The organism is Bacteroides sp. BFG-637, assembly GCF_024793605.1.
Lineage (GTDB): Bacteria > Bacteroidota > Bacteroidia > Bacteroidales > Bacteroidaceae > Bacteroides > Bacteroides vicugnae.
Genome location: NZ_JANUPD010000002.1, coordinates 57,672 through 173,014, shown reverse-complemented (window position 1 = coordinate 173,014; position 115,343 = coordinate 57,672). Strand labels below are relative to the sequence as shown.

Annotated in this window: 79 protein-coding genes, 1 tRNA gene and 11 pseudogenes (2 of these 91 cut by a window edge); 45 read left to right on the top strand and 46 right to left on the bottom strand. The window is 40.8% G+C overall.

Features of this window, described 5'->3' with window-relative positions:
• From NXX38_RS00725 to tnpC, 7 genes are all read left to right on the top strand, one after another.
• Positions 1-2,889: the 3' portion of an AAA domain-containing protein gene (locus tag NXX38_RS00725; protein WP_258978314.1), read on the top strand. The gene continues 933 nt to the left of window position 1, outside the view; the window shows 2,889 of its 3,822 coding nt (coding positions 934-3,822); its start codon lies beyond the left edge, outside the window; it ends in the stop codon at positions 2,887-2,889.
• Between the two features lie 2 nt (positions 2,890-2,891).
• A complete protein-coding gene (locus NXX38_RS00720) occupies positions 2,892-4,118 on the top strand; it encodes a hypothetical protein (RefSeq protein ID WP_258978311.1) in 1,227 nt (408 codons plus the stop codon).
• A 104-nt stretch (positions 4,119-4,222) separates the two neighbouring features.
• A complete protein-coding gene (locus tag NXX38_RS00715; protein WP_258981814.1) occupies positions 4,223-5,167 on the top strand; it encodes a phospholipase D-like domain-containing protein in 945 nt (314 codons plus the stop codon).
• Positions 5,157-5,756 carry a hypothetical protein gene (locus NXX38_RS00710; RefSeq protein WP_258978310.1) on the top strand — a complete coding sequence of 200 codons (600 nt, stop codon included), beginning with the start codon at positions 5,157-5,159 and terminating at the stop codon, positions 5,754-5,756. The genes NXX38_RS00715 and NXX38_RS00710 overlap by 11 nt, the downstream gene beginning before the upstream one ends.
• A gap of 498 nt (positions 5,757-6,254) precedes the next feature.
• Positions 6,255-6,611 (top strand): IS66 family insertion sequence element accessory protein TnpA, encoded by a 357-nt coding sequence (gene tnpA, locus NXX38_RS00705; RefSeq protein ID WP_258978309.1) that lies wholly within the window; start codon positions 6,255-6,257, stop codon positions 6,609-6,611.
• A 4-nt stretch (positions 6,612-6,615) separates the two neighbouring features.
• Positions 6,616-6,855: an IS66 family insertion sequence element accessory protein TnpB gene (tnpB, locus tag NXX38_RS00700; protein ID WP_258978307.1), complete on the top strand. Its 240-nt coding sequence runs from the start codon at positions 6,616-6,618 to the stop codon at positions 6,853-6,855.
• Positions 6,856-7,080: 225 nt separating this feature from the next.
• Complete coding sequence (gene tnpC / locus NXX38_RS00695) at positions 7,081-8,748, top strand: IS66 family transposase (RefSeq protein ID WP_258978306.1); 1,668 nt, start codon at positions 7,081-7,083, stop codon at positions 8,746-8,748.
• A 294-nt stretch (positions 8,749-9,042) separates the two neighbouring features.
• On the opposite strand, the gene NXX38_RS00690 is transcribed toward tnpC, so the two are convergent.
• The 11 genes and pseudogenes from NXX38_RS00690 to NXX38_RS00640 form a co-directional block, all read right to left on the bottom strand.
• A complete protein-coding gene (locus NXX38_RS00690) occupies positions 9,043-9,285 on the bottom strand; it encodes a DUF6926 domain-containing protein (RefSeq protein ID WP_258978305.1) in 243 nt (80 codons plus the stop codon).
• A gap of 106 nt (positions 9,286-9,391) precedes the next feature.
• Positions 9,392-9,880: a DUF1273 domain-containing protein gene (locus NXX38_RS00685; protein WP_258978304.1), complete on the bottom strand. Its 489-nt coding sequence runs from the start codon at positions 9,878-9,880 to the stop codon at positions 9,392-9,394.
• 1 nt (position 9,881) lies between these two features.
• A complete protein-coding gene (locus tag NXX38_RS00680; RefSeq protein WP_258978303.1) occupies positions 9,882-10,448 on the bottom strand; it encodes a phosphoribosyltransferase in 567 nt (188 codons plus the stop codon).
• Positions 10,449-11,131: 683 nt separating this feature from the next.
• Positions 11,132-11,506 (bottom strand): single-stranded DNA-binding protein, encoded by a 375-nt coding sequence (locus tag NXX38_RS00675; protein WP_258978302.1) that lies wholly within the window; start codon positions 11,504-11,506, stop codon positions 11,132-11,134.
• Between the two features lie 694 nt (positions 11,507-12,200).
• Positions 12,201-12,437: a hypothetical protein gene (locus NXX38_RS00670; protein WP_258978301.1), complete on the bottom strand. Its 237-nt coding sequence runs from the start codon at positions 12,435-12,437 to the stop codon at positions 12,201-12,203.
• A 2-nt stretch (positions 12,438-12,439) separates the two neighbouring features.
• Positions 12,440-12,700 (bottom strand): hypothetical protein, encoded by a 261-nt coding sequence (locus tag NXX38_RS00665; protein WP_258978300.1) that lies wholly within the window; start codon positions 12,698-12,700, stop codon positions 12,440-12,442.
• A 144-nt stretch (positions 12,701-12,844) separates the two neighbouring features.
• A complete protein-coding gene (locus tag NXX38_RS00660) occupies positions 12,845-13,021 on the bottom strand; it encodes a ribonuclease P (RefSeq protein ID WP_258978299.1) in 177 nt (58 codons plus the stop codon).
• 34 nt (positions 13,022-13,055) lie between these two features.
• Positions 13,056-13,383, bottom strand: a pseudogene (locus NXX38_RS00655) (molybdenum ABC transporter ATP-binding protein).
• Positions 13,384-14,041: 658 nt separating this feature from the next.
• Positions 14,042-14,117, bottom strand: a tRNA-Lys gene (locus NXX38_RS00650).
• 94 nt (positions 14,118-14,211) lie between these two features.
• Positions 14,212-15,345, bottom strand: a complete 1,134-nt coding sequence (locus NXX38_RS00645) for an AI-2E family transporter (RefSeq protein ID WP_099147502.1) — start codon at positions 15,343-15,345, stop codon at positions 14,212-14,214.
• 20 nt (positions 15,346-15,365) lie between these two features.
• Positions 15,366-15,965 carry a thymidine kinase gene (locus NXX38_RS00640; RefSeq protein WP_004299175.1) on the bottom strand — a complete coding sequence of 200 codons (600 nt, stop codon included), beginning with the start codon at positions 15,963-15,965 and terminating at the stop codon, positions 15,366-15,368.
• Positions 15,966-16,105: 140 nt separating this feature from the next.
• On the opposite strand from NXX38_RS00640, the gene NXX38_RS00635 reads away from it, so the two are divergent.
• The 5 genes and pseudogenes from NXX38_RS00635 to NXX38_RS00615 all read left to right on the top strand — a co-directional run bounded on the left by NXX38_RS00635 (position 16,106) and on the right by NXX38_RS00615 (position 19,846).
• Positions 16,106-16,768: a hypothetical protein gene (locus NXX38_RS00635; RefSeq protein ID WP_234133629.1), complete on the top strand. Its 663-nt coding sequence runs from the start codon at positions 16,106-16,108 to the stop codon at positions 16,766-16,768.
• Between the two features lie 12 nt (positions 16,769-16,780).
• Positions 16,781-17,454 (top strand): annotated as a pseudogene (gene rsmI / locus NXX38_RS00630) (16S rRNA (cytidine(1402)-2'-O)-methyltransferase).
• Positions 17,455-17,487: 33 nt separating this feature from the next.
• Positions 17,488-18,345 carry a hypothetical protein gene (locus tag NXX38_RS00625; RefSeq protein WP_074638712.1) on the top strand — a complete coding sequence of 286 codons (858 nt, stop codon included), beginning with the start codon at positions 17,488-17,490 and terminating at the stop codon, positions 18,343-18,345.
• 96 nt (positions 18,346-18,441) lie between these two features.
• Positions 18,442-19,134, top strand: coding sequence for a YjjG family noncanonical pyrimidine nucleotidase (locus NXX38_RS00620; RefSeq protein WP_258978298.1), 693 nt, complete (start codon positions 18,442-18,444; stop codon positions 19,132-19,134).
• A 61-nt stretch (positions 19,135-19,195) separates the two neighbouring features.
• A complete protein-coding gene (locus tag NXX38_RS00615) occupies positions 19,196-19,846 on the top strand; it encodes a MarC family protein (RefSeq protein WP_074638710.1) in 651 nt (216 codons plus the stop codon).
• A gap of 134 nt (positions 19,847-19,980) precedes the next feature.
• Here the strand turns inward: NXX38_RS00615 and NXX38_RS00610 are convergent.
• The 8 genes and pseudogenes from NXX38_RS00610 to NXX38_RS00565 form a co-directional block, all read right to left on the bottom strand.
• Positions 19,981-21,559, bottom strand: a pseudogene (locus NXX38_RS00610) (arylsulfatase).
• A 71-nt stretch (positions 21,560-21,630) separates the two neighbouring features.
• Positions 21,631-22,305 (bottom strand): DUF3823 domain-containing protein, encoded by a 675-nt coding sequence (locus NXX38_RS00605; RefSeq protein ID WP_148365297.1) that lies wholly within the window; start codon positions 22,303-22,305, stop codon positions 21,631-21,633.
• 19 nt (positions 22,306-22,324) lie between these two features.
• A complete protein-coding gene (locus tag NXX38_RS00600; protein WP_258978297.1) occupies positions 22,325-24,166 on the bottom strand; it encodes a RagB/SusD family nutrient uptake outer membrane protein in 1,842 nt (613 codons plus the stop codon).
• 5 nt (positions 24,167-24,171) lie between these two features.
• Complete coding sequence (locus tag NXX38_RS00595) at positions 24,172-27,543, bottom strand: TonB-dependent receptor (RefSeq protein WP_148365295.1); 3,372 nt, start codon at positions 27,541-27,543, stop codon at positions 24,172-24,174.
• A 236-nt stretch (positions 27,544-27,779) separates the two neighbouring features.
• Positions 27,780-28,786 (bottom strand): annotated as a pseudogene (locus NXX38_RS00585) (FecR family protein).
• A gap of 74 nt (positions 28,787-28,860) precedes the next feature.
• Positions 28,861-29,448 carry an RNA polymerase sigma-70 factor gene (locus NXX38_RS00580; protein ID WP_074638704.1) on the bottom strand — a complete coding sequence of 196 codons (588 nt, stop codon included), beginning with the start codon at positions 29,446-29,448 and terminating at the stop codon, positions 28,861-28,863.
• Positions 29,449-29,804: 356 nt separating this feature from the next.
• Complete coding sequence (locus tag NXX38_RS00575) at positions 29,805-31,217, bottom strand: RagB/SusD family nutrient uptake outer membrane protein (protein ID WP_074638703.1); 1,413 nt, start codon at positions 31,215-31,217, stop codon at positions 29,805-29,807.
• A gap of 20 nt (positions 31,218-31,237) precedes the next feature.
• Positions 31,238-34,274: pseudogene (locus NXX38_RS00565) on the bottom strand (SusC/RagA family TonB-linked outer membrane protein).
• A 449-nt stretch (positions 34,275-34,723) separates the two neighbouring features.
• Here NXX38_RS00565 and NXX38_RS00560 point away from each other — a divergent pair.
• From NXX38_RS00560 to NXX38_RS00515, 10 genes and pseudogenes are all read left to right on the top strand, one after another.
• Positions 34,724-35,911: a site-specific integrase gene (locus tag NXX38_RS00560; protein WP_258978292.1), complete on the top strand. Its 1,188-nt coding sequence runs from the start codon at positions 34,724-34,726 to the stop codon at positions 35,909-35,911.
• A gap of 851 nt (positions 35,912-36,762) precedes the next feature.
• Positions 36,763-39,753 (top strand): annotated as a pseudogene (locus NXX38_RS00555) (SusC/RagA family TonB-linked outer membrane protein); the annotation flags it as partial.
• A gap of 12 nt (positions 39,754-39,765) precedes the next feature.
• Positions 39,766-41,262 (top strand): SusD/RagB family nutrient-binding outer membrane lipoprotein, encoded by a 1,497-nt coding sequence (locus tag NXX38_RS00550; RefSeq protein WP_258978291.1) that lies wholly within the window; start codon positions 39,766-39,768, stop codon positions 41,260-41,262.
• A gap of 24 nt (positions 41,263-41,286) precedes the next feature.
• Positions 41,287-41,979, top strand: a complete 693-nt coding sequence (locus NXX38_RS00545) for a BT_2262 family domain-containing protein (protein WP_074637983.1) — start codon at positions 41,287-41,289, stop codon at positions 41,977-41,979.
• A 10-nt stretch (positions 41,980-41,989) separates the two neighbouring features.
• On the top strand, positions 41,990-42,490 hold the full coding sequence (locus tag NXX38_RS00540; protein WP_074638015.1) for a lipid-binding protein: 501 nt from the start codon (positions 41,990-41,992) through the stop codon (positions 42,488-42,490).
• A 451-nt stretch (positions 42,491-42,941) separates the two neighbouring features.
• Positions 42,942-45,944 (top strand): annotated as a pseudogene (locus NXX38_RS00535) (SusC/RagA family TonB-linked outer membrane protein); the annotation flags it as partial.
• A 32-nt stretch (positions 45,945-45,976) separates the two neighbouring features.
• Entirely contained in the window at positions 45,977-47,605 is a 1,629-nt protein-coding gene (locus tag NXX38_RS00530) for a RagB/SusD family nutrient uptake outer membrane protein (protein ID WP_258978290.1), read from the top strand.
• 144 nt (positions 47,606-47,749) lie between these two features.
• Positions 47,750-49,005 (top strand): annotated as a pseudogene (gene hflX, locus NXX38_RS00525) (GTPase HflX).
• Between the two features lie 97 nt (positions 49,006-49,102).
• Entirely contained in the window at positions 49,103-51,094 is a 1,992-nt protein-coding gene (locus NXX38_RS00520) for a DUF4954 family protein (RefSeq protein WP_148365286.1), read from the top strand.
• Between the two features lie 132 nt (positions 51,095-51,226).
• A complete protein-coding gene (locus NXX38_RS00515; RefSeq protein WP_148365285.1) occupies positions 51,227-52,864 on the top strand; it encodes a fumarate hydratase in 1,638 nt (545 codons plus the stop codon).
• Between the two features lie 151 nt (positions 52,865-53,015).
• Here the strand turns inward: NXX38_RS00515 and pelA are convergent, their stop codons facing one another.
• The 7 genes and pseudogenes from pelA to NXX38_RS00480 form a co-directional block, all read right to left on the bottom strand.
• Entirely contained in the window at positions 53,016-54,110 is a 1,095-nt protein-coding gene (pelA, locus tag NXX38_RS00510; protein WP_258978289.1) for a pectate lyase, read from the bottom strand.
• Between the two features lie 33 nt (positions 54,111-54,143).
• The gene (locus NXX38_RS00505; RefSeq protein ID WP_148365283.1) at positions 54,144-55,487 is read right to left on the bottom strand and encodes a TolC family protein; all 1,344 of its coding nucleotides are present in this window, start codon (positions 55,485-55,487) and stop codon (positions 54,144-54,146) included.
• Positions 55,484-58,515: pseudogene (locus tag NXX38_RS00500) on the bottom strand (efflux RND transporter permease subunit). The gene NXX38_RS00505 and the pseudogene NXX38_RS00500 overlap by 4 nt, the downstream one beginning before the upstream one ends.
• A 15-nt stretch (positions 58,516-58,530) precedes the next feature.
• On the bottom strand, positions 58,531-59,616 hold the full coding sequence (locus NXX38_RS00495; RefSeq protein ID WP_148365281.1) for an efflux RND transporter periplasmic adaptor subunit: 1,086 nt from the start codon (positions 59,614-59,616) through the stop codon (positions 58,531-58,533).
• Positions 59,617-59,713: 97 nt separating this feature from the next.
• Positions 59,714-60,646: a ribosome small subunit-dependent GTPase A gene (gene rsgA, locus NXX38_RS00490; RefSeq protein ID WP_148365280.1), complete on the bottom strand. Its 933-nt coding sequence runs from the start codon at positions 60,644-60,646 to the stop codon at positions 59,714-59,716.
• 98 nt (positions 60,647-60,744) lie between these two features.
• Positions 60,745-61,305, bottom strand: a complete 561-nt coding sequence (frr, locus tag NXX38_RS00485; protein WP_004299198.1) for a ribosome recycling factor — start codon at positions 61,303-61,305, stop codon at positions 60,745-60,747.
• A 51-nt stretch (positions 61,306-61,356) separates the two neighbouring features.
• Positions 61,357-62,268: a DMT family transporter gene (locus tag NXX38_RS00480; protein ID WP_148365279.1), complete on the bottom strand. Its 912-nt coding sequence runs from the start codon at positions 62,266-62,268 to the stop codon at positions 61,357-61,359.
• Between the two features lie 377 nt (positions 62,269-62,645).
• Here NXX38_RS00480 and NXX38_RS00475 point away from each other — a divergent pair, with 377 nt between their 5' ends.
• The 7 genes from NXX38_RS00475 (at position 62,646) to NXX38_RS00445 (ending at position 79,291) form a co-directional block, all read left to right on the top strand.
• On the top strand, positions 62,646-66,677 hold the full coding sequence (locus NXX38_RS00475) for a response regulator (protein WP_258978288.1): 4,032 nt from the start codon (positions 62,646-62,648) through the stop codon (positions 66,675-66,677).
• A gap of 131 nt (positions 66,678-66,808) precedes the next feature.
• Positions 66,809-69,868 carry a TonB-dependent receptor gene (locus NXX38_RS00470; RefSeq protein WP_258978287.1) on the top strand — a complete coding sequence of 1,020 codons (3,060 nt, stop codon included), beginning with the start codon at positions 66,809-66,811 and terminating at the stop codon, positions 69,866-69,868.
• Positions 69,869-69,882: 14 nt separating this feature from the next.
• Positions 69,883-71,496, top strand: a complete 1,614-nt coding sequence (locus NXX38_RS00465; protein ID WP_258978286.1) for a RagB/SusD family nutrient uptake outer membrane protein — start codon at positions 69,883-69,885, stop codon at positions 71,494-71,496.
• Between the two features lie 25 nt (positions 71,497-71,521).
• Positions 71,522-73,636, top strand: a complete 2,115-nt coding sequence (locus tag NXX38_RS00460) for a BACON domain-containing protein (RefSeq protein WP_258978285.1) — start codon at positions 71,522-71,524, stop codon at positions 73,634-73,636.
• Between the two features lie 11 nt (positions 73,637-73,647).
• The gene (locus NXX38_RS00455) at positions 73,648-76,311 is read left to right on the top strand and encodes a glycoside hydrolase family 2 TIM barrel-domain containing protein (protein WP_258978284.1); all 2,664 of its coding nucleotides are present in this window, start codon (positions 73,648-73,650) and stop codon (positions 76,309-76,311) included.
• A 3-nt stretch (positions 76,312-76,314) separates the two neighbouring features.
• Positions 76,315-77,727, top strand: a complete 1,413-nt coding sequence (locus NXX38_RS00450) for an agarase (protein WP_258978283.1) — start codon at positions 76,315-76,317, stop codon at positions 77,725-77,727.
• Between the two features lie 10 nt (positions 77,728-77,737).
• On the top strand, positions 77,738-79,291 hold the full coding sequence (locus NXX38_RS00445) for a hypothetical protein (protein ID WP_195649162.1): 1,554 nt from the start codon (positions 77,738-77,740) through the stop codon (positions 79,289-79,291).
• 105 nt (positions 79,292-79,396) lie between these two features.
• Here NXX38_RS00445 and pyrH read toward each other — a convergent pair whose 3' ends face one another.
• Together pyrH and NXX38_RS00435 are read right to left on the bottom strand one after the other, a co-directional pair.
• A complete protein-coding gene (pyrH, locus tag NXX38_RS00440) occupies positions 79,397-80,107 on the bottom strand; it encodes a UMP kinase (RefSeq protein WP_195649161.1) in 711 nt (236 codons plus the stop codon).
• Between the two features lie 54 nt (positions 80,108-80,161).
• On the bottom strand, positions 80,162-81,490 hold the full coding sequence (locus tag NXX38_RS00435) for an MATE family efflux transporter (protein ID WP_258978282.1): 1,329 nt from the start codon (positions 81,488-81,490) through the stop codon (positions 80,162-80,164).
• A gap of 112 nt (positions 81,491-81,602) precedes the next feature.
• Here NXX38_RS00435 and NXX38_RS00430 point away from each other — a divergent pair, with 112 nt between their 5' ends.
• Entirely contained in the window at positions 81,603-82,286 is a 684-nt protein-coding gene (locus tag NXX38_RS00430; protein ID WP_258978281.1) for a lipopolysaccharide assembly protein LapB, read from the top strand.
• A gap of 32 nt (positions 82,287-82,318) precedes the next feature.
• Here NXX38_RS00430 and NXX38_RS00425 read toward each other — a convergent pair whose 3' ends face one another.
• The 4 genes from NXX38_RS00425 to NXX38_RS00410 form a co-directional block, all read right to left on the bottom strand.
• On the bottom strand, positions 82,319-83,611 hold the full coding sequence (locus tag NXX38_RS00425; RefSeq protein ID WP_148365269.1) for a zinc-dependent metalloproteinase lipoprotein: 1,293 nt from the start codon (positions 83,609-83,611) through the stop codon (positions 82,319-82,321).
• Between the two features lie 65 nt (positions 83,612-83,676).
• On the bottom strand, positions 83,677-84,435 hold the full coding sequence (locus tag NXX38_RS00420; protein ID WP_148365268.1) for a biotin--[acetyl-CoA-carboxylase] ligase: 759 nt from the start codon (positions 84,433-84,435) through the stop codon (positions 83,677-83,679).
• Complete coding sequence (locus NXX38_RS00415) at positions 84,419-84,775, bottom strand: MmcQ/YjbR family DNA-binding protein (protein ID WP_148365267.1); 357 nt, start codon at positions 84,773-84,775, stop codon at positions 84,419-84,421. The genes NXX38_RS00420 and NXX38_RS00415 overlap by 17 nt, the downstream gene beginning before the upstream one ends.
• A gap of 46 nt (positions 84,776-84,821) precedes the next feature.
• Positions 84,822-85,187 carry a YraN family protein gene (locus NXX38_RS00410; protein ID WP_148365266.1) on the bottom strand — a complete coding sequence of 122 codons (366 nt, stop codon included), beginning with the start codon at positions 85,185-85,187 and terminating at the stop codon, positions 84,822-84,824.
• 67 nt (positions 85,188-85,254) lie between these two features.
• Between NXX38_RS00410 and NXX38_RS00405 the strand changes: the two genes are divergently transcribed.
• Complete coding sequence (locus tag NXX38_RS00405) at positions 85,255-85,488, top strand: hypothetical protein (RefSeq protein WP_004299215.1); 234 nt, start codon at positions 85,255-85,257, stop codon at positions 85,486-85,488.
• 38 nt (positions 85,489-85,526) lie between these two features.
• The gene (locus tag NXX38_RS00400) at positions 85,527-85,964 is read left to right on the top strand and encodes a nucleoside deaminase (protein WP_148365265.1); all 438 of its coding nucleotides are present in this window, start codon (positions 85,527-85,529) and stop codon (positions 85,962-85,964) included.
• Between the two features lie 14 nt (positions 85,965-85,978).
• On the opposite strand, the pseudogene NXX38_RS00395 reads toward NXX38_RS00400, so the two are convergent.
• The 3 genes and pseudogenes from NXX38_RS00395 to NXX38_RS00385 form a co-directional block, all read right to left on the bottom strand.
• A pseudogene (locus tag NXX38_RS00395) lies at positions 85,979-86,270 on the bottom strand (DUF4834 family protein).
• A gap of 67 nt (positions 86,271-86,337) precedes the next feature.
• Positions 86,338-87,045: a CDP-diacylglycerol--serine O-phosphatidyltransferase gene (gene pssA / locus NXX38_RS00390; protein ID WP_148365263.1), complete on the bottom strand. Its 708-nt coding sequence runs from the start codon at positions 87,043-87,045 to the stop codon at positions 86,338-86,340.
• Between the two features lie 10 nt (positions 87,046-87,055).
• Positions 87,056-87,742, bottom strand: coding sequence for a phosphatidylserine decarboxylase family protein (locus NXX38_RS00385; RefSeq protein WP_004299219.1), 687 nt, complete (start codon positions 87,740-87,742; stop codon positions 87,056-87,058).
• A gap of 162 nt (positions 87,743-87,904) precedes the next feature.
• On the opposite strand from NXX38_RS00385, the gene dnaE reads away from it, so the two are divergent.
• From dnaE to NXX38_RS00370, 3 genes are read left to right on the top strand one after another with little or no spacing between them, the layout of a single operon-like run.
• Complete coding sequence (dnaE, locus tag NXX38_RS00380) at positions 87,905-91,711, top strand: DNA polymerase III subunit alpha (RefSeq protein WP_195649158.1); 3,807 nt, start codon at positions 87,905-87,907, stop codon at positions 91,709-91,711.
• Positions 91,712-91,770: 59 nt separating this feature from the next.
• Positions 91,771-92,085: a thioredoxin gene (gene trxA / locus NXX38_RS00375; RefSeq protein WP_004307938.1), complete on the top strand. Its 315-nt coding sequence runs from the start codon at positions 91,771-91,773 to the stop codon at positions 92,083-92,085.
• A gap of 41 nt (positions 92,086-92,126) precedes the next feature.
• Positions 92,127-92,462 carry a hypothetical protein gene (locus NXX38_RS00370; protein WP_004307939.1) on the top strand — a complete coding sequence of 112 codons (336 nt, stop codon included), beginning with the start codon at positions 92,127-92,129 and terminating at the stop codon, positions 92,460-92,462.
• A 211-nt stretch (positions 92,463-92,673) separates the two neighbouring features.
• Here NXX38_RS00370 and NXX38_RS00365 read toward each other — a convergent pair whose 3' ends face one another.
• Complete coding sequence (locus NXX38_RS00365) at positions 92,674-93,399, bottom strand: RDD family protein (protein WP_258978280.1); 726 nt, start codon at positions 93,397-93,399, stop codon at positions 92,674-92,676.
• 101 nt (positions 93,400-93,500) lie between these two features.
• Here NXX38_RS00365 and NXX38_RS00360 point away from each other — a divergent pair, with 101 nt between their 5' ends.
• From NXX38_RS00360 to NXX38_RS00335, 6 genes are all read left to right on the top strand, one after another.
• Positions 93,501-94,463: a stage II sporulation protein M gene (locus NXX38_RS00360; protein ID WP_258978279.1), complete on the top strand. Its 963-nt coding sequence runs from the start codon at positions 93,501-93,503 to the stop codon at positions 94,461-94,463.
• The gene (locus NXX38_RS00355) at positions 94,444-95,382 is read left to right on the top strand and encodes a hypothetical protein (RefSeq protein WP_148365246.1); all 939 of its coding nucleotides are present in this window, start codon (positions 94,444-94,446) and stop codon (positions 95,380-95,382) included. The genes NXX38_RS00360 and NXX38_RS00355 overlap by 20 nt, the downstream gene beginning before the upstream one ends.
• A gap of 16 nt (positions 95,383-95,398) precedes the next feature.
• Positions 95,399-96,016 carry a DUF4129 domain-containing protein gene (locus tag NXX38_RS00350; protein ID WP_258978278.1) on the top strand — a complete coding sequence of 206 codons (618 nt, stop codon included), beginning with the start codon at positions 95,399-95,401 and terminating at the stop codon, positions 96,014-96,016.
• On the top strand, positions 96,013-97,284 hold the full coding sequence (locus tag NXX38_RS00345; RefSeq protein ID WP_258978277.1) for a DUF4350 domain-containing protein: 1,272 nt from the start codon (positions 96,013-96,015) through the stop codon (positions 97,282-97,284). The genes NXX38_RS00350 and NXX38_RS00345 overlap by 4 nt, the downstream gene beginning before the upstream one ends.
• An 11-nt stretch (positions 97,285-97,295) precedes the next feature.
• Complete coding sequence (locus NXX38_RS00340) at positions 97,296-98,270, top strand: MoxR family ATPase (RefSeq protein WP_258978276.1); 975 nt, start codon at positions 97,296-97,298, stop codon at positions 98,268-98,270.
• A gap of 82 nt (positions 98,271-98,352) precedes the next feature.
• Positions 98,353-99,663: a DUF58 domain-containing protein gene (locus NXX38_RS00335; RefSeq protein WP_258978275.1), complete on the top strand. Its 1,311-nt coding sequence runs from the start codon at positions 98,353-98,355 to the stop codon at positions 99,661-99,663.
• Between the two features lie 54 nt (positions 99,664-99,717).
• Here NXX38_RS00335 and NXX38_RS00330 read toward each other — a convergent pair whose 3' ends face one another.
• From NXX38_RS00330 to NXX38_RS00315, 4 genes and pseudogenes are all read right to left on the bottom strand, one after another.
• Complete coding sequence (locus tag NXX38_RS00330; RefSeq protein ID WP_117934321.1) at positions 99,718-99,945, bottom strand: immunity 17 family protein; 228 nt, start codon at positions 99,943-99,945, stop codon at positions 99,718-99,720.
• Positions 99,942-100,356, bottom strand: a pseudogene (tsaE, locus tag NXX38_RS00325) (tRNA (adenosine(37)-N6)-threonylcarbamoyltransferase complex ATPase subunit type 1 TsaE). The gene NXX38_RS00330 and the pseudogene tsaE overlap by 4 nt, the downstream one beginning before the upstream one ends.
• Positions 100,357-100,368: 12 nt before the next feature.
• Entirely contained in the window at positions 100,369-101,181 is an 813-nt protein-coding gene (locus NXX38_RS00320; RefSeq protein WP_007757858.1) for a metal ABC transporter permease, read from the bottom strand.
• A gap of 102 nt (positions 101,182-101,283) precedes the next feature.
• Positions 101,284-101,709 (bottom strand): phospholipase, encoded by a 426-nt coding sequence (locus NXX38_RS00315; RefSeq protein WP_148365240.1) that lies wholly within the window; start codon positions 101,707-101,709, stop codon positions 101,284-101,286.
• 299 nt (positions 101,710-102,008) lie between these two features.
• On the opposite strand from NXX38_RS00315, the gene NXX38_RS00310 reads away from it, so the two are divergent.
• Both NXX38_RS00310 and NXX38_RS00305 read left to right on the top strand, forming a co-directional pair.
• Positions 102,009-102,926 carry a leucine-rich repeat domain-containing protein gene (locus tag NXX38_RS00310; protein WP_258978274.1) on the top strand — a complete coding sequence of 306 codons (918 nt, stop codon included), beginning with the start codon at positions 102,009-102,011 and terminating at the stop codon, positions 102,924-102,926.
• 49 nt (positions 102,927-102,975) lie between these two features.
• Positions 102,976-103,974 (top strand): M28 family metallopeptidase, encoded by a 999-nt coding sequence (locus NXX38_RS00305; RefSeq protein WP_258978273.1) that lies wholly within the window; start codon positions 102,976-102,978, stop codon positions 103,972-103,974.
• A gap of 59 nt (positions 103,975-104,033) precedes the next feature.
• Here the strand turns inward: NXX38_RS00305 and NXX38_RS00300 are convergent, their stop codons facing one another.
• From NXX38_RS00300 to NXX38_RS00275, 6 genes are all read right to left on the bottom strand, one after another.
• Positions 104,034-104,783, bottom strand: coding sequence for a GNAT family N-acetyltransferase (locus NXX38_RS00300; protein ID WP_234132412.1), 750 nt, complete (start codon positions 104,781-104,783; stop codon positions 104,034-104,036).
• Between the two features lie 345 nt (positions 104,784-105,128).
• Entirely contained in the window at positions 105,129-107,141 is a 2,013-nt protein-coding gene (locus NXX38_RS00295) for a RagB/SusD family nutrient uptake outer membrane protein (protein ID WP_234132414.1), read from the bottom strand.
• Between the two features lie 13 nt (positions 107,142-107,154).
• Positions 107,155-110,385 (bottom strand): SusC/RagA family TonB-linked outer membrane protein, encoded by a 3,231-nt coding sequence (locus tag NXX38_RS00290; RefSeq protein WP_371826255.1) that lies wholly within the window; start codon positions 110,383-110,385, stop codon positions 107,155-107,157.
• A 631-nt stretch (positions 110,386-111,016) separates the two neighbouring features.
• Positions 111,017-111,733 carry an SDR family NAD(P)-dependent oxidoreductase gene (locus tag NXX38_RS00285; RefSeq protein WP_195649151.1) on the bottom strand — a complete coding sequence of 239 codons (717 nt, stop codon included), beginning with the start codon at positions 111,731-111,733 and terminating at the stop codon, positions 111,017-111,019.
• Between the two features lie 74 nt (positions 111,734-111,807).
• A complete protein-coding gene (locus NXX38_RS00280; protein WP_122136413.1) occupies positions 111,808-112,377 on the bottom strand; it encodes a Crp/Fnr family transcriptional regulator in 570 nt (189 codons plus the stop codon).
• 12 nt (positions 112,378-112,389) lie between these two features.
• Positions 112,390-113,619 (bottom strand): 3-phosphoshikimate 1-carboxyvinyltransferase, encoded by a 1,230-nt coding sequence (locus NXX38_RS00275; RefSeq protein ID WP_258981810.1) that lies wholly within the window; start codon positions 113,617-113,619, stop codon positions 112,390-112,392.
• A gap of 186 nt (positions 113,620-113,805) precedes the next feature.
• On the opposite strand from NXX38_RS00275, the gene NXX38_RS00270 reads away from it, so the two are divergent.
• The gene (locus NXX38_RS00270; protein ID WP_148365233.1) at positions 113,806-114,354 is read left to right on the top strand and encodes a WG repeat-containing protein; all 549 of its coding nucleotides are present in this window, start codon (positions 113,806-113,808) and stop codon (positions 114,352-114,354) included.
• Positions 114,351-115,343, top strand: partial view of a winged helix DNA-binding domain-containing protein gene (locus NXX38_RS00265; RefSeq protein WP_258978270.1) — the 5' portion only. The gene runs 60 nt beyond the window's last position; the window shows 993 of its 1,053 coding nt (coding positions 1-993); the start codon lies at positions 114,351-114,353; the stop codon falls past the right edge of the window. Before NXX38_RS00270 ends, NXX38_RS00265 begins: the two co-directional genes overlap by 4 nt.

Here is a 115,343-nt window from a genome sequence, read left to right as displayed (position 1 = left end):
AGTTATATTCGTGAAGATTACATCGAATCTGGGGAACGAATATTTGCACAATATGAGATTGCAAAAAAAATGATTCCAGAATTAAAGCGGACAATAAAAAGCCTCAAAGAAAAGGCAGGAGTGGAATATCTGACTCTAAAGGAATTCCTGTCTTATCAAGAAGAGAAGGAATGGGAGTATAATAAGAAACATTCGGTTTTGATTGGTGCTAATGAATCAGAAATAGCAACCACAGGTAGAGATGGACACTCGACTGGTTTGAGAATTAAGTCAGATTCCAATGTGGCCGCTCTGTTTACGATGCATGATTCAGACACTTGTCATGTGGAATTGTGTCATGGTGATAAAAAGATAAAGGCAGAATTGACTGAGGATTCTTCAAGACACGGTTATCTCATAGAATTCTACAGCTCTCACATGTCGATTGAGGAATGGAAGAATTCAGGATTTGAAATAAGACGACGCGCTGGAGTGAGACATTTATCACTACAACAAGACTCCATTGACAACTTTGTTTACGGCAATGCTAAACTCGATATATTTGACAGATTAAATCGTGGAGAACTTCTTTCTCCTGAGCCGGATATGAGTATTTCTTTCTTCGATGAAAAGTTTAATAATGTTGAAGAAGGGAATAATCAACCACTTGCCATACGTAAGGCCATAAACAACAACGACATATTTTTAGTCCAAGGTCCTCCAGGGACAGGTAAGACTTCTGTTATTGTTGAGATTGTCAAACAACTTGTTCTTAATAAAGGCGAACGGGTATTAGTATGTAGCCAAGCACACTCAGCAGTTAAAAATATATATGACCGTTTGAAAGGCTTTGACGAAAGAATAAAGATTGGCAACATCGATGAGGACGAGACCATGATCCCCAAGGATATTAAAGAGCATCCGGAATTTTTAAGGAATAATGGTTTATTGCTTAAAGCATTGACAGAGAATCCCGATATTATTGCTGAAGTAAAAGAACGGGAGCTAAGACGCTACGAACCTGATTATTCAATAAATACGAAACAGGCATTCATGCAACGTCATGAATATGTCTGCGAGTATTACCCTCTAAACAAGCCGGGAAGTCCCATGGAACTGATAGGAATAATTTCTGATTTGCGAAGCGGCCTTGTTGAATTAGGAGAAGATGCCATTGCATTTAACAATGCACGACATTACCAAGGACTTAATGTCGTTATGGGAACATGTATCGGTATTGGCATGGATTGGGGTCTTCAACGTAGTGGCATTCGTTTTGATACTGTAATTATTGATGAGGCTGGCAAAGCCAATCTCTCGGAGACTACTGTGCCAATGCAACTCGGAAAGAAGTTTATCCTTGTAGGTGACCAGAAGCAATTACCACCATACATGAATAAAGAAGAAATTTCTGATTTCTTGGAAGAATCAAAGCGAGTTAATTTAAAACAGGAAGAGGTTGAAGATGCAATTTGCTCGTCTTTGTTTGAAGATTTTCTCGAAGATGAAAATTTTCCAAAGGATAGCACAGTACTTCTTAACTATCAATATCGAATGAACCCCCAAATTGGGGATTATGTCTCTGAGCTATTCTATCATAATGAACTTAAAAATGGACGTGGAACTGAGGGACAACAATGCAATCTTGATGGTTTCCCTAGTGCCGTTACATTTATAGACACATCTACTCTTGAATATGTCGATGGTCGGAATATTGCTCATGAACATGGTGATCCAGTGACTGGGTGGTACAATCCTCATGAGATTGAAATATTCAAAAACAGGTTGTTACCAAGACTTGAAAAGCTAAAAGCTTCAGACTCGGAAATTACGGTGGGTGTAATAACTCCTTATCGCAAACAACGCTCTTATCTGCTAGAATCGTTACGGAGCACATCTATCGAAGGTAATGTATTCACCATAGATTCAATTCAGGGAAGCGAATTCGATGTAGTTGTCCTGTCATTGGTCCGTTCCTTCAATCCCAAAAAGGGGAATCGCAAGGTTGGATTCTTAGATGATATGCGACGTTTGAATGTTGCTCTTAGTCGTGCAAAAAAGAGATTGATAATTATTGGGAATCTCCATACATTATGTGCTGAATCAGCCCATTTCGCAGAAGAAAGCAACATAGATATCAAACCTGTTGAGGTTTTCCGCAAATTGCGGGAAATACAAGAGCGAACAGCTGAGAAAACCTCTCTTGAGATTATCAAAGATAAGATTAAGAGTGGAGAGATTGTCGTAGGGCAGATATTTGAAGATTGTTTCTGGAAATTTGAGGATAAGAATCGTCCCATCATCGAGCTCAAGATAGACGGCTCAAGCCATTTCTTCCCTATTAAACAAGATAATCTATTCAACATGTACGGCATAAAGGAAAAAGCTATTGATGTCAAGTTGATTGGAATTGGAGGAGATGGTCGAGCAAAATTTGAATACCTTCCAAATGTGTCAATTGCTCAACAGGTCTCAGACAGGATGTTATGGTCTGTTATGGCACAGCCAATAGATTGGACTGATGACAAAAAAGATGAAATGATTTTCAGATTTGCTGATGACTCAAAGTTGACTCTTCCTGTTTTTTATAACAAAATTAGACCACAGGGAATTCTTGTGTATCTGCTTGAAAGCAAATATGTTAAAGAAATCCCCTTGTTCGTTTTCGAAGGACACACTGCGTCACTTGATAGAGGCCCATACAAAGATTTTGCGTTTACGCATAAAGTAAATGAGAATATTGAGATTGAAGTGATTGATGATTACGTTGGTCTAGGTTTTTATATCGTCAAATGTGATAACATCTTTGGCACAGTCATAAAGAGAAAAGGTGTAATATTGCAAAAGGGACAAGTGACTCATGCGACTATTTATAAGATATTTGATAACTCTGTAATCTTTTATGTTTAAAAATGAACCTCGAAGAAATAATAAATTTTGTAAAAGCAAGAGAGGGTAAATTCATTGGATTTTTCCCGGTATCTTTCCCTGTTTATGTTGTACATATAGCGTATGACAGTGTTGATACGGATCCATTCTTTCCTATATATAAAGCACTCCTAAAATATACAGAAATGGATCCTAAACACTCCCAACTTCCATATTTCTCAAGATTGATTGGATTTGATCTTGATATGCTCACAAGGTGTATTTATGACCTCAAAGAGGATGGAATGATAAGATGGCATATTGACCAATATAGGGTGTCGGATGATGCAAGACGAAAATATTTTATCTCAGGTAACCGACCGATGGTAAGAGTTACAGGATCATTCTTAGTTGATGGGAAAAGTCTTGAACTTTTGCCTGAAGTAGTCTACAATAATAAGCGGACTCTCAGTTTTTGGGATACGAATGTAGCTACTCACAAACCTATAGATATGGCTATGAGTAGTGTCCCAGCCGAAGAGGTTGAACGGTATCTTGCTAAAGGCAGTACCCGTGAACTACTCCACCTTGAATCTACAGGTAACAACTTCGAGGTTTTGGAGTTTGATAAAAAATTCCTTAAAGGAGCATTCGTTGTACTCTATCTTGATAAGGAAAATAACTACCATAAGGAGACCATTTATTGCGGAGAGTCAATTAAATGTGAAGCTTTTGGCTCTATGGTAGGGTACAGTATCAATATGGTTAAAAATAGGAACAACATATGGGAATTCAGAGCTAATCTTGGGTATAATGTAGCTAAAGAAGAAGAAATTGTCAAAACAGCACTCTTTACACAGAATGAGGGGTGGATTGAGATGATTAGTTTAAGGTATGGGCTTAATCCTGGCACTGATTTCTCTATAGAAATTCAAAAGGATAATAGTCTTCCCCAGTTGGTCTTATCAGAAGAGTTACTTCATAATTGCACAAAATCTCTTTGTATAATTGAAGATGCTTTAAAGGGGTATGTCGATTTTCCAGTTATTACAAATGGAATCGTTAGAATTGATGTTCGCCATGAAATCCAATCATATGTTGATTTCATAACAATAGTTAGAAATTGGGAAAGAAGCGGGAGTGTAAATGGGCACGATTTTAGGAAAATATTATCATCATCACATCCTAATTGGAGAAATCTAATGGTAAAATTTGAACTGTTTGAGATTCTTGAAAGAATTGATTGTGATTGCTTTATTTTAAACAGCTAAAGACATGGCAGAGAGATTATACTTTAATGACAAGAACAACTTAGAACTTACCGATCGTATTTTTGAGTTGATAAACAATGCTCGGGAAAGCATAAAGACCGGAAATTTCTTTTTTTAAAGACCGACGTATTAACGACGCTCTTTTAGAAGCTGCTTCTCGTGGCGTGGCCATATTTGTGCTTTCCAATCTAACGGGAAGTGAAAACAGAGGCTACGTTAGAACAAACACTAAAGTTGAGACAGACCCACATATACCAAACTTGCATGAATTACATCGACATGGAGCACACGTCCATCTTTGTGATGATCTACATGCCAAGTTTTTGATTTGTGATAGCAAGGAAGGCCTTATAATGAGTGCAAATTACACACCGGACAGTCTCTATGGCAATCCTGAGAATGGTGTGGATGTTTGTGGTGAAGAGTTGAAGGATCTTGAATTGATTTTTGATACGCTCTATGTGCATCCCGACACCATTTTATCTGAAGATGGAAAGAGTTACCGCTATCTTAAAAAGAGATTACCAGTTTCCCTAAAGGCATTTGAAAATATTGGAAAAAAAAGTAGACTGTTGCTGACAGCATCATCTACGGGGAATAGCAATCTCAAAGACTGTTCTTATAGGTTAATTTATGCCAAATTAATACAGCTAACAGATTCAGCGAAAGAAGCTCTAATTCTAGTCTCGTGGTCATATAATCAAGTCAAACTTCTTCCTGAGTTCAAGAAAGCACTAAACAATGCCATTAAAAGAGGTGTTAAAGTCACCCTTTTTTATGGCACCAAGGGGGCAGATAAACAAAAAGAGAGAACACACACACAATTAGTGGAGTTATTGGGTTCTGAGAATGTAAAAAGAATGACCGCTCCATTTGCTGACAATCATGCTAAGTGTATAATCACTGAGAGTGAGGGGGCTTTATTTACCGCAAATATTGATGGGAACAAAGGATTGCTGACAGGCTTTGAGTTAGGGTGTATCTTAACAGAAGAACAACGACTGCAATCAATAAGAAAAATTAATCAAATCTTAGAAAATGGAAAATAATTTTCAAGCTCACGTGAGCGAGTGGAAAGAAATGAACCAAACAGGTCGTTTTGCGGAAGCTCGCCAATACTACTTCGATCAATTGTTTGCGGAAGTAATTGTCAATTTTGAAAATAGAGTAGTTAATGATTGGCCTTTAGAACGCCCTATCGATGTGCTATTTTCTGTTCTCGGATTTACCCCCGAGCCAATCATCCTTGCAGCAAGAGCATTGAAACCTCGCAAGCATGTTATATTTCACGATAAGGAAGTGGCTTTTAATGAGGATAATATTCGTTTTCTTCCAAAATTTCTCCCGGATGGGTTTGAAAGAGTAGAACTCCCAGATGAATCTTTTTCATCCATATATGATATAATGAAGCAGCAAATGGCTTTCAATGCTGGTAGGAATTACACTATCAACATCACAGGTGGCAAGAAGTCAATGGTTGCATCTTCAAGTATTTTTGCAAGAGATTTCAATTCCTCAGTAATATATGTTGACTATGATAAATACGACCCAAATTTACGCCGCCCATTACCAGGAACAGAACGTATAAATTTGGTATATACACCAACTCGCGACTTGCCGGAAATATTTCATAAGTAGTTTTTTTGTATGAAGTTGTTTAGGAGAAAATGAGTAAACTTGTGTGCGCGATTCCAATAAAAGTTAGCGCCTTGAATAATGTTCAATCTCCCTTACTAGTATAATCATTTTTATGATTAGAATTGACATGGTTGATTTAAATATTATTACTCTAAGGTCTCCTGTTTTTGAGTGAAGACTAATATTAGCTGAAATCAAAAAATAATGCAGGAATAAGGATTTGCTATAGTGGGAAGAGATAAGGCTTGGGTGGGTAAACAATGAAGTCTGCTGAGGCAAACAAGAAAAGCGGCTTGTTCCGGCATCGACGGGCTGGGTTGTTTCGATGAATCGAGACTCCTGCGCTATGATGTAAGGAATGTGCCGCTGTTTGCCTTTTTCTGAATATGACTGACCATAGGGAGGTGGTATTCAGAAACAGACGTTCGTAAGCGATCGGTTAACTCCGTCTATTAATTTTCAGTATGCCTTCCTATCTTTGCCAGCAAAACGAATATTATGGTATATTGGACATTAGATTATTTCAAGATCCTCTACAATGAATACACAGCCTCCGGTGTTAATGTTCTAGAGTTTTGCAGAGCGCGAGGCATTAAAGAGAATAGGTTCTATTATTGGATTAAAATGCTTAAAAGTCAAGCCTTATCCGCCTTGGATACTCCAAGAGAGTTTATTCCCATAAGTCCTGGGGCGGTCAATCGCCTTGCCCAGACTTCTATTGAAGTCAGAAAAGAAAATACAATACCGGTAAAGACTCAGGATATAAAGATAACATACCCTAACGGTGTAATATTACACCTGGAAAATGGATGTGATTTGGATATATTAAAGTATTTAATCGCCTTAAAACCTTAAGCTTATGTTTAGTCTTACAGCCTCAGATAGGTTTTATCTATACCCTTATCCTACTGATATGCGCAAGAGCTTCTATACCCTTAGTGGTATTGTTACCAATCAAATGGGAATGGATGTTCAAGATGGCGACGCGTTTGTCTTCATTAATAAGCTTTGTACAGCCATGAAGATACTTCACATGGAGTATGGTGGCTTGGTAATTTATTACATGGAAGCTATCCGGTGGGCAGTTCTCTCTGCCTGAGATAGATTTTCAAGAGGGTAAAACGGTGTCGTATGAAACCCTTTGGAGTGATCTGGTTTTAATGGTCCAAGGTATAGATGCGCAGAAAGTCAAACATCGAAAAAGATGGATTCCAGAAAAGAAAAACACAGCTTCAAAATCAAAATAATAACATAAAACAGTCATCAATTAGTATAGCTATTTCGCTTGTTTTTTGTATCTTTATATCGCTAAAACAAACGGATTATGCCCGAGAACACTATTGATAAAGATGAGCTTATACGCCAATTAATGGCTGATCGTGATCGACTGTTTCGAGAGAACAGCCGGCTACGTACAGCTCAAAACATAGCTCCTGAAGAAGTACAGCAGGTTCATAAGGAGCAATTGGCGGCAAAGGACACCCTAATCAATAAGAAAGAAGCGTTACTCCAGAAGAAGGAGGTTCGCATTGCTCAGTTGGAAAAACAAGTGGACTATCTCAAGCGTCAACTATATGGAGGAAAAGCGGAGCGTTACATCAATCCTGATCCTCAGGCACGACAGTTAGAACTTTTTGAGGGCGTTGACCTATTGCCAGGAGAAAAGGAAGCGGCTGCCAAAGCCGAGAAAGAAATAAGATCCGAGAAAGAGGCAAGAGCTAAGCGTATGGAGAAAGCAAAAAAGATTGCCGTCCGCAAATCGCTACCTGAAAACTTAGAGCGCAAGATTGAACATCTATATCCCGAAGGTTACAACCCCCAAGACTGGGATCTGCTAGATGAGCAAGAACCACTTTACACCGAAGTTTTAATAAAAGAACCCACGAAGTTTTATGTGCTTCGTACCTATCGCCATAAAGCTATCCGCAAGTCGGATCATCTGATCGTTACAGCGGATTGCCCTGTCAAACCAATCGCAAAAAGTTATGCCTCATCATCCTTACTTGCTGACCTGATGGTAGATAAGTACGTTGACCACATTCCATTCTACCGGCAGTATAAACAGTTTGAGCGTTTAGGTCTGAAAATCCCGGAGCCTACTATTCTGGGGTGGTTCCAACAGGTAAGTGACCTACTGATGCCCTTGCACTTCCGATTATGGGAGTTAATGAAGAAAACCAATTATTTACAGTGTGACGAAACCACACTTCCTGTTGTGCGGAATGATAAACACAAGACAGTAAAAGGATATATCTGGCTTGTGCGGGATCCTATGTCCGGACGTGAGTATTTCTATTGGGACAAAGGTTCTAGAAGTGGAGAGGTAGTGCTAAAACTCTTTAACGGATACCAGGGTGCTCTCCAAACCGATGACTATGAGCGCTACGAATTGCTGGATGGAAAAAAAGGAGTTATCCTCTTATCTTGCTGGGCACATGCACGAAGAAAATTCTCTGATGCAATTAAGAATGATAGAGAACGGGCGGAAAATGCTTTGGAGCAAATCCAGTTACTATATGAGGTAGAGCGGCAGATTAAAGATCAGGCGCTTTCGTTTGAAGATACAGCTAAATTAAGAACACGTTTGGCTTACCCAATTCTGGTACGATTTGAAAAATGGTTGGTTGCAGAACACGCAAAAGTTATTAAAGGAAGTCCCATCGAAAAGGCGATTATGTACACCTACAAGCGCTTTAACAAATTATCACGCTACCATTTGGACGGTGCATATAATATAGATAATAATGGAATAGAAAATGCAGTGAGACCCGTAGCAGTGGGTAGGAAAAATTATTTATTCTGTCAGAATGATGATACCGCAGAAAGCACGGCTATCATTTATAGTTTCATGGGGTGTTGCAAAGCTGCCGGCGTAGACTTCCGCACATGGATGATTTATTTCTTAGACCATGTGCATGATTACGATGAAGACTACACTATGGATATAGCCGACTTACTCCCCGATAAGTTGAAAATGAAAGGATTGCTTTGAAATCCACGAAATCCAAGAGAATTGCGAAATCATCAACATCCATTACATCATTGAAAACCTTGAGATAAAAATATGATATCCCAAGGTTTTATTTTGATTCACTATACGCAGTTAGCCGATGGCTTACAGACGTTCCTACTACTTTCGGGTGGGAAAGCCTATATAAAAGGAGGATATAAAAATATAACAGGAAGAAAGCTCGCTCGTAAAACAGGAGGTGGCATACAACAATGTTATCCACCAGGTAGATAACATTGCATTTGATTTTTATCCGTGATAGTCAATGATACCTCACTAAATGTTGTAAATTACCAAACAGTCCTCGACTTCAGCAGGAAGTCCGAAGAATGGGAATGTAGAAAAATACTGTTGCGTTCCGGCTTTTTCGCCATCTTTAACCGGACAAACCAATTCAATATGCTGTTTGTGGAATAGATCATCAATCATTTTGATTTCGTCATCATTTAACCCGGTGGCATCACCATTGATAATGTAGCCTAAGCTCCAAGTAGGAATACGTTCTTTACTTTTTTCCATATTTTGAATTTTACTAGTTTATAATTAGTCGTCAGTTCATGCTTTCCTCACCAATACTTAATCGGTAATCAGCAATAACTTAGAATATGAGACTTTTACCGTGTGGTTAGAAAAGATTTATGATCGGCATACCTTCCACTTGTGCATTTTTGCAAGTATAGAAGGTTCCACCTTTATTTTCTCCATTGTAATAAGCAATGACTCGATTGGAGTGAGCCAACATATAATCATTACGCCTTAACAGACATCCTTGGCAATAATCTTCACGCAAAAGAATGGTTTCATTGGCTTTCTTTAAGATTGAGTGGTATCGCTTTTTGTCAGTAAAGGAAAAACGTTCTTCTTGATTGCGATATGGTACAACTGCAATAAGCCTTAATTCTTTATACTCGGTTGTCAATGATAAAATAACTTCAGCTGAAAGTAAGTCAAATCCCATAGCCATGCCACAATTGTAATTGGTATAACCTTTTGCATACAATTCAATAATGACATTTTTCAATGCGGTTTTCAGCATTGGTAACTTTCCATAAGGAATAAACCGGTGTCCCGTAAAAGCGACTGATTGCTCTTTTTTCAAAAATAGATTTTCCATGTTATATTATCTTATAAGTTGTTTTGCCAAGAAAGAAGCCACCCACGATATTGGCTCCAAGTTGTTCCAACTGGCTACCATAAGCCGCCCAACTGTTGCCTGTAGTCAAAATATCATCGAAACACAAAACATCCTTGCCTTTGAAAAATGGCTCATCGAAATCAATTATCCTGACTTTGCTGACAGTCTTTTCTTTGTTTTTCCGATGTTCATGCACCGCTAGCCGCTCACCTGTAACACTTACGTGCTGGTAGCCATCAACTGCACCGGACAATTCGCATACCCGTGCACTGAAATCCTTATAGCGAAGTTCATTCTTCTCTGTGGATGATGCAGGAACACAAGAAAAAACGATGTCTTTTACTTTATCTCCGAACATATCTTTCAAATATTTTGCAGTCATTTGAGCAACTTCTTCATGCGATTTACCGTCTTTGAAGTCCCATACTATTCTCCGTGCAACTTCTTCCTCTAATCCTACATTCTTAATTCGGACGGGATAATACTTGAGGAAACTTACAATTACCTTGTTCCAAAATCTTTTGGTGGTGTCATCAACTTTTGCCATAGCTTGATTTTTATTTTTCCCTTTCATTCAGGCTTTTCAACCTGCTGAGGGAGATTTTTCGGCTTTGCAAAGGAAGTGACACCAATAAGGCAAATCCCATGATGAAAATACGCTCGCATTCATACGAGGAAGATTTTCACAGGCACTTGTGCTTCATTGGATTTGATATTTGGAATGGCACTTGATACCTTTGCTGAAAAATAATCCATCGGCAGGATCAGGATAAAGAAGATGACTTCCTTCTTCTAAAATAGGAGTGAGCAAGAGAGGGCATTTGGATATAACCTTGCAATGGGTAGGACGATTAGCGTTATATAACAGCTGAAGAGAAGCTCTGTATAAAAGGAAGGTATTCAAGTAGGGATAGCAAAACCGATTTAGAAAAGGAAATGCTGGACATTGTTGGAGAAATCAAAAAATACCGATTGCAGGTGTGGAATGGTGTATTAGAAGTCCTGTAAAAACACAATGTAAGAGTATTAAATTTCTATTCTGCTTTCCAAAAGAAAGATAGGGCTACTACTGGGGTATAATGGATGCAAGATTTGATTTTGAGGTTATAAATGGAGAATCTGACCAAATATGAAAAAGGGATGCCGCAGCAGTTATAACAGGGAAGAGAAGAATGTAATGAGCAAAACAAAAGCGACCCGAAAGCCGCTTTTCTTAGAGAGAACCAAGAATTATTTCTTGGCTTTCTTTGATGTGGATTTCTGCTCTACAGGAGCTTCTTCTTTTTCAGGAGTAGCAAAAAACTCGGTGGCAACCATTACCATGCGATTATGTTTACCTTTGTCATCACTCCATTCTTCAGGTTTGAAATAACCGTGGACGGTTAGCATTTGTCCCTTTTTCAATAGTTCAAAGGATGCGCTTTCATTTTTGCGCCAAACCTCCACAGCCATGAAAGCTGATATTTTTTTGGTTTCTTTGCTGACAGTCTCCGTTCGACCGACTGCCAAGGAGAATTTTGTGACACTTGCGGAAGTGAATTGACGGATTTCAGCATCCTTACCAATGAAACCTGTAACTGCGAAAGAATTTTCAACCTTTTTCATAACGATAATTTTTAGAAGTTATACAATCAATTTTTATAATGCACCAAGATATTGCAGTCATAGGGCAGCACCAAGGATAGCGGTTCAATACTCTTTTTATTCCGAGTATCAGAAAAAAAGGAAGATTGTACCGATACGCCATTGGTCAGAATGAAATGTCCCGTAACCGCAACAGCGGTGCTGCATTATAGCTTTGCATTAAGAAAAATGATGTGACTTCGCTAAAAATACAGTGGTGAAGCAGAGTTGAAATATTGCAGTGGGGAGAAAGGAAAGTGCTATCCGTTCATATCGGCAAGTTAAAGAATCGGCTTGTGGTTGAGCGAAAACCTATATAACAAAGAAGCCTGTATCAGTCGGATGTGGTGGTTGTATGAATGGTGTAAATGGTGCATCTGGCTATTGATGGTACAAATGATTATTACGTATATGAGAAAACAATGGAGGCAGGATTGTGGTACAAAACACGTCTTGTAATGGGCTTGACGGTTATTGCCTCCCATAAAAAGATAATGCAAGGGAAATCCATTCAGGAATGGTTTTCTATATTTTTATAAAGTGGCATGGTCGCAATTTGCGAATGGGAACAGTTATAAGTGGATGACCCGGAGGGCAGAAAGCAGGTATAAGAGGTTACGGCTGGTGCAAGAATCCCGTTCAGACTTTCGCATGGACGGGATTCTTTGGGATGATTTTAGGCTAATATATGCCAATCTCCATCTTCTTTGTAGAAAGAACGGTTTATTTTATTTACTGGTTTCTTATGACCATTTAGAGACCATGTATAACCTACGCTAACCAATAGGAAATCATTAGTTTGTCTTACTATCTCGTAAAACTTAAAATCGGTTATACCTTCCTGCATCTGACTCAATAAATGATATACAATGCTTATTATTTCTTCTTTTGAAAGTGTGGGTTCTATATTCATTTTTACATCTCCTCTTCTTTTGAAAGTTTATATCTTCCAAACGCATCAAATGTTTCTTTGATGGTATTTGATAAATCGTCAAACCTCAAAGGTGTTATCTTAGCAAAATACTGTATTCCATTTGTAGGATAGCAACAATTGGTTACTAGTCTACAAGGATTGCCAAAAAGATAATGGAGTTGAAATTTATCGTCCGGGCGAACCTGGAAGTGTTTAGATAAGATTTCCAATGCTTTGTTGCCTTTCTCAATCGCTTCTTCCAACGTATCAAAGAGACCAATCGTAATTGTCTTCTTACGACATACGATATTAGTTACATCTTCTGGTTGGTCATGATAGCGAAACTCGATTGTTAATAACTTGTTTTTTGCATATTTATTATTGATTTATTCATTTCTATTAATTTTTTAATCATAACTAATCACTTCGTCACGATAAACTACAATTTCTTTCCCATTAGTGAGACGAACCACTAATTCTATTCCAAAATCGCCTACCACTGTCCCATCACTGCAACCTTCGTATGGAACAACTAAAGAGCAATAAGAACCTATGATTTCTGTTGATTCTTCATATTCGTACATATCATATAGTTTAAAAGTTAATATCTGTTCAATATCAAATTAGCTCAATGATTTTATCGATTCTTCCATGAAGAATGCTTCTTAAAGCTGTTTTATCAACAGCATAATATTCACAGATTTGCCCGAACTGTTTTACCCAATAAAGATGAACCACATCGGTAAAATCAAAATTCCATCCCCTAAGCGGTATTCCACGTCGGAAGTAGGCATTGCCATTAATGGCTTCTGTGAGCCAGTTCTTTTCCTATACGATTCAATTTCCCACCTTTGTTCAGATGCTCCCTAAGCTGATAAGCTTTACTGTTTTGGAGTGCTGATAACTCCGGCACTTCCCATTTCACAAATTTTGTTGCAATCTCCATAATTCGATTTTTTATTTATCCCCTTTCATTGAACCAACTACTTGGGGTTTGTTATGTATTTTGTTGCCAACAAAGATGTTTCAATTCATTATGCAAGGTTTTCCTATTCAAATACTACCGCCATATATGGTGGATGGAGATTTGGGTAGGAAACACAAAGGCTTGACCTTGCAAGAATGAGGGATTGAAATTTCTACCTTTGCAACTAAAATCACTAACAAGGCCACAAGAGATGAATCAAGATGAGTAAGAGTAAAATAGGAAAGACTATCTTACTTTCCAAAAAAGGATAGTATAAAGGGTAAAGTACAAGTTTACTTTAGTACTTGTATAATATATGCAAGAGGCAACTAAACCTCTGTTTAAACTTCATTGGATAGTCATCAGAATAAGTTTAATCTGATCCTTGTATAATATATGCAAGAAGATACTAAACTTATTTTAGATAAAAGGATAGGGTACGATAGGGTATAAGAGCAGAGGAATATGAATCAAATCGACATCGAGCAGTCTTTTTTTTGGAAAGCAAAAATAGATTCAAGTAATTTGTAGCAGCAAACCATAGAGGCCGCTCTTAATATTCAGTGGTGCAAGTGTGGTGCAAAATAGCAAAAACAAAAACGCAACATTCTGATTTACAAGATATTGCGTTTTATTTTGGTGATCCGCCTGGGGCTCGAACCCAGGACCCCAACATTAAAAGTGTTGTGCTCTACCTGCTGAGCTAGCGAATCAATCCTTATTTGCGAATCAGTTATTTCCTGATTGCGGGTGCAAAGGTAGTTACTTTTATTTAATTTGCAAGCATTCCGTAGAAAAAAGTTTCAATTATTTTTCCTTGTTATGGCTTGTTTCTTGATTATCAGTAGTTTCTACTTCATCATATTTTATCTTTTCTTTGTTGATAATAAAGCGTTGGTAGTAGGAGAGCATCAAAGTTGTTAGTGGCAAGGCGATAATCATGCCGAGCATTCCCATTAATGAACCCCAGATAGAAAGAGATAAAAGGATGATGGCAGGATTCAGTCCGGTAATCTTTCCCATGATTTTGGGGACAAGGAAGGTGTCCTGTATGATTTGTACGATTGCAAAGACGGCTAATGCACATGCAATGATAATCCAGAAGTTCTGTCCGGTGTCGGCAGCTTTGAGGATCGCCAATAAAATAGTGGGAAGGAAACCGATGATTTGCAAGTAGGGAACCATATTCAATGCTCCGATGAAAAGTCCCAAAGCGATAGCCATGGGGAAATCGATAATCAGGAAACCAATGCTGAAAAGAATACCTACGCAGAAAGCAACCAAAGCCTGTCCACGGAAATATCTGTTCATACCATCCTGTACGTCGTGAACCAGGTTGGAGGCAAACGTACGGTATTTATTGGGTAGCAGATGTAACCATCCTTCAGCTATCGCTTCGTAATCCAATAATATAAAGATTACATATAATAATATAATGAAGGAGGCAAGGATGCTGAATAGAATGTTGAGAGATTCTGCAAGCAAAGTCCACACTCTGGGGACGGTATCTTTGATTGCCGCCAGAATATTCTCTTCACTTAATACACGGTTCAGTGCCTGGAGATCGATGTTCTCGTGGATAAATTCAGAAAGATTCTTAGGCACATTGTTGCCGGCTCCATTGGTGAGGTAAGTCACCAGCAAGTCGTTCATTCTGCCTATTTCCGAAATCATCGGCGGTACTAACAGATAAAATAAAGTGATTCCGATAACTGTAATGAGGAATAAGGAACAGAAGATGGAAATAATGCGACTTTTTAATCGTAGTTTATACTGGAAGAATTTGACTAACGGATAGACCATATAAGCGATCAGCCACGCAATAAAGAAAGGTAATAACACTCCGCTAAGACGTTCCACAAGCATTAATATGCCTACAACTAACACACATCCGATGGAACCGCGTATAAAACTGTCGAATGTTATCTTTTTCCTTTCCATAATCTGTTTCTTTATAGAGTTTATACTTTCTGCTCATCTTCCCCTCGTGCACGGAGATAACATTCCCTGCACAGAGGCTCATATTCGGCTGTTTCGCCTAAAAGAACCTGTTTCTCATTCTTGACTGTACGATGTGAGAAAGAAGCCAGCTGACCACATTTCACACAGATCGCATGAACTTTGGAGACTTCATCGGCAATGGCGCACAATTGTGGCATTGGACCGAACGGATTTCCTTTGAAGTCCATATCCAACCCTGCAATGATAACACGGATTCCATTGTTGGCAAGCTGGTTGCATACATCAATCAAACCACTGTCGAAGAACTGCGCTTCATCAATACCTACTACATCTATCTCGGAAGTAAACAGTAAAATGCTGGCTGACGAATCGATGGGAGTGGAGGCGATAGAATGGCTGTCGTGAGAGACTACGTCTTCTTCTGAATAACGGGTGTCGATAGCAGGTTTGAATATCTCGACACGTTGTTTCGCGAATTTCGCTCTCTTCATTCTGCGAATCAATTCCTCTGTCTTTCCGGAGAACATAGAACCGCAGATTACTTCGATCCGGCCTCTTCTTCTAGTCTCCTGTATGTGGTCTTCTGAAAATAATACCATGAGATTTTGTGTTTTCTTGATTAAATAAATATGTGGACAAAGGTAAGCAATTCAATGTGCAAGAACTGTTAAATTATCCATTATTTTAAGTTATTGCATAAATTATTCCTACATTCGCACCGTATAAACAATGGACTGACATGAAACAGAAGCTATTAACAGATATTGAGTTGGATGTTCATGAGTTGAAGTATCTCATGGATTTATTTACCAAGGAGCCGACTCCGACTTTGTCTGAACTGTTGAAGCGGAGCATTACACGGATGCAGGGACGTTTGGACGAACTGCAACAGGAGGTGGATGCTGTTCAGGTAATTTCTCCGTCAGCTGTGGAAGAGACAGCGGAAGAGAAGGATGAAGTTGCCGGGTCTGAAGAAGATTCCTCCGTTATTATACAATCTCTCGAATCGGTTGACGTGAAAGAAGACGAGGAGGGAGAGACTATTGTTGCGGAAGAGACCCCTTTAGTAATAGCAGAAGAGGAGCCTGCAATAGTGGAGGAACCTGTCGTTGAAACTGTTGTGAAAGAGGAAGAGCCTAAATCGGCTGTGTTGGGAGAAAGTCTCAAACTATCTGCCGGCTTGCGACATTCTATCAGTTTGAATGATTCTTTCCGTTTTTCTCGTGAACTGTTCGGAGGCAACACTGACTTGATGAATCGGGTTATCGAACAGATATCAGTAATGAGTTCCTACAAGACTGCAATCGCGTTTCTGTCCTCGAAAGTCGAATTGAATGAAGAAAAAGAAGCGGTGAACGACTTTCTGGAGCTACTAAAGAAATATTTTAATCAATCAGCATAAAACAAAAACAAGATGGGAAAGCTATATGTGGTACCTACGCCGGTAGGGAATCTGGAGGACATGACTTTTCGGGCTATCAAAGTCCTGAAAGAGGTCGATCTGATTTTGGCGGAGGATACACGTACTTCCGGTATCTTGCTGAAACACTTTGAAATAAAGAATGCAATGCAATCCCACCACAAATTTAATGAACATAAAACGGTGGAAAGTGTTGTTAATAGAATAAAGGCAGGTGAAACGGTGGCACTAATTTCGGATGCCGGAACGCCTGGAATTTCCGATCCCGGATTTCTGGTTGTTCGTGAATGTGTGCGCAACGGTATTGAAGTGCAGTGCTTGCCGGGAGCAACCGCTTTTGTTCCGGCACTCGTTGCATCGGGATTGCCGAACGAGAAGTTCTGCTTCGAGGGATTTCTCCCCAGAAGAAAGGACGGCAGACACGACTGAAGACATTGGCGGAAGAACACCGCACGATGGTGTTTTATGAATCACCCCACCGTCTGTTGAAGACGTTAACACAGTTTGCCGAATATTTCGGCGCTGAACGTCAGGCAACCGTGTCGCGTGAAATATCCAAACTCCACGAAGAAACAGTTCGGGGCAGTTTGGCTGAATTGATAGAACACTTTACCGCTACCGAACCCCGGGGCGAGATTGTGATTGTATTAGCAGGAATAGATGATTAAATAACTTCATTAAAAAACGTAAAACGTAAACGTATGAAAAAGTTAGCTGTTTTATTTGTATGCGTAGCCATGTTGGCTTCGTGTGATGGCTTTAAAGGTGGAAGTAAAGACCTGAAAGCTGAAAATGATTCTCTTTTGATGGAACTGAACCAGCGTAATGCTGAACTGGATGATATGATGGGTACTTTCAATGAAGTTCAGGAAGGTTTCCGTAAGATCAATGCTGCCGAAAGCCGTGTTGACTTGCAGCGTGGAACCATCACTGAGAACTCTGCCAGTGCTAAGCAACAGATTGCTTCTGACATCGAATTCATCTCCAAGCAAATGGAAGAAAACAAAGCGCAGATTGCAAAGTTACAGGCACAGTTGAAGAACAGCAATTACAATTCTGCACAGATGAAAAAAGCTGTTGCCGCTTTGACTGCTGAATTGAATGCTAAACAACAGCGTATTGAGGAACTGCAAACTGAACTGGCTTCCAAGAATATCCGTATTCAGGAATTGGATGCTGCTGTCAGCGATCTGTCTGTAGCAAAAGAAACTCTGGCTGCAGAAAACGAAGCGAAAGCTAAAACCGTTGCCGAACAGGAAAAGAGCTTGAATGCTGCCTGGTTTGTATTCGGTACTAAATCTGAATTGAAAGCTCAAAAGATTCTTCAGAGCGGAGACGTATTGAAGAGCGCTGATTTCAACAAGGATTATTTCACTCAGATCGATATCCGTACGACCAAAGAAATCAAGTTGTACTCTAAACGTGCTGAGTTACTGACTACTCATCCTACCGGTTCTTATGAATTGGTAAAAGATGACAAAGGTCAGTTGACATTGAAGATTACTAATCCTACTGAATTCTGGAGTGTATCCAGATACTTGGTTATCCAGGTAAAATAAGGTAAATATCCCTTTTGAATTGCCAATGTGCTGATTCCTGGATTCAAGAAATTAGCACATTGGCTTTTTTGTTTCTTATTATACGCATAACTACTGATGAAATATAAAAATCTTTTTTTTGATCTTGATGATACCATCTGGGCTTTTTCTCAAAATGCCCGTGACACTTTTGAGGAAGTATATCAGAAATATTCGTTTGACCGCTATTTTGACTCATTCAATCATTATTATACTCTTTATCAACAAAGAAATACAGAACTCTGGATTGAGTACGGTGAAGGAAAGATAACGAAGGATGAATTGAACAGCCAGCGTTTCTTTTATCCTTTACAGGCTGTGGGAGTGAAAGATGAAATGCTCGCCGAACAGTTTTCGAAAGATTTTTTCGCTATTATCCCTACCAAAAGTACTTTGATGCCTCATGTAAAGGAGGTATTGGAATATCTTGCTCCCAAATATAACCTTTATATCCTTTCCAATGGGTTTCGTGAATTGCAATCACGCAAGATGCGTTCGGCAGGAGTGGACGGGTATTTCAGAAAGGTGATTCTCTCGGAAGATCTCGGAGTGTTGAAGCCTTGGCCGGAGATATTCAATTTTGCTCTGTCTGCCACTCAATCCGAGTTGCGCGAATCCCTGATGATTGGTGACAGTTGGGAAGCGGATATAACCGGAGCACACGGAGTAGGCATGCATCAGGCTTTCTACAATGTGACAGAACGGACTGCTTTCCCTTTCCTCCCTACTTATCACATCCATTCCTTGAAAGAATTAATGGATTTATTATAGGTTTTCTGGATTAAGTCGTATTTTTGTTGCGTTTTAGTTTTGCATAAAATACGATATAATCATGGATAGTACGCTTCTACCTTTCGCCTTGCTTTGTTTCACTTCATTCTTCACATTGACCAATCCATTGGGAACGATGCCTGTCTTTCTTACCATGACTCATGGTATGACGGATAAAGAACGTCAGTCTATCGTACGTCGTGCTACTATTGTGTCGTTTATTACATTGATGGTATTTGTCTTTGCCGGCCAGTTTCTTTTCAAATTCTTCGGTATCTCTACCAATGGTTTCCGTATTGCCGGTGGGGTGATTATCTTCAAGATAGGTTTTGATATGCTTCAAGCCCGCTATACACCGATGAAGTTGAAGGACGAAGAAATCAAAACGTATGCGGATGATATCTCTATTACGCCTCTCGGTATTCCTATGTTATGCGGTCCCGGAGCGATTGCCAATGCAATCGTTTTGATGCAGGATGCTCATTCTTATGAAATGAAGGGGATACTGATCGGTACTATTGCCCTGATTTATCTGCTGACTTTCTTTATTCTTCGTGCTTCCACGAGATTGGTAAAAGTCTTGGGTGAAACGGGTAATAATGTGATGATGCGTCTTATGGGATTGATTTTGATGGTGATTGCAGTGGAATGTTTCGTTAGCGGATTGAAGCCGATTCTGGTAGATATTGTGAGAGAAGGGATGATTCCCTGATGAATAAGAATATGAGGGACGGAGAGTTCCTATAATGAAACTTGCCCCTGCTACAACTCTTTTTGTAACAGGGGCAAGTGCTTTTAGATACGTTTTTTAGATATTTTGCATGTCTTTATGTTACCTTTCTGTGGCTATTTTCCTTTGGGATATACATAATGTGTATTTGCCCATTTGTTCCATTCATTTACCATTTGTTTTAGAATTTTGGGATTTTCCCTGGACAAATCAACACGTTCTGTACGGTCTTTCTCCAAGTTGAAAAGTTCCCATACTTTAGAATTCTGGTCTTTAACGGCTTTCCAGTTTTTCCACCATACTACACAGTTGTCAAAGTGTTCACCAAAAATATATTCGTGCAATTCGGTGTCCGTATTGGTTAGTATCGGTAGCATGCTTGCGCCTTCCAAAGGAATGATCTCATTTCCTCCGTGATAGGTCTTCGGATAGGTTGTTTCCGCTGCATCGATGAAGGTTGCCATGATGTCGGGCAGGAAAGCTCTGTTGTGTCTTATCTCGCCATTGTATTTTGCATACTTGTCGGGCCAGGAAATAATCAATGGAGTGGAAGTTCCGCCTTCATACGCTCTTACTTTATACTTACGGTACGGTGTATTGCTCACCTGTGCCCATGGCAGACCATAAGACGGGTTGACCCATTCATTTGGATTGTTAATCATATCGATGGTTCCGAAACCTTTCTCACGATGAGGCTCGGCACATGCACCATTATCCGACAAGAAAATAAGTAAGGTGTTATTCAGCTCCCCTTTTTCTTCCAGGTACTTTATTAACCGTCCCACATTATAATCCATGCAATGAACTTGTGCCGCATATACTGACATTCTTCCTATCCAGTTCTATTTGTTCATCCTCGGTCAGTTCGGACCATTGGCGACCCTCCCATTGAGCAAGGTCCCAGTTTTTGTCCACCAATCCCATTTTAATCATACGTTTCAAACGGGCTTCACGTACTTTCTGCCAACCTTTCCGATATTTGCCTACAAACTTGTCTATATCCTCCTGTTTAGCATGTAACGGCCAATGGGGAGCGTTGTATGCCAGGTAAAGGAAGAACGGATTGTCATCCTTGGGGCGTTCATCGACAAATTTAATCGCATAATCAGTAAATGCGTCAGTAGTGTAATAAGGTTGTTCCGGTGGAGGCAACTGTTGATTGTCTAAAGTCAGATTGCGATCTCCATGAGGTTGCAGATAACTGCAAGCTCCCGACAAGATACCATAAAAATGATCGAAGCCACGTTGCAACGGCCATTTCTCTTGTCCGTGCATACCGACATGCCATTTCCCCGACATATAGGTATGATAACCGGCTTCTTTCAGCACTTCTGCTATAGTGACTGAATTACGGTTCAAATATCCCATATATCCGTGCACTCCATGATCTTCGGCAGAGTGAGGATCTTCGGACATCATTCCGATACCTGCCTGTTGGGGATAAAGTCCGGTCAGCAGACTGGCACGGGAAGGACAGGAGCGTCCTGTGTTGCAGAAATGGGTAAAGCGTACTCCTTTCTTTGCCAGATTATCCAAATTGGGCGTAGGAATTTCTCCTCCGTAGCACCCTAGGTCGGAATATCCCATATCGTCCACCATAATTAAGACAATGTTGGGCTTTGGGTCATTCTGGGCTGCTGCATGCAGAGACAGTAAGGATGCAGTTCCCATTAATAACATGTTTTTGTTTGTCATACAATTTTGTTTTATTTTTGGGTTAGTTTATTTGTTTGACAAATATACTTATAAATTATTTCTCAGGTGAATTATTTCAGTCTGAAAATTTCTGAATAGACAGCTTGGTCCGCTCCGTTCGCTTTTATACCGATGCGGGCGAATAGGGCTTTGGCCGACTGTACATTCTGATTACTCGTAATATCCAGCGAAATATTTGTTACTCCGGGATTTATATTGGATAAATTTTGCCGGGCTATATTTGTGTTCTCGTCAACAAAAGTTGTTTTGCTGACGAGCAGCATTGCCTGGTTTATCTTTGCATCCTGTACTATTTGCTGTATATTGCACGTGCCGGATACGATGTTGTTATCCAATGTGATATTTTCGTCTGATATTGTAAAATAAGGGGTGACTTTTACTTCACACTGTGTTTTTCCTTTTACTTCCACATATATGGTATCGCGTTTATTCACCCAGGGACCGTTTTTGTCTTTAGTTACCAGTTTGTACGGACCATCGAAAAGTACTGCAGAGAAAGTTCCGTCCTGTGTGGCATACACGGTGATAGGATCATGGTTGGCATAACCATCCTGATACAGTTGTAGTTGAATACCTCCGTTTGTACCTTTCAAACCGAGTTGTTTTCCCTCATACGTGATTTTCCCTTCCAGAACTGATTCGGGTTCGTCGTAATTGTCTAAACCGCAACTTACGGCAAGCAGGGAAAGTGAAAGCAAAGAAAATATAGTTCCTATTTTTTTCATTGTTTTACAGTTTTATGTTTTACTGATACGGATTTTTCACTAATAGCGGGTTCTTGTTGAGCCAACTGTTATCGAAGAAGTTATAATAGTTCTTCATCTGGAAATAGCGGGGGTAAGGAACCATGTAGGCTTTCTTTTTGTCGAACACCCACATCTTGTCATTGGCGCTTCCCGGATCATTGACCTGATAAGGGAATAGCTCGTAGAGCTGCGCATCCGGATTTTCCGAATTACCATCCCAGATTTCGTGAGCCAGGCGCCAGCGTTTCAGATCCCAGTAACGATGATCTTCCAATGCAAATTCCACCCGGTATTCGTGAACAATATCTTCCAATGTGATTGATTCCAGTTCGCTGATACCGGCGCGTGTACGAACAGGATTGATGTAGTTCAACGGATCATCTTCTCCGGTTTTATTAAGCTCATAAGCAGCCTCACAAGCTATCATATATGCTTCTGAAATACGGAAACGAGGATACCACATGGTACTCATCTTTGAATTGGTAGAAGCACCGATGGTTTCGTCCAGGAATTTGCGGAAGAAGAAACCTGTTTTGTTTATACGGATTTCATTTGATTCCATTGGTCCGTTGATAGAAGTTATCAGGCGGTTATTGTCATCGTAAGAATCGGCTTTACCTATGATTTCTTTCCAATTTCCGTTTCCGTCGGGCACTTTCTGACCAGCTTGCAACACTACTTCACTACCTCTGAATTTGGCTCCCGGATAAAGTACGGTTCCCCACAACCGGGCATCTTTATTGGCAAAGGCATCTTCCGGCCGACTGTACATGATGTAATTTCCGGATTCATCCTTAACTTTGATTGTGCCGTCGCGGTTGTCTTTGTATTCAAATGCTTCTACCAGATTTAATACTGCGCCGGAATAACAACGTTCCTGATCTTCTGCTAGAGAAGCGGGAATATTCTTTTGTGTGAATCCATGGGTGGCTCCTGGATATGCATAATCTTTGGCCCAGATCACTTCATGATTATTCTCTTTGACACAGACTGCATTATAAAAATTCTGTCCCAGATCATTAGGAACCGTTATGTCCAGGTTGTAATAGGCAGAAGCTTGAGTTATCACCTCTTTGGCTGCTTCCAATGCTGTTTCGTAATATGGGGTAGCCATTTCCGCCGGAATACCGACTTCATTTCCTTCTGTGCGTATAGGGGCAACCATCTTATTATTGTAGTTGGCCAATGATCCTGCATAAACGGCAGCACGTGCTTTTAACATCAGGGCAGCCCAGCGTGTGGCACGGGCGGCATTGGTGGTAGGCTTTGTAGGCAGGTAATTTGCAATAGTCGCACATTCATTGATGATATAATCGTAGACTTCTGATTCTTTGGAACGGGGAACAGCCAAATCTGAAACATCCATTCCTGCCTCATATTCGTATACGTTATCATTCACAATAGGTACACCGCCTAAACCTCTGCACATACTAAAATATGCCCAGGCGCGTAAGAAGCGAATTTCACCTTCATATCGCAATTTCTCTGTAGATTCAAGTACGGTTGTAGCTCTTAATCCCGCCAGGAACTGATTTAAATTGCGAATATATTTATATGGATAAACTCGCCATTGATTGTCACTGTATTCCTGCATGTTATCACGGCCACCATCGGTCACGCAACCGTCGTCCACTTTAGTAAAGCTGGCGGGAGTAGCAAAACTTTGTCCCCAATTCTCTGTATTTCCATAAAAACCGGCCAATACGGAGTTAATCATTTTAGCATCGCTGAAGATCTGGTCATTTGTCAATATCTGATCGGGATCACGATCTAAAAAATCAGAACAAGATCCTAATATCAAAGTTAAACTCAATAACAGGTATCCTTTTATATATTTCATTGCTTTTAGAATTTAAGTGTTAAACCCAGATTGATAATTCGCATACTTGGATAAGCTGTTCCGTTACCGGCTGAAACTTCCGGATCGATAGGTACATTGGTGAGTGTGAACAGGTTCTGTCCGGCAAGATATAACCTTAGACTGTTAATTCTGCATTTTTGCAGCCACTCTTTAGGGAAAGTGTAACCAAATTCCAGATTACGCAGTTTTAAGTAGCGGACATTGTACTTCCAGAAAGAACTTTCCCAATAATTACTGTGATTATTGGCATTGTTTCCGATTAGTAATGTCGGGTATTTTCCGGGAATCAAGTCACTGTTTGCATCAAAAATGTCGGCTAGTCTCCATGTATCTTCCATATAGTAAGCCGGGTTGTTTCCATTATTGTTAAATGGGATTTTTTGAATTAATGTCGGATTCCAGGTAGACATTCCCGCACCGGAGAAATCCAATGCTAAATCGAAACCTTTCCATGCGAATGCAAGGTTAAATCCAAAGTTCAGAACGGGTGTGGAGTCTTCTTTGTATCCGATGGGGCGTTTGTCCATATCGTTGATTATGCCATCCCCATTTTGATCGACATATTTGATATCACCCGGGCGTAATGTCGTATTTCCTTTCTGGTCATTGTCAATCGGCCACGACGCAATCTCTTCCCAACTTTGGAACTGGCCGTCTGCCTCGTATGCCCAGTTGACATTTCCGAAACGATGCCATGTAGAATTACGATATTCATCCCATGAATTACTGAACTTAGGATTATACTGTTCCCAGTTGTAGAAACGGGAATAGGTGAAATTGGCACTGATAGAATAGTGAAAGTCATTGACCTTATCACTCCAACGTGCAAGCAAATCATATCCGGTATGAACATTGGAATTGAGATTTTCCTTGGGACGCTCAAAGCCCACTTCTTCCGGAAGTAATACATCGTCACGGGAAGCCGGAATACCGGTTTTGATACGTCGGAAGAAATCTACGCTTCCTGATAAACGGTTGTTCAGGAAAGCAACGTCGAGACCAATGTCCAGAATTTTAGCCTTTGCCCATGAGAGCGTGGTAACAGGCAGGTTTCGTGGGGTAGTACCAATGATATAGGAACCGTCGATTACTCCTCCTCCCTGTTTGTAGTCGTAGCCTGTCATATAGTCGAAAGCACTGTAGCCGTCAACGTTGTCATCTCCTACCAATCCATAAGATCCCCGGATCTTTAAATCGCTGAAAATTGAAGCTATTCTTGATTCTTTCCAGAAGTTTTCTTCTGATATTCTCCAGCCTAATGAGGCGGAAGGGAAGAAACCCCAGCGATGATTGGGCGGGAATTTCCATGAACCGTCATAGCGTGCGGAGAAGTCTATCAGGTATTTGTTGGCGTAGTTGTAGTTGAAACGTCCCAGCCAGCCTAAACGTGCTTCCGTATTGTTACCGGTATCTTCGTATTTGTCAATCGTATCATAATAGATCAGATGCAATGAGTTGGAAGCCGGGATGGCATGCAGCCAAGACTTTGGGGTGTCTCTTTTTATTGCTTCAAAGCCGACAACTGCATTGATGGAATGTGCTCCGAATGCTTTTTCATAAGCCAGTTGAATGTTTGAAGTCAACTCTTCCACATAAGCATTCGTTCTTTCCCTCCAGGCACTGGCGCGTCCACCCACATCTACATATTCGTCCGTTGCTTCGTCATATCTATAGACACGATAGGTATATTCTTGATTGTTAAGTAATTCGCTTGCAAAATAATATCCGAACAAGGCTTTAGCTTTGAGTCCTTTGATAATTTCATATTCTGCGTTCAGGTTTAATTGGGCCATTCGCCAAGTGTCTTCAAAGGTTCCGCTTTTCTCAAAATTCAATAATCCGAAGTTTAAGCCATTGTCAGAGCCTACTGATGCCGGATAGTTAGGATTGTCATTGGCAAACGGGCGGACAGTCGGTAGATTGCGGTAGGTGGCCGCTGTCGGGTTTGAATAGTCGTCGGTTCCCGGTACACCCGGATTCTTCAACTGTTTGATACGTCCGTTCATGTTCATGCCGATTTTGAATTTATCAGTGACCTGTGCTTCGACATTCATTTGTACGTTGTATCGTTTCATACCGCCATAATTGCGAATGGCAGATTCCTGATTCATGTGTCCGACACTGAAATAATAATTGATCTTGTCCGAACCTCCGGAAACATTGGCATTGACATAATATTGCGGAGAAGTCACCCAGATGTAATCATACCAGTTAAATGGCACATATCCCTTTTCTGTACCTTGCCGCCATTTCTCCAGATCTTCTTTATTATATAAACGGGACGTCTTTCCCTGAATCGTTTCAGACTGTATGTAATTCTCTACATACGTTACGGCGTCTGCCGGTTCCGGTAAGCGTGATACATGTTGCCAGCCATAATAAGTATTTAGCGTAACTGTACTTTTGCTGTTTTTCTTTCCTTTCTTGGTGGTTACAACAATGACTCCATTAGCGGCACGTACACCATAAATGGAAGCAGAGGCGTCTTTCAGAATGGAAATGGATTCGATGTCATTAAAGTCAATATTATTGAATTGGCCTTCATCAGACTGCACGCCGTCAATTACAAATAAGGGTGTTCCCATGTTACGGATTTGCAAGGTAGTGGCATTTCCCGGGCGACTGTCTGTAGATCTGTAGTTCAATCCGGCTACCTTTCCAACTAATGCTCCGGAAGTGTTTACCGCTGAAGATCTGCCTATATCATCAGCTCCTATGGAGGCGATAGCTCCTGTCAGGGTGGCTTTCTTTTGAGCAAGGCCAAAGCCAGTCACTACGACTTCATTTAATAATTTGGTGTTTTCTGCCATTATGATTTTGACATTTGTCTTTCCGGAAACTACGGCCAGTTCCTTAGTCTCATATCCGATATAAGATACCTGCAGTTGTGATTGTACCGGAACTTTTTCTAAGGAGAAATTACCGTCAATATCTGTGATGGCTCCATTGGTAGTTCCTTTCACTAACACGTTTGCACCGATTATAGGATTGTCCGCTGTGTCTACTACACGCCCTGTTATGCTCTGTAATTTTGTCTGTTGTGAAGGCAATTCGTCAGATAATACAATCTGGAAATTAGGCTTAATCAGATAACTGAATGGAGCCTGCGAAGAAAGCTCTTTTAAAACCTTTTCTATACTGCTATTCTGTGCTTCGAGAGAGACTGCCTTATTGAGATTAGCCAACTCTTCATTATAGAAGAAACGATATTCACTTACTTTTTCTATCTGTTTTATCACTTTCTTCAAAGGTTTGTCTTTCATGGTGAGAGTGATCTGCCCCATGACACTTAGACTACTTGATAAAAATATAATAATATATAATATTCGGGAAAAGAGATGCTTGATGTTACTCATTTTATAGGAAATTAATCATTAAACAATAAAAAAGATGTAACTTTACAAGCTGAAAATCGGGTGTATATACCCTCTGACACTGCCTTCCGCCAGTTGTCAGTATCAGAGTGAGTTTCCAAGTTCCGATTTAAGCTTAAAGGAGATAGTCCTGACCTTGTCAGGCTATCTTTTTTATTCTATCGGGGCTATTTCATACGCATTGGATTTTAAAGGTTAATAATTAGAAATATATTGGGTTACCTATTGCCTAGTATTATGGTGTCTCCACGAGTTTCATAAGTGATGGGAGAGGTTAGGCTAATTAGTTCGATTACATTATCAAGGCTATTGTTGCAGATCACTCCGGAGAAGCGGTGTTTTTTGATACGTTCGGATTTAAATATTATTTGGACATTATACATCCTGTTAAGTAGCACGGCAATTTCTTCCAGCGTTTCTCCATTAAAGACAAGATCATTGTTTCGCCACATTTTTGCATACGATGAATTATCCAGTTTATGCATTATCAGCTTGCCAGAACTCCGTTCAAATGTAGCGTTTTCGTCAGGAGAAAGAATAACGTTATCTCTATCGGAAGAAACACGGACCGAACCGGAAAAAGTGTTGCGATGATTTGAGAGTCTTCCCGGTAGGCTTTTACATTAAAAGTAGTTCCTAAAGCTTCTACATTCATTCCCGCCGTTTCTACAATAAATGGTTTCTCCTTATCCTTAGCTACTTCGAAATATGCTTCGCCTGTCAATGACACCACTCGTTGGGTGGCTCCATAATTTGCATTGTAATGCAGTTGGGTATATGAATTTAGCCAGACGACTGTACCATCCGGTAAGGTAATATTTGCCCGTTGGCCTTTTCCTGTCTGGACAAGATAGCTCTTGTCCGTTACTGTGGGTTCTGTGAGAGAAACTGTATATAAATGACCTCCTATTCCTGCTCCTATGATTAAAAGAATGATTGCTGCATACTGGAATAAACGTCTGATTCGCATTGTCCGTTTCTGTTTGAGTCTATTCAACTCTTGTGCAGCATTATGCATTTGACTTTTGACCCGTTCAAACATACGTCCTTGTACTTCGGCAATGAGCTTGTTATTAGAGCCTTTCCAGGTTTCCTGATAATAGTTGGATAACTGTTCTTTTGCTTCCTGACTGTGGAGCCAGTCCGACAGTATTCGTTCTTCATCCGGAGAGGTTTCTCCCCGCATAAAACATTCTAATAATAATATATTCGTATTCTTCTCCATGGGCTTTTATTATGTATATCTCCATGGAGCCAAGAATCCTTACAGGGGGCAAAGATTTTACTCTGTATTTAACACTATTTAAAATTATAAGAAAGAAAAAATAGAGCCAAAGCTACAATTTCATTAGCTAATTTAGAACGTAAGAAATGAAGGGCACGATATAATTGCGTTTCAACTGTTTTTTCAGATAGAGACAATTGGGTTGCTATTTCTTTATTTGTCAGATGTTGTTTCCTGCTCATGAGGTAGATTTTCTTCCGGGAAGAGGGTAACTGTTCTACCAGCTCGTCTATATATTCTTGTAGGGAGTCGGTGTCAACGTCTATTTCAAAGTGCTTGTCGGCATCAGTTTGTTTGATTGAATCCAGAAAACGTTCCGAGAGCAGCCGCTTCTCTGTTTCTTTATATACCATGTTGCGTGCTATCGTGAAAAGATAGGCTTCAAAACCTTCTTCCGGTTTGATATCCTGATGTCTTTCCCAAATCTTCAGAAATACATTTTGAGTGAGGTCTTCTGCTAGTGTTCTATCATATAGAAGTGAATGAATAAAGTGGAATACACGTGAATTGTATTTCCAGAAAATAGTATCAAAGGCTTTCTCATCACCTTTTTGTAAAAGTGATAAAGTATGTGTATCTATTTTCTCTAAAAATTGATCCATATAATTTTGTGTTTTCAGTTTCTTTCAGAGAACATTTAGAGAAGCATAAGTCTCTTAATCGTTGTTTATAAGGGAAAATATATGCTCTTTTAATGTAAAGGTTTTAAATGGATGGCAAATATAAGGAACATTTTTTATTTTAAATTCTTTTTATAAAGAAAATATGTTGGTTGGTCGAATGTACGGAAAAGTGTATTTTATGAGATTGAATGAATAAGCGAGATGGGTGTTTCTATTGTAATAAAGGGTTATCTGATTATAAATAGTGAGGCCTGCAAATTCGATTGACTCAAAATTTGCAGGTCTCATCTTTTACTTAAAACTGATCCTTATATTAAAGACAATTTTAAAAAGTATTATCGAGGTAGATTATTACTCCACCCCTCTGTTTGTATAACTCCAAAACCTGAATTGACTTCAAAAGAAGGTATTGGGTACACAAATTTTGCGATGTTGAAATTAGTGTACGATCCATCTGCTACACTAATAATTTTGCCTAATCTTCTTGCATCAAAGAAGCGATGTCCTTCTTGAACCAGTTCTAATTTTCTTTCTTTATCAATGGCATCAATAACCGTTTGATCCTCTGCAATTTCACTGTCATCCAAGTCCGGGTTTCTTTTTGCAGCTACTTCCAATAGTTTTTCTTTGGCTTTGCCATAATCAGGAGTTGACTGTTTTGCATATGCTTCTGCCTGTATTAAATACATTTCAGGCAGTCTGAAAACCGGCAAATTAGAAATCTGATTATTGGTTGTAATACCACGCATTTTTCCACCAGTCCACGTATCGCCAAGAAGTGCCAGACGAATATCATTAGGTGAATATTCTGCTATTGTTGCGCTGTTAATAGACAAACCGTATTTATTCCATAAAGTATTCAGAGCATTAGCGGACAAATAATCATCTTCGGCTTTTGCTATAAAGAAAATGTCTTCTGTCGAAACAGCTAATGTCGTGTACATATTCTTATAGTCTTCTTTGGTTGATACAATTGTACCGCCACTTAGGGTTATTGCCTCTTGAGCCGCTGTAATAGCCCCTTCGTAATTTTTCATATAGAGTTTTACGCGAGCTTCAAGTGCAGCAACTGCAGCCGTATTCATATACTGTTTACCTACATTTTCAACACCTTCTTTAGCATAATATTCTTTAGCCTTCGTTATATCATCAAGAATCAGGCTATAATTTTGTTCTACACTGACTCTTGACACCTGTGAATAGGCAGGAACGGGTTCAGTAACGTTCACGATACCTAATGTCGTTTTATTGGCTTCCGAATATGGCAAACCGAACATATTAGTCAAATAGAAAGAGCAGAGGGCTTTAATTGCATAGGCTTGAGCGATGCATCCTTCCACTTCTGCCAGATCCCCCTTTGTTACTTCTTTAAATGAAGCACCTTCTTTAATGATACGTGCACAACGGTCGATAGCCCAATATCCGTATGCCCATATTTCTTCTATGTATGAATTAGTATCCAGTATCTGATAGCGGAAGATGTCATAGAAATGAGACGTTGCAACGGAATGTGAAGTGATATCCGTTGGCGCATCTCCAATTGCTAATACATCACGTCCCAGAAAACGATATGAACCTAATGTGTAATATACACCATTTAGAGCATTCTGAAAATCTTGGGTAGTAACCAAGGCTTCTTCTGTCGGAACAGAAGTTGATGGCGTTTCTGTCAAGAAGTCATCGCATGCGGTGAATGAAATTGCCATCCAACCGGTTAATAAAGCAAATAATATTTTCTTCATTGTCATAAATTTCTAAAGTTATTTTTTTAGAAGCTGAGATTAAGACCGAACATGATATTTCTAGCTACAGGATATGCCCAAGACTGCATACCGGTAGATCTAGTTTGTGGATCAAATCCTATAAAATCTTTAGCAGTGATAGTGAACAAATTGTCAGCAGAGATATAAACTCTTAAATTGTCAATAGCTACTTTATTCATAAGGTTCTTTGGAAGAGTATATCCTAAAACCATGGATTTCATTCTTAAATAAGAACCGTTCATTAAGAAACGGCTGGAATTAGTTTCTGCTCCCGAGTTGTCTCCAGCTACGAATTTGGGTACGTCGGTTATATCTCCCGGCTTTTGCCAGCGATTGTCATAAACATAGTTAGACACCGGGCCTAAGAAATAATGTCCAACCTGCATGTCAAATGCAAATCCGGAGTTATACACTTTATTTCCCAGGGTGAAACTGGTATCAAAAGAGAAGTCAAAACCTTTGTATTTGAAATTCATTCCAAAGCCACCATAAAATTTAGGATCGGCGGAACCTACAATTCGCTGACCGGCCTCATTTACATTTTTTGTTTTCTCATCCCCTTCTTGTCCTTTATACCACATTGCTTCTCCTGTTTCAGGATCCACTCCTGCATATTCCGGCATATAGAATGTATTATATGCTTCGCCAACTTTTCTGATAGTTAGAGTATTCTCAATTGGTTTTTCTGTGGCAAGTTTTATGATTTTATTTTTATTTGCCGTACCAGTGAAACGAACATCCCAACTGAAATCCTTATTTCTAAGTACGTTAGCGTTAATCAAGAATTCTATACCTTTGTTTTCCATCTCACCTACATTTTTTCAGAATAGACCCGAACCCAGTTGTGTAAGAAAGTGGTACATCAAATATCATATCTTTTGTCCGTTGGTTATAATAGTCTACTTCGAGTGTCAGTCTTTCGAAGAAAACAGCATGGATACCGATATCGGCTTTCGCAACAGTCTCCCATTTAAGATCCGGATTGGCTATTTGGTAAGGAATAGCTCCAGGTTTGCCATTATAAGAATATCCATAATTATACAATCCCATTGCTGCATAATAACCAATATCCTGATTACCTACAGTTCCATAACTACCTCTGATAGTCAAATCTGTCAACCAGCTTTTGGTGTTTTCCATAAAGCTTTCGTTAGAAATACGGTATTTTGCTCCTATAGACCAGAAAGGAGCCCATTTGTTGTTTATACCAAATCTCGACGAACCGTCATAACGGAAACTGCCTGACAGATAATATTTATCATTCAAATTATATTCTGCATTCATAAAGAATGAAGAAAGAGTGCTTGCTTTGGTTGAAGATCCCGCCCCTGTTGGTTTGGAAGCATTGTCCAGTTCAAAAACAGCATCACTAGGATATCCACTGGCAGCTGCATAAATTGTTCTATAAGATATTTTCTGTGCTTCTTGTCCCAACAATACATTCAAATGATGCATGTCTTTGAAAGTGCGGTTGAAGTTTACGGTATTGGTAATGGTTAAGGTTGTTGCCCTTTCTTGGTTTCTTTGACCAAGCATACCGCTACCGGAATATTGAGGATTATAAATTGAACTGTAAAAGAACTCGTCCAAGTCAATCAGGCTCAATCCTGCATTTGTCTTCCATGTTAAGCCATCAATAATATTATAAGTAAAATATGGATTCACAACCAATGTAATCTGCTTTTGATTACGTTTATCACCTTTTTCTTTATCGTTAATAGCTACAGGATTATAATTAACATTTGTATTATATGTTCCGTCTTCATTGCGCACCTGTTCAAACGGACGGATGTCATATACTGCTACAATAGGATTAGTATATTGGCTTTCAGTCATCGTGTTGTTTATATCGGAGAGTGCTCCATTCACAGAAAGTCCATATCCTATCCGCCCGCTTTTTCCATCTAAACTAATACGTCCGCTATAGCGTTTCATTCCAGTTCCGATGACGATACCTGTATTCTGAAAATATCCTCCACTAATATAATAGCGCAAATTTTCATTCCCACCTTGAGCACTGATATCATATTCTTGTGAAAAACCATTTTGCAGAATCTCCTTCAGCCAATCCACACTCTTGATATTTTGCGTCAAGTCCACATTATACCAATCCATAACATAGGCATTCAGCCATTCAGCAGAAGTCATGCCATCTTCACCGTCATATCCTGCATTTGTTAGTCCTTCAGTCCAGATTTCTTTGTATTTATCCAGATTTGTCGTACGGTAATCATGATTTATCTTACCAATAAAGCTAGTTCCGACTTTTGCGTTCACATTAAAACGCGCTTTTCCCAGACTACCTTTTTTAGTAGTAACTACAATTACTCCATTCGCTGCACGAGCTCCGTAAATAGCCGTTGCTGTAGCATCCTTCAAAACTGTGATGGACTCAATGTCGTTAGGATTGATATTAGCCATCGGACTTGCTGCCATATCCCCTGTTCCGGCTTTGTTATAAGCTCCCATTTTGTCTGTGTAGATGGCAATACCATCAATTACATATAAAGGTTCAGTTCCGGAGTTCATTGAACCGACCCCACGAATAGTAGTAGAAGCATATGCACCAGGTTGTCCAGTCAAGCTGTTTACTTGTAAACCAGCAACTGATCCTTCCAAAGACTTCATAAAGTTTGCATCTGTTTTTTTCATCAAGTCCTTGTTATCCACCGTTTGGGCAGATCCCGTAAATGCCGCTTTTTTAGTTACCCCATATCCGGTTACCACAACCTCATCTATTAGCTGTGCATCAGATTTGAGAATCACTCGCAAATTGGGCTTTATCGCCACTTCCTGAGTCTGCATGCCGATATACGAAATCTGCAAAGTCTTTGCAGAACTTGGTACATTTGATAAATTAAAATTACCATCTACATCTGTGATTGTACCTTGAGTAGTACCTTTTACTAACACAGAAGCGCCAACAACTGGCTGCCCGTCTTCTTCAGAAATCACAACGCCTGTGACCTTTTGAGTTTGGGCAGTTACTAGACCTATGCCCACAAAAAGGCATGCCAATAACAGCATTAATTTTCTTTTCATAAAATCTCTCTTAAAGTTTAACTTTACATTATTTGTATCTTTACTCTAACAATTTGCAAATATATTAATAAAACTGAAACTAACAACTATATTGATAAAAAAAGGTTGCAAATATAACATTTTGTTATTTTTTATACTGAATTTATGTTGAAAAGCATGTTTGTGTTAATTAAAAACGTTGATCAATAAAGCAAGTAATAGCTTTTTGCATAAACAAAATGTATATTTTAATATTTCTTTTACTCGTTTTTGGTCATAAAACGTCTTTAAAAGTTGTTCTTTTTGCTTTTTCCGCAAAAAAAGGAATAAAAAAGTGGCATTTAATTTTAAGTTTTGTGAATACCAAGTGATTTGAGGATTTATTTTTTAGAGATATTAATGCTTATTTGCCTCTAATATAGCACAGAATCACGTCTAATTTGTTCTATTATTAATTAAAAAATAAAAGTATGGAAAAGATCAGTTACAACCTTGTGTTTAACAGAAAGAAGAGATTGAATAAAAGAGGAATGGCATTAGTTCAGGTAGAGGCCTACTTGAACAGAAAAAAAATGTATTTCTCCACCAAAATATATCTCAAACCGGAACAGTGGGATACCAAACGAAAAATGGTAAGGAATCATCCTAATGCGAATGTCTTGAATCGTATGTTATATGAAAATATAGCGGCTATTGAGCAAACAGAACTCGGGCTATGGCAACAGGGAAAGTCCATATCGTTAGATTTATTAAAAAATTCTATTGATAAACCCCTAAGCAATGGAAGGTCATTTTTGACTTTTTTTAAAGAGGAGATAGCTAATTCTTCTTTGAAAGAGAGTACCCGTCAAAATCACCTTTCCACGCTTGAATTACTTCAGGAATTCAAGAAAGAGGTATTATTTACCGATTTGACATTTGAATTTGTGTCTTCCTTTGATAATTACCTGCAATCTAAAGGTTATCACCTTAATACTATTGCCAAGCACATGAAGCATCTGAAACGATATATTAATGTTGCAATAAATAAGGAGTATATGGATATACAGAAGTATGCCTTTAGAAAATATAAAATTAAAAGTATAGAAGGAAGCCATACACACTTAGCTCCGGAAGAGTTACACAAATTTGAGAATTTACAGTTGACAGGAAGATATACGAGACTGCAAAAAACAAAAGATGCATTTTTATTTTGTTGTTATGCAGGATTACGATATTCTGATTTTACTAATCTGACCTCTGCAAATATTGTTGAGTTTCATCAGGAAACTTGGATAATATACAAATCTGTCAAAACAGGTATGGAAGTACGTCTTCCTTTATATTTATTATTTGAAGGTAAAGGAATCCAGATATTGCAACGCTATAAAGATGACCTCAACAGTTTTTTCAAGTTAAAAGACAATTCCAATATTAATAAGGAATTAAATATATTGGCAGGTCTGGCTAAAATTGATAAACGTGTATCGTTTCACACCGCCCGTCATACAAATGCTACCTTATTATTATATAATGGTGCCAATATAACTACTGTACAAAAACTATTAGGGCATAAAAGTGTAAAGACCACACAGGTATATGCAAATATAATGGATATTACAGTGGTGCGTGATCTTGAGAAAACTGCCTCTTCAAATAATAATAAGCACAAAGGCTAAACGAAAGTGTTCTGTTTTTAAGATTTGGTTTTAGAAATGGAAGGTATAATTTTCTCTAATAGAAGAAAGTGTGTATAATTAAATGAAAGGATATGCAATATAAGTTCCGAAAACGCATATACATAATCTAAATATACATTATTATTACGAATATTATTACTCGTCCCATTTAAAGGAATAAAGCGTTCCTTTAAAAGGAACGAGTCATTGGTCGTAGAGAAGCCTTTGCTTTCTTTAAAAGGAGAGGATTAAAAGCTAATTTATAAACCTGACGACCTCTAATAGCTACTAAAATTCGGTATTTCTGGTTCTACCATTTGTTCATCAGATAAATGACAAATGGTTCCTTTGATATAGTTATATGTAATTATGCAATCTATTTGATATAAAAAAAGTATATAACCATCCAATATGAATATTCATTAATCATATTCTCTGCGATTTTGAGGAAGATTTGAGTCCGCCCCTGCATATTTAAAAATATACAGTAATAAAATATGCATTTTTTCATTTGGAGTTTTTCTTTTTCATAGGTTATTGTTTACTAATGGATATATTATTATAATCAGTAATTATTGGATATAATTTAGAACAAGAAAACCCATCTTCAAGCGTTAAGATGGAAATAATTTTTAGTTTATATCATATAAGATAAGAGCTTAAACAATTAATTAATAGAAGGTTATGTCCTATTTTTGATAGAAATCTGGTATCATAAATCAGCAATTTAATATGTTTGACAGGTGTTTAACATATTGATAATCTGCACAATAACCACAACAAAAGATTTATTGTCACAAGAAAGTAAATAGGTATATATTGTTAGTAATCAATATATTATACTTGTATTTAGTTCTGCAAAGACTTTGCAGATTTCGTACATTGGTATGCAGACTCAAGAAGTAGCTATCAAATCTAATTTAAAGGTAGTACTTAGGTCTGATGCCCAGCAAATTGATGAAGTTGTTGTTACAGCAATGGGTATTAAACGCTCCGAAAAAGCATTAGGGTATGCTGCGACTTCTGTGGGAGGTGACAAAATTGCGGAGAGTCGTACTTCCGATGTTATGTCAAGTTTAGCAGGTAAAATTGCGGGGGTTCAGATTTCCAGTACTTCATCAGATCCTGGTTCTTCAAATTCTGTAATTATTCGTGGTGTTAGTTCACTATCGGGTACAAATCAACCATTATATGTAGTGGATGGTGTACCATTGAATAACTCTACAGTATATTCTACAGATGGTTTGAACAGCGGATATGATTTTGGTAATGGAGCAAACGCTATTAATCCGGATGATGTGGCAAACATGACAATTCTAAAAGGTGCGGCAGCAACTGCTTTATATGGTAGTCGTGCTGCAAATGGTGTAGTCATGATCACAACGAAAAGTGGACGAAAGAATAAAGGTGTTGGTATTGAGTACAATGGCGGTGTACAATGGTCTACAATTTTACGTTTACCGGAATTTCAGAATGAATTTGGTATGGGATGGAACGGTAACCATACGGAGTTGGAAAATGGTTCTTGGGGACCTCGTTTTGATGGTTCAATGCAATTATGGGGAAATGTGTATAATAACTCGCAAAAGTTGAAGCCTTATGTAGCAATGCCTGACAACATTAAAGACTTTTTTGATGCCGGGTTCAGGTATAGCAATAGCCTTTCATTTAATGGAGCAACAGACAAAAGTGATTATTATGTTTCTTTCTCTCAAATTAGCGACGATGGTATGATTCCAACAGACGCTGACAGTTATGACAAATATACCTTTTCCGCACGTGGCAGCCATAAGGTAGGCGCATTAACATTTTCTTCTTCATTAAACTATGCCTATCAGAAAAATAAGTTTGCTACTACGGGGCAAGGGCTCTCTATGCTAAACTCCCTCTATCAATCACCACGCGATGTCAGTATTATAGGGCTGGAAGACCAGAATGATCCGTTTAACACTCCGGGCTATTATTATACTCCTTATGGCGTGATGAATCCATATTATATTCTGGAAAATTATTTGAACGAATATGAATCTGAAAGATTTTATGGCAAATTCCAATTAGATTATGAATTCTTGAAATATTTCAAATTCACATATCGTATGGGATTGGATACTACAACCGGCCAGAGCGATAAAGGAAAACCTAATTTATATGCTCTTTATTACGAAGGAACACCCAACGGAGAAGGACAAGGTTCCAGTAGTCCATTCTCTGGTGAGACAGGACAATATACAGAACAGATAACCCGGCGTCGTGAAATTAATCAAGATATTATGGTTAATTTCAATATGCCGATCAGTGATTTTAATATCAATGCGTTAGTCGGATTCAATGGAAATGAGCGTAAAGTCTCTTACCAATATTCGGAGGTAAACGATTTGACTATCCCGACATGGTTTAACTTGAAGAATTCTGGTAAAACTCCAATTGTTGAACAACATTTGGAACTTAGACGTCTGATGGGTGTGTTCGGACAGTTTGAAGGTTCTTGGAAAAACATGCTGTATCTGACAGTTACAGCTCGTAACGACTGGTCTTCTACTCTTCCGAAAGGGAACCGCAGTTTCTTCTATCCGGGTTTTACCGGCAGTTTCATTTTCAGCGAATTATTAAATAGTGATTTAAGCAATATCATTTCTTTTGGTAAAATACGTGCCAGCTGGGGTAAAACCGGTAATGATGCTGATGTGTATATGGTTAATCCTGTATATGCACAATCTTCAAATAGAATACCTTTTGGATACCTCACCTTCCCGCTAGGAGGTGTCAATGCTTATTCGGCAGGTAACATTTTAGGTAGTAATACACTAAGTCCGGAAATGACGACAGAGGCTGAAATCGGTTTAAATATGGCTTTCTTCAAAAATCGCTTGTCTTTCGATGTTTCTTATTATAATCGTAATACTGACAAACAGATTTTTTCTTTAGCCATGGATCCGGCTTCAGGCTATACAGCGCAAAACATGAACTTAGGTAAGATACGAAATCGTGGTATAGAATTGTTAATTAGTGGAACTCCGATCAGAACTAAAGATTTCAGTTGGGAACTAACATGGAACTTTACAAAGAATTGGAGTAAAGTAATCAGTTTGCCTGAAGAACTGGGTGGTATTACAAATATTTATGGATTAAATGGGGGAACTAGTATGTACGCTATTACAGGAATGCCTGTCGGAGTATTCAAAGCGCAAGTAGCTGAACGCGACCCTCAAGGACGAGTTGTTGTCAACTCTTCAACAGGTCTACCTGTTGAAGCTGGTGAGTTCGGAATCTGTGGAGATATGAATAATAAATATCAAATGGGCGTTTCTACAACATTGAGATACAAAGGTTTAAGCTTGGGTATTGACTTTGATATCCGTCAGGGTGGAGTCATGTATTCACGTACCAAAGATATTAATTATTTTACAGGTAATGCAATCCAGACTACTTATAACGATCGAAATCCTTTTATTGTGCCAAACTCTGTAAATAAGATTGTAAATGGAGATCAAATTACTTACGTAGAAAATACAACGCCCATTACCAGTTCTAATATTTATAAATACTGGGGCGACGGAGGTTCCGATCTGGGAAGTTGCTTCCTTGTAGATAAATCGTATGTAAAACTTCGCTCTGTAGTATTAGGTTGGGATTTGCCAAAAAGATGGCTGGCCAAAACACCTTTTCAGGCAGTGAAAGTTTCCGCATATGGTAATAACTTATTCATCTGGACCCCATCCAGCAATACATTTATTGATCCCGAAATGACTTCATTTGGTAATGATCTTGAAGGCAACTATGGAGAATACACAGCTAATCCTAGCTCACGCCGTTTCGGTTTCAACTTAATGGTTAAATTTTAAACAGGAATAAATATGAAGAAAATATTATTATATGCATCATTGGCAACAACGGCATTATTTACAAGTTGCGACTTGGATATCAACAACGACCCGAACTATCCGATGAACGATCAGGTAACAGCCGACTTGATATTCCCTTCCATTAGTGCTTCTATCGCTTCGGCAGTAGGAGGAGAAATTTATAATTATGCAGGCTTTTTCGCCCAATACTATGAACAAAAGCCGGAAGCGAACCAATACAATACTTTATGTGAGTACACTTTTACAGAATCATCACAGCAAATGGACTATTCATATAGAATCTTGTTTGCAGGTGCTTTAGAAGATGCCAAACAGGTTTTGGAAAAGACGACCAATCCGGCAGACCGTTTTGCCACCACTATCTTGAGAGCGTACACTTTTCAAATAATGGTAGACAATACAAGCGACTCTCCTTATTCTGAAGCCTTGCAAGGGAATGCCAATGCAACACCCAAATGGGATAATGGCGAAACTGTATATAGAGGCGTATTGGATGAAATGGATGCAGCAGAGTCAGCCTTGGATGGAAGTGGTATGGACGTACCGGATTTGGTGTTCAATAAGGATCTTGCTCAATGGAAAGGATTTGCCAATGCTCTCCGTCTTCGTATGTATCTACGTTTCATTGATGCCAATATAGACGTTGCCTCTTACACAGAGAAAGTGAAAAATCTGGTACAAAACAATGAATTCTTTACCGGAGATGTTAAATTAGACTGCTTTGTAGATGAAACAGACAAACGTAATCCATGGTATAATACAAATGCAGTAGGATTGACGGGTAATCATTGCGCTGCATATCCGCTGATTTCTTATTTGAATAGTACAGGAGACCCACGTATTGCCTATGGTATTAACAAAACGGATGCAGATGGAAAATATGTCGGACAACTTCCTGGAGGAAAAACACATATGCAAAGCATATTGGGTACTGATAATTGGAAAAATAAAAATGTAAGTGCTATTGATTATTCCATCGGTCCAACAAAACCTGTTTACTTTTTTACTCAGGCTGAATTACAATTCTTAATAGCAGAAGTTTATATTCGCTTTCTGAATGATGACGCAAATGCGAAAAGTGCATATGAAGCAGGGGTAACTGCTGATTTTGCTGTTCGCGGATTTACAGGACAAGAGAACACTATCTTAGAGGGAGCATGTGCATGGTCTACAGCTTCCACATCAATTGAAAAACTGAATTTGATTTATATGCAGAAATGGGTTTCTCTTTTCTATATGGACCACATGGAAGCATGGAGTGAGATCCGACGCACAGATTGTCCGCAACTATCTTCTTATTCGGCAGCACAGATACAAGCTAATGAATCAATATACACTCCGGGAGATTTAGTTGCACCATGGACCAATGGGCTGGAAGCAGGCGGACTGATGAAACGGATGACTTATCCGTTAAGTGCACGTCAACAGAATGCAAATACTCCTGCAGGGGTACCGGGAAGTACTCCTATCTGGTGGGATATCAAATAAAAAATAACTTAGCAAGTTTTACATATGAAAAAAATAGCATATAGCATATTGATATGTTTGTCGTTTGTCTTCGGGTCTTGCGACAAATCAACGGATGATACCTCCAAGGTTACCTACTTCGTAACGTTAGAAAGACTGGGTGACACAAAGATTGTTTTAGAAAAAGGGCAACCTTATGTAGAGCCTGGATACTACGCAGAAATGAATGGGGAAGATATCACATCATCCGTAGAGATAAAAGGAAATGTTGATGTAAATACCCCGGGTATTTATAACTTAGTGTATGCGGCATATAATGAAGATGGTTTTGCCAAAACCTTTACGAGAACAGTATATGTAGCAGATAACACTCCTTCTCCACTACAGTCCGGGATTTATACTTTGGCTGAAGGAAGCAAACGGACAGTTCCTTCAGTTGTGGCTTTTAGTGGATATGAGATTGTAATATTTCAAATAGAACCGGGAATATTTTATATCACGGATTTCTTGGGAGGCTGGTATGATCAGCGTACAGGCTACGGACCAGATTATGCAATGGTTGGAAAATTTGAATTAAATGAAGACAATACCATTACTCCTATAGAAAGTTATGTTGCAGGCTGGGGAGACTCTATGGATCAAATGACTAATACATCGTTGGATCCTGCAACAGGAACTTTGAGATGGAGCATCGATTATGCCGGTCAATTATCTTTTGATATTATAGTAAAAAAATAAAAATATGATTATGAAGAAATATATGATATTGCTTTTGGCTTCACTGGCTTTTACAGTTGTGGCATGTGATGACGACACAGAACCAGGTGGTACTGCTATTGAAAAAATGGCTGGTGACTGGTGGGTTACAGTGAATGCAATAATTGATGGAGAAGAAGTAGAAGACCCATATGGTGCCGGACATATACAAATGAGTACTTATAATACCGCTAGCAACAGTAATACTGAAATGTGGTTGGATGATTTAAATAATTTTTGGGAGTATAAATTGAAAGTGAATGTGAACTATGCCGAGCGGACTTTCTCAACTCCTGATTTTGTGAACAATGTTATTTATGAATCTAAAGTAAAGATCAGTGATGGGAAAGTATTAGAGAATGCAGCGACAACTCCTAGTGGTATGCCTGCTGATAGTATTGTATACATGGTACAGTTTGATGACGATGAAAATGGATTAACTTATAAAGTTTCCGGATTCCGTCGTACTGGATTTCCTGCTGACGATTTCTAATTAGAAAACCGTACAATCATATAAAAGGCTACTTCGAATTTCGGAGTGGCCTTTTATATCTCATAATCATTAAATATATAAGGAGAAAAAGTTTTGCAATATTTACAAGAGGTTTATCTCCACTAGAATAAAAAGAGCAAACTACATTTTTATTGAGAGGTTTACTAATATCTGACTAATTATATACAAATGAAGATGCCTGAAAACAGCAAGATACTACTTACCCTATATAAATATTTTTAGTTAAACTATTATTTACCTGATTATTAACTCATTGTGTGTTATTTGGGTAGAGAAATAGTATCACATATGCAAAATGAACTGTTCGCGTTTTTTCTTGTAATCAGCTGTTAATTAAATATCTAGTTCATTATTAATCAAATAATACTTTTTTTTTCACGTGTTTGCGTGAATGATAACTGTTTAGCATTCAATATATTACAAAATTATTAGTTCTGCAAAGACTTTGCAGATTTCGTACATCGGTATGCAAACTCAGGAAGTGGCTATCAAGCCTAAAATGAGGGTGGTAATGAAGACTGATGCAGAAGCATTGGACGAAGTGGTAGTCGTAGCTTATGGTACGGCTAAGAAAGAATCATTGACAGGTTCCATTTCAGTGGTTGATTCAAAAAAGATAGAAAAGCGTCTTACCACTAGTGTGACCGGAGCGCTTGAAGGGTCTGCACCCGGTGTTCAGGTAAATAATACATACGGGGAACCGGGTAAAGCGCCTTCTATCCGTATACGTGGTTTCGGGACATTGGTTTCAGGAGCTTCCGATCCATTGATTGTTGTAGACGGTGTGCCTTTTGATGGAAATATTGCTGAATTGAACTCTAACGATATTGAAAGCATGTCTATCTTAAAGGATGCCGCTTCTGCCGCTTTGTATGGAAATCGTGCTGCTAACGGTGTTGTGTTGATTACAACAAAAAGCGGGCGTGGCTCGGATAGACCAACTATTACTTTGCAAATAAATCAAGGTATTTATAATCGTGGTATTCCGGAATATGAACGGCTTGGCGCTAATCAATGGATGGAAACATCATGGATGGGGTTGAAAAACTATGCCATGACCGGTAGCTTGGGATATAACGAAGCTGATGCCGCAGATTATGCCACAAAGAATATTATAAAGGGGTATGCGCGTCGCAATATTTATGATGCTCCTGACGATGCTTTATTCGATGCCAATGGCAAACTGATAGCCAATATGTTACCAGGGTATGATGACCTTGACTGGGCAAAGGACATTGAACGCAATGGATACCGTCAGGAATATAACTTATCCGCCAGTTCCTCTTCCGAGAAACTGAATGTTTATTCCTCTATTGGTTATCTGAATGAAAAGGGATATATCATTGCTTCCGGTTACGAACGTTTCTCCGGACGTATTAATACTGTTTATACTCCAAACAAATGGTTGAAAGCGGGGGTTAACTTAAACGGGTCTATAACTAAGAGAGATTACAATGACAATGCTACCGGAGATTATTTTGCCAATCCGTTTTATACTGTTCGTTATATGGCTCCGGTATATCCGTTGTTTATGCACAATGCCGATGGCTCTTATGCTTTGGATGAATTTGGTGAAAAGCAATATGATGTTACTTCTTCTTATTTGAGTAATCGTAATATTGCTTACGAATTGCGTAATAATAAGGAAGAAAGCCGTCGCAATGTATTGGGTGGACAAGCATTTGCTACGATTAATCTGCCGTATGACTTTTCAGTAACAGTCAAGGGGGATATGAGCAACAGCACTTCGAACAATAAGAAATATGATAACCCCAAAATTGGTGACGGTGCCACAAACAATGGACGGTTGACTAACTATGCTTACCAGTATACCAATTATACTATGCAACAATTAATAAACTGGAATCATACTTATAAGAATATACATAATGTGGATGTGATGCTGGGGCATGAAAATTATAGCTGGCAGCGTAAAGTGACCTATGGAATGAATACGGGTATGGCTGTCGATGGTAATCTGACGATGGGTAATTTCCTTACTAATTCTTATTTCGCTGGTTATGATGACGAATATAAAACAGAGTCTTATCTAGCGCGTGCACGTTATAACTATGATGAGCGCTATTTTATTGAGGCTTCTTTCCGTCGTGACGGTTCTTCCCGTTTCCATCCGGACAATCGTTGGGGGAATTTCTATTCATTGGGTGCAAGTTGGAATGTGAAGCGCGAAGCTTTTATGCAGAATATCGACTGGGTAAACCATTTGAAACTTCGCGCATCGTATGGCGAAGTGGGTAACGACGCAGGCGTAAGTTATTATGGTTATATGGCATTGTATACTATTGACAAGAATGCTAATGAGGCCGCTTTGTTGAAAAAATCTTTATCGGCTCCGGATATCAAATGGGAAACTACCCAGACATTCGATTTCGCTTTGGAAGGTCGTTTGTTCGATCGTTTGAATTTTGAGATTGGCTATTTTGACAAACGTTCCAAAGACTTGTTGTTTGAAGTGAGACTGCCACTTTCGGCTGGTTCCTATCCTTGGGTGGATGATGGTGCACCGATGAACCTTACTCAATATCGGAACATTGGTACGGTGTCCAATCGTGGTTTTGAAATTTCTTTGGATGTGGATGCCGTCAATAAAGGAGACTGGAAATGGAATATCGGAATGGACGCTACTTTTCTGAAGAATAAGGTGATTAAATTGCCGGATGGAAAAGATATCTTGCACGGTAGACAAAATTATTCGGAAGGTCATTCTATTTATGAATTTTATACCTATCATTTCGTTGGAGTTGATCAAATGACCGGACAGTCGCTTTATACCCTTGATCCTGATAAAAAGGATGCTGCCGCGGAAAATGATGCGCTGACTACGATTAATGGTACGGATTATACGACTATAACTTCTTATGGAAAGCGGGATTGGGCAGGCTCTGCGTTACCTACGGTTTATGGTTCTGTACGTTCTACGCTTACTTGGAAAGATTTGAGCATGAATGTTTTGTTAACCTATGGTTTGGGTGGTAAAGTGTATGATGGTAGTTATCAGGGGTTGATGGGCTCATCAGTGATGTCATCAGGTTCCGCGTTGCATAAAGATGTGTTGAAATCATGGAATGGAGTTCCTGAAGGAATGACTGCTACATCTGCTGACCGCATTGATCCTAATGGAACACCCGCTTATGATTTTAACCGCGCTTCTGATAACAACGCTGTGAGCGACCGTTGGTTGGCAAATGCTTCTTACTTGGTATTCAAAAATTTGAATTTGTCTTATAGTTTACCGAAGAAATGGTTGAATCATTGGGGGATTGGTGGATTGACATTGACTGCCGGTGTTGAAAACCTCTTTACAGTCACTGCGCGCAAGGGATTGAATCCGCAATTCTCATTTAATGGTGAATATGATGATACTTATGTAACTGCTCGAGTTTATAACTTGGGGCTGACTGTCAAATTCTAAAGACTGGAACATTTAAAACAATAAGAATAATTATGAAAAAATATATCAATAGATTGTTTATAGGAGCTTTAGTTGCAGGCGCATCTTTACTGGTATTTTCTTGCAGCAGCGACTATCTTAATACAGCTCCAACCGACTCTATCGGAACGGGCGATGCTGTCGGTACAACCGACAATGCCATGAAGGCATTGAATGGAATTGCTAAGATCATGACTACCCAGCAATATTACTTCGGTGGTGGCTTTTGCGGTGAAAACAACATTATGATTCAATATGAAAGCTATCCGAGCGAAAACTACAATTATAACTATTATGCGAACGGATGGGCGCCCATTTTCAATCAGACGTTTCATAACCGCACAAATAGCATTTATGATGCATACGCATGGTACTATTATTATACGATTATTGGTAATGCGAATACCATTATCTGTAATATTGACGCAGCGGAAGGAAGTGATAGCGAAAAGAATTTCATCAAAGCGTCTGCACTGACATTTCGTGCGTATGCTTTCGAGAAGCTGACGCATTATTATTGCTGGCGTTGGCAAGATTCCAACAACGGGGCTTCTCAAGGCCTTGTCCTCCGGTTGGATGAGTCGACAGGCAGTATGCCTTACTCTACATTGGCGGAAACATATACGCAAATTTATAAAGATTTGGATGATGCTATTTCTCTTTTTCAGCAATCTGGTTTTGACCGTGAAAATGGAAAAGTTTGGATTCCGAACATTAATGTCGCCCACGCTGTTTATGCTCGTGCTGCCTTGACTAAACAGGATTATGGGAAAGCTCTTTCCGAAGCCAAACTTGCCCGTGAGGGATATCCGTTAATGAACAACGCTGATTATCAGAATGGATTCTGTAATCCTACAAGTGAATGGTTGTTTGGCAGTTTCGGTAGCTCCCAAGAAAATAACTGGTATTGGAGTTATGGCACACAGTATGCTTGTAACGGTTATTATGCGAACAAACAAGGTGCATATGAAGGTGCCGGAGCTATTGGTCGCGAATTAATCAACCGGATTCCTGACAATGACGCACGTAAAGCATTGTTTCTGACAGAGGATAAGTTTCCCGGATATGATTGGACGGATGAGGATGTGTTAGATCCTGATTATGCTATTTTCTGGGACGATGCTTTGAATAGTGACGTGAAAAATTATATAGACAGAATAGCCGTGTCCGGTTTGGAGGCTCCTTATCAGGCTGGAACTTATTATTTGGGTGCACAGTTGAAATTCTATGTGTTCGACACTCCGGGAGTATCTTATTTGCCCTTCATCCGTTCTTCGGAAATGGTATTGGTGGAAGCAGAAGCCAATTATTTTTTGGATAAGCCAACTGATGCGCAAGCTGCATTGGTTGATTTGAATGCTACTTCCGGACGTAATCCTTCATATACTTGCACCAAGATTGGTGATGATCTTTGGAATGAAATCATGGATTATCGTGAACTTGAACTTTGGGGTGAAGGTTTTGCATGGAGTGACTACAAGCGTTGGAACCGTCCCGTGGTACGGAAGTCTGTTGCACAAGGTGGCAATGCATATCCTTCTGTTGCCATTACTATTCCTGCTGACGGTGTTAATAAATGGACTTGGGATGTGCCGTTGAATGAGACGGACTATAACGATGAACTTCAGTTTGGAGGAAAATAGGAGGCTGTTTGGTATACAATTTCTGAACCTAAGTATATAAAAAATGAGGATAATGTAATATGGGGACTTTTTCAATGTCCTCTAAAACATTGTCCTCTTTTTTTTTGTTATATTTGCACCCGCAATATTATATATAATAAAAGAATGAAAGAATTTGTAATATCCGAAGCCAAAGTAGAAACAGCAGTGCTTGTAGGACTCATCACACAAACGCAGGATGAGCGTAAGACAAACGAGTATCTGGATGAACTGGCTTTCCTTGCCGAGACGGCTGGGGCGGAAGTTGTGAAACGATTTACGCAGAAGTTACCGACGGCTAACTCTGTGACTTATGTCGGAAAGGGAAAGTTGGAGGAAATCAGACAATATATCCATGACGAAGAGGAAGCAGAACGTGAAGTAGGAATGGTCATCTTTGATGACGAACTTTCTGCGAAACAGATTCGTAATATTGAAGCTGAACTGAAAGTGAAGATACTGGACCGTACTTCACTGATTCTTGATATATTTGCCATGCGTGCACAGACTGCCAATGCGAAGACACAGGTAGAACTGGCACAGTATAAATATATGTTGCCACGTTTGCAGCGACTCTGGACTCACTTGGAACGCCAGGGAGGTGGTTCCGGTGCCGGTGGTGGTAAAGGTTCCGTGGGACTTCGTGGCCCGGGTGAAACACAGCTCGAGATGGACCGCCGTATCATCCTGAACCGTATGTCATTGCTGAAAGAACGTCTGGCAGACATTGACAAACAGAAAGCTACCCAGCGTAAGAACCGCGGACGTATGATACGTGTTGCACTGGTTGGTTATACCAATGTGGGAAAATCAACCATGATGAACCTTCTCGCAAAGAGCGAAGTGTTTGCAGAAAACAAGCTGTTTGCAACGTTGGATACCACTGTACGCAAAGTGATTATCGATAATCTACCGTTCCTGTTGTCGGATACGGTAGGGTTTATTCGTAAGTTGCCTACCGATCTGGTAGAATCTTTCAAATCAACGCTGGATGAGGTGCGTGAAGCGGATCTGCTTGTACACGTAGTCGATATTTCCCACCCCGGATTTGAGGAACAGATTGAAGTGGTGAACAAAACACTGGCAGAGATTGGTGGCAGTGGCAAACCTATGATACTTGTATTTAACAAAATAGACGCTTACACCTACGTGGAGAAAGCGCCGGACGACCTTACCCCCGAACAAAGGAAAACTTAACACTCGAAGAACTGATGAAGACGTGGATGGCAAAGATGGAGGACAACTGCCTCTTTATTTCCGCTCGCGAACGAATCAATATAGACGAACTGAAAAATGTAGTTTATCAGCGAGTGAAAGAATTACACGTTCAGAAATATCCCTATAACGATTTTCTTTATCAGACCTACGAAGAAGAGGAATAATTAATCAATATGCTTATGTACTGATGTGCCAACTGGCTGCGTGTACTGCATCGGAATTGGCGCATTGGCATATGGGCACATTAACACATTATTAAAAATGAAAGACTATCGTAGATTGACTGAAGATGAGGTACTTCAGTTGAAGAGTCAGTCGTGTCTGGCTGATGATTGGGGAAATGTATCAGTGGCAGAGGGGTTTAATTGTGAGTACGTCCATCATACCCGTTTCTCGGGTGAAGTGAAACTGGGAGTATTCGAAGCAGAATTTACATTGCCGGGGGGAATCAAGAAACATTCGGGATTACGTCATGTGACGTTGCATAATGTATCGGTGGGCGATAACTGTTGTATTGAGAATATCCAGAACTATATTGCTAATTACGAAATTGGCAGTGATACCTTCATTGAGAATGTAGATATTATCTTAGTGGATGGGTTGAGCACTTTCGGTAATGGGGTGGAAGTGGCAGTCTTGAATGAAACGGGAGGTCGTGAAGTGTTGATGAACGACAAACTGTCGGCACATCAGGCATATATACTTGCACTGTACCGCCATCGTCCCGAACTGATTAACCGCATGAAATCCATTGCGGATTATTATTCCAACAAACATGCTTCTGCTGTCGGCAGTATTGGCAATCATGTGATGATTCTCAATACGGGCTCGATCAAGAATGTCCGGATTGGAGATTACTGCCATATCTGTGGAACTTGCCGCTTATCCAATGGCAGCATCAACAGTAACGTGACGGCACCTGTTCATATCGGACACGGTGTAATCTGTGATGACTTCATTATCTCTTCCGGCTCTAAAGTGGATGACGGCACGATGCTGACTCGTTGCTTCGTCGGTCAGTCCTGCAAGCTGGGACACAATTATTCTGCTTCCGATTCTTTGTTTTTCAGTAATTGTCAGGGAGAGAACGGTGAGGCATGTGCTATTTTTGCAGGTCCTTTTACAGTGACACACCATAAATCTACTTTATTGATTGCCGGTATGTTCTCGTTTATGAATGCGGGTTCGGGGTCCAATCAGAGTAATCACATGTATAAGTTAGGCCCTATCCATCAGGGAACGATGGAAAGAGGAGCGAAAACCACTTCCGATTCATATATCCTGTGGCCGGCACGTGTTGGGGCCTTCTCTTTGGTAATGGGACGTCATGTTAATCATGCCGATACTTCCAATCTTCCTTTCTCTTACCTGATAGAGCAGCGGAATACCACTTATCTGGTTCCGGGAGTTAACTTAAGAAGTGTAGGTACCATTCGTGATGCACAGAAATGGCCGAAGCGTGATAATCGAAAGGATCCGAACCGGCTGGATTATATCAATTATAATCTGTTGAGTCCTTATACCATTCAGAAAATGTTTAAAGGACGTTCCATTTTGAAAGAATTGAAACGTGTGTCCGGTGAAACTTCAGAGATTTACTCCTACCAGAGTGCTAAAATCAAGAACTCCTCTCTGAACAATGGAATTCGTTTTTATGAAATCGCTATTCACAAGTTCTTGGGAAACTCCATCATTAAGCGGTTGGAAGGCATCAACTTCCAGAGCAATGAAGAAATCCGTCAACGACTGAAACCTGATACGGAAATCGGAATCGGGGAGTGGGTGGATGTTTCCGGACTGATTGCTCCCAAGAGTGAGATCGACCGATTGCTGGATGGGATAGAGAAGGGAACGGTCAATCGTTTGAAATCCATCAATGCAAGCTTTGCAGAAATGCATGAGAACTATTATACCTATGAATGGACATGGGCTTATCATAAGATTCAGGAATTCTACGGTCTGGATCCGGAAACGATTACAGCACAAGATATCATCGGTATCGTGAAAGCATGGCAGCAAGCTGTTGTCGGATTGGATAAGATGGTATATGAGGATGCCAAGAAAGAATTCTCGTTGTCTTCCATGACCGGATTTGGTGCTGACGGCTCCCACGACGAAATGAAGCAGGATTTTGAGCAAGTACGCGGTGATTTCGAAAGCAATACTTTTGTGACTGCCGTCTTGAAACATATTGAAGATAAAACAGCTCTTGGAAACGAGCTTATTAGACGTATCGAAAGCATACAAGAATAAAATAAGCAAATGATAAACGGGAGAGTTCCTCCGTTAATTATGTTTTAATCTTTAATTTTTAATCTTTAATTTTTAATTTATATACTACCTTTGCCACACTAACTAACAATTACGTAATAAAATAAGAAACTTATGGCAACACCTCCGTTTAAGTATCAGCCCATGTTTGAGAAGGGAAAAGATACAACTGAGTATTATCTGCTTACAAAAGACTATGTATCAGTAAGCGAGTTTGAAGGAAATCCCATCCTGAAAATTGAGAAAGAAGGTTTGACTGTGATGGCTAATGCAGCTTTTCGTGATGTGTCATTCATGCTTCGTCGTTCACACAACGAACAAGTTGCTAAGATTCTGAGTGATCCGGAAGCAAGTGAAAACGATAAGTATGTGGCACTGACTTTCCTGCGCAATGCGGAAGTTGCTTCAAAAGGTGTACTTCCTTTCTGTCAGGACACTGGTACTGCTATTATCCACGGTGAAAAAGGACAACAGGTATGGACTGGATATTCTGACGAAGAGGCTCTTTCGCTGGGTGTATATAAAACATATACTGAAGAGAACCTGCGTTACTCACAGAATGCGCCTCTGAATATGTACGATGAGGTAAATACCAAATGTAACCTCCCCGCACAGATTGACATCGAAGCTACCGAAGGCATGGAGTATGAGTTCCTTTGCGTAACAAAAGGCGGTGGATCTGCCAACAAGACATATTTGTATCAGGAAACAAAAGCAATCCTGAATCCCGGTACACTGGTTCCGTTCCTGGTTGAAAAGATGAAAACATTGGGAACAGCCGCTTGTCCTCCTTATCATATCGCTTTCGTTATCGGAGGTACTTCTGCTGAAAAGAACCTGTTGACAGTGAAGCTGGCTTCTACTCATTTCTATGACAATCTGCCGACTACCGGAAACGAATATGGCCGTGCATTCCGCGACATCGAACTGGAAAAAGAAGTTTTGGCAGAAGCTCATAAAATTGGATTGGGCGCGCAATTCGGAGGTAAATATCTTGCTCATGACGTACGTATCATCCGTTTGCCTCGTCACGGTGCTTCTTGTCCGGTAGGTTTGGGAGTATCTTGCTCTGCCGACCGTAACATCAAATGTAAAATCAATAAGGAAGGTATCTGGATTGAGAAACTGGATTCAAATCCGGGTGAGCTTATTCCTGTAGAACTGCGTCAGGCAGGTGAAGGTGATGTGGTAAAGATCGACCTGAACCGTCCGATGTCGGAAATCCTGAAAGAACTGACTAAATATCCGGTAGCTACCCGTCTGTCATTGAACGGAACGATCATCGTAGGTCGTGACATTGCTCATGCTAAACTGAAAGAACGTTTGGATCGCGGCGAAGACTTGCCACAGTATATTAAGGATCATCCTATTTATTATGCAGGTCCGGCAAAAACTCCGGAAGGCATGGCTTGTGGTTCTATGGGTCCTACTACAGCAGGACGTATGGACTCTTATGTAGAACTGTTCCAAAGTCATGGCGGTAGCATGGTAATGTTGGCAAAAGGTAACCGTAGCCAGCAAGTGACAGATGCTTGTAAGAAATATGGTGGTTTCTACCTTGGTTCTATCGGAGGTCCGGCAGCTATCCTTGCACAGAACAACATCAAGAGCATCGAGTGTGTGGAATATCCGGAATTGGGTATGGAAGCTATCTGGAAGATTGAAGTGGAAAACTTCCCTGCATTTATTCTGGTAGATGATAAGGGTAACGACTTCTTCAAACAGTTGAAACCGTGGAATTGTACTAAATAATCGGTTTAACTCCGTTTATATAAGACTTTGAGAAGACGGTGTAAAAGCCTTTAATTAAAAAATCCCCTCATTACAATCGTGTAGTAAGGGGATTTCTCATTTTAAGGACTTTCCGGATATTCGCTTTGGTAGGGTAAATATCAGTCTTTGATTATTTATTCTGTTCTTTCTTCCATTTCTCGTATCTTTTCAGCACCTTACTTCCATCTTTGTTATACCAACTATAACCATTCCGGCGTTCGTGTCCGATTTCCGAGATATCATATTTTTTTATACCGTCACGATCACAGAAGAAGGGCCGATTAGTTTCCTGTTCATAAAAGCGTGCCCAGAGAGTGGGGCAGTCTTCACAAGGAACCATACGATAGTCTTTTTTCCCTTCGCTGTTAGTGAAATATTCTTTTTGTAGCCCTTTGATTTCAGACTTCTGGAACCATTTGATGGCTCCTTCTATCGATTTTACAACTTCTGTAGATGGATTGGGGAGTGACATAAGTAGTAATACAATGTTGTCTGACTCCTGCCCGCTTAATGACGGAAGTTCGTAAGCACGTGCTTTGCATGGTTCCAGAGTGACACGGTCGTGCTGCGCACACCATACTGCCAATTCTCCGTTTTGGCGCACTTGTGTTTTGAGTATACACTCTATGCCTTTATCAAAAGCTTTGCGTGCCTGTTTGCAGATATCTTCAGGCAGGAAAGTGTAAGGAGTCTTCTTTTCGTATATTTCCCGAAGCTGATTCATCACTCTTACCATGGCGTTGTCATTGTAGGTGATTTGTATGTAATAACCTTTGGGGCGTGGATAGAATTGAGGCCATCCACCATTTTCATATTGCGCTTTGAGCAGATATTGGATGCCGTTCAGAACTCCTTCTTTATATTTTTCTTTTTGAGTAGCCAGATAAAGCCGTGCCAGATATTCGATTTCCGTAGTGGTGGCGTTGTTGTCGATTGTGCTTTGGTTGGTATCCTCTTTGGCCTTTAATGCTGCCTTATATTCCTGTTCTGTCAGTTCTGCCGGCATATAGATATTCTTGGGCCAGCCTCCGGTGGTTTGCTGATACAGTAACACGTTGTCACCAATGCGTAGGGCTTCTTCCGTCTTGAAGAAATCGTCGTCAAATTTGGGAGCGATGTGTACCCATTCTTTGTAATTTTGCTGTTTTCTGTAATCTGCTGCTTTTTGGGCTGAGATGTTTGTCAGGATAAAAAGTAGGAATAAGAAAAGACTTGGTTTTCTCATGGCTTTGTTATTTAATGTTTGGAAACTACTTCCTTATTCCAGAAACTTCGTAATTTTTCCACTGATCTGTAACAGGGATATTTCGCAGAGCTTCGTATTGTATTCGGCGGAGAGGATGCGTTCTTCTGCATCTAACAAACTCTTTTGTGCTTCGCGTACTTCAAAACCGGAGAGATCTCCCTGTATATAACGATCCATGGCAATATCGTGGTTGTCCTTGGCAGTTATCAGATTCTGTCGTTCCAGATTCAGCAACTGGAGGTTGTTGCGATAGGCTTGCCATAGATTGCTGAGATCGGAACGGAGTGCTAGCTCCAGGTCCTGCCGTTCCAGACGACGATTCTTGAAAGCCAGACTTGCATTTCTCTTTTCCCTCCGTCGGTTTCCGTCGAATATGTTGAAGCCGACAGTTATTCCGGCATTAAAGCCCAGATCACCTCTTCTGCTGTTTGCATTGATGTCATACTTGTTGAACGTATATCCATATCCGGTATTTAATTTGAGATACGGATAGTTGCGCGAGTTTATTTTCTTGTAGTCCAATTGGGCAAGTACCGTATTCTGATCCGCCTTTAGCAAAGAAGCATTGGTTGCCAATGTAGAATTCCATAAATCATCAAATTGCAAGTCGCTGTGTACGTCGATGGTGGAATCTTTGATAATAATGTTTTGGTTTACATTGTTGTTGGCCATCAGCTCGTTCAACTGGATTCGTGAAGAATGCAGCAATTCCTGTTGTTTGATATATTGGGCACTGTCTGCATTGAAGTCCACCTTCGCCTGCTGATAATCCAGCCCTGAAAACTTTCCGACCAGATGGCTGGCCTCTGCTATACGCAAGCGTTCTTTGGAAAGTGACATTGCATAATGAAAGTTTTTCAGACGGATCTTCTGCTGGATAAAATTATAATATTCCGAAGTCAGGGCTGCAATAAAGTCCTCAATGGCAATACGGGTATTTGTTTCGCCTTGACGCTCCAGTTCTTTCAGCTGTTTGTATGTAGTACTAATATTAAACCCGTCGAAAATAGTCCAGTTGAGGTTGAGACCGACGTTAACCGTCTGATCGTAGACGCCGTTGTTTTTTGTTATCTCTCCGGTAGCACGCGCTTTTGTTTCAATATTGTCCAGATTCCCGGTGTATCCTGCAGAAAAGTCCAATGTAGGCAGATATCCGGCATTCCCTAGCGTTGCATTATTCTTGCTGATCTGCTCTTCATTATGTACGATACGTAGAGAATAATTGTTTTGTAATCCCTCCTCCAGGCAATCTTTCAGGGTGCGTATCTGTTGTGCCTTAGCAAAAGAGACTGATAAGAAAGCACAGGCAATGGTAATATAGATGATGTGTTTCATGCAGATTCCTTTCTGTTTCATTCTTGTAATTTTTTGATTCGGTTAGTTGAAATGTAACTGTAAATAGCCGGTACAATATACATCGTGAGCAGAGTGGAGACCACCATACCACCCACAACTGCCGCACCCATGGCAATACGTTGGTTACAACCTTCTCCGGTGGCAAACGCCAGCGGGATAAGTCCCAAGACCGTAGAAGCACTAGTCATCAGAATCGGACGTAGGCGTTGCAGGGCGGCATCTTTAATAGCGTTTATTTTGTCCTCTCCGGCTTCCTGTTTCTGATTGGCAAATTCCACAATAAGAATACCATTCTTTGCCACCAGGCCGATCAGCATGATAATACCGATCTGGCTGAAAATATTCATTGTAATATTGTTGAAATACATGAATACCAAGGCTCCGGCAATAGCCAACGGCACTGTCAACATAATAATCAACGGATCTTTGAAACTTTCAAACTGGGCGGCCAGAATCAGGTAGATCAGAAGGATTGCCAAAATGAAAGCAAACATCAGACTGGAAGAACTTTCGCGATATTCCTTGGAGTCTCCTGCCAGAGCAGTACGGAAGGTATCATCCAGTGTCTCTTTGGCAATCTTGTCCATTTCGTCGAGACCTTGTCCGATTGTTTTGCCATCCGCCAAACCTGCGGAAATGGTAGCAGACACAAACCGGTTGTAGCGATATAACTTTGGAGGAGCAATTCCGCTCTCCAGTTCAATCAAGTTATCCAGCTGAATCATATCCCCATTATTGCTACGTACATAAATAGCTTTCAGGTCGGCAGGCTTGTTACGTTGCTGGCGATTGATTTCCCCAGAATTTCATACTGTTTCCCGTTCATATAGAAATATCCCATACGCTGACCGCTCAATCCGTATTGCAATGTCTGAGCAATGTTTTTAGTGCTTACCCCCATGATGCTGGACTTGTCACGGTTGATTTGTATACGGGCTTCCGGCTTGCTGAATTTCAAGTCGACGTCCGCCATTTGGAAAACAGGATTTTCGTATACCTTAGCCATAAATTTAGGCAGCACTTCTTCTAATTTTTCCAGATTGGTGGCTTGAAGTACGTATTGGACGGGCATACTTCCACGGCGTCCGCCGAAAGAAGATTGCTGCTGTACGAATGAACGTGCCATCGTTTTCTTCTGTACCGCTTTCGAGATATTCTCGGCAACTTCCATCTGTGTGTAGTTACGGTCTTGCATATCCTTCAATGTGATGCGTACATTTCCGCTACCACTGGATACACGGGCGGTAACAGCTTCTGCATCGGGAAGGATAGAGTCTACCAGTTGATTAATATCCTCCGTGTAATCCCGGATATATTCGTAAGTGACACCTTCTGCCCCCCGGGTGTTAATACTGATTTGCGAACGGTCCTCAAGTGGAGCCATTTCTGCGGGAATGGCATTCCATAGAAAACCGATCAGACAAATGGTGATGAAGGTAAATGGAAGAGCAATCCAGCGTTTGCTGAGGAAAGCGGCAAGTGACCGGCTGTACAGCCGGTTCATTCCTTCGAAGAATGGCTCGGTCTTCGCATAAAACCAACTTTGCTTTTCCCTCTTTATAAGCAATTTCGTTGCCAGCATCGGAGTGAAAGTCAATGCCGCAAACGAAGAAATGATGACTGAACCCGAAATAACGATACTGAATTCCCGGAACAATCGTCCTGTCATTCCATCCATAAAGACGATAGGGAAGAATACGGCAACCAGCGTGATAGTCGTTGAGATGACGGCAAAGAAGATTTCTTTAGCTCCTTCTATTCCCGCTTCTTTGGGAGCCATTCCCTTTTCAATACGGATATAAATATTTTCTGTCATAACGATGGCGTCGTCCACCACCAACCCCACCGACAGTACGATGGCGAGCATGGAAAGTACATTAATGGAGAATCCTGCCAGATACATAACAAAGAATGCTCCGATCAGAGAGACAGGGATTACGATACAAGGCACCAATGTGACGCGCCAGTCACGCAGGAAGAGGAAGATAATGATGATTACGAGTACAAAAGCTTCATATACAGTCGATTTAACCTCATTGATAGATGCGCGGATAAACTTGGTGTTGTCAAAACCATAATTATAGTGCACATCTTCCGGCAAATCTTTTTTCATCTGCTCCATGCGTTGATATACAGCATCCGCGATTTCAATATGGTTGGCACCCGGCTGTGGAATGACTACGACACCTACCATAGGAACTCCGTTCATTTTCATATAACTTTTGATATCGGCGGGTCCCAGTTCTGCACGTCCGATATCACTGAAACGTACAATACGGTTATCCTCTTCTTTGATAATCAAATCATTGAATTCATCTGCAGTATGCATCAATCCCAGTGTGCGGATAGTCAGTTCGGTGGTATTTCCTTCGATACTACCGGAAGGAAGTTCCACGTTTTCATTGTCCACGGCATTTTTAACATCGATAGGAGTAATACCATATCCTGCCATCTTTACCGGGTCGAGCCAGAGGCGCATGGAGTAACGTTTTTCTCCCCAGATAGATACACTACTAACGTCGGCAATCGTCTGTAATTGTTCCTTTACAGTCAAATCTGCGATTTCGCTCAATTCCAATAACGTGCGCTTGTCACTTTGAAGAGCAACCATCAGGATGGGCATGGCGTCAGCGTCCGCTTTTGAAACGGTCGGAGGGTCACAGTCGCGGGGCAGATAACGCTGGGCACGTGAAACCTTGTCACGTACGTCATTGGCCGCCGTTTCCAGATCGACGGACAATTCAAATTCTACCGTGATGCGGCTTTGTCCCTGCTGACTCACACTGGACAAAGAACGGATACCGGGAATACCGTTGATATTCTGTTCCAACGGTTCGGTTATTTGATTCTCGATAACATCGGCATTAGCTCCCGGATAAGAGCAGCTGACAGAAATGATCGGATTATCCACCGACGGATACTCACGGACACCCAGATAATTGTATCCGATGAATCCGAAAAGGAGGATGATGATCGTTAATACTGTGGCTAATACCGGGCGACGTATACTTAATTCGGATATATTCATAAGGTGCTGGTATTATTAATCAATGTTGTCAAGAGTAACGGCAAGTCCGGTACGTAGTTGCAGTGTTCCTGAAGTAATGATGGTATCTCCCATGTGTAATCCTCTGATCACCTGCACTTCAGATGCGGTGCGGATGCCGGTAATAATATCCACCGGTTCGGCTTTTCCTGATTTATACAGATAGACCTTGTCTTTACCCATTTCCGGTACAATTGCTTCTGTGGGAATGGCAATTGCGTTAGGTATTTCATCCTTTTTCAACAGCACGCTTGCGTAACGGCCGGGAAGCAGGATGTGATTGACATTCGGGTATAATGCACGGGCGGTAAACTGATGCAGGTTCGGGTCAATAGCTGATTCCACAGCATACACTTGTGCGCCGAAAGCATCCAAGTTTCCTTCAACGCTGAAGTTCAGGTTAGTCCCCTTCTTGATTTGCTTAGCATAACGTTCCGGTACGGAGAATTCCACTTTCAATGGAGCGATTTTAGTCAGTTTGGCAACAACAGTGGTCGGAGAGGCATAAGTACCGACACTGACTTGGCGAAGTCCGATCACTCCGTCGAACGGAGCACGAAGTTCGGTTAACTCGATATTGGTTTTGATGATCTCTATATCTGCGTTCAGGGTTGCCAAATCCGTTTTCACCTGTTCGTAAGCTTCTTTACTGACGGCATCCCGTTTCAGCAGAGCATCTTGGCGGAATACACGGTCTTCTGCCAGTTTTAATTGTGAAACGAGGCGTTGTAATTGTGCCTGCAACTGCCGGTCGTTTACTTTGGCAAGCAACTGCCCTTTCTTTACGGCCGTTCCTTCTTCGAAGTTGATTTCCACAATTTTTCCCGAAGTTTCGAAAGACAAATCCACTTCCTCATCGGGTAGAAGTACGCCGGTAGTGGTAAACTCGTCTGTCAGGGATTGTGGCTTTATGACTTTAGCATTTACATTTAGAACTTGTTTTCCTTTTTTCTGATTGCCGCCCATCACTTTGTCGGCAGCTGCTAGTTCGTCGTTTTTTTTCGGTAATTGTGAATAGATTCCTCCACCGATAATTCCGGCACCAACAAGAATAATGATGCCCCATTTAGTTTTTTTATTCATGGTTTAGTATTGTATATAGCAGTTATGATACATCTTTAGAGATTAGACTTCCCCCGTCGGGAAAGGTTTAAAGAAAGAAAGGGTAAAAAAGAGTTAATCAGTAAGCAGCCCGATATTTGCCTTCCTCTTTATCCTCCAGCATATTTAAATAAGAGGTATAGCGCGATTCGCTGATAAGGTGTTCTTCTACGGCCTTGCGTACGGCACATCCGGGTTCATGACGGTGAGTGCAGTTGCCATATTTGCAGTCGGCGGAAGTCTTGAATATTTCGGGAAAATAATGCCCGATTTCCTCTTCTTCCATATCGAATGTGCCGAACCCCTTGATGCCCGGAGTGTCGATAATGTAGCCATTTCCCTCCACGGGGAACATTTCGGAGAAAGTAGTGGTGTGCATACCTTTGTTATGGTAAGAAGAAATCTCGCCGGTCTTGGCTTCTATGCCCGGCAGTATGGAATTGATAAGAGTCGATTTGCCGACTCCCGAATGTCCGGAGAATAAAGTGATCTTGCCTTCCAATGCCTTTTTTATTTCGTCCACCCCATTACCGTTTTTTGCAGAAACCTTGAAACAAGGGTAACCGATCTGTGTATATAGGTTGATAAGTGCGTCCAGATAGCGGAGTTCATCCTCGTCGTAAGCATCTACCTTGTTGAATACTAGTTTGACGGGAACGCGATAAGCTTCTGCGGATGCAAGAAAGCGGTCAATGAAAATAGTGGAAGTTTCGGGGTAGTTGACGGTTGCTACCAACATACACTGGTCGAGATTGGCGGCAAGGATGTGGGATTGTTTGGAAAGATTGGAAGAACGGCGGATGATATAGTTTTTCCTGTCTTCGATCTCGCTGATAAAAGCAGTTCCTTCCTGATTAAGTATAATCTGAACACGATCGCCCACTGCGACAGGATTGGTGCTGCGAATCCCTTTCAGTCGGAAATTACCCTTGATTTTACATTCGATAGATTGTCCGTCATCGGTTTTCACCTGATACCAACTACCCGTGTTTTTGATTACTAATCCCTTCATAAATTGAGGTTGAGAATTGAGAATTAAAAAATGAGAATGAACTGTGACATGTAGTATGCCGCACTTTATTTCTCAATTTTTAATTCTCAATTTTCAATTTAAACAGTCATAATTTCTTTATCCTTTTCAGCCAGCATATCATCGATTTGCTTGATATACTTATCATGGATTTTTTGCAGTTTGGCTTCCGCATTCTTCTGTTCGTCTTCTGCCAGTCCGTCTTTTACAGCTTTCTTCAGTGCGTCGATACCGTCACGACGAGCGTTACGTACACTTACTTTAGCTGTTTCACCTTCTCCCTTACACTGTTTTGCCAGTTGTTTACGACGTTCTTCCGTCAAAGGAGGAATACCGATACGGATCATTTCACCATTGTTTTCGGGCATGATACCGAGGTCAGAGTCGATGATTGCTTTTTCGATAACGCGGAACATGCTTTTATCCCACGGCTTGATTACGATACTGCGGGCGTCCGGAGTAGTAATTGCTGCTACATTGCTGATAGGCACCATACTTCCGTAAGAATCTACGCGGATACCATCTAATAAGCGGGCACTCGCTTTTCCAGCGCGGATATGTGCCAGTGCTTCTTCCAGATACATGATGGCCATGTCCATTTTTTCTTGTGCATTGTCAAGGCAAGTCTTTACGTCTACCATATTTTTTGAGATTTAAAATTGCATTTTGATTGATTAAGTAGCAAAAGTATATTATTTTTTGTTCATCTGCAACAGCATTCCCATCTTTTTTATGAGTGACTTACCGATGATAATCAAGGTAACAGCGGTGATAATCATTAAAATACCTGCCATTAACCGGGGAGTCAGTTTTTCGTGAAACAGGAGAACACCGAAAAATAGAGCTGTCACCGGTTCCAGGGCACCCAGTATGGCTGTTGGAGTAGAGCCTATGTAATGGATGGCGAGTGCGGTACAGATCAGTGATACGGCAGTCGGCAGAATGGCTAGTGTCAGTACGTCGGCCCAGAGCCAGACTGACGGTATTATTTGTAGCTCCGTACAAAAATTTAAACGGACGATATAAACCGATAGTCCGAACAAAATGGCGTAAAATGTAAGCTTGGTGGTCGGCAGGTTTTTCAGTGTCGAACGGTTCACGCCTACTATATATATAGCATAAGAGAGTGAGGACAACAGAACAAAGATGATTCCCAAAGTCGACAGCGGTTTGTTTCCATCTCCCTGATAGAGCAAGGCGATACCTGAAAGCGCCAGCAGGATGGAAAAGACGGTAATTGCGGAAATCTTTTCTTTGAAGAATATCCCCATAATGACAGCTACCATCACCGGGTAGACAAAGAGAATGGTAGAAGCTATTCCGGCATCCATATAATTATAGCTCATAAACAAAAGCAGTGATGAAAAAGAGAATAGCAATCCCATAATGACTAAGGGCAAAACGTCTGCCTTGTGAAGCGCAAAGGATTGATGCTGCATTTTCATCAGAATACCCAGTACGATTGCGGCGAAGAAATAACGGTAGAATAAAACGGTATCGACACTCATTCCGGCTGCATAGAGCGGAAGTGCAAAAAGAGGATTCATACCGTAGCTGGCAGCGGCAATCGCTCCATAGATAAAACCTTTGGTTTTTGGGGTCATTGTTCTATTTTTTATTGGCGTGCAAAAGTACGCAGTTCACCAATGATAAACAAGTGTTTAGGCGGTTGATAGTATAATTTAATCTTTCGTATGCTAAAAACTATTTCTTAGTAAAGAGGGAACTAATCTTGTTTATGCATAAAATTAATCGTCTGACAGTTGTTGAACTTGCGTCTGACTACTGTTGAACTTTCGTCTGACAACTGTCAGACGAAAAAGAATCAACTGTCAGACGATTAATTTTATTCGATCGGGGGATTAGTTATATGCAGTCCGGGGGATAATTAACAGGTAGTAGCCAGACAGTTTTTTGAATAAATGCTTGCATATATCTTGGATTTTCTCGAATATTGCATCCGAATTATCGAAAAACACTGATGACCAAAGCTAACTTTCTTGTTATTTACTGCCTGTTTATATCGGTACTTTGTTGCATGGCAAATGTGACGAAGGATATCAATATGCGTTTTAAAGATGTAAGGCAAGGACTTTCGCATCAAACGGTCAATTGTTTCTATCAGGATGAATTCGGATTTTTATGGATTGGTACTCAAGACGGACTGAATCGCTTTGACGGTCGTAAATTTGAAGTCTTCAAACCGGATAACGCGAATCCCTATTCAATCAATATAAATAATATCCGGCAGGTTTGCGGAAACAGGGAAGGATTGCTTTTTATCCGTAGTTTGCAGAGTGTGACGCTTTATGACATGCGTTTGAACCGCTTTAAGGTGCTGCGTGAAGGAGAAGTTGCAGGAATCTGCTATGCGCACGACGCGTTGTGGATAGCTACCGGAAAAGAAATCTATCGTTATCGTGACCTTGACCAGGCGCCCGAATTATTCTTTTCATTTTCTTCGGATGGCGGGGATGTATTGATGAACAGTCTAATGGTTCGTCAGAATCAGACCGTGGTGGTGGGTACTTCTTCCAAGGGTATTTATTGTATCGATCAGGCTGCTCATATCACCTGTCATATTGATGTGGGGGCTGTTAATTCAATTACGGAAGACAGAAACGGGAGCATCTGGATAGCTACCAGAAACCGGGGACTTACCCGGTTGGAGGCAAATGGGGAGCTTACTCATTACAGATATAATAAGGTGGCTGATCATACGATCAACCATGATAATGTGCGCCATGTGACACAAGCCAATGATAGTCTTCTGTATATCGGAACTTATGCCGGTTTGCAGACTTTAAATCTCTCTACCGGAGAGTTTACGGATTATGAATATGACTTGAATGTGGAGGCGGCCGATACACGTTCCATCATTTCGATGCATTACGACACTTCGGGAACTTTATGGCTGGGCACTTTCTATCAGGGAATACAATATTATAATGTAGCGAATGATGCTTATCACTTTTACCGTTCGTCTACGGCTGTTGGCGGGCATTTGAATTCCTATATCATCAGTTCCATTGCCGAAGACCGTTCCGGGCGGATCTGGTTTGCAAGTGAAGGAAGCGGATTGAACTATTATGATAAACATGCCAAACGTTTTTTCCCGCTTAAACATTTATATGCTCAAGAGCTGTCTTTTAAGATTGTGAAGTCTCTGTATTATGAGAAAGAACCGGATTATCTTTGGGTAGCTTCGCTTTATCAGGGCATCAACCGGATTAATCTGTCGACCGGACATATAGAATCTATTTCGGAAAATATCGATACTCCGGAAGGAAAAACAGTCGACAGGGCCTATAATCTGGTAAAAATGATAGAGTTTGCCGGTCATGATTCCTTATTGATAGCCGCCAAGGGTGGGCTGCTTGTATTGGATAAAAAACATCTCCGGTTGCATCATTTCGAACATCCTTCTTTAGCTTCCAGACATTTGTCGCAGGTTTGGGATATGACGTTTGATAAAGAAGGGGATTTATGGCTGACCACTTCTTTTGATCTGATACGGGTCAATTTGAAAGCAGGCATTTCCCATAGTTATCCTTTCTCTCAAATAGCGCAGAGCACGGCGCAGCACCACATTAATCACATTTTATGTGATAGAAAAGGACGTATATGGCTGGGATCGACGGGATCGGGAATTTATCTGTTCGATAAGAAGAAAGATATCTTTGTAGGATACGGAGCGAAGCAGGGACTGGAGAATGGATTTATCACCGGATTGGTAGAGAGTCCGCTGGACGGTTCCATTTATGTGGCAACGAATGGCGGTTTCTCTAAATTCAATCTAGCCACTACCACATTCGAGAACTATAACAGGCAGAGTGATTTTCCCTTGAATAACGTGAATGACGGAGGGCTGTACATTGCGTCCGACCACGATATTTATGTCTGTGGACTGGCAGGTATCGTTTCCATAGCCCAGGAGAAACTGAACAAGCAGTCTGTGGAGTATAATGTGTTCGTAAAACGCGTGCTTGTGGATAATACGGAAATTCAACCCCTTGATTCGTTGGGACTTATCAAGGAAACGGTATTGTATGAACATCAATTAGTATTGCCGCCCAGGTATTCTTCCGTCACTTTTGAGATAGCGAGTAATACCCTGAATAATATTTCCAACATCGGTCTGGAATATAAACTTGAAGGATTTGATAACGAATATATGAAGGCGGGAGATAATACGATGGTTACTTATACCAATCTTCATCCGGGGCGTTATACTTTTCATGTTCGTGGCGACCAGTTGCGCATTCACGATCAGGAAGCACCTTCTGCCAGTTTTGAGCTGATAGTGGAGGCTCCCGTTTATCAACGGGCATGGTTTATTTTGCTGATGATATTGGCAGGTATCCTTATTGCAGGCTATATTATCCGTATGTTCTGGATACGGAAAACCTTGCAACATTCTCTATTGGCCGAGAAACGGGAAAAAGAGTATATCGAAAATGTGAACCAGTCCAAACTACGTTTCTTTACCAATGTATCGCATGAGTTCCGTACTCCGTTAACGCTTATATCCAGTCAGCTTGAGATGCTCCTGATGCATAAAGACATGATCCCCGAGGTGTATAATAAGATTTTGGAGATTTATAAGAACTCCCGCCGGATGAATAATCTGGTGGATGAGGTGATTGATATCCGTAAGCAGGATCAGGGATATCTGAAATTGAAAATTTCCAAAGAGAATATTGTTGCGGTGATAGAGGAGATTTGTTGTTCTTTCTATAGCTATGCGCAGCTGAATAAGATCGATCTCCGTTTTTCTTCCACTTTGAAAGAAGCGGATTTGTATATTGACAAGACGCAGATAGAGAAAGTGTTCTATAATCTATTGTCCAACGCTTTTAAATATACGAAGCCCGGTGACTGGATTTCTGTAGAATTGGCAGCGGAAGGAGAGAATGACATTGTGATTTCAGTCAACAATTTGGGTGTCGGTATTGAAAAGTCCAAGATCAAACATGTATTTGAACGGTTTTGGCAGGATGATTCGGCAACAACTACACGGACTGTCAAAGGATCGGGTATCGGGCTGGCAATGGCAAAAGGTATTGTGGAATTGCATCAGGGAACTATCGGAGTGGAAAGTGAGCCGAATGGAATAACGTCTTTTATCGTTACTCTTCACCGGGATGCAAATGTGAATGTGGAAGCATCTTCCTCTGCAGATGAACGCGTTGCCGAACATTATGTAATAGAGCCTCAAGAAATCTCGGAAATGGTGAAGCCGGATAAAACGGTGAAAATACTGATTGTGGAGGATAACCCGGAGATGCGTAAGGTGTTGGCACAGATTTTTGAACAGATATATGATGTATATACGGCTGCCGACGGACAGGAAGGATTGGAGCAGGCTTCTTCACTACAACCACAGATGATTGTGAGTGATATTATGATGCCAGTCATGTCCGGCCTGGAGATGTGCGAGAAGTTGAAAAGCAATTTGCAGACCAGTCATATTCCTGTGGTATTGCTGACTGCCCGCAACCGGGAAGAACATACCTTAGAGGGCTTGCAGACGGGAGCGGATGATTATATCTCCAAACCTTTCAATATCAAGATATTGGTGGCCCGTTGCAATAATATCATCCAGACTCGTAAACTGCTCCAGCAGCGGTTTGCCCGGAATGATGAACCTAAAGTGGAAGATCTTCCATTTAATCCGATCGATAAAAAGATGCTGATGGATGCTACGGCGATTGTGGAATCTTATATTGATAATGCAGACTTTGACGTAGCCACTTTTGCACGGGAGATGTGCATGAGCAGAACGTTGCTTTTCACCAAACTGAAAGCATTGACCGGACAGACCCCGAATGACTTTATTTTATCTTTGAGACTGAAAAAGGCAACAGAAAAATTAATCAATGATCCCAATGCCCTGATTGCTGATATAGCATTTGATTACGGCTTTTCTAATCCAAGTTATTTTATCCGGTGCTTTAAGAATGCTTATGATATTACTCCGGCTGCTTATCGAAGAAAACACGCAAGTTGTTAATATATAGCGTTTTATGTGTTTATCTCTTAGCGAGAATTGTACTATTTGAACTTTTATACGGACGATTCTATTATTCGAAATCGCTAATTATTTGGATTTTTGCGCTGTAATCATTCAAATTATTACATAGTATGAAAAACATCGTAATTAAATGGGCTGTGTTCCTGACAGCCTTTCTTATCTCTTTAGAGGTTAGTGCTCAAAACGTCAGAGTTTCTGGAGTTGTGACAGACGCACTTGGACCAATCCCCGGAGCTAATATTATGGAGGAGGGGACTACTAACGGTACAGTGACGGATGTAAATGGAAAATATTCAATCAGTGTATCTGCAAAATCTACCCTTGTTTTCTCTTGTATAGGATATAAGGAACAGAAGATACGTGTCGGTACGAAAACGGTATTGAATGTGGATATGGTAGAAGAGTCGAAAATGCTCGATGAATTGGTCGTTGTCGGTTATGGAGTTCAGCGTAAGAGTGATGTGGCAACTTCGGTAGCCTCGGTCAAAGCGGATGAAATGAAGACATTTCCCGCCGGCAATGTGGCTGATATGTTGCGTGGACGTGCCGCAGGTGTGAATGTAACGAGCAGTTCGGGACGTCCGGGATCGACTCCTTCGATCACCATTCGCGGTTCCCGTTCTATCAGTGCGGACAATGCTCCTTTATATATCATAGATGGTTCTCCTTCCAGTGCAACGGAGTTTAGCACGTTGAGTGCGGACGATATTGAGTCGGTTGAAATTCTGAAGGATGCTGCATCGCAGGCTATTTATGGAGCACGTGCCAGTGACGGTGTGGTACTGGTTACTACCAAACGCGGTAAAGCCGGAAAGGTGGAAGTCAGTTATAATGGTTATCTGGGTATCCAGTCCCTATGGAGAAATTTTGATTTTTATTCTCCCGAAGAATATATGCAGCTTCGCCGTGAAGCGAAGGCACATGATAAGGGAATTGTTGATGCACGTGAGATTTCGATAGCCGAGGCATTGGAAGATGAGGTTATGCAGCGGGTATGGGCCAGCGGAAAGTTTATCGACTGGGAAAAAGAAATGTTCAGAAATGCAATTTACCATAATCATGATGTCAGTGTACGTGGAGGAACAGAGAAAATCAAAGTATCGGCAGGTGCCAACTATTTTGACCAACAGGGAATGGTGGTTACCGGATCGGGATACCAGAAGTTTTCTTTAAGGTTGAATCTGGACTTTGAAATATCAAAGTGGATTAGTTTTGGTATCAATTCTTCTTATGCGATGACTAAACAAGATCGTGAGGATGGTAACTTTAATGATTTTATTACCAGTTCCCCATTGGCGGAAATATACGATGCGGATGGCAAGTATACAAAGTATATCAACTCGGAAGGAAATTATAATCCTTTGTACCGTGCCCAGCATTACGGACGTGAAGTCTCCCGCGATAATTACCGCCTGAACTTTTTTATGGATGTGAAACCTTTCAAGGGATTCAATTATCGTCTGAATACTTCCGTTTATAATCAGACATCTGAAGACGGCTCCTATAAAGATTCCCAATATCCGGGAGGCGGAGGAACAGCTGTGCTCGACGAATCACGCACGCAGAACTGGCTGGTGGAGAATATTGTGACTTATAAAGTGCCTATCCGCAATAAGAAACATCAGTTGACGTTGACCGGTGTGCAGTCTGTCGACCATAATGGCTCGAAGTCTATCGGCTATTCAGTAGAGAATCTTCCGGTAGATAAAGACTGGAATTTCATTTCTCAAGGTGAGTTTACAGGCAAGCCCCGTCGTCAGTTTAATGAAAATAATCTGGTGTCGTTCATGGCTCGTGCACAGTATTCGCTTTTAGACCGTTATCTGTTGAATGTGGCTGTTCGTCGCGACGGTTCCAGCCGTTTCGGAAAAGAAAATAAATGGGGTACATTCCCGTCGGCTGCTTTTGCCTGGCGTGTAAATCAGGAGAATTTCCTAAAAGATGTGTCGTGGATTGATAACCTCAAACTGCGTGTCAGTTATGGTATTGTTGGTAATCAGAACGGTATCGGCAATTACACTACTTTGGGGCTCGCAGATAATAAAGGATATGAGTTTGGAGATACTTTCCAGATGGGATATTTGCCGGGTAAGGAGCTTTCTAACCCGAACTTGAAATGGGAACAGTCTGCAACGGCTAATTTAGGTGTTGATTTTAGTTTCTTCAATGGTCGCCTGAATGGTACGGTGGAATATTACAATACGCATACGAAAGATCTATTGGTGGAACGCTCTTTGAATGCATCACTTGGATATACCACTATGCTGGATAATCTGGGAAAGACGAAATCCAGTGGTATCGATCTTTCTTTAAATGGTGATGTGATACGTACGAAAGAGTTTACCTGGTCGCTTGGAACCAATTTCAGTATGTATAAGAATGAAATTGTCCGTATTGACGATACGCTCGATGAAAATGGTAAACCAGCCAGTCAGGTAGCACAGGGGTGGATTATCGGAGAACCGATTAATGTATATTATGATTATCTGGTAGACGGAATTTTTCAGTATGATGATTTTGATATCACTCGTGACGGTACGGGGAATCTGGTATATATGCTGAAAAACACCTATGACAGTAACAATGACGGTGTAGCCGACAGCCCGATTGATTACGGCGGCGCTATTGAACCGGGTATGGTTAAGGTGCGTGATAACAATGGAGATGGAAAGATCACGGCAGATGACAGAGTGCCTATCCGGAAGGATCCGAAATTTACCGTCTCTCTTTCTTCCACATGGAACTGGAAAGGATTTGACTTGTTCATGGATTGGTATGGAGTTTCCGGCAGAAAGATAAAGAATAGTTATTTGTATGACTATAATTCCGGAGGTTCTTTGCGCGGAAAACTGAATGGAGTGAAGGTGGATTACTGGACTCCGTTCAATCCGTCGAACAAATTCCCGCGTCCTTCTTATAGTGCAGACCCTTCTTATTTGAGTGCCATCGCTATTCAGGATGCATCTTATATCCGTTTACGCACCTTACAATTGGGATATACTTTCCCGGCCGGACTATTGAAGAATACTCCGATTCATAAATTGCGTCTGTATGCAACTGCTACTAATTTGCTGACATTTACGGAGTTTAAGTCTTATAGTCCCGAACTGACTCCCGGGTCTTATCCGGAGTCCAAACAATATGTATTTGGTGTCAATGTTTCATTCTAAAATAAAGAATCCTTATGAAAAAGTTAATATATACAGCCTTTGTCATCTGCGGAATGTTGACCGCTTCCTGCTCGGATTTATTAAATCTGGAATCAAAGACAGACGTGACGAACAATTATCTGTTCACTACTCCCGAAGGGTTGAATACAGCTGTCACAGGTCTGTACTCTCTGGCACGTGAATTGCCGGGTGGAGCGGATAATAATGAATCCAATCTGTACATCGTTACTATGTGTGACTTTAATACGGATATTGCGATACTTAGAGCAGGTGTTTCTACTTCAATCGGACGTTTGAATACGAGCTTTACTCCAAGTACTGGGGATGTCAATAAGTTCTGGAAATATCACTATGGTATTATTGGAAAAGCAAATGAAATTATTGTAGCCGCAGAAGCCCTGGGGCTGGACGACAGCGATGTGCTCCATGCATGGAGTGAAGCGAAATTCTTCAGAGGACGGAGCTATTTTGAACTCTGGAAACGCTTTGACCGTCTTTATCTGAATATCACCCCGACCACTGTCGACAATCTGAAACGGGAATACAAACCGGCTTCTCACGCAGAACTGATGACACTGATTACAACTGACTTGGACGATGCCATGAAAGGATTGGACTGGTCGCTTCCTCTAAATAATGGAAATGTATTGTATGGACGGGTAACAAAAGCTACTGCCAAACATGTCCGTGCACAGGTTGCCATGTGGGAGTCGGATTGGGATACAGCCATTGAGGAATGTGAGGATATCTTTAAGCAGGAAGGCATCTACTCGATGGAAAAGAAAGCCGAGAATGTATTTAATGGGGCAGATTTGAAATCTCCGGAAGTGTTATGGAGTTTCCAATATTCACAAAACTTGGGTGGAGGTGGTTCCGGAACTCCGGTTGCCGGACATCGTATCTCTATTCAAACCACTACCCGGATCAATAAAATTTCAGGTTGTATCAATACGGCCGATCAGGGTGGATATGGTTGGGGACGTATTTATCCGAATACCTATCTGTTGAGTCTGTACGATCAGGCAAAAGATACGCGATATAATGAGTTGTTTATTCACCGTTTTAAATACAATGACCCGACTTCTCCTAAATATGGAGAATTGATTCCTCTAACACAGAGTTCCAGCTATTGTGAAACACTGCATTTTATGTCGAAAAAATACTTTGACCAATGGACGACGGCTGATAATCCGGACCGGACAACGGGTTTCAAGGATCTGATTGTCTATCGACTGGCAGAAACTTACTTAATGGCGGCAGAGGCATATATGCGTCGTGACGGAGGTATGAGTACAGATGCTTTGCGCTGTTACAATAAAACATGGGAACGTGCGGGAAATGATAAATTTGCAGGTCCTCTGACACAGGATATACTTTTGGATGAATATGCCCGTGAGTTGAATTTTGAAGGCGTTCGCTGGCCTTTGTTGAAACGTTTGGGACTCTTGGGCGAAAGAGTGAAAGCGCATTATGGCGAGACGAAGGCTGAAAACCCTTATCTGGATAAAGACTATGCGGAATGCCGTACCAGTTTTGTGGTTGGAAAGCACGAATGTTGGCCTATTCCACAGGAACAGATTGACTTGATGGGGAAAGAGAATTTCCCACAGAATGAGAACTGGTATTAAGCGATTGATTATCTGTAAAACATGAATGAATATGAAAAAAATAATATACTTCTTATTGATTTTAAATCTGGGATTGCTTTCCTGTGTCGATGATGCATCGGTACGCGTGATGCCTGAATTTAATTGTAAAGATACAAAAGTGAATTTGGCGAAAGCGGCGGGTTCTTCTGTTACGTCGCTGTTATATACTAATGTCGGTCAGGTTGTTGCACAGTATGAAGCGGAGTGGCTTTCTGTAGATGTAAGTTCTAAAAGTGTTGTCTACACGGCCTTGGCACAAAATGACGGTGAAGATGCAAGAACGACTGTTGTGAAACTGACTTGCGGCTCATATACAGTGGAGGTGACGGTTACCCAGGATTCTAAAGAACCGGATCTTTCTTTGAAGATAGGACAAAGTGTGGATGAGGGTATCGGTATGATTTTCTGGGTAGATCCTTCGGATAATATGGTAGGAAAAGCGGTTTCAGTGAAGCGTCAGGGAGGGAATCCTTTCGAGGCTTCTGTGATGTCTCATAATGCACTTTCCACCGTCAACGGATATGCTAATTCTGCCTTGTTCACTTCTACGTCGGCAAATGATGCGGTAGCATATTGCCAGTCGTTGGGTGACGGATGGTATCTGCCTGCCCGTGATGAATTATGGGAATTGTTTGATGCCTATAATGGTGTTGGACATGCTGATCCGGATTTTATTTCAGCCGTACCTGATAAACTGACGGAAGTAGAGAAGGCGGCACGTGCTGCATTTGATAAGATGTTGACTGATTTACAAGGTGATGTGATGAACGAGGCTGCCGGTTCGGGCAATGGCGAAAGCTATTGGTCGAGTACGGAAAACGCAGCGGGTAATCAGGCTTATTGGGTACGTTTCGGTAAATCGGGAGCTGACGCAGGAAATAAGACTGCTACTAACCGTTTTGTGAGATGTATGCGTACAATCGGTGATTATACTTATCCTGAAGAACCGGCAACATTGACGGTTAATCCGAATCCTGTGACATTGGAAGGAGCTAATGAAGCGGAAGCAAATGTGACATTGACATCCAATAAAACGGTATTTAGTGTGGTTTTGGCAAATGATTCCTGGCTTTCGTATATTATTTCGGGCACAACAGTTACGTTCAAGGCAAAATCTAAAAATACCACTGGCGATGTTCGTACGACTATTGCTACGGTTACAGCCGGTACTGGCACAGCCGCTAAGTCGGTGGAGGTAACGGTGAATCAGAATGTTGCGGCTGAAGGAGGCGCTTCTCTCGAGTTAAGTACAAATACCGTGACTATTACTCCTGATGCTGTGACGAAATCAGAAGGAATAACGATGATTTCTGATGAAACAGAATTTACAGTAAATATAACTGATGAGTCTTGGGTGAAAGCGTATGTTGATGTAACAAGTAAAACTCTTTATTTCTGGACATTATCTCCTAATTTGAATAGTTCTAACCGGATAACGACTGCTACGGTAATAGCCGGAAGCGGAGCGAATGCACCTAAGCAAGAAGTTACTATTACACAAAGAGGGCTTTTAAGTTCCGAGTTTGCGGTGGGACAGGTGATTGCGGATAATGGTTCGTTAAAAGGAGGCATTGTGTTCTGGGTAGATGGTACTAATCGTGGTAAGGCTAAGATTATGTCATTGGACAGAGAGAATCTGGCATGGTCTACGGCAAGCTCTCCGGCTTCTACCGGTTTAACTTTATCCAATGACAATGGCTTGGCAAATACTACTGCGTTGGCAGCATTGCCGAATGCAGCAGAAATGCCCGCTCTTAAATATTGTATGGATAAAGGTTCCGGATGGTATTGGCCTACGAGAACGGATTTGGAACAGATGTTTGAAACTTATAATGGGACTGCAGTGGCAGATGCAACGGAGAATAACCCGGATGCAATTACTGATTTTGAGAAAGCAAACCGTACAGCTTGGGATCAAGTGATTACTGGTGCAGGAGGAACTATCATGAATACGGGAGCAGCATCTGCTACCGGAGATTCTTATTGGGCTAGTCGCGAAACGTCGAGCGGTACAAGCGCATTTTATGTACGTTTTGGAAAACCGCTTGCCTGGGATAAATCGAATGCTAAAAAAGACGGTAAAAGATTTGTTCGTGCAGTCCGTTCAATTTCGAAATAATGGTATTAGGTATGTATAAGGTATATCAAAAAACAATTTTAGCCTGTTTGTTACTGGTTATGACCGGCACGGTTTATAGTCAGCGTGTGACGCAAACGATTAATGACGGTTGGAAGTTCTCCCTCTTTGAGGGAGATGCGTCCACTGCTGACTTTGATATTTCCGGTTGGACTGATGTTTCCATTCCTCATACGTGGAATGCAAAAGATGCAGAGGATGAAATTCCCGGTTATTTCCGGGGAAAAGGCTGGTACAGGAAACTGGTGACAGTGGAGGAACTGATCCCCGAACAAAGAGTCTATCTTAGTTTTGAGGGGGCCAATCAGGAAACGAATGTGTTTGTGAATGGAACGTTTGTTGGAAATCATAAAGGTGGTTATTCCGCTTTTACGTTTGACGTGACTGATTATGTTCATGCCGGACGCAATCTGATAGCTGTGAGTGTTGACAACTCGCATAATCCGGATATTGCTCCTCTTTCGGCGGACTTTACTTTCTTCGGGGGAATCTATCGGGATGTTTATCTGGTGTATACTTCTCCTGTGCAACTGTCTGCTACTCATTACGCTTCTAGTGGTGTATATCTCAAAGCATCGAAGATTACGGATTTGCAAGCAAATATTTCAGTGAAGACATTCTTGTCCAATGCTTTGAAGAGTAATCAATCATTGATTCTTGAAACGGAGATTTTGGATGCAGATGGTAACAGAGTAGCGCTTTCACAAAAGAAAGTAAATGTGAAGGCGGAAGAAAAGAATGTAGCTTTTGAATCGCTCATGACTATTACGCAGCCTAAACGTTGGGATGTGGACTCTCCTTATATATATAAGGTGTATAGCCGTCTGAAGAATAAAAAAGAGGAGGTGCTCGATTGTGTTGTCAATCCGTTGGGAATTCGTGAATATCATTTTGATGCGGAGAAAGGTTTTTTCTTGAATGGGAAATATCGGAAATTGATTGGTACCAGTCGGCATCAGGATTACAAAGGAATGGGAAATGCTTTGCGGGATGAAATGCATATCCGGGATGTACAGTTGAGCAAGGATATGGGAAGTAATTTCCTGCGAGTGGCTCATTATCCGCAAGATCCGGTTGTGATGCAAATGTGTGATAAGTTAGGACTATTGACTTCAGTTGAAATTCCGGTAGTGAATGCCATCACTCAAAGTAAAGCATTTATGGATAATTGCGTGGAACAGGTGACAGAAATGGTTTGTCAGAACTATAATTATCCATCTGTTATCATTTGGGCTTATATGAATGAAGTGCTTTTGCGTCCTCCTTTTAACCCCGAAAATAAGAAGGAGCGGGCGGACTACATGACATTCCTTCATCAAATAGCTTCGGCGGTTGAGGCGCAGATCAGAAGTCTGGATTCGGAACGCTATACCATGTTGCCTTGTCATTCTACTTCTCAAATCTATCAGGAAGCGGGAATTACAGAATTACCGATGTTATTGGGTTTTAATCTTTATAATGGATGGTATGGTGGTAGCTTGAGTGGATTTGAAGAGAAACTGGAAGAACTTCACAGGGAGTTTCCTCACAAACCGTTGCTCATTACCGAATACGGGGCGGATGTGGATACTCGTATTCACTCTTTTTCGCCGATGCGGTTTGACTTTAGTTGTGAATTTGGTTCCATCTACCACGAACATTACTTGCCTGAAATTCTAAAGAGGGATTATATCGTGGGAGCTATGGTTTGGAACTTGAATGATTTTTATTCTGAAGCCAGAAGAAACGCCATGCCTCATGTGAACAATAAAGGGGTGGTAAGTACGGATAGAGAACGTAAAGATGGATATTATCTTTATCAGGTTTATCTGAAAGAGTCGCCTGTCCTGCACATTGCTTCTAAGTCATGGAAGAATAGGGCGGGAGCCAGTCGGGATGGAAAGAGCTGTACGCAACCTTTGAAGGTGTATACCAATGCAGATAAGGTGGAAGTCTTTTTAAATGGAAAGAGTTTGGGAGTATATCCGGTATCGGATAAGGTCGTTTCTGTGGATATTCCTTTTGTCAACGGAGAGAATGTGGTAGATGCTGTAATTGAAAAAGAGGGACGCGAATATCGTGACCAGTATGTTTGCAATTTCCAATGTGTCAATGTGAAGAGCGGCTTTACGGAAGTCAATGTATTATTGGGTGCTCAACGCTATTTCGAGGACCGGACAGCAGAACTGTGCTGGATACCCGAACAGGCTTATGAAAAAGGCTCATGGGGATATATTGGCGGAAAAGTGGCTCCGAATAAGACTCGTTACGGTTCTTTGCCTGCCAGCGACACTGATATACTGGGAACGGATCAGGATCCTATCTTTCAGACGCAACGGGTAGGTATTGAGGCCTTTAAAGCGGATGTGCCGGATGGTGTCTATGCTGTATATTTGTATTGGACGGAACTTACTTCCGAAAATAAAAGAGAGGCTTTGGTGTATAATTTAGGAAATGATGTGGTGAAAGAGGAGTATGCAAACCGGGTATTTTCTGTGGATATAAATGGGGTATCTGTCGCCGGGCAAATGAATATTGCAGAAGAATACGGTTCCGAACGTGCGGTCATTAAAAAATATATTGTTCCGGTTTCAAAGGGAAAAGGGCTTGTCATTCGTTTTGGAGCGGTGGAGTCTGTGCCTATTTTAAATGCAATACGAATCGTAAAAGAATATTAGAACATGAAAAATAGTATAGTTATATTGTTTTTACTGCTGTTGTCCCAGTTGGGCTATGGACAGGGGCACGCATTTAAGGTCACTGCCCGTCCGTGGGTGAAAGGACAGAAAGATCTTCCATGGAAGGAGTATGATACCCGTACCATTGCTCAACTGGATGGTTTTAAAGCTACTGATAAAGTGCATGTAAATGAGTATGGAAGTGATTTGGATGCTCCGAGGCACCGGGCTACTGGATTTTTTAGAGTGGAACGTATTGGAAATCGTTGGTGGATGATTGATCCCGACGGATATCGGCATTTACAGAAAGTGGTGGTTGGAGTACGTTTGGGTACCTCTGAACGCAATAAACAAGCCATGCTGGATAAATTCGGTACGGAAGAAAAATGGATCGAAGGGACGGCACAGTTGATTCATTCACTGGGCTTTTCCGGTGCGGGCTCTTGGAGTAACGAAGAGGCGATTGCTTCTTACAATGCATCCCACAAGGAGGTTTTGACCCGCTCAATCATTCTTAACTTGATGAGCGGATATGGTAAGAAACGGGGAGGAACTTATCAGTTACCTGGTAACACGGGATATCCTAATCAGTGTATTTTCGTTTTTGACCCGGAATTCGAAACTTATTGCGATGAGATGGCACAAAAACTGGTTGCGAATAAAATGGATAAAAACATCATTGGTTATTTCTCGGATAATGAACTTCCGTTCGGACCCAAGAATCTGGAAGGTTATCTGACTTTACAGAACCCTGATGATCCGGGAAGAGTGTATGCGGAATCCTGGTTGAAAAAGCAGGGAATTACTTCGCAGCAAATAACCGATGAGCACCGGGAGGAGTTTGCAGGGGTGGTAGCTGAACGATATTATAAAGTAGTATCGGAAGCAATTCGGAAGTATGATCCCAATCATCTTTATCTAGGCAGTCGTTTACATGGAAAACCGAAGTTTATCCGCCAGATTGTGGAAGCGGCAGGCAGGTATTGTGATGTCGTTGCAATTAACTACTATGGAGCGTGGACGCCGAGTGAGAAGACCATGAAACATTGGGGAGAATGGGCTCAAAAACCTTTCATCATCACGGAATTTTATACGAAAGGAATGGATTCCGGACTGGCGAATACGACAGGAGCAGGTTTTACCGTTCAAACTCAACAGGAACGTGGATATGCCTATCAGCATTTTGTTTTAGGATTATTGGAAAGTGGAAATTGTGTCGGATGGCACTGGTTCCGTTATCAGGATAATGATCCGACGGCAAAAGGGGCAGATCCTTCGAATCTGGACTCTAACAAGGGGCTGATAGATAATGAATACAATCTTTATAAACCGTTGGCCGATGCTATGAAAGAATTGAATATCAATGCCTATCGTTTGGCCGACTGGTTCGATCAACAATCAAATAACAATCAATAAAATACATATCATGAAAAAAATATTTATACTGGGAGCTTTACTGTTTATAAGTTCTATTCCTATGGTTTCTTGTACGGATGATGATGATAAGGACCCTAATTTTATGCCTCCTGATATAGTGATGGGTGAGGGAGATGTGGAGTCGGAATACCCGGAAGATTTGCCCGTTCCCGGAGCTTCTGTGGTATATGCTCCGTCATTAAATACCAATATGTATCGTCCTATCAGTGTCAAGTATTCCAGTGCCTATCCTCCCATATCCAGTTGGACAACGGGGAATACACGTATTATTGCTTATATGGATGGATATAAACCGGCTATTAAGACATTGAAAGCATATCAGGAGTCGGTGAATAAGTATGGAAGTTCGACAACGCTTCCGAAACAAGCAGCTACGGGCAGGTTTTATACGAAGAAGATAGATGGACGTTGGTGGTTGGTTGATCCGGAAGGTTATCTGCATCTGGAACGTAGTGCGACTTCTTTGCGTAAGGGGACTTCCAGTCGTAATAAAACAGCTTGGAATAATAGGTTTGGAACTGATGAGAAGTGGTTGTCCACCACTCAACGTGAATTGAGTGAGATCGGTTTTCATGGTACAGGTGCATTCTGTACAGGAACGTACTCGTTGATTCAGACTCATAATGCTTCCAATCCGAGCAGTCCGTTGACTTTGGCACCTTCCTTTGCTTTTCTAAGTCAGTTTAAGAGTGCGAAATCTTATAATTATCCCGGAGGAAGTGATGATAATGCTGCAGGCTTTGTGTTTTATAATGGATGGGCTGAATGGTGTGAATCATATTTGGCAGGTAGTGCTTTCGCAGATTATCTGCGTGATCCAAATGTATTGGGTTTCTTCTCGGATAATGAGATAAACTTCTCTTCAAACAGTTCCCGGATTTTGGATCGTTTCCTGGCTATTAACAGTTCGAATGACCCGGCTTATGTTGCAGCAAAAGCCTTTATGGATTCCAAGGGTACACAAAGTGTGACGGATGCCTTGAATAATGAGTTTGCAGGTATCGTAGCAGAGAAATATTATAAAGCAGTGAAGGAGGCAGTGATGAAAGTAGATGATAAGCTGCTTTATCTGGGGACTCGATTGCATGGAACTCCTAAATATATGGAGGGAGTGATGAGAGCTGCCGGAAAATATTGTGATGTCATTTCTATCAACTATTATAGTCGTTGGAATCCTGAACTGACAACAGCGATTGCAGACTGGGCAAGTTGGGCGGATAAGCCGTTTCTTGTAAGTGAGTTTTATACGAAAGGGGTGGAGGATTCCGATCTGAATAACCAGTCGGGAGCCGGATATTCTGTTCCTACACAAAATGAGAGGGCTTATGCTTATCAGCATTTTACATTAGGATTGCTTGAAGCTAAGAATTGTATCGGATGGCATTGGTTTAAATATCAGGATGATGATGGTACGGATAATTCGTCGAAACCTGCCAATAAGGGTCTTTATGATAATTCTTATCAGTTGTTTCCTTATTTATCTTTCTTTGCCCGCGAATTGAATTTTAATGCGTATGATTTGATCCAGTATTTTGATAAATAGGTATTCGTTTCGATATAATATTTGAAAAGAAAGACAAAGTGCGAATTTTGCTGTATAGCTTTGATAAAAACTACTACTGCAAAATTCGCACTTTTTATTTTCTGATTAATTGTGTACTAACGTACCTATCTCTTTTCCGCTGATTACTTTCTTTAAGTTACCTACTGTGTCCATATCAAATACGACGATAGGCAGATTATTTTCTTTGCACATACAGGTCGCAGTTAAATCCATAACTTTCAGACCACGTTTCAATACTTCATCATACGTAATGTCATCGAATTTGGTTGCGGTAGGATCTTTTTCAGGATCAGCTGTGTAAATGCCATCTACGCGAGTACCTTTCAGCATAACGTCTGCTTCGATTTCTATTCCTCTTAGTGAAGAACCGGTATCTGTAGTAAAGAAAGGATTTCCCGTTCCTGCAGACATGATAACCACTTCACCGTTTTCCATACATTCGATGGCCTTCCATTTACTGTAGAATTCACCGATAGGTTCCATCCGTACTGCGGTCAATACACGTGCTTTTACACCGGTAGCTACAAGAGCAGAACTTAGAGCGAGGCTATTGATAACGGTAGCCAACATCCCCATTTGGTCCCCCTTCACACGGTCAAAACCTTTATTGGCTCCGCTTAATCCGCGGAATATGTTGCCTCCTCCGATGACGATACCAATCTGTACCCCTTGTTCGTGGATTTCTTTGATTTGTTGAGCATATTCTGCCAGTCTTTTTTCGTCAATGCCATATTGCTTTTCGCCCATCAAGCTCTCTCCACTGAGCTTTAGTAAGATTCTTTTATACTTTGCCATACCTTTTGCTTTTTATTGTTTGCCGCAAATATAGAGATAATTTATCGGATAGCCTCACCGGGATGCGATTACTTTTTTCATTATTTGCTTTCCCAAAAAGGTTTGTACAATTCCTCGCAGGGAAAGATAAATGAGAAAAGCCAGCCACAGGGCGTGATTTCCCAGAAGAGGATGGAAAGCGTAATATACTCCGAAGAAGCTGGCGGAGGCGACTAACATGGAGTAAAGCATCTGACGGGTAGCGGTGGCACCAATAAATACTCCATCCCACAGGAAAGCAGAAAAACCAGCTAGCGGAATGATAAGTGCCCAGTAAAAATAAGTGTCTGAAGCGTTGATTACTGAAGTGTCATTGGTTAGCAATCCCAGAAATTCTTTTCCGCCGATTGCATAAAGGATAGTGAATATCAATGAAAGACCCAATCCCCAATAGAAAAGGTGATGTACTGTGTTGCGTAAGGCTGTTTGATTCTTGGCGCCTATATAACGGCCGGCCAATGCTTCACCGGCATAAGCAAATCCGTCCATGATGTAGGAAAACAGAGTGAATAGTTGCATGAGTAAGGTGTTTACGGCTAATACAATTTCTCCTTGGGCGGCTCCTGCAGAGGTGAAAAATAGGGTGACCGCAACCAAGCAAAGGGTACGGAAGAAAATGTCCCGGTTGACTTGGAAGAAACGGTACATGGCTTGTTTCTGTATAATTTCTTTCCATACGATTCGCTTTTTTAGTACACTATAATAGCGCATATATAGCAATATGGCCATGAAGAAACCTGCATATTGTGCGATTAAAGTTCCTGTTGCCACTCCTGCCACTTTCATATCCAGTAAGTAGACAAAGGATAGGCTGGCTACAATATTGACAATATTCTGAGTAATAGCGATATACATGGGAAAACGTGAATTCTGCATTCCGATAAACCAACCGGCGAATCCATAAAGTCCTAATGTGGCGGGAGCTCCCCAGATACAGATATAGAAATAAGTAGTTGCCAGTTGCTCGACTTCCGGTGTGGTTTGTATCAGAGTGAATGCCAATTTCAGGATAGGGTATTGGAGTATCAACAGGCAAAGAGCTATAAATAATCCTACGCCAACGGAACGTAACAGTAACCGGGTGATTTCATTTAGATCATGCTGACCATATGCTTGTGAGGTCATGCCACTCGTCCCCATACGCAGGAATCCGAAAATCCAATAGATAATATTGAACAACATTCCCCCTACAGCGATGGCTCCAATGTAGGCCGGAGAACCGAGGTGTCCTACGATGGTAACATCGATAAGTCCCAGTAGCGGGACGGTGATATTTGATATAATCGATGGTATGGCTATCCGTAATATTCGTCTGTTTTCGGAGGATTGTTTTTTATCTATCATTTTATAGAAACACTTTTATCAAATTGATTGTTCTTTTCGTCCGCAAAGGTACATTTTTTATTTTTTTGTTGTATCTTTGTGAATCACGAACTAAATAGCAATCAGATGGATTATGAGGACCTTAACTATTTTTCTTTTATCTTTATTCTCACTGCCGCTGGCGCTGAATGCACAGTCGGTTGATGAGATGTTGCAGAAAGTATCTGCCGCTATTGAGGCTGGGCAGAATGGACAGGCTGTGAGCTATTTCCGGCAGACTATTCCTCTGAATATAGACCGTACGGAAATGTATTATTGGACGAATGTGGACAAGAATAGTGAAATTAGCTCCAAACTGGCTACCGAATTAGCTCTCGCCTATAAAAAGAAACGAAATTACGACAAAGCTTATTTGTTTTACAAAGAGTTGCTGCAAAAGGACCCAAATAATGTAGATTGTTTGGAAACATGTGCAGAAATGCAAGTGTGTCGCGGACAAGAAAAAGATGCTTTGCATATGTACGAAAAAATATTGCAACTCGATGCGGATAATCTGGCTGCTAATATCTTTTTAGGAAACTATTATTATTTGATGGCAGAGCAGGAGAAGAAAAAGTTAGAAATGGATTACAAGAAACTTCCTTCTCCCACTAAAATGCAGTATGCCCGCTATCGGGACGGATTATCGAAGTTATTTACTACCCGATATGAGAAAGCACGTAGTTCGTTGCAGAAAGTTGTTCTACGTTTCCCATCGACAGAAGCTCAAAAGACATTGGATAAGATATTGAGAATAGAAAAAGAGGTGAATCGCTAAGCGGTTCACCTCTTTTTATTATATTCAATTTGCTATTTTATAGTTCGTATTGGCAAATCCAAAGGTCCTTCATTAAGTGCACGAGTATTAATGTCTCCTTTCTTTGGTCCGGGTATTAACGGGCTATATGATAAGACATGTCTGATACGTTCACGTTGGTTTTGAGTGAATTGATTTGAATAGCTGATAGCATAATCCATGATATTATAAGAGATAAACTCTATACCGTCACATCCTGTTCGTTTTACCAAATTTTCAAATGTATATTTTGCTTCCTCATTCTCATATATATAGTCACAATAGCTATCATACTCTTGTTTGTTATAGCTTTTAGTATCTTTGCAATAATCAGTATCTTCACACGTTCCATTAGTTGTTTCGGCAAAGACATGATGTAGTCCTAGATAATGTCCTAATTCATGAGCTAACGTGACAGTGATGTCTGCTGTAGTATATTTAGTTGAAGTAGATTCTTCATTAATATATAGACTGTTAATAGAGACACATAGTGGGAATTGTAAATTTGCTAATGTTAGATGAGAGTAGTCTGTTTTACTAAGCCCTTCTAAATAGTGGTTACCTGCAGTAGAAAAAGGAATATGGGAGATACCTAATGTTATTAAATTAGAATTAGAGCCCGAATCGAAGTTATAAACCATAATATTGATATATGAGTTCGGATCCCATAAGTATTTTACATATTTACCCGAATCATCATTCATAAAATCATCGCAGTTGATTGGATATGATTCTGACCATTGGATATATTCTACTCCGGGATTGGGTAATGTTTCTCCATTTTTATCTGTTGTTGCTAATGTAAAAGTAAGATTCATGTCTACGCTGTTATTCTTGTTTTTATACAGGCTGTTTACTTTGTCAAGTATATAGGATAAACGGCTTGAATTTACTTTCTGTAGAGAATTTCTATCTTCTTTATACAATACATGAAAGATAACAGGGATTTTATAATGGTATTCTTCAGCAGTGTTGGTAGAGCCATTTTGAGTTATTTGAATTGTTTTGCTAACCTTATGGCTTATAATAGTGACAGTGGCTGTTCTGGAAGCAGATTCCAAATTAGCATTAATAGTTAAGATTAACTTTCCATCATTTTCCCCTTTTTGTGTATTAGGAATACACCATTGTTTATTACTTGTTACAGTCCATGAAGAACTGCAAGTAATATCTATCGTCAATGATTCACCGCTTGCACTAATGTTATTGAACTTTGATTCTGATATATTTAACGTGGCAGAATCCGAATCATCGCATCCTATTAATATCCATAGTAATGGAAGAAGAAAAATTAATCTTGTTTTCATAAATAAAAGAGTTTTATATAAAACGCATGTTTCAAAGATAATGTTTTGATCTGAAATAGGATGGTTTATTTCAGTAAATATTCTACCTCCTTAAACATATAGCCTTTTTTGTTAAGCATCTCATCTTCCAGTATTAATCTTCCTTCGGGTTCTACACAAATGATTCGTGCAAGAAATTCACCGTTGGCATCTTTAAAACGATGCATTCCTTTCTTTCTGAAAAGAGACATTTCATATTGACAGGCTATTGATTCCGTATTCCCTTTTTTGAGGAAGTTATAATAAGACTGGATGCGCAACATGATGTTCTTCAGTATTTCAAATAGATCGAACTCTTTTCCGGTGATTTGTCGCAGTGAAACAGGATTAGGGGCAGAACTGTGAAATGTTTCCTGATTAATATTGATCCCGATTCCTGCAATACTTTGACTGATGTTCCGTCCCATCAGATCGTTTTCTATCAACATTCCACATATTTTCTTTTCTTTCCAATAAATATCGTTCGGCCATTTGATAGAGATATCGGTGGTATAGGTCTCCAGTTCTTCCTTAATAGCCAAAGAAATAATTTGTGAAATAAGAAACTGGCGTCGTGCTTCCAGGAATTCAGGGAAGATGACGGTGCTGAAAAGAAGATTCTTACCGGAATCTGATTCCCAAGAGTTGCCGCGTTGTCCACGACCGGAAGTTTGGAAGTCGGCGACTACGACAGTGAGTTCTTCCACTTTCTGTTTAGAACAGAGAGACTGCAGATAGTTGTTGGTAGAATTAGTCTCGCTGATATGAATCAATGGAACCGGGAATATTTCAGGGGAGAGCATCATATTCTGCACGTAACTTTTTGGTAAATTTTTTGATTACCTCGTCATAAGAGTGATCAATCAGTTGCTTGATCAATTTATCATCCACATCTCGGTCAAAGAATACCTGATTCCAGTATTTCTTGTTGAAATGCCATGCACCTTCCACACCATTATAATGGTCACGCAATTCAATGGCATATTCAGGATCGCATTTCATGGTAATCCTGTCAGGTGTATTGAAATTGATACATAAAAACATTTTACCCATGACCCTGATGGTTAGGAAATCATCACCGAAAGGTGTATCTTCCGTTACAGCTTTTTTGTTGAGGCTGTATTCTCTGGCTGTCTCTATATTCATAATTCTATCAATTATATACTCATTCGGTGTCTTTCAGCGTTGAATTTTAAAATAAAGGAGGGTAAAATGCTTCCTCTATATGTTCAATCTTGAAATTTATCTCATCGCCTACTATCGTAATGATATCAAAGCGTACAGGAGTATCAAGCTGAAACAATCTGATATAGGTATCCGCTGCGCGTACCGTACGTCTTATTTTGGGTAAATCAACAGCGTCTTCCGGTTCGGCAAATAGGGTATTGCTGCGGGTTTTCACCTCTACTACAATCAGTTCATTGTCCTTTGCTGCTACAATGTCCAGTTCGAAATGTCCTTTTCTCCAGTTCCGGTCACGGATGCAATACCCTTTCTGTTCAAGATAAGCTACAGCGGCATTTTCTCCGGCTTTTCCTAAATCATTATGTTTAGCCATCTTTTTTTGCAAATTTACTGCTTTTATTCTTTGTATTTACAGAAGTAAAAGTAATTTTGCAGAAGATATGAGAAAAAGGAGTAAAAAGTGCCTGAAAATGCATGTCGAATGTACCAAAAGGGAACGACGAATGAGCATTTTGTTGAGCGACGAAGAACAGCTGATTGTAGATCGTTATCTGGAGAAATATAAGATAACGAACAAATCCCGTTGGCTTCGTGAAACCATTCTCATGTTTATCCATAAAAATATGGAAGAAGATTATCCGACCCTTTTTGGTGAACATGACATGAGACGATAATCGATAATTAAAAATTAATAATTGAAAATTAAAGGGGGATGCTGGACGATATTTACTTCATGAAACAGGCTTTGATAGAGGCAGGCAAAGCTGCTGATCGGGGAGAAGTTCCTGTTGGGGCTGTCGTGGTTTGTAAGGAGCGGATTATCGCACGTGCCCATAATCTCACAGAAACATTGAATGATGTAACGGCTCATGCCGAGATGCAGGCTATTACAGCTGCTGCCAATGTGCTTGGTGGCAAATATCTGAACGAATGTACTTTGTATGTCACAGTTGAACCTTGCGTGATGTGTGCAGGAGCTATCGCTTGGGCACAAACTGGCAAGCTAGTATTTGGTGCCGAAGATGAAAAACGCGGCTATCAGAAATATGCAGGTTCAGCTCTACACCCTAAAACTGTGGTTGTAAAAGGAGTAATGGCTGACGAATGTGCTGCACTAATGAAAGAGTTCTTTGCTGCGAAACGAAAATAGAAGCGGTATCCTGTTTATTTGATTTCCTCAAAATCTACATATTCACCATCATCCTGGGTGAATATTTTTTTATGTCTTTTTTTCCGAAATATTCTCGGAATATATTTCCTCTTCATCATTAATCGGACGACGATTTCCCTGGTCATAGTCCTGTTGGTTTGTATGTCCCGATTCCGTTTGTCTCGGGCGGGATGAAGATGAACCACGTCCTAATCCGAAAATAGTTCTTAGTATGAAGCCGACAATAGAAAGGCCAAATACAAAAATGGCGATGATAAAAATGAGTATAAATAAAAGTATATGCATTGGGCTATGATTTTTATGTTGTTACTTCGATAAAACTCATAGTACAACAAACGTGCCAAGAGATTGTTTATTTACTTTTTCTTGTAAAAAGTGAAAGTAAAATATACCATACAATGATGGCGGCGAAGCTGCTGATCCCCAGAAATATAAGGAGGGGAATACAGATAATCAGGAATATAAAACTGATTTTGTTGTCATTCCATGACAGATTTTTAAATTTCAGCGAAAACATCGGTATTTCTGATACCAGTAGTCCGGAAAACAGACAGACAAGTATAAGAAGGTAGACAGGATGGCAGTTGTCTGATATCAGGAAATCATGCGCCCCTGCTACTAGAGAGGCCCAGAACAACGCATTGGCAGGAACCGGAAGTCCGACAAAAGAACTGGTCTGTCGCGTGTCATTATTGAATTTAGCCAGACGCAATGCTGAAAAAACAGAAATTAAGAATGCCAAATAGGGTAGGTAAGGAGCGATGAACTCCATACTTGCCGGATAATACATTTCTTTGAACAGAGAGAATACGATCAGTGAAGGAGCAACTCCAAAACTGACATCATCTGCCAATGAGTCCAAGTCTTTTCCGATAATGGAATGTGCGTTGAGCATACGAGCCAACAATCCGTCGAAGAAGTCGAAAATGGAACTTAAAGCAATGAAAAGTAGAGCCAGTTCATATTTCCCTTCAAAAGCCATAACACAGGCAATACAACCGGAGAAAAGGTTCAGGCAGGTTACGGTATTCGGAATACTGTTTTTAATAACGTTTGTCATTGTGACAGAATTATTTAAGTTTGGCGATAACCGTTTGGTTACCGGTCGTTAATTGTCCCATGCTGACACATACTTCTGTGCCAATGGGTAAATACACATCCACACGGGAACCGAATTTGATAAATCCCATGTGTTCGTCAATATAACATTCTTCTCCTACTTCAGCGTAGGTGACAATACGGCGTGCCACTGCACCGGCAATTTGCCGGGTGAGTACTTCCACTCCTTCCGGAGTTTCGATCACTACCGTAGAACGTTCGTTTTCTGTGCTGGCTTTCGGCAACCATGCTTTCATAAAGTTTCCATTATGATGTGCTACCTTTTTAATGGTACCGTCCACCGGATACCAGTTGGCATGTACATTCACAATGCTCATGAAGATGGATATCATTAACCGGCGGTCATGGAAATATTCGTTTTCATCGACTTCTTCGATGACGACGATTTTTCCATCGGCAGGTGCAACGACAATCTTTTCAGTGTCCTGTCCGAAGAGACGGATCGGACATCGAAAGAAATTCACCATCAGCAGATAGACTGCTATACTCGCTACTGCTACCACATAAAATGGTATTTTGCAATCGATTCCCCAATAAAGAGCCGCATTAATCAATAGCAATAGCAAAAAGCTAGCCCATAATATATGTGTTCCTTCGCGGTGAATACGTATTTTTTTCAATTTCTTTAGTCGGCCCATGAATGCTGTTTAATGATATTGTCTGCAAAAATATACTTAATTTAAAAATTCAGCAAGTAAATGAGCATAGAAATGCGAATGTTGATAACTTTTTTGAGGATTATTTTTGTTTATAACCCAGGAGGTAGTAATTTTATGCCTTCAAATTAACTACTTATCATTATGCAGGATTTCGTTCATTTACATGTCCATACTCAATATTCTTTGTTGGATGGTCAGGCTAGTGTAGCTCGTCTGGTCGATAAAGCCATGAAGAATGGGATGAAGGGTATTGCCGTGACCGATCATGGGAATATGTTCGGTATCAAGGAATTTACGAACTACGTCAATAAAAAGAACAGTGGTCCGAAAGGTGAAGTCAAGGATCTGAAGAAGCGAATTGCAGGAATTGAGGCCGGCACGATAGAGTGCGAGGATAAGGAGGCGGAGATTGCTGCTTGCAAAGCTAAGATTGTGGAAGCGGAAAACAAACTATTCAAACCGATTATCGGTTGTGAAATGTATGTGGCACGCCGCACCATGGACCTGAAAGAAGGCAAGCCCGACCAGAGTGGTTATCACCTGATCGTATTGGCTAAGAATGAAACAGGTTATCACAACCTTATCAAATTAGTATCGCACGCGTGGACGCGTGGTTATTATATGCGTCCGCGTACTGACCGTAGCGAACTGGAGAAATATCACGAAGGACTTATTGTCTGTTCGGCCTGTCTTGGTGGTGAGGTGCCGAAACGGATTACTGCCGGACAATTTGCAGAAGCCGAAGAAGCAATACAATGGTATAAGAACTTGTTTGGGGATGACTACTATTTGGAATTACAACGCCATAAAGCGACTGTCCCCCGTGCCAATCACGAGTGTTATCCGTTACAGGTGAATGTGAATAAGCATCTGATAGAGTATGCTAAGAAATTCAATATCAAACTGATTTGTACGAATGACGTTCACTTTGTAGATGAAGAGAATGCGGAAGCGCACGACCGTTTGATCTGTTTGAGTACCGGTAAGGATTTGGATGATCCTACCCGTATGCTTTATACCAAACAGGAATGGATGAAAACACGCGAAGAGATGAATGAACTCTTCGCTGACGTGCCCGAAGCATTGAGCAATACATTGGAGATTCTTGACAAGGTAGAATATTACTCTATCGATCATGCACCTATCATGCCTACTTTTGCTATTCCGGAAGATTTCGGAACGGAGGAAGGCTATCGGGCGAAGTTTACAGAAAAAGACTTGTTCGACGAGTTTACTCAGGATGAACATGGCAATGTGGTATTGAGTGAAGAGGATGCGAAAGCGAAAATCAAACGTTTGGGTGGCTATGATAAACTCTATCGTATTAAACTTGAAGGAGACTATCTGGCAAAACTAGCTTTTGACGGAGCTAAGAGAATTTATGGCGAACCTCTGACGGAAGAAGTCGAAGAACGAATGAATTTTGAGTTGTACATCATGAAAACAATGGGTTTCCCCGGTTATTTCTTGATTGTACAGGACTTTATCAATGCCGCACGTAAGGAACTGGGTGTATCGGTTGGTCCGGGACGTGGCTCGGCTGCCGGTTCGGCGGTGGCTTATTGTCTGGGTATTACGAAGATAGATCCTATCCAATATGATTTGCTGTTTGAGCGTTTCTTGAATCCGGATCGTATTTCCTTGCCTGATATCGATGTGGACTTTGATGATGACGGTCGTGGTGAGGTGCTTCGTTGGGTGACGAATAAATATGGTCAGGAAAAGGTGGCGCATATTATTACGTATGGTACCATGGCGACAAAGATGGCTATCAAGGATGTTGCACGTGTGCAAAAGTTGCCTTTGTCAGAATCAGACCGTTTGTGTAAATTGGTTCCTGACAAGATTCCTGACAAGAAACTGAATTTGCCGAATGCCATTGCTTATGTTCCCGAATTGCAAGCAGCAGAAGCGTCATCTGATCCACTGTTGCGGGATACGATCAAGTATGCCAAAATGCTCGAAGGCAACGTACGTGGTACGGGTGTGCATGCCTGCGGTACGATTATCTGTCGTGACGATATCACCGACTGGGTACCTGTCAGCACTGCTGATGATAAGGAAACAGGTGAAAAGATGCTTGTCACTCAATATGAAGGTTCGGTCATTGAAGATACCGGATTGATTAAGATGGACTTCCTCGGTCTGAAAACCTTGTCTATCATTAAAGAGGCCGTTGAAAATATCCGTTTAAGTCGTAATATTGAGGTGGATGTTGATGCGATCGATATCTCTGATCCGGCTACTTATAAATTATATAGTGACGGACGTACAATTGGTACATTCCAGTTTGAATCTGCCGGTATGCAGAAGTATTTGCGTGAATTGCAGCCTTCTACATTCGAAGATTTGATTGCCATGAATGCCCTCTATCGTCCGGGACCGATGGATTATATACCTGATTTTATTGATCGTAAACATGGCCGCAAACCGATTGAGTATGATATTCCGGTAATGGAGAAATACTTGAAGGATACGTATGGGATTACGGTCTATCAAGAACAGGTGATGCTTTTGTCGCGCTTATTGGCCGATTTTACCCGTGGTGAGTCTGATGCGCTTCGTAAAGCGATGGGTAAGAAGTTGCGTGACAAGCTGGATCACATGAAACCTAAATTTATTGAAGGCGGAAGAAAGAACGGACATGACCCGAAAGTGCTTGAGAAGATTTGGACAGACTGGGAAAAGTTTGCGTCTTATGCTTTCAACAAGTCGCATGCTACGTGCTATTCGTGGGTAGCTTACCAGACAGCTTATCTGAAAGCGAATTATCCTTCTGAATACATGGCGGCTGTGATGAGTCGAAGTTTGTCTAACATTACCGATATCACGAAACTGATGGACGAATGTAAAGCAATGGGTATTCAGACACTGGGGCCGGATGTGAATGAAAGTAACCTGAAGTTTACCGTAAACCATGATGGCGATATTCGTTTTGGACTTGGAGCTGTCAAAGGTGTAGGTGAAGCTGCCGTGCAAAGTATTATGGAAGAACGCAGGCTGAATGGTCCTTTCCTTGGAATCTTTGATTTTGTACAACGTGTCAACCTCAATGCCTGCAACAAGAAAAATATGGAATGTCTGGCATTAGCCGGAGGATTTGATAGTTTTCCGGAACTGAAACGGGAACAATATTTTGCTGTAAACTCTAAGGGGGAAGTGTTCCTGGAAACATTGATGCGTTATGGTAACCGTTATCAGGCAGATAAGGCGGCTGCCGTCAATTCCCTGTTCGGCGGCGAAAACGTTATTGATGTTGCAACTCCTGAAATACCTCAAGGGGTAGAACGTTGGAGTGATCTTGACCGTCTGAACCGTGAACGTGATTTGGTTGGTATCTATCTTTCCGCTCACCCGTTGGATGAATTCTCTATCGTATTAGAACATGTTTGCAATACACGTATGGCGGATTTGGAAGATAAAGCCGCACTTGTCGGTCGTGAAATAACGATGGGAGGGATTGTGACCAGTGTTCGTCGTGGAGTCAGCAAGAACGGAAATCCGTATGGTATCGCCAAGATCGAAGATTATTCAGGTTCTACCGAGATACCATTCTGGGGAAATGACTGGGTGACTTACCAGGGATATCTTAATGAAGGAACGTTCTTGTATATTAAGGCCCGCTGTCAGGCCAAGCAATGGCGGCAAGATGAGCTGGAAGTGAAAATCACCTCTATGGAACTTCTTCCCGACGTGAAAGAAGAACTGGTGCAGAAGATCACGATTATCATTCCCCTGTCTGTCTTGAACTCGGCTTTGGTCACTGAACTTGCTACTCTGACAAAGGAACATCCGGGAAATACGGAACTATACTTCAAGGTGACAGATGATGCTGATGTAACTCATATGTCGGTTGATTTGATTTCCCGTCCGGTTAGGCTTTCAGTAGGCCGGGATTTAATAACATATTTAAAGGAACGTCCCGAACTGGGATTTCATATAAATTGATTATATTTGTGGCGAGAATAAGCTAACAAAATAACATTTAATAATTAATACTTAAAAAAATGGCTTTAGAAATTACAGACAGCAACTATAAAGAGGTTCTTGCAGAAGGAAAACCGGTTGTTGTAGATTTTTGGGCTCCTTGGTGTGGCCCTTGCAAGATGGTGGCTCCTATCATTGAAGAATTGGCTGCGGAGTTTGAAGGACAAGTAATCATCGGTAAATGCGATGTAGATGAAAATGGCGATATGGCTGCCGAATATGGTATCCGTAATATTCCTACTGTATTGTTTTTCAAGAACGGTGAAATAGTAGACAAGCAGGTAGGTGCAGTTGCTAAACCGGTATTTGCGGAAAAAGTAAAGAAACTTTTATAGTCGATAATACTTAATACCTATTACTTAATACTTAAATTACCATGGGACTGGAAGACGATTTTTTATTAGCAGATGCCGATGACGAGAAGACCATCGAGTTTATCAAAAACTATCTGCCTCAAGAACTGAAGGAAAAGTTCTCGGACGACGAATTGTATTATTTTCTCGATTTAATCGACGAGTATTACTCTGAAAGTGGCATTCTCGACGCTCAGCCTGATGAAGATGGTTATGTCAACATCGATTTGGAAGAGGTTGTGGCTTACATTGTAAAAGAAGCCAAAAAGGATGAAGTAGGAGAATATGATCCTGAAGAAGTCCTCTTTGTGGTTCAGGGAGAGATGGAATACGGAAACTCTCTGGGACAAGTGGACTAAACGACGTCCGGTCTCATTGTAGATAAAATTAAGATAAGGGGTGTGCTCTGTGAGTATACCCCTTTTTTGTGCGGTGTTTTTCTCAAACATTCTTATGCCTATGAGAAAAAGTTCTCACTGCGATGAGAAAAATACTCATTGCAATGAGAATTAATTCTCACTGTGGTGAGAATAATCCCTTGCCTGAATAGTCTGAAACAGCGTATTCTGGTTATATTTCCTCCAATGCATAATACTGATAATCGCGAAGTATAGTCTGAAGAAATTTTTCCTGATTACCGTCACGAGGAGTAATGGAAAGCAGTTCCTGTACTTTCTTTGCAAGTGCCATGACACGTCTTGCCCGGTCTTTCTCGCTGGATTCCAGTGTTCGGGTAATTACATTCACTTGTTCGAGTGATAAATCAGCCGATTGCGGATATACCGGATTATAATTCTGGGTAAGATAATCAAATTCATCCAGGCTGACATGTATCTTACGGTAGTTTTTCTCTTTAATCACCATCGTACCGGCAGCAAGATCCCCTAACCGTTGATTGTTTTTATTCAATAAAACGACCAGAAGCCCCAGCCCGCTTGTGATGGGACCATCAATGGGGAAAAGAATCCATCTTAACAGATAAGAGCCTATACTGGGAGTGGAACCGTCCACTTTTACAACACGGATATTGATAAGTTTCTTCCCGAAACTCTGTCCGTGATAGAACATTTCGCAAAGAAAAGAATAACCGAGAATCGGCAAATAAACGATACACAGGAAAAAGAATAAACTGAATCCTGACGGTAAACTTAATTCGGATAAGAGAGTGGCAGTGGACAAGATGTAAAGCCCGATCAGAAAATAATCGATGATTAAAGCCATCAGTCGTTCGCCGATACTGGCTGGCGTTTGGCTGATACGAACGAATTGTCCGGTTATTATCGTAGATTCTGCCATTTCAGGTTAAACATTTTTAGGATTCCGTTGCAAATATATCATAATTCTCTTATTTTTGCTTCCGGTTTCGGACAAAACTTATCTGAAATCTATTGAAAAGCATGAAAGAAGTAACGTTTATTCGTCGGAACATTGAAAAATGGAAGGAGACAGAGAAGGTTGTGGAGCGGGCGGCGAGTCTGTCTCCCGATCAACTAGCCGATGCATATACGGACTTGACAGCTGACTTGGCATTTGCTCAAACACATTTCCCGACTTCCCGTATTACTATTTATCTGAATAATCTGGCTTCGGCATTACATAACGAGATTTACCGGAATAAACGCGAGAAGTGGACACGCATTATTACCTTCTGGACACAGGAAGTGCCACGAACCATGCACGATGCACGCCGCGAATTACTGACCTCCTTTCTGATTTTTGTAGCCAGCGCATTAATCGGTGTATTATCAGCAGCGAATGATCCGGATTTTGTCCGGCTGATATTAGGAAACGGTTATGTAGATATGACACTTGATAATATAGCCAATGGTGAGCCCATGGCCGTGTATAACGGTTCTTCTGAAGTACCGATGTTTCTAGGCATTACGCTTAATAACGTGATGGTATCTTTCAACTGTTTTGCCATGGGATTGCTGACTAGTTTCGGCACAGGATATATGCTTCTTTCCAATGGCATCATGGTAGGAGCTTTTCAAACTTTCTTTTATCAACACGATTTGTTGTGGGAATCCAGTCTTGCCATTTGGCTGCACGGAACGCTTGAGATTTGGGCGATTATTGTGGCCGGTGCTGCCGGATTAGCTTTAGGCAACGGCTGGCTGTTTCCCGGCACCTATTCCCGACTGGAATCTTTCAGAAGAGGGGCGAAGCAAGGCTTGAAAATAGTGATCGGCACTGTCCCGGTATTCATTATGGCAGGCTTTATAGAAGGTTTTATTACCCGTCACACAGAACTTCCCGATATGTTGAGGCTTGGTGTGATACTCACTTCTCTGGCATTTATTATATTCTACTATATTTATTTACCAAATAGAAAAAAACATGGAATCACAGAAACCTAAGATTGCGATGTATGTGAAACGTCCTTTCGGTGAGAAGTTGAACGCTTCTTTTGATTTTATAAAAGAGAATTGGAAACAATTGTTTAAGTATTCAACTTATCTGATACTTCCTATATGCATCATTCAGGCTGCTAACTTTAGTGGTTTAATGGGAAGTATGACAGATCTTACTGCTATGCAGACTTCAGGAGGAATAGGTGAGAATCCATTGGCTGCTCTGGGACCCTCATTTGCATTGAATTATGCAGGAGTGATCTTCTTCTCATGCTTGGGAGGTTTGCTGCTGACTTCCCTGATTTATGCGATGGTACGATTGTACAATGAACGGGAAGAACGCCTGAATGGAATTGTATTTAGCGATATAAAATCGTTGCTGCTCCGTAATGTCAAGAGGCTGTTCCTGATGGGAATTGCTTGTGGTTTCTTGTTCTTCTTTGCGGTGATCCTTGTTGTTCTATTGGCTGTGTTAACACCTTTCACGCTCATTCTGACCATCCCGCTTTTATTCGCATTTATGGTACCTTTGGCATTAATGGCTCCCATCTACTTGTTTGAAGACATTTCGTTGGGCGAGGCATTTGCGAAAACATTCCGGCTAGGATTTGCTACGTGGGGCGGAGTCTTTCTGATATTACTGGTGATGGGGCTTATTGCCAGCGTATTGCAAGGAATCGTTTCTATACCCTGGTATGTGATCTATATTGTCAAAATGATCTTTACGATGAGTGATGGGGGGGCAACTTCTTCATCAGTCGGACTGAACTTCGCACAATATTTGTTCTCTATCCTGATGTTGTATGGTTCTTACTTGTCGGCTATATTCAGTATCGTCGGCTTGGTTTATCAGTACGGTCATGCATCGGAAGTGGTAGATAGCATAACGGTAGAAAGTGATATTGATAATTTTGACAAACTCTAAAACGGACCTCAACTAAATGAATCTCACTTCCCCGGCTGATACATTAGTCTGTGATACGGTGCAGATTGCCCTTTGGCAGTCTGATCCGGCATACAACTATAACCGTGAATTGATTACTCCGGAGATGAATGTCTTTGAGTGGATCAGCAGGCAGTTTGGGGAATTGATGCGTAAAATATTTGGCAGTCGTTTTGCTGAAGAGTATTCAGGGCTTATACTGATATGTATTGCGATTCTTATTTTGCTGTTGATTGTTTGGTTCCTCTATCGGAAACGTCCCGAATTGTTTATGGTCTCTCGTAAGAATGCATTGCCTTATACGATTGAAGAGGATACAATTTACGGTGTGGATTTTCCGGGAGGTATTGCAGAGGCACTTTCCCGTCAGGATTACCGGGAAGCGGTACGTTTGCTTTATTTGCAAACTTTGAAACAACTTAGTGACGCAGAACGTATTGACTGGCAACTTTATAAAACACCTACCCAATATATTAATGAAGTACGGATGTCGGCATTCCGGCAACTGACCAATCATTTCTTGCGGGTGCGTTATGGTAACTTTGAGGCGACGGAAGAACTCTTCCTGACCATGCAGTCTCTACAGGGAGAAATAAAGAAAGGAGGCGTCTCATGAAAGGAAGCCGCTGGTTCATTATCTTTATTGCCGCCTTTCTATTTATCATGTTTGCAATAGAATATCATTTGCCGAAGAACTTTGTATGGAAGCCCACTTTCGGACATTATGATGAGCAACCTTTCGGATGCGCGATATTCGATAGTCTGTTGTCTTCTTCTTTGCCACAGGGCTACACCTTTTCGAAAAAAAGTCTCTATCAGTTGGAGCAGGAAGATACGACGCAGCGCAGAGGGGTATTGGTAATCTCTGATAATTTGAGATTGTCGGATGTTGATGTAAACGCTCTGTTGAAAATGGCGGAACGTGGAGATAAGATCATGCTGGTGAGTACCTTGTTTGGCAGATATCTGGAAGATACTTTGAGTTTCAGGTCTTATTATTCTTATTTCAGTCCGATGGCTTTGAAGAAATATGCAACTTCATTCTTATTAAAAGACAGTCTGTGTTGGGTGGGAGATTCGGCGGTTTATCCCCGTCAGACCTTTTATTTTTATCCCCAGTTGTGCTCTTCTTATTTTGGGGGAGATTCGCTTCCTGAAAGGGTGCTGGCACAAAAAGTCCTTGAGTCGAATGAATTTAAATACGAAACCGAGGCGGACTCACTGGTCACGGATAGTGTTACTTATATGCCTGTAGCGATGTCCCGTCAGTGGGGTAAAGGAGAGGTCATTTTAGTTTCCACTCCGTTGATTTTCACCAATTACGGTATATTGGATGGCAAGAATGCAACCTATATTTTCCGTCTGTTGTCACAGATGGGAAAACTGCCCATAGTTCGTACAGAGGGATACATGAAGGAGACGGCACAGGTGCAGCAATCTCCTTTCCGCTATCTTCTGGCACACCAGCCGCTTCGTTGGGCTTTATATCTGACAATGATTACCATCATACTCTTCATGATATTTACTGCGAAGAGACGGCAACGGGCTATCCCTGTTATTCAGGAACCGGCCAATAAATCTCTTGAATTTACCGAACTGATAGGTACACTTTACTTTCAAAAGAAAGATCATGCGGATCTGGTCCGAAAGAAGTTTTCCTATTTGGCCGAAGAACTTCGGAGGGAGATTCAGGTAGATATTGAAGAAGTGGAAGATGATGAACGCTCTTTCAACAGAATTGCCCGGAAAACAGGAATGGATATACAAGAGATTGCGAAACTGATCCGCGAAGTACGTCCGGTGATTTACGGAGGACGTACGATTGATGCGGATCAGATGAAAGTGTATATTGATAAAATGAATGAAATAATCAATCATATCTAAAGAAGAAATTTATGGAAGAGAATACAGAACAGCGAGTAGATTTAACTCTCTTTTCCGAGAAGATACAAGAGTTGAAAGACCGGATTGCTTGCGTCATAGTAGGACAGGAGCAGACTGTCGATTTGGTACTGACGGCTATTCTGGCGAATGGACACATATTGATAGAAGGTGTTCCGGGTGTTGCTAAGACACTGTTGGCTCGTTTGACTGCCCGTCTGATTGATGCCGATTTCAGTCGTATCCAGTTTACTCCGGACTTAATGCCGAGTGATGTGTTAGGTACGACTGTGTTTAATATGAAGACCAATGGCTTTGATTTTCATCAGGGACCGATTTTTGCAGATATTGTATTGGTGGATGAAATCAACCGTGCTCCTGCCAAGACACAGGCCGCCTTGTTCGAGGTAATGGAAGAGCGCCAGATCAGTATTGACGGAACCACTCACCGGATGGGAGAGCTTTATACGATTCTGGCTACCCAGAATCCGGTAGAGCAGGAGGGAACATACAAACTTCCCGAAGCACAGCTCGACCGTTTCCTGATGAAGATAACAATGGATTATCCCTCATTAGAGGAAGAAGTGAACATTCTGGAACGTCATCATACTAATGCTGCATTGGTGAAGTTGGATGATATCACTCCCGCCATTACCAAAGAAGAAGTGCTGTCGCTCCGTGCTTTCATGAATCAGGTGTTTGTAGATCGAACGTTGCTTCAATACATCGCATTGATTGTGCAGCAGACCCGTACCAGTAAAGCCGTATATTTGGGAGCCTCTCCACGTGCATCTGTAGCTATGCTGCAATCGTCGAAAGCTTATGCCCTTTTGCAGGGACGTGATTTTGTGACGCCGGAAGATATTAAGTTTGTAGCTCCCTATGTACTTCAGCACCGCCTGATCCTGACTGCGGAAGCTGAAATGGAAGGTTATTCTCCGGTGAAAGTGACACAACGTTTGATTGATAAAGTGGAAGTTCCGAAATAGTTGATAAATGATAGTTGATAGTTTATTGCTACAATCTAACCACAGTCTTTAATCTTTAATTTCTAATTAATCAGTTAATCAGTTGTTTTTAACTCGTCGTTTCTATATTGCCCTTGTCGTAGTTATCCTGTTATTGGGTAGCGGATACGTCTTTGCTCCGTTCTTTGTCATCGGGCAGTGGACTCTTTTTGTCCTGCTTCTGGTGGTACTGGCAGATGCATATTCTCTTTATCGCATTCGTGGAATCCGCGCTTTCCGTCAGTGTGCCGACCGCTTCTCCAATGGTGACGAAAATGAAGTGAGTATTCGGGTGGAAAGTAGTTATTCGCATCCTGTATCTTTAGAGATCATAGATGAGATTCCTTTTATCTTTCAGAAACGTGATGTTGACTTTCAGGTGAAGCTTGGAGCAAACGAGGGAAAAACAGTTACCTATCATCTTCGCCCTACTCATCGTGGTGTTTACTCTTTCGGTCATATCAGAGTTTTTGTGACCGGAAAAATCGGCTTTATATCCCGACGTTATACTTGTGCGGAACCTCTGGATATTAAAGTGTACCCGTCCTATTTGATGCTCCATCAATATGAATTGTTGGCAATAAGTGATAATCTGACTGAATTGGGAATAAAGCGTATTCGCCGGGTAGGACATCATACGGAGTTTGAGCAGATCAAAGAGTATGTAAAAGGTGATGATTACCGCACGATTAATTGGAAAGCAAGCGCCCGCCGACATGGACTTATGGTGAATGTATATCAGGACGAACGTTCCCAACAGATTTATAATGTGATAGATAAAGGTCGAGTGATGCAGCAAGCCTTCCGAGGGATGACTCTGTTGGATTATGCGATTAATGCTTCGCTGGTATTATCGTATGTTGCCATGCGGAAAGAAGATAAAGCCGGCTTAGTGACCTTTGATGAGCATTTCGATTCTTTTGTTCCTGCTTCTAAGCAACCGGGATATATGCAAACCTTGCTAGAGAATCTTTATAGTCAGCAGACCACTTTCGGAGAGACGGATTTCTCGGCTCTTTGTGTCCATTTGAACAAGCATGTCAGCAAACGTAGCTTGTTAGTACTATACACAAACTTTTCGAGTATAGGAGGTATGAACCGTCAATTATCTTATTTGAAACAATTAAACCGCCAGCATCGCTTGCTTGTAGTCTTTTTCGAAGATGTCGATCTGAAAGAATATATAGCTCAACCCGCAAAAGATACGGAAAGTTACTATCGTCACGTGATCGCAGAAAAGTTTGCTTACGAAAAGCGGCTGATTGTATCTACTTTGAAACAACATGGAATCTATTCCTTATTAACCACACCGGATAACCTTTCAATTGATGTGATTAATAAGTATCTGGAGATGAAGTCACGGCAACTATTGTAATATGAATATCAATAATAGTCAGACTTTTTATTCTTCTTTATTATTCCATAGAACTTATAATCCTATGGCTTTTCGTGTTTCCACAAAAAAGAATATAGCCATGCCGATAATGATAATCCCTAATATCCCATAGAAGAGTCGTGCCCGGTTGCGTCCTACGTTTCTGACAATGGTTTGCGCATTACGTGTTGTGAAGAACCAGTCCCAGTTAAGCAATGACGCCAGCAGGGAGACAGTTCCTGCCAGCGCAAAGATTCCTTGTACGATATATTGCCCGGTCATAGTTTAATCACTCTACTTCCGTCTTCCAATTCTTCAATTGTTACTTTTACGGCGTCACCCGGTAGTAATTCCTCCACCAGTTCCGGCCATTCGATAAAGCAGAGAGCACCACTGTAGAAATAATCTTCGTATCCCATGTCGTACACTTCACTTAGTTTCTTGATGCGGTAAAAATCGAAGTGATAGATTAACTCCCCGGTTTCGTCCGAACGGTATTCGTTGACAATAGCAAAAGTCGGAGAACTGATAACATCGGCTACACCCAATTCTTCGCAGAGTGCTTTCACAAATGTGGTTTTACCGGCACCCATCTTTCCGTATAAAGCAAATACAGTGTTGTCGCCCATAGCAGCGATGAATTCCCGGGCTGCTTCCATGGATCCTTTCCAGTGATTGAATTTTGATTTCCATATACTATATCTATTATGATGACTTTTTCCTGCAACAACTCTTTCCGATTTTGCAGACAGCATAAATCAGGATAGAGAAGAATATGATGGAAGCTCCCGAGGGGACTTTCCAATGATAAGAAATAAATAATCCGCCCAAGCATCCCAAGAAACCGATACCGATGGACAACCAGATGATTTTCTTGAAACTATAAGTGAAGAGGTTGGCCGTCATTTGTGGAATGGTGAGAAGAGATATGGCTAACACAATACCTACCATCCGCAGGCAGGCTACAATAGTCAATGCGATGAACATCATCAACACGTATTCGAATATCTCTACCGGAATCTTCTGCGAACGTGCAAATTCACGGTCAAAGGCAATATATACAATAGGACGGATAAACAGATAAAAGAATCCGGTCAGTATGAGTGCCAATATGCCGAGCATCCATAAGTCAATTTGATTGATGGTCAGGATATTCCCGAAAAGATAAGCTGATAAGTCTGGTGCAAATCCGGGTGACAAAAAGCTGAACATGATTCCGAGTGCCATTCCCAATGTCCAGAATACTGCAATGGCAGAGTCCTCGCGCATATCTTTCCGTCTGCTGAGCCACTCCACACCGAAGGCTGATAAAACCGAGAATACAGCTGCCGAGAGTATCGGGGAAATGCCGGCAAACAATCCTAACCCGATTCCTCCGAAAGAAGCATGAGTGATTCCTCCACTGATAAATACCAGGCGGCGGGTAACGATGTAGGTACCGATAATCCCACAGGCAATGCTTGCCAGCAGACTACCCAACAAGGCGTGTTGAAAGAATGTATATTGTAGTAAATCCAAGTAAATTAAAAATTAAAGATTAAAAATTAAAGACCGTGATTAGATGATAACAACAGGCCATCATCTCTCACCTATCATTTATCACCTATTACCTATTACCTCTCAACTTTCTCCGTTTCTTCTTTCTCCGATAATTAGAAAGACCTCGTCTTTGAGATCATCCGGCAGTTCGATGCCACGGAGTTGAAGACTACGCACCCATCCGGCCACTTCTACATCCAATGTTGTATACAGTACATCCCGAAACATATCTGTCTCTTCTTCCGTATATGCATTTCCAGGTCTGCCAATGAACTGGTCCAGCTCTTCATCATCGTAATATTCTATCTTTTTACTGACAGCAGCCAACAAACTATCCCGTTCGCATACTTCATGTTGGCCGCAGCATTCCACATCTACTTCCTTCACTTCCGGCATACGGTCCAGTTCGCCTTTCTCTATTTTCTTTTGTAGTCTTTTGTTGCGGATGATTCCGGCTATCAGCGCGATAACACCCAGCAGTACCAGACTTATAATAAGTATCCACATGACAATATAACAGTTACAAATCAAATTTGTGCAAAGTTACTTATAAATTTGCATTCTATCATGTTAGGCTATCTATTTCTTTTCTTACTTTTGTATCTTACTAACCTAAAGTTCATACATGATGAAACAAAAGAAACTGTTATTTAGCTTGATAGGAGTATGCTTGTTATTAGGATTCTCTTCCTGTTCCAGTGAAGACTAAAGTGTGTTTGGGGACGACTTCGAGATTCCTGAATTGACAGATGCAAATACTATTCAATTCACGGTAGATGCTAGCGGTGAATGGAAGGTGATAGGAAATGAATGCAGGTGGTGGACGAATTGCTATCGAATGGGGTGATGGACGATTACAAAAAATCGAACATCCCGATAATGCTTCGATTCAATACAGATATAAGCCTTCAAGGAGTTTCACGGTAAGGGTTTGGGCAGAGGAATTGACAGCTTTCAGTGTTAGTGGTGTGTTGATGCCGGTAAGTAATATGCATTTGGGGGATTTTCCCAGGATGAAGAGGATTGAATTAAATAGTATAAAAGAAAGCAGTTTCTTAGATTTGAATGCTTCCTGCCCTAATTTGGAATATATGAATATTGGAAATTGGGAGGGTTTGGAAGAATTACATTTTGATGAGTGTCTGAATCTGAAAACGGTACAGGTATACACTAATCCGAAATTGACTTCCATAAAATTGGGGCATTGTGAATTTTTGACCTCGTTGTATTGTATAGATAATGGAATAACTTCACTTTCATTGAAAAAGTTACCAGCATTACATACGGTAGAGTTAACCGGTACACCGCAGTTGTCGGCTTTGGAAATAGATGATGATAATATGATTAGTGTATTGCATATTGAAGGATGTGTATTTCGGAAACTGGACTTTTTGAACAAGTTAATGTCATTGACTGAATTATATTGTAGCTCTAACAAATTGACAGACCTTGATACATCTGGTAATAAAAAACTGTGGTATTTGGATTGTTATAATAATCAATTAAAGAGTTTGTCTATCCCAATGAATAATAATTTGAGAAAACTTGATTGCCGATATAACAAATTGGATAAAGATCAACTTAATAATATCTTTAATACTTTGCCAGATGTTACAGGGTATCCCGCTTATTATGATAAATGTGTGATTATGTACAAGAATAATCCGGGAGCGGCAGATTGTGATGAGACTATATTACAGAATAAACATTGGCGGGTGAATTGAACTTTGCCTTATCAATAAATGAAAAACGACTTAAGATATTTGAAGTATAATGAAGAGAAATTATTTACTATTAGCATTCCTGTTTGTTGGAAACATTACTTTTGCCCAATCTTCTATTGAGAGAGGGTTAAATACGATCAATCGTTCCTCCGCCGAGGCTACTATCAACTTTTTGGCAGGCGATGAGTTGCAAGGTCGTGAGGCAGGTTTTCACGGTTCACGTGTGACCTCGGAGTATATTGCCTCTTTATTGCAATGGATGGGAATCCCACCTTTGGCTGACAGTTATTTCCAGCCTTTTGATGCTTATCGCAAAGAACGCCAGAAAAAAGGGCGCCTGGAAGTACATCCTGATTCCATAGCTAAACTGAAACAGGAAGTCCATCAGAAGCTCTCTATGAGGAATGTATTGGGAATGATTCCTGGTAAAAACACGAAAGAATATGTGATTGTAGGGGCTCATTTCGATCATTTAGGCATCGATCCTGCACTCGACGGCGATCAAATATACAATGGTGCTGATGATAATGCTTCCGGTGTATCGGCAGTGTTGCAGATAGCGAGAGCCTTTCTTGCCAGTGGACAGCAACCCGAAAGGAATGTAATCTTTGCCTTTTGGGATGGAGAAGAAAAAGGATTGTTAGGCTCTAAATATTTTGTACAAGCTTGTCCTTTCTTGTCTCAAATAAAAGGGTATCTGAACTTTGACATGATTGGACGTAATAACAAACCTCAACAGCCTAAACATGTTGTCTATTTCTATACAGCCGCTCATCCGGCTTTTGGTGATTGGCTGAAAGAGGATATCAAAAAACACGGCTTACAGTTGGAACCGGATTATCGCGCCTGGGATCATCCGATAGGAGGAAGTGATAACGGTTCGTTTGCCAAAGTCAATATTCCGATCATCTGGTATCATACCGACGGGCATCCTGACTATCACCAGCCTTCCGATCATGCAGATCGATTGAATTGGGATAAAATAGTGGAAATTACCAAAGCATCTTTTCTCAATATGTGGAAGATGGCGAATGAGAAGTCATTTTAAGGAAACAGATAAAATACAATCCTGATAATGAACGGGAAAATGTGTCAGGATTGTACTTCTTATTTTTTGAGTATTCTTTTCAAGTAGTCGATATTTGGCAGATTCACAGTTTCAAAAACTCCTTTATAGAACAGGGCGAAGTTGTTGAAAACACAAGGCAATTGCTTTGCTTTTTCTAATGTGTCCACTTGAATGAAAGAAACAGGAACATTATTTGTTTCGCAATACTGTTTAATCATCTCAATGTATTGATAGATATAAGGGCATTGCATATCATAATAAACAGTCAGTTCTTCGCTTTCTATTTTTAGCCTTTTAGCATTTGGAGTGAATTTCGGGGTTGTCCCATCAAAAGAAAGGGCAAGCAATTCATATCCATTATCGGTAGTGTCAACCACCTCAAAGCCGAACTTCTTTGCAAATGATTGGTCTGAAAGCCAATTCTTCTGTTTTCTTGCTCCAAGCATACAAATGCCGGATTTACCTTTTTCTTTAGCATCAGTTATACAGTACTCCATCAACGAACTTCCATATCCATTTCCTCTGGGATTACCTAAAACCCACAAACAATAGAGGTAATAGTAGTTGTCTCCCATTATCGGAATCCAGGCTTTTTCAAGAGGAGCATATTCAATAAAGACCGTGGCTTTTGCATTTAACTTTCTAAAAACATGGCCTTCCTTCAGCCGGTCGGAAAGCCATTGTCGTTTTGCTTCAATGCCCGGATGAGATTTCCTGCTGCGGATAATGCAGCATAAATGCTCATTGGAAAGATTTTCTGCTGTTAAGTTTACGAAATCAGTATTCATATGCACCTTCGTTTCAAGTTAGATATTATCAATCGGCTAGTGTGGTAATTGTAATATTCAATTGGCACGGTTGACAAACAATTAAGTACAAATGTAGTGAATTTATGCGGATTATCTCTGTTGGAAGAGCCTAGAAATCACAAAGGATGATTTCGTATATCCGGTGAAGGGGCAGGGAGCCATCCTAATGTAAAACTTCATTGCCTTACTTAGGATTCGATTGACCGCAGTTCTACCTAATCTAAAGTGAGACAATGAAGCTGAAAAAAATAAAAAGATAACAGGTATATAATAGTAAGGTCGATATATTTGTAAATTCAATGAGCTTGTTCTTTTATCTTTTTATTATTCTACAGGCTGTGCGCCGGTATCGCCTTCAATTTTCCAGCCCGGATTCTGATAAACGACTGAACTTGTGAAGTCGTTCTTATCCGAGGCTGTCTGACGAAATACAGCCATACCTATCGGATCCAGATAATGAGCCGGTGTGAAGAGGAAACCATTCTGCCCGGCAATCAGATTATTCTTCGTGATTTTTTCGTAAGGAAGAATATATTTGCTTAAATCTGGCGAGGACATATTACCTTCTGCCGGGTCTACTTTGCATAAATCTGCCAGTTGTGTTTCATATTTGCTTCCCCAGTATAGCATACCTTCTATACGGTAAGGTTTGGACACCAACTGGTCGCATGCACGCCAACGTTTCAAATCTTCCCAACGCAAAGCTTCTGCACAAAGTTCGTTGCGGCGTTCACGGCGGATATTATATAATGTTGCATCTATTAATTGTCCATGAGAATAAGCACCGAAATCGCCTTTAGCCTCTTCACTCATTTGTGTTGCAGCGATTGTTTTATTATAGTCTTCGTCCACTTTGGCGCGTCGGCGTAAAGCTTTCCAATATCCATCGGCTGTTCCGTCAATTCTACCATTTTTCTCGTATGAGGCTTCCATATAAATTAGCATCGCTTCTGCTGCACGGAAAACAATCCCACCTGACGTTCCTGCATTGTGATCATTTGCCATGTGGCTTGAATAGTGCTTGCCTTTTTTGATGATAAATCCGGTTGTTGCCAAACTTCCTTTATCACCATAAATGAAACGGATTGAGCAATAGCTGGGAGCTCCGTCATTTCCGTAATAATTCACGTCACCTTCGTTTTCGGTGTTGGCATCGCCCGGCTTTTTGGTAAAGATAACAATGCGTGAATCGCGATTCTGCAAAGTAGAGTTTACTCCTTCTTTTTCCCACTCGTAATCATAACCGGAACCAGCTGCATAGATAGGAAGACCATTGCGCATCAGGAAAGAATTGATCATGCCACGAGTCCATCCGGAACCACCGCCATTGCGCTCCAGCTCCATTTGCAAATTACTGGTTACTAATCCTTCCTTGAATTGTTTCCACATTAATATTTCATCATATCCTTCCATGTTTTCATCGCAGAACATGGTGTAATAAGGATTGATGGAAACCAGACTGGTATTCATACCTTCGGGGGTATCGGTATTATCTGCCAGTTTTCCGACGATATAGTCGCCTACTACTTTTGATGATTTCATTGCTTCATCAAGAAAATAAGCTACTTCTGTATCAATATTAAAACCGCTTATATCTGCGGGATTACCCGGCCATCCTTTTCCACCGGGTACGAAAGCGGTTCCTTTGTGATACTTTTCCCAAGTTGCTTCGAAGAGAGCAACGCGTGCACGTAGCAAGTGGGCTACGTTTTTGCTGATGCGATTCTTTCCACCGGGACCTTTGTCAAGCAATAATTCTGTTGCTTTTTGCAAATCGTCCAGAATGAAGCGTGCCACCTTATTACGTGGTTGGCGCTTGCTGGATTCCACCAAAGTTTCTTCTATGTCGGGCAAAGCAGTAGTGATGATAGGTAAATCTCCCAAAGAAACCAGTAATTTATAATAATTATATGCCCGAATCACATACATTTCTCCGATGTAATGTTTCACGTTATCTTGATTGCCGGTAATGATACCTGCTTCGAATTTTGGCAAAGTGTTGTCAAAGAAATAATTGCAAGCTCGTATTTTGCTCCAGTCCCATTCGCCTTCGCCTGACGGTACTTTCTTTTGGCCGGGTATCCAGAATGCTGGTGAGCCATCACTGGCTTGATTATCGGTATCATTATCTTTGCCGAAGAAATTAATGCCATACGCATCAGTCACTGTTTCAAATGGGTAAGCATTGATAGTGTATGCAGCCAGATCACTCTCAGATGCAAAATATTTTTCGGGAATTACTTTATCCAGTGGTTCCCTGTCGAGAAAATCATTACAACCGGTCAGTCCGGTTAATAGCAATGTCCCTATTGTCAAAAGTTTGATATGTTTTTTCATAATCGTTTATCTTTTAAAATGTTGCACTTAAACCGAATGATATAGTCTTGGATAGTGGATAGGTACATCCGTCCCAGTTACCGATGCCGACAGTTTCGGGGTCAAACGTATCGGCCAGACTGGTGATAGTAAATAGATTCTCTGCTGAAACAAAGAAACGCAGATTGTTTACGCAGAATTTTTCTGTCAATGATTTCGGTAATGTATAACCTATGGTAACATTTTTCAAACGGCAGTAAGCCGCATTTTGCAAATATCGGGTCTGTGGATTACGGTTTCTGTCATTTTCAAGAGGACGCGGATAATATCCGCCCAAATTAGCTCCTAGCGGATTGGTTGTATCTTCTCCACGGAAATAGTCCAAATGAGGTTTGAAGAAGTTAGTCTGCCAGTAACCTACTGCTCCCCAAAACATTGTTGAACCACTTCCCGGCATATAATCGCGTTTCATCGTTCCCTGGAAGAATAATTTTAGGTCGACCCCTTTCCAGGCGGCATCCAGATTCAAACCAAAGTTATAACGCGGTGTGCTGTTGCCTATTTTCTTCAAATCACCATGATCGGTCAGCGTTTTGTTGCCTCTGCTGATCTGACCATCACCATTCAAATCTGCATACATGATGTCACCTGCTCCCCATCCGGAACCGAGTACATCTTGTGCACCATTGGGCATACTGGCTAAATGATCTTTCATCTCTTGATCGGTCTTTGCGATGCCGATAGTTTGGAATCCCCATATATCACCTACATGAGCGCCTGCATAATACGTATTATTATTGTCTTTATCTAAAATTGTGTTTGACGGGTTGGGATATTTATCAATAACGACTTGATTGTCTGACAAAGATAAGGTAACTCCATACTTAAAGTCACGTATCTGGTCGCGCCAGTTCACTTGTATTTCCCAACCTTTAGAAGTCATATCGAGGTTGTTTACTTTTGGAACTGCAATACCTAAGAGGTTGGGTAGTTCAGGGGCGGGGCCTACCATGTTCTTGGATTTACGTTGGAAGTAGTCGAATGTTACATTCAAACGATTGTTGAGCATAGATAAGTCTAAACCTAAATCTAATGTTTGTGTCTTTTCCCACGTTAGCAAAGAAGATACCAGAGCGGATTCTTTGGATATATTCGGTTTTGTGCCATTTACCAGCCAACTGCCTAATGCATAATTACCCCATTGGTCTTTGTTAATATCGATTGTTCGATAGAATGGATACCAATTATCTGTATTTTGGTTGCCTAGTTCACCCCATGAACCACGAATCTTGAATGTGCTGATTAAATCGGTCAGATCTTCAAAGAATGCTTCACGGGCAATGTTCCACCCTAAGGAGAATGATGGGAACAAATTCCAGCGGTTGTCTCGGAGGAAACGTGAGGTGCCGTCGTACCGCATATTAATTTCTGCCAGATAACGTCCTTTATAGTCGTAATTTACACGTCCGAAGAAACCGGCTGTTGCCCATTCGGCATACCCTCCTCTGTTTAGTGCATTTGTTTGTGTGGTGTTCAAGGTAGCCACTTCCGACATGATGCCGTCCTGGGAGGCGGTAATGTCACGTTGTTTGAATAGTTCGCTCTGAAAACCCAGCATCACTTTAAAGTTGTGTCCGCTTTCTAATGATTTGTTGTATTCGGTAAAGATATTCGGATTAAAGAAATTACTCTTATAAGCATATTCTGTTACACTGGAAGTTTGATTAGCAATGATGTAGGGATTTTTACTTACATCATAACCATAAACGGTTTGATAATCGGTATGGTTGAAATTATAATTGGAACGGTAGTTCAATTCGATGTTGATTTTCCAGTCTTTGACGGGTTCCATGATTAAAGCAAGTTGATGCGCTGTCACGTCGTTTTGTGATTTATATCGACCTCCTTCTGTTAATTGGTAAATCTTGGATTCAACAGTATAGAATCCGTTTGGATCTACTACCGGAATGACAGGCCAGTAACGGCATACATCGAAATAGAATACATTACTCTTGATGTCACCTCCGGCAAATGAAGGAGATTCATAATCCGTACGGTTAAAGCGCATACTGTAACTAATCTTTAACCACTTGGTCAGGTTGGCATTGATTTTTGCTGTAAAAGCATACCGTTGTTTGTTGTCATTACCAAACTTCAACAGACCACCCTGATCGAGATAATTGGCTGAAAGATAATATTGTATTTTATCTGTACCGCCGTTTACGCTCAATGAATGTTCGTGAGTGAAACTGTTGCCGAATAACGTTTTTAGCCAGTCTGTGTTGCCGGCCGGCATTACATCCTTACGTTGCGGGTCGTCGAATGAGTTCCATCTTCCTGCATCAGTCGGCCACATATACTGTGTACCTTTTCCTGCCTGGAAATCCTGAATTTGTTGAAGTTTGACGGCGCTATACATCGGAGTTTGTCCTCCATTGGTTAACTGATCATTAATTGCCAAAGCAAAATTGTATGAATCTGCCATTTCCGGCATATTCAAGGGTGATACAAAACGGAAGTTGTTATTATAGTTAACCACTGTTTTTCCCGATTTACCTTTCTTGGTCGTAATTAGGATTACTCCACCTGGTGCACGAGAACCATAAATGGAGGAAGCAGCTGCATCTTTTAGTACGGAAATATTCTCAATATCTTGTGGATTGATAGCGTTCATATCTCCCTCCATACCGTCAATGAGTACCAATGGCTCTACTTTTGAGCCAGCGCCAATTGTTCCGACACCACGAATATTGAATTTTTTATCAGAACCTAGAGAACCACCACCATCGCCGGTAGAGATATTCATACCCGGAACCATACCTTGCAAAGCTTCTATGGTAGAGTTGACGGGACGTGCCGAAATTTCTTTTGCTCCTACGGTAGATACAGCTCCTGTCACATTCACTTTCTTTTGTGTACCGAAAGCAACTACAACTACTTCGTCCAACGTTTGTGTATTGTCTTTAAGGATGACATTCAATGATTGTCCTGCAAATTTAATTTCTTGAGTCTGATAACCAACAAAAGAGACTACAATAATGTCTCCGGTTTTTACATCACTTAAAGAGAAATCGCCGTTAATTCCGGTGATTGTGCCGTTTGTCGTACCTTTAACTACAACGGATGCACCGATGATGGTTTCACCTGCTGCATCTTTTACTACACCTTTACAAATACTACTCTGTTGTACAACGGAAACTTTTAAGGTGCTAACAGTCTCCGGATAAGCAGTTTCTACTGACATTATCAGTAGAAACAACAACATACTGACTGACTTTAATTGTTTAAACATAGCATTGAATTTAAAGTTTCTCCTAGAATCCAGAATTACTTTTTAATAAGTTCTTTCAGAACTTATTACGTGCATAAAACGTTGGATTCAAAGCCTTAAATTCAAAAAAGGAGCTTTCTGTTAATCAATCTTTTCTACTTGTTTTCTACCTGTTCTATTTCTATTTCGTACCTGTTTGTGTTAGATGAAATAATGAGAATGGTGAAAATAAACAAATCATTTCACCTAAATATTAAGGTGAAATGCAACTTATCGTGTGATTGCAAAGAGAAAATGCACGAGAATTTGATATTATTTTCGAAAAAGAACGATATAAATTAAAATATATTATATATTTGTGCTGTTAATTCTAATTTTATAAACCATCCTAGTTCTGAAAGAACTTATTTTTTCATCATTGATTACTGAATCTTAAAAGTGTCCTCTAATTGTAAGAGAGCTGTTTATTTGTGAGTTAGCTACTATTATTAATATGACTCCTGTACAGTCTTACATACATAACCAGAATTTGGTAGATACCAATATATGTATTAAACACTTGGGGGAGATATCTTTTTAAAAGATTTACTTAGACAAATATGTGTTGGCTGTGGAGTATCTATCATTACATCCGGCAATAAATAGCAGATGGCAAAAGACGAAATAGAATAGTCACATATTTCCATCTTTTAGAGATGAAAGCTACTTTTTTTTTTTTAGAAATAGCCTTTTTTATTTGTCTCACAGCCTTGTCAACAGGAGTAACCCAGAACAATCCTTCTCCTTTTGCCATGGCAGTGTCTACAAATCCGGGACGAATATCGGTCGTATAAATAGGATGGTGAGATTTGGTCGCTTTCTGCCGTAGCCCTTCCATATAATTGATTTGATAGGCTTTCGATGCATTGTAGGCAGGGGCAATACCACTGCCCCGAGTACCTCCAACGGAGGAGATAGTAACCAGATGCCCGCTTTTTTGCCGTTCGAAATATCGGAATCCCCAGTCTACAATGTTGGTGAATCCTATCACGTTGGTTAGTAAAGTGGGCTCTTCCAGTTGGTAGGATAGTTTAGGGTTTAGTTCTCCGGTACCGGCACAGATAATCAGTATATCCATTCCACCCATTTTTTGAACGAGTGTCTCAAGGGATGAAATAGTGGATTGTGTGTCGGTGATGTCACACACTTGATAGAATAGTTTGTCTTCGTCACGGGCGCATACCTCTTTCAATAGATTTTCTCTACGACCGGTAATGCCGATAAGGAAATCTTCTTGAGAATAAATTTCTGCCAATCCACGGCCGATGCCGGAGGTTGCACCTATAATTATAATTTTTTTCATGAAATACCGTATACTTTATTTGTCCGCAAAAGTAGGGGTAGGGAATAAATAAACTCTTGACTGAAATCAAGAATTTACTTTTGTACGACTTTTCTTCGGATGCGGCTTAATGTTTCGGGACGGATCAAAAGGTAAGAAGCCAGTTCTTTTAAAGTAATCAGTTTCAGTAAGTCGGGACAACGGTTGATAATTTCGAGATAGCGTTCCTCCGGCGTCAAGCTGTACATTGATATCATCCGATCGTAGACCTCCCATAGCAAAGTTTCTGCAATGCGGCGTCCCAACTTTTGGTGAGCGTCGTTGGTATCGTAGAATTCCGTCATTTGCTGGTAATTGATTACGTATACCGAGCAGTCACATAAAGCCTGTATATCTACATTGGATTTATCCTGTAGCTGGAAAGCCGGATAGTTGCCAACAAAAGAGTGATCGAAAGTATATCCTACGATGCTGTTTTCGCCTGCACTGTTAGTACAACAGTACCGGAAAGAACCTGAACTGACGAATCCCATTGTTTTACATACTTCTCCTTGACGGGAAAAGTATTCTCCTTTTTTATAATAGGTTTGCTTTCCCTGTTGCAATACGAAATCTACAATAGGGGAGTAGTTGATATGGGAAGTATATTTATTGAAATCTTCCACAGTGTCCGAAGATTATCCTTCGTTTATCACCTGAAATCCGGCCTGCTTCAAATCCTCCCAATATCCGGGATATGATTTGGTAACGACCTGCGGATCAGCAATAAGCAAATTAGGATGACAGATAACTGCCGGAGCAAATGCCATAGCCATCCGATGATCTTCGTAGGTGTCAATCACCGGAATTTCCTCCGGTTCACATCGTTCGCCATTCCACATTAATATGCTGTCATTTTCTTCCTCAATAACATATCCCAGCTTTTTAAGCTCTGTGCGCAATGCGGCAATACGATCAGTCTCTTTTATTTTCAGACTTTGTAATCCTGTGAAACGGAAAGGAATATTCAGCAAGGCACAAGTAACGACAAACGTCTGTGCCAAGTCCGGAATATCGACAAAATCCTCTTCCAGCCTTTCCGGCGCTTTACCTGTTTTTTTCAGTTTCACACCCTGCGATGTAAATTCGGTAGTTATGCCTAAGCGTGAGAAAACTTCTGCTCCCCGACTATCACCCTGATAGCTGTTACGGAACAATCCTAACAGCTCTATTTCTGCTTTGGGAGACAAGGCAGCAATCTGATACCAATAGGAAGCCGCGCTCCAGTCACTTTCCACTTTGAAAGGAATGCTCTGATAGAGTTGTGGAGCAACGGAAATACAGTTTGGAGAAGTCCATGCGGCTTTGGCTCCAAAGTCCTGCATCAGTTGCAATGTAAGATTAATATATGGACGGGAAATAATCTCCCCGCTCAAATGTAACGTCAAACCGTCTTTGAGTACCGGACCTATCATCAGCAAAGCAGATATATATTGGGAACTGACATTTCCTTTCAGTGTTATTTCGTTTCCTTTCAGCTCTGCCCCTTTGATACATAGAGGAGGATACCCTTCATTGTGGGTATACTCTATTTCAGCTCCTAACTCCCGAAGAGCATTGACTAATATCTGTATCGGACGTTGCTGCATACGTGCTGTTCCTGTGATGGTCCGTTCTCCCGGAGTCACACTTAAATAGGCGGTAAGAAAACGCATAGCAGTGCCCGCAGCCATGATATCAATCATCTCTTTCCCTTCGGTGAGAGCCTTTATCATCACCTGTGTATCGTCACAATCAGACAGGTTTTCAGGAGCATACGTTCCTTTACCCAATGCATTGATGATTAATGCACGATTACTGATACTTTTAGAAGTCGGCAACTGGATAGCTGCTGTTACCGTTGAGGGAGGGATGAGTTTATAGAGCATCATATTTAAATATATTCTTTGTTATGAAGTACAAAAGTAGATATTTATTCGGAGACTTCCAACTGGTTTTGGCTCTTGGTAAGGGAGTTGAGGTAGTATCTATCTCTTCCGGCTTATTCTTTTTATTATTAACAATGGTTTGTTTGGAAAGAAATTTTATATTTGCAGTATACTAATAATAAGCTCATGAAAATAAAATCCTTGTATGCCTTATTGTTTTGTATTTTTACGACTGGATGTTTGGACGGTCAGAAACAGTCGGATCATGCAATCCTTATCGCTTATACGTCAACAGAATTTCCGGAATTAGGCTCTTCTGTCTGTTATTTGAATGAACGAGGTGATACGGTGATTCCTTTTGGTAAATATCATTATGGAGGGAGTGATACCATACGGCATATCGGTTTTGTAGTGGAACCTCATACCCCCGGATGGACAACGATCAACAATAAAGGAGAAAAACTTTTTTATACCTTTAGCTTTGATAATGGGCCGGACTATGTAGAGGAAGGGCTTTTTCGTATCATAAACGATGAAATGCTGATGGGGTTTGCCGATACATTGGGGAATGTCGTCATCCAACCGCAGTTTGCTTTCGCTCTTCCTTTCAAAGACGGGAAGGCCAAAGCGACTTATACCGGGGAAAGAAAGACACTGGATAAGTATGGGGAGCATTGGATGTGGCAAAGCAATCATTGGTTTTATATTGATAAAAAAGGTAATAAATTGAAATGAAAATATCGAATATACGTTTATTAAACCAACAGTTGTTAAGTCCTCTTTTCTCTCAACCGAAGGAACTTGTGTCCTGGATGGGAGCCATACAGGCGCAGAATTATTCCATGGTAAAGTGGGCAGTAGGAATGCGTTTGAAGTCGGCAACGATTCAGACTGTGGAGAAAGCGTTACGCGAGGGTGAGATTTTGCGAACTCATGTAATGCGTCCGACATGGCATCTGGTAGCGGCAGAGGATATCCGATGGATGTTGAAACTTTCTGCTGAGCGTGTGATAGCTGCCAATGAATCTTATGCGAAAGGACATGATCTGGATATTTCAGAAGAACTTTATGTGAAAAGCTATCGGTTACTGGAAAAGATTCTTAGTGGAAAAAAGAGTCTGACAAGGCAGGAAATTGCTGAACATTTTAGCCGTTCGGGAATTGTGGCGGATAATCATCGTATGACCCGCTTTATGGCGCGGGCAGAACAGGTGGGCATTGTCTGTAGTGGAGAAGATAAAGGAAGTAAATGCACGTATGCACTTTTGGAAGAACGTGTTCCGCCAATGCCTGAATTGACAAAAGATGAATCTTTGGCTCGTTTGGCCAGAAGCTATTTTCGGAGTCATGCTCCCGCTGTTTTACAAGATTTTGTCTGGTGGTCGGGACTGCCTGTTACTGAAGCACGGCAAGCTATCTATCTGATTGATTCAGAATTGACTACGGAAGAATGGAATGGACAGACATGGTATATTCATGAAGATTGCCGGACTCGTGGAAAAGTCTCCGGAAGTTTACATCTTCTTCCTTCTTATGATGAATATTTGCTTGGGTATAAAGACCGGACAGACGTTTTGCCTAAAGAGCATTATGCAAAAGCATTTACGAATAATGGTCTGTTTTATCCGATTGTTCTTCATGAGGGGCAGGTGATAGGAAACTGGGATAAATCAGTTAAAAAAGGAGGCTCGTTCATAGAGCATTCATGGTTCCGGCTGGATGAT

Coding starts and splice junctions, on each gene's coding strand:
- NXX38_RS00720 (WP_258978311.1), top strand. CDS start 2,892: ATGAACCTCGAAGAAATAATAAATTTTGTAAAAGCAAGAGAGGGTAAA.
- NXX38_RS00710 (WP_258978310.1), top strand. CDS start 5,157: ATGGAAAATAATTTTCAAGCTCACGTGAGCGAGTGGAAAGAAATGAAC.
- tnpA (WP_258978309.1), top strand. CDS start 6,255: ATGGTATATTGGACATTAGATTATTTCAAGATCCTCTACAATGAATAC.
- tnpB (WP_258978307.1), top strand. CDS start 6,616: ATGTTTAGTCTTACAGCCTCAGATAGGTTTTATCTATACCCTTATCCT.
- tnpC (WP_258978306.1), top strand. CDS start 7,081: ATGCCCGAGAACACTATTGATAAAGATGAGCTTATACGCCAATTAATG.
- NXX38_RS00690 (WP_258978305.1), bottom strand. CDS start 9,285: ATGGAAAAAAGTAAAGAACGTATTCCTACTTGGAGCTTAGGCTACATT.
- NXX38_RS00685 (WP_258978304.1), bottom strand. CDS start 9,880: ATGGAAAATCTATTTTTGAAAAAAGAGCAATCAGTCGCTTTTACGGGA.
- NXX38_RS00680 (WP_258978303.1), bottom strand. CDS start 10,448: ATGGCAAAAGTTGATGACACCACCAAAAGATTTTGGAACAAGGTAATT.
- NXX38_RS00675 (WP_258978302.1), bottom strand. CDS start 11,506: ATGAAAAAGGTTGAAAATTCTTTCGCAGTTACAGGTTTCATTGGTAAG.
- NXX38_RS00670 (WP_258978301.1), bottom strand. CDS start 12,437: ATGAATATAGAACCCACACTTTCAAAAGAAGAAATAATAAGCATTGTA.
- NXX38_RS00660 (WP_258978299.1), bottom strand. CDS start 13,021: ATGTACGAATATGAAGAATCAACAGAAATCATAGGTTCTTATTGCTCT.
- NXX38_RS00645 (WP_099147502.1), bottom strand. CDS start 15,345: ATGGAAAGGAAAAAGATAACATTCGACAGTTTTATACGCGGTTCCATC.
- NXX38_RS00640 (WP_004299175.1), bottom strand. CDS start 15,965: ATGGTATTATTTTCAGAAGACCACATACAGGAGACTAGAAGAAGAGGC.
- NXX38_RS00635 (WP_234133629.1), top strand. CDS start 16,106: ATGAAACAGAAGCTATTAACAGATATTGAGTTGGATGTTCATGAGTTG.
- NXX38_RS00625 (WP_074638712.1), top strand. CDS start 17,488: ATGAAAAAGTTAGCTGTTTTATTTGTATGCGTAGCCATGTTGGCTTCG.
- NXX38_RS00620 (WP_258978298.1), top strand. CDS start 18,442: ATGAAATATAAAAATCTTTTTTTTGATCTTGATGATACCATCTGGGCT.
- NXX38_RS00615 (WP_074638710.1), top strand. CDS start 19,196: ATGGATAGTACGCTTCTACCTTTCGCCTTGCTTTGTTTCACTTCATTC.
- NXX38_RS00605 (WP_148365297.1), bottom strand. CDS start 22,305: ATGAAAAAAATAGGAACTATATTTTCTTTGCTTTCACTTTCCCTGCTT.
- NXX38_RS00600 (WP_258978297.1), bottom strand. CDS start 24,166: ATGAAATATATAAAAGGATACCTGTTATTGAGTTTAACTTTGATATTA.
- NXX38_RS00595 (WP_148365295.1), bottom strand. CDS start 27,543: ATGAGTAACATCAAGCATCTCTTTTCCCGAATATTATATATTATTATA.
- NXX38_RS00580 (WP_074638704.1), bottom strand. CDS start 29,448: ATGGATCAATTTTTAGAGAAAATAGATACACATACTTTATCACTTTTA.
- NXX38_RS00575 (WP_074638703.1), bottom strand. CDS start 31,217: ATGACAATGAAGAAAATATTATTTGCTTTATTAACCGGTTGGATGGCA.
- NXX38_RS00560 (WP_258978292.1), top strand. CDS start 34,724: ATGGAAAAGATCAGTTACAACCTTGTGTTTAACAGAAAGAAGAGATTG.
- NXX38_RS00550 (WP_258978291.1), top strand. CDS start 39,766: ATGAAGAAAATATTATTATATGCATCATTGGCAACAACGGCATTATTT.
- NXX38_RS00545 (WP_074637983.1), top strand. CDS start 41,287: ATGAAAAAAATAGCATATAGCATATTGATATGTTTGTCGTTTGTCTTC.
- NXX38_RS00540 (WP_074638015.1), top strand. CDS start 41,990: ATGAAGAAATATATGATATTGCTTTTGGCTTCACTGGCTTTTACAGTT.
- NXX38_RS00530 (WP_258978290.1), top strand. CDS start 45,977: ATGAAAAAATATATCAATAGATTGTTTATAGGAGCTTTAGTTGCAGGC.
- NXX38_RS00520 (WP_148365286.1), top strand. CDS start 49,103: ATGAAAGACTATCGTAGATTGACTGAAGATGAGGTACTTCAGTTGAAG.
- NXX38_RS00515 (WP_148365285.1), top strand. CDS start 51,227: ATGGCAACACCTCCGTTTAAGTATCAGCCCATGTTTGAGAAGGGAAAA.
- pelA (WP_258978289.1), bottom strand. CDS start 54,110: ATGAGAAAACCAAGTCTTTTCTTATTCCTACTTTTTATCCTGACAAAC.
- NXX38_RS00505 (WP_148365283.1), bottom strand. CDS start 55,487: ATGAAACAGAAAGGAATCTGCATGAAACACATCATCTATATTACCATT.
- NXX38_RS00495 (WP_148365281.1), bottom strand. CDS start 59,616: ATGAATAAAAAAACTAAATGGGGCATCATTATTCTTGTTGGTGCCGGA.
- rsgA (WP_148365280.1), bottom strand. CDS start 60,646: ATGAAGGGATTAGTAATCAAAAACACGGGTAGTTGGTATCAGGTGAAA.
- frr (WP_004299198.1), bottom strand. CDS start 61,305: ATGGTAGACGTAAAGACTTGCCTTGACAATGCACAAGAAAAAATGGAC.
- NXX38_RS00480 (WP_148365279.1), bottom strand. CDS start 62,268: ATGACCCCAAAAACCAAAGGTTTTATCTATGGAGCGATTGCCGCTGCC.
- NXX38_RS00475 (WP_258978288.1), top strand. CDS start 62,646: ATGACCAAAGCTAACTTTCTTGTTATTTACTGCCTGTTTATATCGGTA.
- NXX38_RS00470 (WP_258978287.1), top strand. CDS start 66,809: ATGAAAAACATCGTAATTAAATGGGCTGTGTTCCTGACAGCCTTTCTT.
- NXX38_RS00465 (WP_258978286.1), top strand. CDS start 69,883: ATGAAAAAGTTAATATATACAGCCTTTGTCATCTGCGGAATGTTGACC.
- NXX38_RS00460 (WP_258978285.1), top strand. CDS start 71,522: ATGAATATGAAAAAAATAATATACTTCTTATTGATTTTAAATCTGGGA.
- NXX38_RS00455 (WP_258978284.1), top strand. CDS start 73,648: ATGTATAAGGTATATCAAAAAACAATTTTAGCCTGTTTGTTACTGGTT.
- NXX38_RS00450 (WP_258978283.1), top strand. CDS start 76,315: ATGAAAAATAGTATAGTTATATTGTTTTTACTGCTGTTGTCCCAGTTG.
- NXX38_RS00445 (WP_195649162.1), top strand. CDS start 77,738: ATGAAAAAAATATTTATACTGGGAGCTTTACTGTTTATAAGTTCTATT.
- pyrH (WP_195649161.1), bottom strand. CDS start 80,107: ATGGCAAAGTATAAAAGAATCTTACTAAAGCTCAGTGGAGAGAGCTTG.
- NXX38_RS00435 (WP_258978282.1), bottom strand. CDS start 81,490: ATGATAGATAAAAAACAATCCTCCGAAAACAGACGAATATTACGGATA.
- NXX38_RS00430 (WP_258978281.1), top strand. CDS start 81,603: ATGAGGACCTTAACTATTTTTCTTTTATCTTTATTCTCACTGCCGCTG.
- NXX38_RS00425 (WP_148365269.1), bottom strand. CDS start 83,611: ATGAAAACAAGATTAATTTTTCTTCTTCCATTACTATGGATATTAATA.
- NXX38_RS00420 (WP_148365268.1), bottom strand. CDS start 84,435: ATGATGCTCTCCCCTGAAATATTCCCGGTTCCATTGATTCATATCAGC.
- NXX38_RS00415 (WP_148365267.1), bottom strand. CDS start 84,775: ATGAATATAGAGACAGCCAGAGAATACAGCCTCAACAAAAAAGCTGTA.
- NXX38_RS00410 (WP_148365266.1), bottom strand. CDS start 85,187: ATGGCTAAACATAATGATTTAGGAAAAGCCGGAGAAAATGCCGCTGTA.
- NXX38_RS00405 (WP_004299215.1), top strand. CDS start 85,255: ATGAGAAAAAGGAGTAAAAAGTGCCTGAAAATGCATGTCGAATGTACC.
- NXX38_RS00400 (WP_148365265.1), top strand. CDS start 85,527: ATGCTGGACGATATTTACTTCATGAAACAGGCTTTGATAGAGGCAGGC.
- pssA (WP_148365263.1), bottom strand. CDS start 87,045: ATGACAAACGTTATTAAAAACAGTATTCCGAATACCGTAACCTGCCTG.
- NXX38_RS00385 (WP_004299219.1), bottom strand. CDS start 87,742: ATGGGCCGACTAAAGAAATTGAAAAAAATACGTATTCACCGCGAAGGA.
- dnaE (WP_195649158.1), top strand. CDS start 87,905: ATGCAGGATTTCGTTCATTTACATGTCCATACTCAATATTCTTTGTTG.
- trxA (WP_004307938.1), top strand. CDS start 91,771: ATGGCTTTAGAAATTACAGACAGCAACTATAAAGAGGTTCTTGCAGAA.
- NXX38_RS00370 (WP_004307939.1), top strand. CDS start 92,127: ATGGGACTGGAAGACGATTTTTTATTAGCAGATGCCGATGACGAGAAG.
- NXX38_RS00365 (WP_258978280.1), bottom strand. CDS start 93,399: ATGGCAGAATCTACGATAATAACCGGACAATTCGTTCGTATCAGCCAA.
- NXX38_RS00360 (WP_258978279.1), top strand. CDS start 93,501: ATGAAAGAAGTAACGTTTATTCGTCGGAACATTGAAAAATGGAAGGAG.
- NXX38_RS00355 (WP_148365246.1), top strand. CDS start 94,444: ATGGAATCACAGAAACCTAAGATTGCGATGTATGTGAAACGTCCTTTC.
- NXX38_RS00350 (WP_258978278.1), top strand. CDS start 95,399: ATGAATCTCACTTCCCCGGCTGATACATTAGTCTGTGATACGGTGCAG.
- NXX38_RS00345 (WP_258978277.1), top strand. CDS start 96,013: ATGAAAGGAAGCCGCTGGTTCATTATCTTTATTGCCGCCTTTCTATTT.
- NXX38_RS00340 (WP_258978276.1), top strand. CDS start 97,296: ATGGAAGAGAATACAGAACAGCGAGTAGATTTAACTCTCTTTTCCGAG.
- NXX38_RS00330 (WP_117934321.1), bottom strand. CDS start 99,945: ATGACCGGGCAATATATCGTACAAGGAATCTTTGCGCTGGCAGGAACT.
- NXX38_RS00315 (WP_148365240.1), bottom strand. CDS start 101,709: ATGTGGATACTTATTATAAGTCTGGTACTGCTGGGTGTTATCGCGCTG.
- NXX38_RS00310 (WP_258978274.1), top strand. CDS start 102,009: ATGAATGCAGGTGGTGGACGAATTGCTATCGAATGGGGTGATGGACGA.
- NXX38_RS00305 (WP_258978273.1), top strand. CDS start 102,976: ATGAAGAGAAATTATTTACTATTAGCATTCCTGTTTGTTGGAAACATT.
- NXX38_RS00300 (WP_234132412.1), bottom strand. CDS start 104,783: ATGAATACTGATTTCGTAAACTTAACAGCAGAAAATCTTTCCAATGAG.
- NXX38_RS00295 (WP_234132414.1), bottom strand. CDS start 107,141: ATGAAAAAACATATCAAACTTTTGACAATAGGGACATTGCTATTAACC.
- NXX38_RS00290 (WP_371826255.1), bottom strand. CDS start 110,385: ATGTTGTTGTTTCTACTGATAATGTCAGTAGAAACTGCTTATCCGGAG.
- NXX38_RS00285 (WP_195649151.1), bottom strand. CDS start 111,733: ATGAAAAAAATTATAATTATAGGTGCAACCTCCGGCATCGGCCGTGGA.
- NXX38_RS00275 (WP_258981810.1), bottom strand. CDS start 113,619: ATGCTCTATAAACTCATCCCTCCCTCAACGGTAACAGCAGCTATCCAG.
- NXX38_RS00270 (WP_148365233.1), top strand. CDS start 113,806: ATGAAAATAAAATCCTTGTATGCCTTATTGTTTTGTATTTTTACGACT.